This is a genomic window from Serinicoccus sp. CNJ-927 (assembly GCF_001942435.1).
Classification (GTDB): Bacteria; Actinomycetota; Actinomycetes; order Actinomycetales; family Dermatophilaceae; genus Ornithinicoccus; species Ornithinicoccus marinus.
Map to the genome: position 1 here is coordinate 1 of NZ_MKKF01000050.1, position 112,949 is coordinate 112,949.

Below are 112,949 nucleotides of genomic sequence, written 5' to 3' on the forward strand. Positions count from 1 at the left end.
AGCTCCTGGGCAGGCGTCTTCGGTGACCAGGTTGTCGCGGCCGCGATGATCGACCGCATCGTCCACCACGCCGACGTCATCGCCCTCAAAGGCGCCTCCTACCGGCTACGCGACCGCGGCGTCGAGACCCTGCCCAGCATCAAGGCCGAACAAGAATCCCTAGACTGAGACCGTCCACTCTTCGACCGCCGAAACCGTCCAGTTTTCGAGCGCCGTCAACAGAGGTGCTACATCTGTAGGCAAAGAATTACGCCAGGTGGTGGCGCAGGCCGCTGGCACGGCCGTCTTGGCCGCAGCAGCGGTCGGCTGGGCGCATCTGCGAAGGAATTCATTTAGGGGACTATGAGCCATCAGGCGCGCACCTCCTGGACTGCATGCCGCGACGAGCTGATGATCCCCGGCCATCGCTCAGCTGGCGAGGCGGGGCCCGTGCCGCTGCCCGACATTGCGCTGCTGACCGGCGAGGACGGCACCTTCTCGCTCGACGTCCCCCGTGCGGGGGAGTATGCCGTCGCCGCCCACGGCGAGCGTGGGTCCGGCCGGTGCTCGGTGCTGGTCCCGGGTGAGGGGAGCGCCCGGATCACGCTTGTGATCTGAGCGACGCGGCCGGCCTACCCGCCGGCGTGCTCGCGCCCGGCCCGGCCCGGGCACGGCGTCGGTCGCGGGAGCGACCTACCTCCCGCACCCGTGGGGTGAGCCGCGCCGCCAGCACCACGGCACCAGGCAGCGTGGAGACCAGGGCGAGGACGCCATACCCCACCGACACCCCCACCCCGGCGGCCGGGTCGAGGCCGACGACCGAGAAGATCCAGGCGGTGACCGCCTCCCGCGTTCCCCAGCCGCCAACGCCGACCGGCACCGACATGCCCGCGATCGAGACGGCGGCGAGACCCGGCGCGAGCCGCGGGTCGGTCGAGGGCGCCACCGCGACCAGGGCGAGCGCGAAGATGCCGGCGAAGGCCACCCACCCCACCACCGACAGCATCCCGACACCGAGCAGGTCCCGCGCGGGCAGCCGGCGCAGCCAGCGCCAGGCCACAGCAGCTGTGACGACGCCACCGGCGAGGCAGAGCGCCGCCAGCAGCGGCCGGTGCGGCGCGAGGGCGGCCGACGCGGCGACCAGGACGACGGTCGTGCCGCACAGGCGCTCGGCGGCCACGGCCGCGAAGCCGCTGGCCAGAGCCCTGCGACCAGCGCTCACCTCGGCGTCGCTGCTGTCGTCCGCAGCGCGCAGGACGTCCCCGGCGAGGCCGCCGGGCAGCAGGCTGTTGAGAAAGGCCGCCTGCCAGCAGCGGGCGACGGCGGGTCCGACCGGGAGCCGGATGCCGTGGTAGCGGGCGACCAGCCGCCAGCGCAGCGCCTGGACCAGCACGCCCGCGGCCCCGAGCACGAGCCCTCCCGCGAGCGCCCACCAGGCAGCGAGCCGAGGGCGGTGGTGATGGGCTCCAGCCCCCACCACGCGACGACGAAGCCCAGCATCCCGACGGTGACGAGCAGCTGCAGCGAGGCGACCAGCACCACCTGCAGACCTCGCGAGGAGGACGAGACCCTGGGCCGGGGCCGCACGAGCGTCTCAGCCACCCGACCCGCTCCCCGGCTCGACGGGCAGACTGAGCAGGTCGAGGTGGCCGACCCTGACCCGCAGCGAGCCGTCCATCAGCGAGCCCTCGCGCGCGGCCAACCACTCGCGGGCGAGGGGTGCGAGCGTGGCGTCCTGCTCCACCGCCACGGCCGCCCGGTCATAGAGGTAGCGGCGCACCAGCGACTCGTCCGAGGCGTCCAGCTCCCAGTCGGTCGCGGCCAGCTCGACGTCCGCGCCCCGGCGGCGCAGCGCGGCGGCCATGGCCTCCGTCGCCTTGGGCCCGGGCCGGTCCTCACGACGCTGGTGGGCGTCGAAGGCGGCCGTGACGGCGGCGTCCGCCGGGTGAGGCGGGGAGATCTCGACGTCGCCGGTCACCGTGAGGCTCAGGAGCGCGGCCACCCCGGGCCGGTCCGTGGGAGCGATGACGTCGGCGAGCGCGTCGAGCTGCGCCACGGTGAGCAGGTCGAGCAGCGCGGCGCAGGTGACCAGCACCTCCCCGTCGGAGGGCACGAGCGAGTGGACCTCCTCCACCGTGGCGACGGCGCGGCGCGTCGTGACGTCCGCGCCGGGCACGGCAGCGCCCGCCTGCCCGAGGAGGTCGGGGTCGTGGTCGACCAGGACCCAGCGCTGCGGCCCCGGGAGCCGTGGCGCCAGCCAGGCCTGGTTGGAGCCGGTGCCCGCGCCGATGTCGAGCACGACGAGTTCGTCACCCGTCCGCTCGCCGACGTGGTCGCCGAGCCGGCGCAGCAGCCCGGCGGCGCGCTCCCGGGCCCGGTGGTCGGCGGCGCGGCGCAGCGCCAGCCAGTCGGCGGGCACCGGGCGGCTCACCACCCCAGCACCGCCCGGAGCTCGGCCGCGGCGGTGTCCCACCCGCGGAGCCGGTCCCGGTGCTCGGCGGCGGCACGGCGCCACCGGTCACGCAGCCCTGGGTCGTCGAGCCAACCCCGCAGGCCTCCGCCCACGCTTCCCCGCCCGTCCCCGCCACGACCGCCCCCGCCTCGGGCAGGCCGTCCCGCTCGCCCGACCCGTGCAGCGCCTCGACTGCGCCGGTCCCGGCCGGCACCAGAGCCGGTATGCCGTGCGCCAGCGCCTCGGTGACGACCATCCCGTAGGTCTCGGCCAGGGAGGGCAGGACGAGCAGGTCGACGGTGCGCCACAGCGCCTCCAGAGCCTCGCCCTCGAGGCTGCCTGGCATCCGGACCCGACCCTGCAGGGCCTTCGCCCGCGCGGTCACGGCGCGGACATACCCCTCGTCGGACCCGCGTGGTCCGACCAGCGACAGGTTCCAGTGGCGGTCCTGCAGCCCGGCCAGCGCCTCCAGCAGGCCGAGCGGGTTCTTGCGCGGGGTGATCGAGCCCAGGGCCAGCAGGTGCGTTGGCGTGCTGCCGGTCGCGGTCTCCGCCCGGTCCGTGCCGGGGGCGACGGCGTGGACCCCGGCGAGGCCGTAGCGCTCCCGCAGGCCGGCGGCGGCCCAGCCGCTGGTCGCGACCACCGTGCCCGCCGCGTGCAAGGCCCGCCGTTCCAGGGCGGCCAGCCGCGTCCGATCCGGCTCGTCGAGGCCGCCCTCGGCGGGCAGCGGCAGGTGCACGAGCACACCGACCCGCGCACCCCGCGCCCGCGCCTGCTCGATCTCCTGCGGTGCGGCCGAGCCGATCAGGCCGTCGACGAGCACGTCGTCGTGCCGCCCGAGCGCGTGCCGCAGGGCCGCGCGGTCCTCACCCGTCGGGGACGGCCAGGCGCCGGGCACCGGCTCGGCGGTGACGTCGAGACCGCTCGCGGCCAGCTCGGTGATCATGCGCTCGTCGTAGCGGGTGCCCCCGCTGGGGCCCGCCAGGTCGGCCGGGACGACGAGGGCGGGCGACCGGCCACGGTCACGCCCGCAGGTCCAGGTCATAGGTCACCCACGCCCCGGGGTGCTCCCGCACGACGACGCCGAGGCCGTCGAGGTCGGCGTCCGGGTCGGCCCGGACCCGCTCGGCCAGGGCGTGGGCCACGTGCGCGGCCACCGCCTCGGTGGTGCTCAACCGGCCCGCGAAGTCGGGATGCTCGTCGAGGTTGGCGTAGCGCAGCGGGTCCAGCACCTCTGACAGGGCCTGCGACGCGGCCCCGATGTCGACGACGACGCCGTGCGCGTCGAGCTCGCGCCGCCGCCAGGTGGCCTCGACCACCAGCGTCGCCCCGTGCAGACCCTGGGCCGGGCCGAAGAACGGGTCAGGCAGGCTGTGCGCCACCATGACGTGATCGGTGACGGTGAGTCCGAACATCGTGCTCCTTCGAGGGTCAGGGCCGGGGGTCGCCCGGCTCGGGGTAGGTCAGCACGACGCACCCGGTGAGGTCGGGCCGTCGAGCCAGCTCCTCGACGGCGGCCACGACGCCCGCGAACGGGCGGTGCGCGCCGAGGAGCAGGTCGAAGGCGGGGTCGGCGAGCAGGTCCAGGGTGACCCGCAGCCGCTCCGCCGGGTCGCGGCGGTGTCGCCGGGCGGCGCCCACCCGTCCGACCTGGCTCCCGACGAGGGTGAGGCGACGGGAGTGGAAGTCCTCGCCGAGCGGCACCTGCGGTGCCGCCGAGCCGAACCAGGACAGCTCGACCACCTGGGCGTCGTCGCCGGCCAGCCGCAGGGCGAGCGCCAGGCCAGGTGCCGTCGTCGAGGCGTGGAGGACCAGGTCGCAGTCGCCTTGGGCCACGTCGGGGTCCACGGCGTCGAGACCGGCGGCGACGAGGCGGTCGCGTCGATCGGGGTCGGCCTCGACCACCTGCAGCCGCGACAGCGGGAACCGCCGCAGAAGCAGCGCGAGGGCGCCGCCGATGAGCCCGCCCCCGACGACCGCCACCCGGTCGCCCGCACACGGCGGCGCGTCCCACAGGGCGTTGAGCGCGGTCTCGACCGGGCCGGTCAGCACGGCGCGGGCGGTGGGGACGGCGTCCGGGACCCGGGTCAGCGCGGTGACGGGCACGACATACCGGTCCTGGTGCGGGTGCAGGCAGAAGACGCGGGCCCCGGTCCAGTCGTCGGGACCCCGCTCGACGACGCCGACCGACAGGTAGCCGTACTTCACCGGGAAGGGGAAGTCGCCCGTCTGGAACGGCGCGCGCATCCTCCGCGCCTGGGAGGGCGGCACCCCGCCGCGACGGACGAGCAGCTCGGTCCCGCGGCTGATGCCACTGACCAGCGCCCGCACGAGCGCCTCGTCGGGCCCCGGGGCGGGCAGCGGCTCGGTGCGCACCTCGCCCTCGCCCGGCGCGGTGGCCCAGTAGGCCCGCGCCGTCCCAGGGGCTGCGGTGCTCACGCTCGTGTCTCCAGGTCCACGACGTCCTGCACGAAGGAGCCGGCGAGGAGCAGGACCGCGACCACGCAGGCGGCGCCGGCCAGGGCGACCGGCACGACCGGCACGAGGACGGCGACGAGGGCGATCCCCTGCAGCGCCGCGACGACCCGGCGCCACCCTCGCGGCGCGAGCGGCCCGCGCAGCGCCGGCCGGACCCACGACGCGAGGACGAAGAGATAGCGCATCGCCCCGATCGCGATCACCCACCACCCGAGCGTCGGGCCGGCGAGCACGGACAGCACCAGCAGCAGCGCGGCGTCGGACTCCATGTCCAACCGTGCCCCTGCCTGGCTCGCGGTCCCGGTCCGACGGGCGACGTACCCGTCGGCGGCGTCGAGCGCCAGGGCCAGCCCGACCACAGCCGCCAGGGCCCAGCCGCGGCCGGGGAGCTCCCCGGCCAGCACGAGCACGGTCGCCGTGGCGACGACCCCCGTCAGCGCCACCCGCCCGAGGGTGACCGCATCCGCCGCGGTGACCGGACGCGGGCGTCGGCGGAGCAGGGCCGCGGTCGCCACGCCCGGCACGAGGAGGCCCGCTGCGAGCGCGAGGGTGGTGACGCCGGGCGAGGGCCAGACGAGGGCGACGAGGCCGATGCACACCCCGAGCGGCAGCAGCACGACCGCGGACTCGACCCCACCCGTGGACCCGCGCCGTGCGTCAAGCGGACCGACGGTGCGCGTCGGTGTCATGGGGTCCTCGACGGCGCCGCCATCAGCTGGCGTCCTGCACGTCGTCGGCGAGGGTCGGCGCCCTGGCAGTGAGCGGCCGCAGGTCCAGCTCGGTGACGACGTCGTCGCCGAGGCGGTAGCGGCGGGCGGTAGGACGCAGGGCGTCGGTGAGCCGGTCCTGACCGTCGACCCGCAGCCCGGGCACCCCGTCGCCGATGAGCACCGGCGCGGTCGTGAGGTAGAGACGGTCCACGGCCTCGGCCCGGACGAAGGCCGACACCAGCCGTCCGCCGCCCTCGACGAGCACCCGGTGCAGCCCGCGGGCGGCCAGTAGGTCGAGGACGGCGCGGGGCTCCATCGGGCCCGCGCCCGGCCACCGGACGACCTCCACGTGGTCGCCGACCGGACGAACCCGGGCGTCGGCCCCGACGACCCACAGGGTGGGGGAGGCGGCGTCGGTGAGCACCACGGCGTCCGCCGGCGTGGCCCCGCGCGGGTCGAGGACGACCCGGGTCGGGTGCGGGCCGTCCACCGCGCGGACGGTCAGCTGCGGGTCGTCGCAGGCCACCGTCGCCCCGCCGACGACCACGGCGTCCACCAGCGCCCGCAGGCGGTGCAGGTGCTCACGGTCGAGCTCACCGGTGACGAAGGCCGCGTCGCCGGTCCGGCTGGCGATGAAGCCGTCCAGGCTCTGCCCGAGCTGGGCCAGCACGCGCGGCCCGTCCGCACGGTTCAGGTCGCCGTAGCGCTGGGCCAGCTCACCGGCCACCGGGATGCGCCCGGCCAACAGCTGGTCCCACTCGTCCTGGTCGGCCTCGTCGTGGCCCATGCGGGCGCGCTTGGTGGCGAGGTAGAAGGCGTTCTCCTCACGGTCCGGCACGACCAGCGGCACGCGCTCCACGACCTCGATGCCGAGCGCGCCTAATGCCAGCTCCTTGGCCGGGTTGGAGGACAGGAGCCGGACGCGTCGCATCCCCAGGTCGAGCAGCATGGCGGCGCAGTGGTCGTAGGTGCGGGCGTCGGCGGGGTGGCCCAGGGCCAGGTTGGCGTCGACGGTGTCGACGCCGCGGTCCTGCAGGGCGTAGGCACGCAGCTTCTCGGCCAGGCCGATCGCCCGCCCCTCGTGACCGCGGGCGTAGACCACGGCCCCGCGCCCCGTCCGCGCGACCAGCTGCAGCGCATGCTGCAGCTGCTCCCCGCAGTCGCAGCGCCGCGACCCCAGCGCGTCGCCGGTGAGGCACTCGGAGTGCACGCGCACCAGCGGCGGCGGAAGGTCCGGGCCGTCGTCGTCGGTGACCCCGAGGCTGAGGACGACGTGGTCCATCCCCCTGTCGTCGCGGTATGCCGTCATCCGGAAGGTCGCGTGGTCGGTCGGGAGCCGGGTGTCGGCCACCCGTTCGACATGCCGCGGTGCGGTTCTCGCCTGCTCAGCCATCCTCCACATTATGGTCCTGACCGGCGATCTTCTCCTGCGGAGGGGCGAGCAGCGTGTCGACGAGGAGTGCTGGAGGTGAGACAGGTGACAGAAAGGGTCCCTCGGGCCTCCGAGGGTCGGAGCCGCAAGGAACCCGCACCCGTTCGTGGGGGTGGTGCTGGCCCTGGGCCTGCGGGTGGCCTCGACGGTCCTGGGGGTGGTCGCGGCCCTGCCCGTCGCCTGCACGATGCTCCTCCTCGACCGGGTCGAGACCGCCCCGGTCCCGGTCGCCGTGCTGGTCCTGCTCGTGGTCGTCGCGGTGGCGTCCGGCTGAACGCCCGTTCTACCGCGGGGGCACGAGGGCGTCGACCCCGTCCACCGCACCCACCGCGCCGGCGGCGAGCAACTCGTGGCGTCGGCCCTCCTCCGCGGCGACCCCGACGACGGCCACGCCCGCCGCACGGCCCGCCTGCACGTCGGTCACCGAGTCCCCCAGGAAGACCGACTCCTCGGGGCGCGATCCGGTCAGCCCCAGCGCCCGCACCAGGAGGTCGGGCCGCGGCTTGAGGTCGGCCACCTGCCCCGCCGACCGGCCCACGACATGCAGGCGCGCGGTGACGCCGTGGCGGGCGCGGTCCAGCACGCCCGCCACGACGGCGGGGGTGTTGTTGGTGACCACGGCGACGGAGGCACCTCGACCCAGGGTGTGCTCGACGAGAGCCACCGCCCCGGTCCGGGGGGACACCCGGGCGGCGGCCTCCAGCTCGAGCTCGGTGACGACGGCCTCGAGGGGCTCCAGCAGCCGGGGCGAGTGGTCACCGACCAGCCTCAGGCACTGCACGTGGTCCGCCTCGCCCTCCAGCCGCTGCGCCAGCTCGGAGCCGCCGAGCCTGCGTGCCTCCGCCCGCAGCCGGTCGCCCAGCTCGGCCCACCGGGCCCCAGGGAAGAGCCGGGCGAGGGGCCCGTCGAAGTCGACGAGCAGGGTCCGGGCGTCCTCGACGAGGCGGCGGGCGGTCTCCACCCAGCGAGCCTACCCAGGGCCGGGTGCCCGACCGGCCCTGGACGGGGTCGCAGACCCACCGGTCGACACCGCCTCCGCGCGGCGTCCCGCTGCTACCATCGCCGGGTGGCTGCGGCGCCAGGGGACGGCCCGCCGTCGGGTGCTCGCCTCCTGACGGGGCCCTTCCTCGCCCTGGTCCTCGCCGAGCTGGCCTACTTCGTGGGCATCGGCGCGCTCATCCCCCTCGTCCCGGTCTACGCGGCCGACCGCCTGGCAGCCGGCCCCCTCGTGGTGGGCCTCACGGTCGCCACCTTCAGCCTCACCGCGCTGGTGCTGCGACCGGCCGCCGGCCGGGTGGTGGACCGGTGGGGACCGCGGCGTCCCTTCGTCGGGGCCTCGCTGCTGCTGGCGGTCGTGCTGGTCGCGCACACCCAGGCCGGCAGCGTGCCGGTGCTGCTGCTGCTCCGGGCGCTCACCGGGGTCGCCGAGGCGATCGTCTTCGTCGCCGGCATGGCAGTTCTGCTCCACGTCGCGCCGCCGCAGCGCCGCGGTGAGGCGCTCAGCTACAGCTCGCTGTCGCTCTTCGTCGGCATCGCGCTGGGTCCTGCGCTCGGTGAGCGGCTGGTGGACCTCGGCGGCTACCGCACCGCCTGGCTCGGCGTCGCCGCCCTCGGCGTGCTGGCCGCGGCCGTCGGCACGGCGCTGCCGGGCGCCCGGCCGGAGGAGCCGCCGGACGGCGCCGCGCCGCTCTTCCCCCGCGCGGTGCGGCTGCCCGGGCTGGCGTTCGTGGTGGGGATGGTGGGGTCGGCGGGTTTCCTCGCCTTCGCGGCCCTGCGGGCCCGGGAGGTCGGTCTCGACGGGGCCGGGTGGCCGCTGGCCCTCTACGGCGGCGTCGTCGTGGCCGGCCGCCTGCTCCTGGCCCGCCTCACCGACCGGTATGCCGCGACGCGGCTCTCCGCGGCCGCCCTGGTCCTGAGCGGGGCGGGGCTGGTGCTGCTCGGCCTCGCGGGAGGCGCGTGGACCTTCGCGGCCGGGACCGTCGTGCTGGCCCTCGGGGCCGTCCTGCTCACCCCCGCCTTCTTCCGGCTGCTCACCGAACGCCTGCCCGACGGGCGGCCCGGCGCGGTCGGTGCGACCTTCGGGGTGCTCGTGGACGTCGGTCTCGGGGCGGGCCCGCTCGTGCTGGGGCTCCTGGCCCAAGGACGGGGCCTGGCCAGCGCTTTCGTGGCGCTCGGGGCTGCCACGGTCGGGGTGGTCCTCCTCCTGCGTGCAGGGGCCCGCCCGGCCGGTGCGACGCCGCCCCGGTGAGGGACTCCCCGGCGGCCTTCCCGGACGAAATTTCACGCAAACCCTTCTGAGGCCCCTCCACGTTGACCTTGACCTGGCCAGGCACGCGAACGTTTACGCATCGTGAGGAGAGACAATGATGTCACGGCTCCGACCACTCTCGTCCCGGAGGTGGACAGCCCTCGCGCTCGCGACGACGCTCGGCATCACCGGGCTCGCGCCCGCCGCGGTCGCGGCCCCGGGCCGCCCCGGACGAGGGCGGTGACGACCTCGCCCAGGAGGCCGCCGCCGACTTCACCACCCTGCTCGACTTCGAGACCTACACCCTGGGGGGCCTGGACGGCCAGGACGGGTGGGTCGGCTCGGCCGCCGCGGCCGTCGTGCAGGACCCGCTCAACCAGAACAACTTCGTCGGCCAGCTCAACGGCCCGGGGGAGAAGGCATACTGGGAGATCCCGGCGATCGAGGCGGGGACACGGGGACGCTGTTCTTCCGGTTCCTGCGCACCGAGACCGTCGACACCTCGTTCGGCATCACCGATGTGGACGTCCCCGACACCTACACGGACAGCCGGGCCTACGTGAACAACCAGAACGACGACATCCTGCGGGCCCGCGCCCGGCGGCGAGGTGGTGGACACCATGGCGCGGCGCTACGTCGACCTCGTGCAGCCCTTCCTCTGAGGCGTCGGGTGCGAGTGCGCCTCAGAGCTCGGGCGGCGCCTCGAAGAGGTCGACCCGCGCCGGGGCGAGGATGGAGCGGGAGACGTTCTTGAAGTCGAAGCGGTCCAGGATCCGCGCGGCGTCCTCGTCGCTCAGGTCGTAGGCGTGCGCGAGCATCCGCACGTGCTCGGTGTAGAACGCGTGCAGCTTGTCGACGCCCCTGATGAACTCCAGCTCCTTGGCCACCGGCCGACCGTAGCCATCGCAGGTTGCGCGGCGGTGGACGCGACGTGAACGTTGGCCCGGCCCGCCGACTGGACACCGGGCCACCCGGTGCAGTGGGGTGATCGACGTGAGCTCGCTCCTGCACCTGCGCTCGGCAGGCATCTCCCTCGTCCTGGACCTCTCCGACGACCTGCTCCCGGTGGTCCGTCACTGGGGCGCCGACCTCGGCGAGCTGGGCGACGACGACCTCGCAGCGGTGGTCACCGCGACGCAGGTCGCCCACGGCGACAGCCCGTTCGACCACGCCGACCAGGTGAGCATGCTGCCTGAGCACGCCCGTGCGTGGTTGGGTCGTCCCGGCGTCGAGGGGAGTCGCGCCGGACGCGACTGGTCCCCGGCCTTCCGCACCGACGGGCCGCCCGACCGCACCACGCTGGCGGACGGCACCCAGCGGGTGGTCGTCCGCGGGGCCGACGCGAGCGCATACCTCGCGGTCGAGCTGGAGCTCGAGCTGCATCCGGGCGGGCTGCTGCGCACCCGGGCCACCCTGACCAACACCGGCGAGGAGACGTATGACGTGGGTGCCGTCCGCGTCGCGCTGCCGGTGCCGGAGCGGGCCGGGGAGCTGCTGGACTTCGCCGGACGCCACACCATGGAGCGGGTGCCGCAGCGCCAGCCGTTCTCCGTCGGCGTGCACAGCCGGGAGGTGCGCACCGGACGCACCGGCCTGGACGCGGTGCACCTGCTGTGCGCGGGGGAGCCGGGCTTCGGGTTCGGGCACGGCCAGGTCTGGGCGGTGCACCTGGGGTGGAGCGGCAACCAGACGACGTACGCCGAGCGGCTCTTCAACGGCTCGCGGGTCCTGGGGTCGGGGGAGCGGCTCGAGCACGGCGAGGCGCGCCTCGGCGCGGGTGCGGAGCTGACCAGCCCCTGGCTGTACGCCGCGCACGGCACCGGGCTCGACGAGGTCGCCGGGCGCTTCCACGCCTGGCTGCGCAGCCGACCCCACCACCCCGACCGGCCCCGCCCGGTGACGCTGAACAACTGGGAGGCGACCTACTTCGACCACGACCTCGACCGGATGACGGACCTCGTCGACCGGGGTGCGCGGGTGGGGGCCGAGCGGTTCGTGCTCGACGACGGCTGGTTCGGCGGACGCCGCGACGACACGAGCAGCCTGGGGGACTGGGTGGTCTCGCCGAACGTCTGGCCGGACGGGCTGGACCCCCTGATCGAGCACGTGCACGCCGCCGGGATGGAGTTCGGCCTCTGGGTGGAGCCGGAGATGGTGAGCCTGGACTCCGACCTGGCGCGGGCGCACCCGGAGTGGATCTTCTCCGCCGGGGGTCGCCGAGGTCTGGAGTCGCGCCAGCAGCACGTGCTCGACCTGGGTCACGCGGGCGCCTACGCCCACGTCCGCGACCAGCTGCGGGCGCTCCTGGACCGCTACGACATCGCCTACCTCAAGTGGGACCACAACCGCTACCTCAACGACGCCGGTCACACCCCGGGCGGCGAGCCGGGGGTGCGGGAGCACACGCTCGCGGTCTACCGGCTCATGGACGAGCTGCTGGCCGCCCACCCCGGGCTGGAGATCGAGTCCTGCTCGGCCGGCGGCGGGCGGGTCGACCTGGGGATCCTGGAGCGGGCGGTGCGCGTCTGGGCCTCGGACTGCATCGACCCGCTGGAGCGCCAGCAGATCCAGCGCGGCACCATGCTCCTGCTCCCGCCCGAGCTCGTCGGCACGCACATCGCCTCGGGCCGCTCGCACACCACCGGCCGCCGCCACGACCTGGACTTCCGCGCCGGGACGGCCCTGTGGGGGCACCTGGGGATCGAGTGGGACCTGGCCACCTGCACCGAGGCCGAGCTCGCCGAGCTGGAGGCGTGGGTGGCCTTCCACCGCGCGCACCGCGAGCTGCTGCATACCGGGCGGGTCGTCAACGGCGACCACCACGACGAGGCGACCTGGGTCCACGGCACGGTGGCCCAGGACCGGTCCACGGCGCTCTTCCAGGTCGCCGCGCTGGCGCGGCCCGCCACCACCGGACCGCACCGGGTGCGGCTGCCCGGGCTCGACCCGGACGCGCGCTACCGGGTGACCCTGGAGCGCCCCGGCCAGGACCCGCTGCGGGCGGGTCCCGGGGTGGTGCCGTGGGCCGTGGACGGGGTCGCGCTGCCGGGCCGGGTGCTCGCCGAGGTGGGCCTGCCGATGCAGCCCCTGGACCCCGAGCACGGCCAGATCTGGCGGGCGGTCTCGGTCTGAGGCCGGGCCGCTGTCGGCGGTGCGGCCTAGGATGAGCCCATGAGCGGCGCGGGGAGCACGTGGGCCAAGAACCTCACCTACTCGGCGGTCGAGCTGGTCGAGCCCGAGGGCCTGGAGCAGCTGGCGGAGGTGATGTCGTCGGCCCAGCGCGTGCGGCTCCTGGGCTCCCGGCACTCGTTCAACCGCATCGCCGACACCACCGGCACCATGGTGGGCCTGGGTCGGCTGCCGGTCGACGTCAGCGTCGACAGCGACCGGCAGCGCGCCCGCGTCGAGGGCGGCGCCGCCTACGGCGAGGTCGCCCGCCGGCTGCACGAGCAGGGCTGGGGCCTGCACGCCATGGCCTCGCTGCCGCACATCACCGTCGCCGGTGCCGTGGCGACGGACACGCACGGCTCGGGCGACGGCATACCCTCCCTCGCCGAGGGTGTCGCGGCGGTGGAGATCGTCACGACCGAGGGTCGGCAGGTGCGGCTGGAGCGGGGCGAGGAAGACTTCGGGGGAGCGGTGGTCTCGCTCGGCACGCTCGGCGCCGTGGTCGCCCTCGAGCTCGACGTCGAGCCGACCTACGACGTCGCCCAGACGGTCTACGAGGGCCTGACCTGGGACGCGGTCGCGGCCGACCTCGACGCGGTGACCGGCCTGGGCACCAGCGTCTCGGTCTTCACCGATTGGGCCGACGCCGACGCCCCGCACCAGGTGTGGGTCAAGCAGCGCACCGACAGCACCGGCGGCGACCCCCGGGCGCTCGGGCTCACCGCAGCCGACGGGCAGCGGCACATGATGCGCGACGGGCCGGGGGAGCGGTGCACCCGCCAGGGAGGCGTGCCCGGCCCGTGGCTGGACCGACTGCCGCACTTCCGGCTCGACTTCGTGCCCTCCAACGGAGCCGAGGTGCAGTCCGAGTGGCTGCTGCCCCGCTCGCGCGCCGGGGAGGCCATCGACGCGCTGCGCGGCCTGGCCGATGCCCTGGGCCCCCTGACGCAGGCGTGCGAGATGCGCAGCGTCGCGGCAGGGCAGCAGTGGCTCGGGCTCACCCAGGGCGAGGACTGCGTGGCCTTCCACTTCACGTGGTCCCCGGACCAGCGGGCGGTCGAGGCGCTCATCCAGGAGGTCGAGGCGGGCCTGACGCCGCTCGGTGCACGGCCGCACTGGGGCAAGCTCTTCGACGAGCGCGCGCTCGCGCGGCGCATCGAGGAGCTCTACCCGCAGCGTGGGCGGATGCTCGAGCTGGCCGCCCGACTGGACCCGCGCGGTGCGCTGCGCAACGACTACCTGGAGAGGGTGGGACTGTGACGGACGAGGTGCGGTGGTCGCCGGCGACGGCCGACGAGGAGGTCGAGCCGGACCTGCGGGCGGCGTTCGCGCGGGAGATCGGAGGTGCCCCCGACGGGGTGTGGGCCGCCCCCGGGCGGATCAACCTCATCGGCGAGCACACCGACTACAACGGCGGCTGGTGCCTGCCCTTCGCGTTGGCCCACCGCACCTACTGCGCGGTGCGGACCCGGCCGGACGGGCGGCTGCGGGTGGTCTCGCGGCAGGCGCCCGGACAGGCCTGGGAGGGCGAGGTGGACCAGATCCGCGCCGGGTCGCCCGGGGGCTGGGTCGCCTACGTCGCGGGCGTCGTCGCCATCCTGGCGCAGCGGGCGGGTGGCCCGGTGGGCGCCGACATCCTCGTGGACGGCCGTGTGCCGCTCGGGGCGGGCCTGTCCTCCTCGGCCGCACTGTCCTGCTCCGGCGCCCTGGCCCTGGCCGAGCTGGTGCCGGGGCTGGCCGCGGTCGACCGGGCCGAGCTGGCGCAGGTGTGCGTGCGCGCGGAGAACGACTACGCCGGCGCGGCGACCGGGGGGATGGACCAGACCGTCTCGCTGCGCGCGGTGGACGGGCACGCCCTGCTCGTCGACTGCGACGACTTCTCGCTCACCCCGGTGCCGTGGACCCTGCCCGGTCACGAGGTGCTCGTCATCGACACCCGGGCCCACCACAGCCTGGCCGACGGACAGTACGCCGCGCGCCGGAGCACCTGCGAGCGCGCCTGCCGCAGCCTCGGGGTGGCCAGCCTGCGCGAGCTGCACGGCGCGGACGTGGACGAGGTGCTGGGCCGGCTCGAGGGGGACGGCGAGGCGCAGCGCCGCGTGCGGCATGTGCTCTCCGAGAACACCCGGGTGCTCGATGTCGTCGCGGCCCTGGGCCAGGAGGACGCCGAGGAGGTGGGCCGGCTCATGGTGGCCTCGCACGTGTCGCTCCGGGACGACTACGAGGTGTCGTGCCGGGAGCTCGACCTCGCGGTCGAGGCGGCCCGGCAGGCGGGGGCGGCCGGCGCGCGGATGACCGGCGGCGGCTTCGGCGGCTCGGCGCTGGCCCTGGTGCGGCGCGGCGACGTCGAGGACGTCGCTGCCGCGGTGCACGAGGCCTTCCTCGCCGAGGGTCTCCAGGCCCCTCACCTGCTCCGGGCCACGCCGAGCGCCCCGGCGCACCGGCTCTCCTGAGCCGGCCCGGCCGCATACCCACCGAGCGCCGTGAGTGGTTGGCCCTGGTGCCACCGGGCGTCGTGAGTGGTTGCTTCTCGCGTCCTCCGGTCGACGACCGCACGGTGCGAGGACGCCACCGTCGTCTCAGACGGCGGCGTTCGGTGGGTGGTGTGCCCACCATGGGCGGCGTTCGGTGGGAGGGGGGAGGGGTCAGGTGCGGGTGACCAGAGCGGCGGCCTGCCGGGCGATCTCCCACTCCTCCGCCGTCGGTATGACATAGCCCGCGACCCGGCTGTCCGCGGTGGTGATGAGGGTCTCGCCGTCGGCAGCGGCATTGGCGGGTGCGTCGAGGAGCACGCCGAACCCGGCCAGTCGCTGCAGGACGGCCGCGCGGAGCTCGGCGTTGTTCTCGCCCACCCCCGCGGTGAAGACCAGCGCGTCGAGCCCGCCGAGCACCGCGGCGAAGGCCCCGACGTAGCGCAGCACCCGGTGCACGACCACCTCGAAGGCCAGCACCGCCGACGGGTCCCCGTCCGCCCGCCGCGCCATGACCTGCCGGAAGTCCGCCGAGCCGGTGAGCCCGAGCAGCCCGGACTCCTTGGCCAGCGCACGCTCGACCTCCTCGGTCGACAGCCCGGCCACCCGGCCCAGGTGCCCGGCGACCCCGGGGTCGAGGTCACCCGGACGAGTGCCCATGACCAGCCCTTCCAGCGGGGTCATGCCCATCGAGGTGTCGACGCTGTGGCCGCCGTCGACCGCAGCGGCGCTGGCCCCGTTGCCCAGGTGCAGCACGATGCTGCGCACCTCCTCCAACGGACGGCCCAGGAGGTCGGCGGCCCGTCGGGAGACGTAGGCGTGAGAGGTGCCGTGGAAGCCGTAGCGCCGCACCCGGTGCTCCTCGCGCCACTGCCGGGGCACGGCGTAGGTCGCGGCGGCCTCCGGCATGCCCTGGTGGAAGGCGGTGTCGAAGACCGCGACCTGGGGCACATCAGGGAACGCCTCCTGCGTGGCGGCGATACCCGCGAGGTTGCCGGGGTTGTGCAGCGGTGCGAGCGGCACGAGGCGCTCGACGGTCGCGATGACCTCCGGGGTGATGAGCGTGGGGTCGGCGAACTCCGCGCCGCCGTGCACGACCCGGTGCCCCACGGCGAGCAGGTCGACGTCGGCGAGGGTGGGGCCGTGCTCCTGGAAGGCGCGGGTCGCCAGCTGCAGCGCCGCCGCGTGGTCGGGCACGTCGAGGACCTGCTCGTGGGTCCTCCCGCCCACGGTGTGGCGCGCCACCCCGTCGCTCAGGCCGATGCGCTCCACCAGCCCCTTGGCCTGCGAGGCCCCGGTGTGCGGGTCGAGCAGCTCGTACTTCACCGACGAGGAGCCGGCGTTGACGACGAGCACGACCGGGTCGCCTCCCGCAGCGCCGCTCTCAGCGCCGCGCCCCGCGCCGCTCCGGCCGCCCGCCCCAGCGCCCTGGTCCGCGCTCATCGGCCCGCCCCCGCCTGGATCCCCGTGATGGCGACGGTGTTGATGATGTCGCGGACCGTCGCGCCTCGGGACAGGTCGTTGACCGGGGCGTTGAGCCCCTGCAGCACCGGACCGACCGCCACCGCGGAGGCGCTGCGCTGCACCGCCTTGTAGGTGTTGTTGCCGGTGTTGAGGTCGGGGAAGACGAGCACGGTGGCCTGTCCGGCGACGGGGGAGTCCTTGAGCTTGGTGGCCGCGACGGAGGGGTCGACGGCGGCGTCGTACTGGATCGGCCCCTCGACCAGGAGCGAGGGCTCCCGCTCACGCACGAGGTCGGTCGCCGTGCGCACCTTGTCGACGTCGGCCCCGCTGCCCGAGCCGCCGGTGCTGTAGGACAGCATCGCCACCCGCGGCTCGACGCCGAACTGGGCGGCCGTCGCGGCCGAGGAGATCGCGATGTCGGCGAGCTGCTCGGCGTCCGGGTCGGGGTTGATGGCGCAATCGCCGTAGACGAGGACCTTGTCGGCCAGGCACATGAAGAACACCGAGCTGACGACCGAGACACCGGGGGAGGTGCGGATCACCTCCAACGCCGGCCTGATGGTGTGCGCGGTCGTGGTGATCGACCCGGAGACCATGCCGTCGGCCCGCCCGGTCTTGACCATGAGGGTGCCGAAGTAGGCCGGGTCGGTGAGGATGTCCTGGGCCTGCTCGAGGGTGACGCCCTTATGTGCCCGCAGCTCGGCATACGTCCGGGCGAAGTCCTCGCGCCAGTCGCTGGTGAGCGGGTCGACGACCTCGGCGGCGTCGAGCCGCAGGCCCAGCGCCGCCCCCCGCTCACGCACCTGCGCCTCGTCACCGAGCAGCGTGAGCCGGGCGACCCCGCGGGCGAGCACGGTGTCGGCCGCCCGCAGGATCCGGTCCTCCCCGCCCTCGGGCAGCACCACGTGCGCGCCCGTCTCCCGCGCCCGGGCCATGATCTCGTGCTCGAACATGAGCGGGGTCACCACGCCGGACCGGCGACCGGTGTCGTCCTCGACGGGGAGCAGCCGGGTGAGGTCGACGTGCTGCTGGGCCAGGGACCGGGCGTGCTCGATCTTGCGCTGCGAGCGAGGGGTGATGCGGCCGACGACGTCGTGCATGGTCATCGCCGTGCGCATGGTCCCGCCCTCGCAGCCGATGATCGGCAGCTCCACCGCGAGGCCCTCGACGAGCCGAGACACCTGCTCGCTGGGGCGCAGCCCACCGTTGAGGACGATGGCCCCGAGCGAGGGGAAGGTCGAGGACCGGTGGGCGAGGATGGCGCCCAGCAGCACGTCCTCGCGGTCGCCGGGGCAGATGAGCACGTTGCCCTCGCGCAACCGGTCCAGGACGTTGGGCATGGTCATTCCGGCGATGATGAGCCCGGTCGCCTCTCGCTCGAGCAGGGTCTCGTCACCCGCCCGGAGTATGCCGTCGGTCGCGGCCATGAGGTCGCCGACCGTCGGGGCGGCGAGCAGCGGGTCGGCGGGCATCGCGAGGACGACCGGGTCGCTGCCGCCGCCGGCCACCTGCTCGGCGACCGCGTCGCGGACCGCCGCGGACACCTCGTCCAGGCCGTCGTCGACGCGGTTGGCGAGCACGCCCGCGACCGCCGCGTGCCGGCTCAGCGCCTCCTGCACGGTGACGGCCGCGGCGGTGGCGGTGTCCTCCACGCTGCGGCCGGCGGCGGGGATGATGAGCAGCATGGGCGCGCCGAGGTGGGCGGCGATGCCGGCGTTGGTGGAGAACTCGGTGGGGGCGGTGACCCCCGTGTAGTCCGAGCCGACGACGAGCACCCGCTCGTGCTCGGCGGCATACCGGTGGAACCGGTCGACGATGTCGTCGATGGCCGCGTCGTGCTGGCGGTGCAGGCCGTCGTAGGTCACCCCGACGGCGTCCTCGATGGCCGACGCCGACGTCGAGAGCGGGTGCAGCAGGTGCAGGAGCGGGTCGTGCTCCTGGTCCTGCACGACGGGGCGGAAGACGCCGACCCGGCCGCCGAGGGCGCACAGCTGGGCGAGCAGCCCGACCGCCACCGCCGACTTGCCGGACCGGGGCTCGGCTGACGCGACATACAGGGAGGTGTTCACGGGTCCCACGATAGCCACGCCTTACGCTGCGTCCATGGACACGTCGAGCTCGCTGACCGCTGCCGGTGGACTCTCCGCGGTGCGGGTGTGGGTCGACGGCGCCCTCGTCGGGCCGCAGGGCTCGGTGCCGGCGCTGGACCACGGGATCACCGTCGGCGACGGGGTGTTCGAGACGTGCAAGGTGGTCGACGGGGAGGTCTTCGCGCTCACGCGGCACCATGACCGGATGGACCGGTCGCTCGCGGCGCTCGGCCTGGAGCCGCTGGACCGGGACCGGGTAGGGGAGGGCATCGCTGCGGTCCTCGCCGAGGGAGGTATGCCGTTCGGCCGCCTGCGCTACACCGTCACCGCCGGGCTCGGGCCGCTGGGCAGCGACCGGGTCCCGGGAGCCGCGACGTATGTCGTCGCCGCCCTGGAGCAGCAGCCGATGGGCCCGACGACCAGCGTGCTGGTCGTGCCGTGGACCCGCAACGAGCGGGGCGGGCTGACGGGGGTCAAGTCGACGTCCTACGCGGAGAACGTCGTCGCGCTCGCGGCGGCGAAGGCCGCCGGGCACTCCGAGGCTCTGCTCGCCAACACCGTCGGCGACCTGTGCGAGGGCACTGGCACCAACGTCTTCGTCGTGACCGGCGGGGTGGTGCGCACCCCCAACCTGGCCTCCGGACCGCTGGCCGGCATCACCCGTGGACTGACCATCGAGTGGTTGCGCGAGGAGGGGCTGGAGGTCGTGGAGGAGCCACTGCCGCTCGGCGTCCTGGACGAGGCGGACGAGGTCTGGATCACCAGCAGCATCCGCGACCTCACCGCGGTGACCCGGATCGACGTGGCCGAGGGCGCCGAGCTGACCTCCGGGCATACCCTCGCGGCCCCAGCGGTCCGCCCCCGGGAGCTCGGCCAGGAGCCCGGTCCGGTGACCGCTCGCGCGCAGGAGATCTTCGCCCGCCGGGCGGCCGAGCGGCGCGACCCCTGAGCGCCACGATCTTGACGCAGCGTCACTTGACCGCGGCCTGACACAACCTTTGCCCAACCCTTGCCGCGGCATGGACCACCCTTGACCGTCCCCCTCCTAGCGTCGGGTCCCGGGCACCGAGAAGCGGTGCTCGCGACCCAAGGAGAAGTGGATGCGTCCAGTTCGTACCAAGGCCCTGACCCTGGCCGGCGCGGCAGCGCTCGCCCTCAGCGTGATCGGCGCCAGCGGCGCCGGAGCCGCCCCAGACACCGGCTCCGGCGACGACGAGGTGGTGGTGAAGCACTCGCTCGCCCCGACACTCGCCTCGCAGGACTCGGTCCGGCAGTACTGGACCCCCGAGCGCATGGAGAACGCCCAGCCCCGTGACCTCGGGACGTCGGGCAAGCGCACGTCGCTCCCCTCGACCCAGGCCGCGCCCTCGGCCGCCGCCCAGGCGGTGCGGGTCACCCCGCAAGCGCGTCTCGGCAAGGTCTTCTTCACCCTGGGCGGGCAGGACTACGTCTGCTCCGGCACCTCCACACGCAGCGCCAACCGCGACGTGGTGACGACCGCCGGGCACTGCCTCAACGAGGGTCCGGGTGACTTCGCCACCAACTTCACCTACGTCCCGGCCTACAACAACGGGCAGGCGCCCTACGGCCAGTGGGTCGCGGACAACCTGTACGCCGCGTCGGCATGGGTGAACCGCGGGGACATCAACCAGGACGTGGCCTTCGCGGTCATGGCGGAGAAGAACGGCCAGAGCCTCACGGACGCGACCGGCGACTACCCGATCGGCTTCAACCTGGGCTACAACCGCTCGTTCCAGGCCTATGGCTACCCCGCCGACACCCCATACAACGGCGCCTACCTTTACCGCTGCTCGGGCACCTCGGGCCGGGACAGCTACGGCACCAACGACCACCGGCTGCCGTGCTCGATGACCGGCGGCAGCAGCGGCGGCGGCTGGATCACGAACGGCACGCTCAACTCGGTCAACTCCTTCGGCTACGGCTTCGAGCAGGACGTCATGTACGGCCCCTACTTCGGGAGCACCGCGCAGCAGGTCTACAACGCCGCGCAGAACGACTGAGGTCGGTCCGGCAGCGATTTCGTCGCTCGGGCACGGGGAGGCTAGACTTCCTCCCCGTGCCCGAGGGCACGTCCGGACGTGTAGCTCAGCTGGTTAGAGCGTTCGCTTCACACGCGAGAGGTCAGGGGTTCGAGTCCCTTCACGTCCACCCGGTTCGAGGTGCGGTATGAGGCCCCTGGCCTGCTGAGACGCGGTCGAGGGGCCTTCGTCGTGGCTGGCGGACGTCGCCCGTGGGGCTCGTCATCGCGTCACGTCGCGGCGCTGACCTCGAGGAGGCTGCGCCAGGGGTCCTCGAAGCGCAGGGTGCGGCCGTCGTGCTGGGCGGGGATCTCGTGGTGGCGGAGTCGCCCGGCGAGTGCGTCGACGTCCTGGGTGGTCGGTACCACGATGGAGACCTGCCCGAGGCCGATGGTGGCGGCCCGGGCGCCTGCGCCGCGGCTGCCCCAGCTGTTCATGGCCATGTGGTGGTGGTAGCCACCGGCCGAGACGAAGATCGCGCCGTTCCACTGGGCGGTGACCTCGAAGCCGAGGGCGTCGACGTAGAAGGCCCGCGCGGTGGGGACGTCGCCGACCTTGAGGTGCACGTGGCCCACCTCGGCGGTGCTGGGGGCCTGCTCCACGTGGTGGTCGCGCAGGAACGCCTGCGGGTCCAGGGGGAGGGAGTCCATGGCCACCCGGCCGCCGTGCCAGGTCCACTGCTCGCGCGGCCGGTCCCGGTAGAGCTCGATGCCGTTGCCCTCGGGGTCGGTGAAGTAGAACGCCTCCGAGACCAGGTGGTCGGCGGAGCCGACGAAGATCGAGCGGGGGTGCTGGCCGGCCCGGGCGACGACGTTCGCGAGCGCGGCTCGGTCCGGGAAGAGCAGCGCGGTGTGGAACAGGCCTGCCTGGCCGGGTGCCGGGGCGGGGAGGCCGGGGGTGTGGACGAGGACGACGAGTGCGTCGCGTCCGCGACCGAGGACGCTGGTGTCGGCCCGCCCGACGGCGGGGGAGCCACGGTCGACGGCGGTGCCCGCGGCGTCGCCGGGCAGCTCCTCGAGGCCGAGCGCGTCACGGTAGTAGTCCGTCATGCCCGGGAGGTCGGCCACGTGCAGGGTGACGGCGTCCATGGTGGTGGTGCCGGGCAGAAGAAGATCGGTGGTCATGGTGGGGCCCTCGGAAGTTGTCGTGTCAACTAATTACGTTACCGTACCACCGCATAGTTGTCGGTACAACTGACCCCGCCTCGTCGGTGGCGGAGGTTGTCCCGTCAACCATCGGTGATACTGGTGCGATGACGACGACGTGGTTGACAGATGCCGAGCGAGCGGCCTGGGTCCGGATGGCAGCCGTGCTGGAGCTGCTGCCCGGTGTGCTCGACACGCAGCTGCGGCGGGACAGCGGGCTCACCCACTTCGAGTACTTCACGCTGGCCATGCTCTCCGAGGCAGACGGCCGGACGCTGCGGATGACCGCGCTCGCGGCCCAGACCAACGCCACCCTCCCGCGGCTCTCGCACGTGGTTCGGCGTCTCGAGGGTCGAGGTCTGGTGTCGCGTATGCCGTGTCCCGAGGATGCCCGCGCCACGAACGCCCGGCTGACCGACGACGGGTGGGAGGCGGTCCGGGCAGCTGCGCCGGGTCACGTCGCCGCCGTCCGCGACGCCGTCGTCGACGCGCTGACCCCCACGCAGATCGAGCAGCTGACGGCTATCACCACGGCGATCCTGCGGCGTATCGATCCCGATGGGACCATGCTGGACCGGTCATGAACCGATGGCCCTGCCCGGGAGCGCAAGGAGAACGACGTGGTTGACCGAACCGCGATCTGGCGGGCGGTGCACGAGGAGCGACGCAGGCTGACGTCCGACCTGCAGGGCATCAGCCCCGAGGAGTGGCAGACACCGTCGTTGGGCTGGGGGTGGTCGGTGCACGACGTCGGCGCCCACCTCACCGACTCGGCCTCGCGACCCGGTTCGGAAGGTGTCAAGTCGGGTGAGACAGGTTCCGTCAGGCGGTCTGTATGAGGGCCTCCTGTGAGGGTGTCCCGTGTCAAGGTTCTGGCAGGTTTTCGGCTTCTGGAAAGTTGGGTGTGCCGGGGTCGGCCAGGCCCAGGTGCACCTCGCGGGGCCGGTTCCAGGAGAGGGCCTCATGGGGTCGGGTCGTGTTGAACTCGGACCGGAAGTCCTCGCTGTGATCGACGAGGTCGTGGATGTCGTCGATCTGCTCGCGGTAGAGCCGCTCGTACTTCAAGGACTGGAAGGCCCGCTCCCGGACGCCGTTCTGCCCCGGGGTCCTGACTCGGGTGCGGACGTGGTCCAACTCCGGGGTGGCCTCGATGAACGCGGCGAACTTGGCCGACCGGAACGGGCCGCCGTTGTCGGTCACCAAGGTGATGGGCACGACCTCTCCGGTTACCGTGTCGGCCAGGTGTTCCAGCAGGTCCACACCGTCGGGCAGAAGGCTCGCAGTCTCGGTCAGGGCGAGCTGGACCGCGGCGATCGCGTCGTGCTGGTTCGCGGTCGGTGACCAGTGCCACCCGAACTCGTACTTCGACCAGTAGTCCGCGATCCCCGCGACCCGCCAGGTCCCGCCGGAGGTGGTCTCGTGACTGGCGAGAAGTCGAACTGCCAGACCATGTTCGGCCCGGTCGGCGTGTCCGCGAACGCGGCCCTGCGCGCCTGGGCCAGCTGGCGTCGTTGCCGCTGGTAGTCGGCCTTGAGCAGCAGCCCGGCGTCGTCGAGGATCCGCGCCGTGGTCGACATCGACACCCGGTGTCCCGAGTGGCAGGCCATCGCCCAGACCTTCCGGTGGCCCCACGCGGCGTGCCTTCCCGCCAGGCCGGTGATCACCTCCCGCGATGCCTGCCGTGCCGGCTGCGGCCACGGGCCTTTGGCCGGGCGTCCCGCGCGGGCGTGGGCCTGCCAACGGCGGTAGGTCCGTTCGGGGATGCCGATCAGCTGGCAGAACCTCGTGGTCGGCATCCCCGCCTCGGTGCGGATTACCTCGAGGTCCTCGAAGGGCCCAGCCGGCCCTCAGCGCTCTTCTTCCAGACCCGGGCCTCAAGATGCGCATCCCCCAGGGCAGTGGTCAGCTCGGTGACCTCGGCCACCAGTTGCTGCTCCCGGGTCGTGGGCCCGGTCCGGCCCGACGCCAACGCGGTCCGCCCCGCTTCGAGGAACTCGGCCTTCCACCGGCCGATCGACTGCTCGGACACCTTCTCCTTGCGCGCCGCCTCCGCGATAGAGACCTCGCCCGCCAACACGCTAAGCACGATCCTGGTCTTGCGCTCCACCGGGATCACAGGTGTCGACCCATGGTCCATCTCCTCCCTGGTCACGCCGATCATGCCCTCATAACCGGTCTGCCAAGAAGTTTGATACGCGACAAACCAAGGTCATGCTCGCGCCGAGCCCACCAGCCCGACCTCATGAAAGACCGGGGTTAGTTCTTTGCGTGAATGGTTCGGGTGGGACGCCCACCAGGCCAGAGCTGTGCTCAATCTGCAGTTCAGGCGCCTCATCGTCGAACACCGTGTGACTGTCCACGAGCTAGCCAAGGCGGAGCAGGGGCCCGCCGAACCCTAGACCCCACATGGTGACGCTCACGCCTGAGCCGGCTCGCCATCACCCCTCCGAGCCCCCATTCGGCTGAGCTCAGGTGGTGCTGCCGGGCTCCAGCCGGGCGCCGGGCTCGACGGTGGTGCCGCCGCGGACCCGGCAGTCCTGCCCCACGAGGGTGACGGCTTCGTCGGTGAGCCGGGTGCCGGGCGGGCAGGTACCTACGGTGGCGTCCCGGCCGACCCGCGTTGCCCGGTCGACGACGCTCGTCCGCACCCGCGCGCCGGCCTCGACGAGCACGTCGTCGAGGAGCACGCTGTCCTCGACCAGGGCACCGGCCTGGACCTGCACGCCGCGACCCAGCACCGACCGGACGACGCGTCCGCGGACGCGGGAGCCCGGCCCGACCATGGCGTCCACGAGCTCGCCCTCCTCGCCCACCCAGCCGGGCGGGCCGGGCAGCGTCTGACCGAGGACCGGCCGGTCGGCGTGCCCGAAGACGTCGACCCTGCCGGTGAGCAGGTCGCGGTGGGCCTGCAGGTATGCCTGGGGCCGGCCCACGTCCTTCCAGTACCCGGTGATGGGGACGGCCCGGACGCGGCCCCGCCGCACCAGGGCGGGCAGCAGGTGGTCGCCGAAGTCGCCGAGCCCGGTGTCGCGGTCGTCGTCCGCGGCGGCCTGCAGCTCGGCGTGCAGCCGCTCCAGCTCGGCCAGCAGGGTCTGCGGCCGGTAGAGGAAGATCTCCGTTGCCACGGTGCCCGAGTCGGTGGACCGCGGCTTGGCGTGGACGGCGGTGACCTGTCCGTCGGCGTCGTGCTCGACCACGACCTTCTGGGTGGCCTCCTGGACGCCGATCTCGGCGGTGACAAGGGTGCACTCGGCCTCGCGGGCCAGGTGCTCGGCCACCACCGGTCGTAGGTCGAGGTTGAAGACGTGGTCGGCGGACATGACGATGAGGACGTGCGGGTCGGCGACCCGGATCGCCTCGCGCATCCGGAAGAGGCCGTCGGCGTTGCCGTGGCTGAAGCCCTCTTCGTGGGCCGACCCGGTGCCCTCCTCGGGGGTCAGCCGGCGGAAGCCGCCACGGTTGCGGTCCAGGTCCCACGGCCGGCCCCCCGCGAGGTGGCCGTCCAGCGAGCTGGACTGGAACTGCACCGAGACCCACACGTCGCTGACGCCGGCCGCGGCCAGCACCGACAGCGGGAAGTCGATGAGCGCGTTGGTCGCCGCGAAGGGTAGGGCGGGCTTGGCCCGCTCACGGGTGAGCACGTCCAAGCGACTGCCCTGCCCTCCGGCCTGCACCACGGCCAGGGTCCGCAGGTCGACGGGGATCGAGGTCACGGCAGCCACAAGCGGCCATAGTAGGGGACTGGTGCTGTGTGAACCGCCCCCCGGGTTTGGTAGAGGGTCTTGATCTGTACGGGAGAGTGGAGTCATGCCTGCACCGAGGAGTCCGGCGACGAGGTGCGTGAGCGTGCGATCCGCACGGTGAACGAGACGATCACAGAGAACCCGGGGATGCCGGTCAAGCGCGCCTGCAGCCAGGTGGGTGAGCAGCTGGGCATCCCGGCCGCGACCCTGCGGAACTGGATCCGCGGGCCCGGTCCCGCGGCCGGGTCGACCGCGACGGCGACCGACCCCCTCGAGCGGCTCGTGCAGCTGGAGAAGGAGAACCGCGAGCTGCGCCGGGCGGATGCGATCCTGCGGTCGGCATCGGCTTTTTCGCGTCAATGTCACGCTGAGGGGGTCCGGTCGGGTTCGCTCGCTGTTTGTTGCTGCCGCTCCGGCTGTTGGCTGCTCGTCCGATGTGCTGCCTGGCCGGACGCCCTGGCCGTCGGGCGTGTTCGAGGACGTCGTCGCTGGCGGTGTCCCGTCAGGACGGGCGCGACGGTGGCGCGGATCGCCAGTCGAGGGTATGTCGTGAGGACCCGTGGGGTGCCCAGCGTCGGCAGCAGGGCGTCGAGGAGGGTCCGGAGCAGGTCGGCGATCGTGTGCACCGCGGCGTTGGCCTGCCGCACGAGGACCACGGTGACGAGCGTGGCCAGCCCGTGCGCGAGGGCCATGGAGGCCCCCGTGTGGTGCGCGGCGTGCATCGAGCCGGCGGCGGCCCGCCGGTGGCCAGCAGCACGTGCAGCAGCCCCTGGGCGAGGCCGAGGACCACCAGCAGCTCCAGCGTCCCCCGGCGCCGGTCGCTCCATCACCAGCTCAACGGGGTGACGGCGGCCGCGACGACCAGCAGCGGCCACCAGGACCCCGTCGCACCACCGGACGGCCCGTCCGCAAGGGGGCGGCTCACCCCCTGACCGCATGCGACAGCCCCGGTCGAGGACCGGGGCTGTCGTCGTGGGTGCCGTGCTGGTCAGCGCAGGGCCGCGGGGGCGGTCCGTGCCCACCAGTCGCCGAGCCCGAGGGTGCTCCACGCGGCCGGGATGGCGGCGACGGTGAGCAGCACCAGCGCGCCGGTGAGGTGGTCGTCCAGGAACGGGTTGTTCACGGTCGGGATCGCCGCGCCGTACATGAACAGGTACATCAGCGCTCCTGCCAGGGCGCCCACGCGGGCTCCGGCACCGGTGATGAGGGTGACGCCGATGCCCAGCAGGCCGAGCATGAAGAGCCAGTCGATGACGACCATGCCGGCCATGCCGTTGTAGAAGCCGGCGAGCGGACCCTCGACACCGCTGAGGTAGCCGGTGGTGGGGCTGCCGCCGTTGATCCAGGCGCGCTCGCCCGGGGTTGCGTAGCCCAGACCGAAGGTCTTGTCGAGGAACGCCCACAGGAAGTAGAAGCCGAAGGCGATGCGGGTGATGGCCAGCATCCAGGCACCGGCCACGGGCAGAACCTCGTGGTCCCGTGCCGTGAGGCGGGTGGCCGTGGTGGTGGCCGAAGCTGTGGCGGAGCTCATGATGCCTACTTTCGACGTGTCCGACTAGGTACTACACAGTGTAGCAGTCAGACTACGACGGTATGTAGTGCTTTAGTCGCCCACGCCGACACCTCGGACGTCAGGGGAGTGCCAGACATGGCGGGGGCGTCCAGCCACGTCATCCCGTAGGTGTCCGACACCCGCGGCAGGCCACCCGGGCCAGGCTCCCAACCGGGCCGCGGGACGGCGAAGTAGATGAGGTCGATGTGCTGGTGCGGCGGGTCCTGCGAGATGTCCTCCACCTGGATGCCCTCAGGGCGCACGAGCTGCCGGGGCGAGCCTGGTGCGTCGTGAGGTATGCCGGGGGAGCCGACGAGGTCGACCGCCAGGCCGGTCTCCTCGAGGGTCTCGCGCCGCGCCGCGTCGTCGGGGAGCTCGTGCGGCTCGATGTGTCCGCCCGGCGGAAGCCACAGACCGACCTTGGGGTGCGGGTGCAGCAGGACGTGCCCCGCGTGGACGACGAAGACCGCCACGGTGAAGTGCTTGGTGATGCCGTCCGGCGGCTCCCGGTCCTCGACTGCGCCCACGACCAGCACCCTAGGCGCTCTGCCCCGGGCCGGTCCGCGCGCCGTGCGCGACCCGATATCCGGTGCCGACGTCCGCGATCCGGCGGGTATCGTTGGGCGACCGACGGGCGCGCGCGGCGCACGTCATACCCCATCTCCGAGGAGCACCAGCGTGTCCACCCAGATCACCGTCAGTGTCGCAGGCAGCGAGCGAGCGGTCGAGCAGGGAACGACCGCGGGCGACCTCGTCGGCGACGACCGTCAGGTGGTCGTCGCGCGGGTCGGCGGCGAGCTGCGCGACCTGCACCACGAGCTCGCCGACGGCGACGTCGTGGAGCCGGTGCTCGTCACCGAGCCGGACGGGCTGGACGTGCTGCGCCACTCGTGCGCCCACGTGCTCGCCCAGGCCGTGCAGCAGACGTGGCCCGAGGCCCGCCTGGGCATCGGGCCGCCGGTGCGCGACGGGTTCTACTACGACTTCGACGTGGCCGAGCCGTTCACCCCCGACGACCTCAAGCGTCTCGAGAAGACGATGCAGCGCATCATCAACTCCGGGCAGACCTTCGCCCGGCGCGAGGTCGACGACGAGGCCGCCCGGGAGGAGCTGGCCGCCGAGCCCTACAAGCTCGAGCTCATCGGCCTCAAGGGTGGCGCCCCCGAGGACGCCGCCGAGGGCGCGAGCGTCGAGGTCGGCGGCAGCCAGCTCACGATCTACGACAACCTCGACCGCAGCGGCGAGAAGGTCTGGGGCGACCTGTGCCGCGGCCCGCACCTGCCGAGCACCAAGATCATCGGCAACGCCTTCAAGCTCATGCGCAGCGCCGCGGCCTACTGGCGGGGCAGCGAGAAGAACCCGCAGCTGCAGCGGATCTACGGCACCGCCTGGCCGTCCAAGGACGAGCTCAAGGCCTACCTCGACCGTCTCGCGGAGGCCGAGAAGCGTGACCACCGCCGCCTGGGTGCGGAGATGGACCTCTACTCCTTCCCCGAGGAGCTGGGCGCAGGCCTGCCCGTCTTCCACCCCAAGGGCGGCGTCCTGAAGCGGGTCATGGAGGACTACCTGCGCCAGCGGCACATCGACGAGGGCTTCGAGTACGTCGGGACCCCTCACGTCGCCAAGGAGGGGTTGTTCCACACCTCCGGCCACCTGCCGTACTACGAGGACACGATGTTCCCGCCGATGGAGGAGGACGGGCAGCGCTACTTCCTCAAGGCGATGAACTGCCCCATGCACAACCTCATCTACCGCAGCCAGCAGCGCTCCTACCGCGACCTGCCGCTGCGGCTGTTCGAGTTCGGGCACGTCTACCGCTACGAGAAGTCCGGGGTCGTGCACGGGCTGACCCGCGTGCGCGGCCTGGAGATGGACGACTCGCATTCCTACGTCACCCGCGAGCAGGCCCCGGGCGAGATCCGGCACCTGCTGACCTTCGTGCTCGGGGTGCTGCGCGACTTCGGCCTGGACGACTTCTACCTCGAGCTCTCCACCCGGGACGAGGTGGGGGAGAAGAAGGACAAGTTCATCGGCACCGACGAGCAGTGGGCCGAGGCGACGGCCGTCCTGGAGGAGGTCGCGCGGGACTCCGGGCTGGAGCTCGTGCCCGACCCCGGTGGTGCCGCCTTCTACGGGCCCAAGATCTCGGTGCAGGCCCGGGACGCGATCGGCCGGACCTGGCAGATGTCGACGGTGCAGTACGACTTCAACCAGCCGGAGCGCTTCGGGCTGGAGTACTCCGCCGCGGACGGGAGCCGTCAGCAACCGGTGATGATCCACTCGGCCAAGCTCGGCTCGGTCGAGCGCTTCATGGGGGTGCTCATCGAGCACTACGCCGGTCAGCTCCCGCCCTGGCTCGCGCCGGTGCAGGTCGTCGGGGTGCCCGTGGCGGAGGACTTCTACGGCTACCTCGACGACGTCGCCGGCAGGCTCCGGGAGCACGGCATCCGGGTGGAGGTCGACCACGGCGACGACCGCTTCCCCAAGAAGATCCGCAACGCCAGCCGGTCCAAAGCGCCGTTCATCCTCATCGCCGGTGGCGAGGACGCCGAGGCCGGCGCGGTCTCCTTCCGCTTCCGCGACGGCTCGCAGGAGAACGCCGTCCCCGTCGACGAGGCGGTCCAGCGGATCGTCACCGCGGTGCGCGACCGCGTGCAGGTCTGAGCTCCGCGCTCGGCGCACCGGCATACCCCTGACCTAGGATCGGCTCACCCGACGGAGCAGGAGCAGGTATGCCGACACTGGGGGAGGCCGCGCAGGGTGTGCGCGTGCGCGCGCTCACCGACGACGAGGCGCTGCTGCTCGGTGCGCTGCACAAACAGGCTCTGGTCAGGGCCGGCACCGACCCGGACGCGGGCGAGCCGATGCACGTGCGTGCCTTCGCCAGCGCCTGGCACCGGCGCGCCGACGACCTCCCGGCCTGGGTCGCCGAGCACGACGGCGAGCACGTCGGGGTCGCGGTGGTCCGCCGCACGATGCTGCCCCACCTCGCGGGTGCTCCGCGGCTGCTCGTCCTCTCCGCACTGGGTCCGGCGGACACCGTCGGTGAGGAGGCGGTCTGTCTCGCCCTGGTCCGTCAGGTCATCGGCTGGGCGCGGGAGCGTGGCGACGAGCGGGTCGAGGTCGCGGGCGACGTGGCGCTGCCGGCTCCCGTCCTGGATGCGGTCCGCGCGGTGGTGCGGCAGGCGACCTCGGTCAGCCTGCCCACCCAACCCTGAGCGGGTAGGACGCCCGCAGCAGGGTCAGCCGCGGAGTGGCTCGAGGACGAAGAGCGGGATGAGCCGGTCGGTCTTCTCCTGGTAGTCGGCGTAGCTGGGGAAGGTCTGCGCCGCGCGCTCCCACCACGCGTCCCGCTCCGGCCCCTCGGCGAGCTCGCGCGCCCGCAGCGCCTGCTGGCTGGTGCCGTCCTGGACCAGGACGTCGGGGTTCTTGGCCACGTTGTAGTACCACGCCGGGTGCTCGGGCGCCCCGCCCTTGCTCGCGACGGCGAGGTAGGAGCCTCGTGCTCGACCCGCATCAGCGGGACCCGCCTGAGCATGCCGCTGCGGGCGCCACGCATGGTGATGACCACGACCGGTCGGTCCTGGATCGTCGCGGCGGCGGTGTCTCCCGCGGCGTCGATGTCGCGCAGCTGGGTGGCCACCCAGTCGCTCTTCTCCGGCATGTATGCCGCCGGGTCGCCGATGGCGGCGTCGTCCAGGTCGTGCCGTGCGCTGCTGTCGTCCATGACCTGGCCAACTCCGGCCGGGCACCCAGTGTTCCCGCCGGTCACGTGTCGCCCGCACGGATGCGTGCCCTCTCGAGGTCGGCCACCGCCGCGGCGCACCTCCGCGCCCCGTCCACGGCTGCGGGACCGGCGCTTCACCACCAGCGGTCGCTCGCCCGCTGCGACCCGCACCTGCTCCCAGGTCTGCACGACCCGGGACCGTGGCACGGGTATACCCCTGGCCACGAGGCGCTGCTCCAGCCGTTCCGGACGGCGCAGCAGCCGCACGCCGGGCAGCGGGTTGAGGCAGGGGATGCCCGCGCCCGCGAGCCGGGCGACCACCTGCTCCGGGCCGCGGTGAGGCGAGGATGAGAGGACGATGACGGCTTTCGCGACGGGCCGCGACGGTGTCCCTAGACTGCGGCCTATGACCTCCGTGCCCGAGCCCGAGGACGCCATCACCTTCGCGGGGTCGCAGGACGGCTTCGAACGGCTCTGGACCCCGCACCGAATGGCCTACGTGCGTGGTGAGCGGCCCAGCCCGGACGCCGGCTCCGGGTGTCCGTTCTGCGCCGCCCCCGGTCAGGACGACGCGGAGAGCCTCGTCGTGCACCGGGGTCAGCACTGCTACGTCGTGCTCAACCTCTTCCCCTACAACCCCGGGCATCTCCTGATCTGCCCCTACCGGCATGTCTCGCTCTACGTCGACATGACGCCCGAGGAGACCGCGGAGTTCACCGAGTTGACCCGGCAGGCGATCCGGGCGATCACCGCCGCGAGCAACCCGGCCGGCTACAACATCGGCATGAACCAGGGCGAGGTCGCCGGCGCAGGCGTGGCCGCCCACCTGCACCAGCACGTCGTGCCGCGGTGGATGGGCGACGCCAACTTCCTGCCGATCGTGGCGCAGACCAAGGCCGTGCCTCAGCTCCTGCAGGACGTCCGCGAGCAGCTCGCGGGGCACTGGCCTGCGAGCTAGGTCACCCGTCGTGGCGCCAGGTGGCGGACACGCCGTGCGGGTGGCACTCGGCGAGGAACTCGAGCGCGCGGACTCCGTCGCGCCACCGGACCAGGTTGAGGTGGGTCGACTCGGGGTGGTCCGCATGCGGGTGCGGGAGGTCGGGCGTGACGTGTGGCGACTCGGCAAAGACCCACGAGAGGCCCCGATCAGCGCCGATCTGGTCGAGAGCCTCGACATAGTCGGACCGACGTCGAGCGGTCAGATAGCTGAGCACCCACGAGTTCATCACGACCGGGTGGCCGTCGAGGTCGTCGACCGCGCTGGCCAGATCATCAACCGCATCGCCTCGCCGCACCTCGACGGGCTGGTGCTGCGCGATGGCGATGGCACCGTCCAGCCGGTCCAGTCGGTCGAGCTGGTCGGGCCACACGCAGGCCCGTAGCCAGCGGGCGGCGAGCGGGTTCGCCACGTCGACGGGGTGCTGGTCCAGGCCGAGCCTGTCGACGATCGGTGGCATCGCCCTCGGGACCGGGACCGTCCCGTCGGTGCGGCACGACACCCGGACAGCGCTCGGGCCGTCGACCGGATGGACGACACGTCCGTCGTAGTCGTAGGAGTACCGGTCGAAGTTGAGCACGAGGCCGGCGCTGGCACCGATATCCAAGAGGGCGAGCGGCCCGACCTCGTCGGCGAGGCGGGCGAGGACTGGCAGGAAGAGGGCGCAGCGCCCGACCTCGTTGGTCTGCGTGGAACGCGTCGCGACGGTGCGTTCCAGGTGGGTCCGGTGCGCCACGACGGTCTCCACGAAGGCCCGACCGGGGTCGTCGTCGCGCCCATCCGGGGCGACCGAGGGGTACCACTGCGCCAGCGGGAGATCGGGGTGCTCCAGCAGGAGGTCGTGCACCGCCGCGAAGAGGAGCACCGGGGTCCGCTGCTCGGGCACAGGACAGGCGAACAACACCGACAGCACGTCGTCACGATCCAGGACGTGGCGCGCGATCCGGGTGTAGAAGGGCGCCTGTCGCTGCATCGTCCGGGCCCACTCCCGGAACGGGCGTCGGATCTGATCGAGCTCCTGGGACACCGGGGCCCTCACCCGGCTCGTGGCCGGGCAGAGCTGTCCCCCAGCGAGGGGAGCAGGGGAGGTGCCGAGCGGTGGTCGTGAGCCGGGCGATGGCGGTGTCGTTCGCGAGCCAGGTTGCACCGGTGGCAGAGGCCGCGGCCGTTGCCCGCGGTCGTCGCGCCACCGTCCGAGTGCCGGACGACGTGGTCGACGTCCCGGATCGGTGCCCCGCACCAGCGGTTGCGGCAGGTCCGGTCCCGGCTGATGACGAACCGGCGCAGCTCGCCGGTGAACCGGCGCCGCCGTGAGTCCTGTTCGACCAGCACGTTGGACACCGGGTCGACCCAGAGCCGACGCAGCCACACGACGGCCTCGCGCCGTTCGGCGGTCGGCTCGGGGTCGCGGTCGGGTTCGCAGGACGGATCTGGCCTCGAGGCGTCAGGAGACTCGTGGGCCGGCGCGTCGGTGGCGTGGGGAGGGACAGGACGTGACGGGGGAGAAGCGGCAGGAGGAGCAGGGAATCCCGGGTGTGCCGGGGGACTGATGGGTGGCCCGTGGAGCAGGTCGCAGGAGGCGTCCGTGCACCGCCCGCTTTCCGGGCAGAGCTCTTGAGATGCAGAGCTGCCGCCGGGGCCGGTGCCGCCGTCACGATGACTGCTGCTGCCACAGTCACGCCCGTCACCACCACGATCGCCACGGCTACGACTGCTGCTTCGGCCATCGACACCGTCACCGCGATCACCACTGCCTCGGCCACCACTATTGCCGTCGCCAACCGCGTCCTCGGGGCGCAGCAGCTGCCGGGCGACCTCCGCCGGGACCGGGCCGTAGCCCTCGAGCTCCGCCGCGTCCGACGCACCGCCGAACAGCGCCTGGTCGGTGATCACCAGCCCGACCTCGATGTCGATGCCGTCGACGACCGCCCGGCCGGTGAGCCGCTGGTGCAGCTCGTCGGCCATGAGCTGGTTGAGCCCCCGTGGATCGCCGCTGGCGCGCGCCGCCGTGGCGTGCGTGCGGAGCGCGGCGTAGCACGCGACGGCCTGGTGCGCCGGCAGGTGGGCGCTGAGACGTGCCATGACGTCCGGCGCCGGGCGGACCGACACGCCACGGTCCTGCGCCGCCCTCCGGGCCCGCGCGACATAGGCCGCCGGGTCGATCTCGTAGACCAGGGAGCGTGCCGCGCCGGTGATCTCCTGGGTCGAGGACCCGGGCAGGCGCGGCGCGAGCCGGCGGTCCACCTCGGCCCGGTCCTCCACCGAGAGACAGGTGGTGGCCTCGGTGACGGCACGCGCCTGCAGCGCGCCGATGTGGCCACCGATGAGCGCGGCGAAGGTCTGCGGCATCTCCTCGACGAGGGCCCGCGCACTGGAGAGCTCGCGCGAGCCCCAGTAGGGGGAGGTCATCCGGGCGTGTGCCAGCTCGTCGGCGACCGCCCTGCCCCGTCGCGAGCGGGGCACGCCGGCAGCCTGCTGCTGCTCCATCTGGGAGTCGCGGAAGTCGACCTGCAGCCGGGCGCTCACCGCCGCCGCGCTCCGGGTCAGCTCCTCCAGCTGTCGCAGCAGCGCGAGCCGGGCGTCGTCGTCGAGGGCACGCAGGTCGTCGGCGCCCAGCGTCATCAGTGCGTCGCGGCAATCGGTCACCTCGGACAACGACCGAGATGGGCCGGGCGCGCAGGCGGCGGGCGAGGAGGCCCCGGAGCTCTGCTCGGAGGCAGTGCTCCAGTCGCAGGGTTGGACGATACCGGCCCGCGAGTGCACGACCCCGTGGGTGCTCCCCCCGTCCGGCTCCGGCTGCGGTGCCGCCATCTCGCCCACCCCCTCGGTGCGCTCGGTCGACCAGACCCCCTCGATCTGGTTCCTGTCTCCGACACTACCCGAGGCCACCGACAGACTCGAACATCTGTCCACAGCGTGTCGCGGGGGCTATCCCGCCCGCAGCATCCCCATCGCCGGCCACCCTGCGTCACCCATGCACCTCCTGGCCCGGTGTCCGCACCACCCCGCCGTAGACTTGACCTCCTCCACGGCGAGGCCCACCCGTGCGGCCCCGCCACGGCATACCCGCACCGCAAGAGAGGCCACCCGCGCATGTCCGAGCCCACCCAGCACACCACCGGCACCACGCGCGTGAAGCGCGGCATGGCCGACATGCTCAAGGGCGGCGTCATCATGGACGTCGTCACCCCCGAGCAGGCGAAGATCGCCGAGGACGCCGGCGCGGTCGCCGTCATGGCGCTGGAGCGGGTGCCGGCCGACATCCGCGCGCAGGGTGGCGTGTCGCGGATGAGCGACCCGGACATGATCGACGGCATCATCGAGGCCGTCTCCATCCCGGTCATGGCCAAGGCCCGCATCGGGCACTTCGTCGAGGCGCAGGTGCTGCAGAGCCTCGGGGTGGACTACGTCGACGAGTCCGAGGTGCTGACCCCGGCCGACTACAGCAACCACATCGACAAGTGGGCCTTCACCGTGCCCTTCGTCTGCGGCGCGACCAACCTGGGCGAGGCGCTGCGCCGCATCACCGAGGGTGCGGCGATGATCCGGTCCAAGGGGGAGGCCGGCACCGGCGACGTCTCCAACGCGACCACGCACATGCGCTCGATCCGGGCCGAGATCGCGCGGCTCACCTCGATGGCGCCGGACGAGCTGTACGTCGCGGCCAAGGAGCTGCAGGCGCCCTACGACCTGGTGCGCGAGGTGGCGGAGCAGGGCAAGCTCCCGGTCGTGCTGTTCACGGCCGGCGGCATCGCGACCCCCGCGGACGCCGCGATGATGATGCAGCTCGGCGCCGAGGGCGTCTTCGTCGGCTCGGGCATCTTCAAGTCTGGCAACCCCGGTCAGCGGGCCGCCGCCATCGTCAAGGCGACCACCTTCCACGACGACCCCGACACGCTCGCGGAGGTCTCCCGCGGCCTGGGCGAGGCCATGGTCGGCATCAACGTCGACGACATCCCGCAGCCGCACCGGCTGGCCGAGCGCGGCTGGTGAGCTGAGCCCGGGCGTTCAGGCGTCCCGGTATGCCTGTCGCGCCGCACCGGCCTGCCTCACCGCCCGCAGCACGAGGGCGACCAGCGCCACCAGCAGCGCGCCGCGCAGCAGCATGAGCACACGGCCCCGGTCCACCATGCCGGGATCGCCCACCTCGGCCCCGTCGAGCAGGTCGGCGGCGACGGAGATCTCGCCGACCGCGGCGCCGGTCCACCCGGGCTCGGCCACCAGCAGCTCCTGCGCTGCGCCGGAGTCGACGTCGACCGACCAGAGGTGGAGGCGGAGCGCTGCGGTCTCGGTGTCGTAGGTGGAGACCAGGATCCGGTCGGCCGCGAGCCATCCGAGCGGCTCGGCCATCCGTCCCGCACCGGCAGGCCTGTCGGTCGTCACGCTCAGGTCCAACGGGTCGGTCGACGTCAGCGCCCCACCGTCGAGCGTGCTGACCTGCACGGACCCCGCGCCCCCCGTGACGACACGTCGCCCGTCCGGGCTGACGGCCGTCGGTCCCAGGTCCAGCCCCAGGTCGAGCCCCGTCGCCACGACCTGCATACCGTCAGCACTGCGCAGCTCGGCGCCGTAGCCGGTGGACACGATCAGCCCGCCGTCCCGCGCTAGCGGGGCGATGCCCGTGGCGGCGGCGACCTCGGGCAGCCGCACCGGCTCGGTCCCCTCCGGCGCGTCAAGGTCGGCCCGACGCACGTCGTAGACCACCCGCGGAGGCGCGCCGTCCAGGGAGGAGTACCGGTGGGTGTCGTCCTCCACCAGGCCGACGAAGACCGACCGACCATCGCCCGACCACGCCAGGGGAGTGGTGGAGCGCCCGTCGGGCAGCGGCCAGGTGCGGACCGAGCCGTCCTCGAGGGACACCGTGGCGAGGCAGCCGTCGTTGCCGCGCCCGCCGACCGCGACGCTGCGCCCGTCCGGTGACAGCAGCATGGGTCCGGGATCGCCCTGGTCGCTTCGCACGCTCGCGTCGTCGGCGGTGTCGAGCCGCCGGTAGGTTCCGCCGTCCGCCCCCACCGCGATCGCCTGCGGGTAGTCCATGAACTCCACCCCGTAGCCGTGGGTGAAGACCATGAGCGCCGGGCCCGCCGGGGAGCGCTCCACGGTGGCGGGCAGGTGCGCGTAGGCGGGGAACGGGTCGGGCAGCGTCGCCGGTGCCGCCCCGCCGGAGGGCGAGGGCGTCGGCCCGGAGAGCAGCAGCGGCAGCACGAGCAGCAGCGCCGCCACGACCGCGGCGAGGAGCAACGCGCCGACCGGCCGGCGGCGCTCGCGCCCCGCAGGACTGGCGGGCGGCACCTCGGGCAGGTCGGCCAGCAGCCTTCGGAGGGCGCGGAGGGCGCGGTCCTCGCGCGGGTCAGTCACGGTCATCGACAGCCTCCTTCATCCGGGCCAGCCTCCCACCGCGCGAGGTATGCCCGGTGCCTCCACACACCTCAGTCTCCCGGGTCGGCCGGATCGTTCCCTGATGACCTGTTCCGGGACGACCTCGGTATACCCGCCAGGACCGGGAGCGACCGCTCTACACTGCGGGCCGTGACCTCCGTGACCGTCGGCGTGCTCGCCGTCCAGGGCGACGTGCGCGAGCACCTCGCCGCGCTCCGGTCCGCCGGTGCCGACACCCGCGCGGTGCGGCGCCCGGCCGAGCTCGAGCAGGTCGACGGCCTGGTCGTCCCCGGCGGGGAGTCCACCACGATCGACCGGCTGTGCCGCATCTTCGGCCTGCACGAGCCGATCCGTGCCCGGATCGCCGGCGGTATGCCCGTCTACGGCTCGTGCGCCGGGATGATCCAGCTCGCCGACGAGATCCTCGACGGCCACCGGGAGCAGCAGACCTTCGGCGGCATCGACATGACGGTGCGGCGCAACGCCTTCGGCCGGCAGGTCGACAGCTTCGAGGCCGACCTGCACCTCTCCGGGCTGCGCGACCCGCAGCGCCCGGTCCGGGCCGTCTTCATCCGCGCGCCCTGGGTCGAGCGCGTCGGCGACGGCGTGGAGGTCCTCGCCGCGACCGACGGTCATCCCGTGGCGGTCCGCCAGGGTGGCCTCCTCGCGACCAGCTTCCACCCCGAGGTGACCGGTGACCACCGGGTGCACGAGCTCTTCGTGCAGATGGTGCACGCTCAGCGCAGGTAGCGAGCCAGCCGATCCATCGTCGGTCTCGTGATGCCGCCGGTCCCGCCGAGGACGTACATTGACCGCGGCCGCAGGTGGCTCAGCGCCTGGTCGGCGCCGGCCGCGACGCGGTCACCCGGGGTCAGCACGAGCGGTGCGTCGTGACGGCCCGCCAGCGCGGCAGCCACGAGCGCGTCCGGGAAGTCGGTGCCGAGCGCCACGAAGGCCGGGTCGGTGCCGCGCGGGAAGGTCGCCGCGATCCGGGCCGCGGTGCGGTAGCGGTCGTCCCCGGCCCAGCGCACGACGCCGCCGGAGGCATACTGCCGGGCCTGCCGCACGACGGTGTCGGTGACGGCGCCGTCGCCGCCGAGCACGACGACCTCGCGCGGCTGCAGGCGCCGCAGCGCGCGGATCGTGGTGCTTGGCAGACCTTCCGGTCGCGTCAGCAGCAGCGGTGCCTGCTGCCCGTTGGCGACCGCGGCCCCGGCGAGCGCGTCGGGGAAGTCGCGGCCGCTGGCCAGCAGCACCCGGTCCACCCGGCTCGGGTAGTAGCCCGCGAGCGCGGCGGCGGTGCCGTAGCGGTCGGTGCCCGCCACCCGGTCGACCCGGCCGGTGCGGGCATACCCGCGCAGGTCGCGCAGCACGCCGCCCGAGACGGCGTCGGTGCCGCCGAGGACGACGAGCCGGTCGGGGCGGAGCCGCTGGAGGGCACGGGTGGTGGCGCCGGGCAGCCGGTCGTGGCGGGTCAGCAGCAGCGGGGCGTCGTAGACTCCGGCGCGGGCCGACGCCGCCAGCGCGTCCGGGTAGTCCTGCCCGGAGACGACGTAGACGACGCCCACCCCGGGGCTCCACTGCTCGGCGACGCGCGCGGCGGTGCCGTAGCGGTCGGTGCCGCTGAGGCGCACCGGCTTCGTCGGGGTCGGCGCCGCCCCCGCGAAGGTGAAGTAGTCCGATGACAGTCCCTCGGACCACGTCGGCCAGTAGCGGGAGAGCATGAGGCCGGTCCCGGTGGCGTGCGCGTAGGTGTAGGCACCGCCGGAGGTGAAGCCCTCCACCCGGGCGGTGAGGATGCGGCCGCCCCACGCGCCGACCCCGTCCCGGGTGAGCACCTGGACCCGCTCGACGCGATGGATGCCGTAGCGCTGCTGCAGCGCGGTCCGGGGCAGCGACGCGCTCCACCGGTGCCGCGGGTTGGCCGGCGTCGCGTCGTAGGGGTCCTTCTGCGCGCGCAGGTAGTCGTGCCCGTTGCCGGCGGCGATGGTCTGGCCGCCGGTCGAGGCGGAGTACATCGTGGTCGCCAGCCGCCGGCCCTGCGGGAAGGCGAAGGTCAGCACCTCACCGGCGGTGTCGTCGACGGCGGCGTTGTTGGCGGAGTACTCGTAGGAGAGGAGGGAACCGTCGCCGCGGCGCACGCCACGACCCCGGTAGGCCTGGCACGCGGTGGAGTCGCAGATGTCGTAGTAGGAGGTGCTCGCGCTGCGGCGGGCGTAGGTGCGCGCGGCCACGGACTGCGCCCGCAACGCCTCGGGGTGGAAGGACGGACCCATCTCGGCGGCCACGACCGAGCGCAGGTAGTGCTGCTCGGGCAGGTGGTTGACGGTGGCCAGGGCCGAGCTGCCGTGGTGGGTCGCGGTGAGGGCGCCCCGGTAGACCCGCAGGCTGCCGCCGGGCAGGTAGAGGTCGACCGTCCCCTCTTGCGCGGAGGAGAAGGTGACCGGGCAGCGGCGGGACATGCCCGAGGGCCACCAGGAGGACCAGGTGGAACCGTCATACCCCTCGAGCACGCAGGACGTCGCCGAGGAGGTCGTCGCGCGCACCCGCCACTGGCTGCGTCCGGAGGGCAGGGCGTAGGTGCGGCTGCCCGGCGCGGCAGAGACCCGCAGGCCGGAGCGGTGCGCCACCCGGGTGACCCCGTCGCCGTCGATGGTGATGCCCACCGAGATGTCCTGGGCGGACCAGGTCTCCAGCCGGGTGCCGGGGTAGTAGAAATCGACGATCTCCTCGTGCGACAGGCCCTCGAGGCCCGCCCCGTGGGCCCCCCACTGCGACATGCCGATCCGGTGGCCGTAGCCGCCGCCGGTGATGTCGTAGCTGCCGTCGGCGGGCACCGGGTAGACCTCCGAGCCCGGCACCGGCGCCGGGAGCACGTCGTCGGTGGTGACGACCGTGGTCTCGCCCAGGTCCTCGGCGCTCTCCGGCTCGGGCGCGGCCTGCGCCTGCTGGGCCCAGGGGAGCGAGCTGCCGGATGCAGGGTCCGCGAGGTCGGGCTCGGGCGCTGCGGGGCTGGCGGACGCGGGGGCACCCGTGAGGGACACCACGAGTGCGAGCGCGAGCCCTGCGACGGAGTGACGTCGCACGATGACTCCTCGTCGAGTGGGGTGGTCGAGCAGGGACCGGCCCGAGCCACTCTCCACTATGCGGCACCCGGGGGTGGTGGGACAAGAGTGAGGCGCGGGGTATGCCCGGGCCCGGGTCAGCCGGGCGGCAGCTGCATCAGCAGCAGGTCGGGGGCGCCCTCCGGCACCCAGTCCGGCCGGATCGCCCCGATCTGCGCGCCCGGATCTCCACCTCACGAGGGTCCCCTGGCATGCGGGTAGCCTAGGGCGTCGATCCCTGCCGCCGCGTCGAGGTCCCGAGGGACCTGTGCGAGCGGCATACCCCGAGATGACGGATGCGAGGACACCGGATGAGTGGTCACTCCAAGTGGGCGACGACCAAGCACAAGAAGGCCGCGATCGACGCCAAGCGCGGCAAGCTCTTCGCCAAGCTCATCAAGAACATCGAGGTCGCCGCGCGCATGGGTGGGGGAGACCCGACCGGCAACCCGACGCTCTACGACGCCATCCAGAAGGCCAAGAAGAGCTCGGTCCCCAACGACAACATCGACCGGGCCGTCAAGCGCGGCTCCGGCGCGGAGGCGGGCGGCGCGAGCTACGAGGCCCTGGTCTACGAGGGGTATGCCCCCGGCGGGGTCGCGCTCTACATCGAGTGCCTCACCGACAACAAGAACCGCGCCGTCATGGAGGTGCGCACCGCGCTCACCCGCAACGGCGGCTCGATGGCCGACAGCGGCTCGGTGGCCTACCTCTTCGAGCGCAAGGGCCAGGTCGTGGTGCCCAAGGAGCAGGAGGGCGGCGAGACCGGCGAGGACGCGCTGCTCGAGATCGTGCTGGAGTCCGGGGCCGAGGAGGTCGAGGACCTCGGCGAGTCCTTCGAGGTCATCTCCGAGGCCGGTGACGTCGTGGCGGTGCGCACCGCGCTGCAGGAGGCGGGCATGGACTACGACTCGGCCGAGGTGACCTTCGTGCCGAGCATGCAGGTGCCGCTGGACGTCGACGGCGCCAAGAAGGTCATCCGGGTCGTGGACGCGCTCGAGGACTGCGACGACGTGCAGAACGTCTACTCCAACGCCGACATCTCCGACGAGGTCCTGGCGCAGCTCGACGAGGCCGAGTAGTCGCGAGCGGCGCGAGCTTGACTGCTCGGAGCAGAAAGGTCACCCGAGCGCAGCGAGGTCCACGCTGTCTCCGATGGTGTGTCGCGGCAGCGGCGCGCCACCGCGGCTGTGTAGCGTGGAGTCCGAACATCTGTCCACACCTGCGGAACGGGAGCGGAATGCGCGTGCTCGGCGTCGACCCCGGCCTGACCCGGTGCGGTCTGGGGGTGGTCGAGGGGCTCCCCGGGCGCCAGCTGCGGCTCGTCGAGGTCGGTGTGGTGCGGACACCGCCGAGCGACGACCCGGCCGAGCGGCTGCTCACCCTGCAGACCGAGCTGGACGAGTGGTTCGCCCGGACCCACCCGGAGGCAGTGGCCGTGGAGCGGGTCTTCGCCAGCACGCGCAACAGCAGCATCATGGGCGTGGCGCAGGCCTCGGCGCTGCCGCTGCTGGCCGCAGCCCGGCTGGGGCTCCCGGTCGTGCTGCACACGCCGTCGGAGGTCAAGGCCGCGGTCACCGGCAACGGCCGGGCCGACAAGGGCCAGGTGACGCGCATGGTCACCCGGATCCTCACCCTGGAGCAGGCGCCCCGACCGGCCGACGCCGCCGACGCGCTGGCGCTGGCCATCTGCCACCTGTGGCGCGGAGGCGCCCAGGCCCGGCTGGAGGGCGAGGCAGGAGGTCCCAACCGCTACCAGGACGCCGAGCGGGAGCGGCCCGGGCCCGGCCCAACCGGCTGGCCCAGCTGCACAACGAGCACCGCACCGCCGCGCGGTCCGCCGCCGCCCGGGCCTCGGCCCGCAGCGGCTCACCCGCCACCACCGTCTCGAGCAGGAGGAACCCCCGGTGATCGCCTCGGTCCGCGGCACGGTCCGCCACGTCGGCCTCGACCACCTCGTCGTCGAGGTCGGGGGCGTGGGGCTGCTCGTGCACACCACCCCCGAGACCGCCGCCGGGGCGAGCAGCGGCCAGGAGGTCTCGCTCGAGACGACCCTCGTCGTCCGCGAGGAGTCGCTGACGGTCTACGGCTTCGACGGCTCGGACGCCAAGACGATCTTCGAGCAGGTGCAGACGGTCAGCGGCGTGGGGCCACGGCTCGCGCTGGCGATGCTCTCGGTCCACTCGCCCGACGACGTCCGCGCGGCGATCGCCCAGGGCGACCTCGTCGCGCTGACCAAGGTGCCCGGCATCGGCAAGAAATCGGCCGAGCGGCTGGTGCTGGAGCTCAAGGACAAGATCCTGGCGGTCGGCGTCGACCCGGGTCTGCCGCAGCGGGCCGCCGGGACTGTCGCCTCCGCGGATGACGCCGTGCAGAGCCAGGTGCGGGAGGCGCTGCAGGGTCTCGGCTGGACGGCCAAGCAGGCCGACGGCGCGCTCGCCACCGTGACGAAGGACGAGGCGCCCGCCGACGTCGCCGCGCTGCTGCGCGCGGCCCTCCGGGAGCTGGGCCGGTGACCGAGGCGGCCGGTCGGCCCCAAGACGCCTCCGACGACGACCGCTCGTCCGAGGACGGCTCCTACGAGGTCGAGGTGCCGGAGGAGGCGTTCACCGCGGCCGAGCGGGTGGTCGACCCTGCCGGCACCGACGAGGAGCGGCGGATCGAGGCGGCCCTGCGCCCGCGGCGGCTGGCGGAGTTCCCCGGCCAGCGGCGGGTGCGCGACCAGCTCGGGCTCGTGCTCGAGGCGGCCCGGCGTCGCGGCAGCCCGCCGGACCACGTGCTGCTGTCCGGGCCGCCCGGCCTGGGCAAGACGACGCTCGCGATGATCATCGCCGGCGAGCTGGAGCAGCCGATCCGGATCACCAGCGGCCCGGCGATCCAGCACGCCGGGGACCTCGCCGCCGTGCTGTCGTCCCTGGTCGAGGGAGAGGTGCTCTTCCTCGACGAGATCCACCGGATGTCGCGGCCGGCCGAGGAGATGCTCTACCTCGCGATGGAGGACTTCCGGGTCGACGTCATCGTGGGCAAGGGCCCGGGCGCGACCGCCATCCCGCTGGAGCTGCCGCCGTTCACCGTGGTCGGCGCGACCACCCGGGCCGGGCTGCTCCCGGCGCCGCTGCGGGACCGCTTCGGCTTCACCGGGCACCTGGACTACTACGCCACCGAGGACCTCGTGGCGATCCTGCACCGCAACGCCGCGCTGCTGGAGATCGAGGCGGACGACCCCGGCATCACCCAGATCGCCTCCCGCTCCCGAGGCACCCCCCGCATCGCCAACCGGTTGCTCCGGCGGGTGCGTGACTGGGCGCAGGTGCACGGCCAGGACGTCGTCGACGAGCCGGCCGCCCGCGCGGCGCTGGCGCTCTTCGACGTCGACGAGCTCGGCCTGGACCGGCTGGACCGGGCCGTCCTCGATGCGCTCTGCACCCGGTTCGGCGGCGGCCCGGTGGGGCTGTCGACGCTCGCGGTCGCGGTGGGCGAGGAGCCGGACACCGTGGAGACGGTGGCCGAGCCCTACCTCGTGCGCGAGGGCTTCATGGTGCGCACCCCCCGCGGCCGCGCCGCGAGCCCGGCCGCCTGGGCCCACTTGGGCCTCACCCCGCCCGCCGGCGCCGGTGGCGGGGTCCCCGGCAGCACCGGCGGCCGCTTCGGCGCCGACGACGACCCGCCGGAGACGCTCCCGCTCGGCGACTGACCGTGGAAGTCCTGCCGGGGCAAGATCTCCCCGGTCGGCGGGTATGCCAGCAGCGGTGCTGACCGTGGAAGTCCTGCCGGGGCAAGATCTCCCCGGTCGGCGGGCATACCGGCAGTGGTGCTGACCGTGGAAGTCCTGCTGGGGCGTGCATTCGCCGGTCGGTGGGCCTACGGGGATGGCCAGGGCGGCGGATCGGGTGGCGGGGACACGGCATACCGGCCTCTTTGGTGGCCCCAGCGGACTCACCTAGACTGCCCCGGGTGCCTGCCGCGCGCCTGGGCGCGGGCGGCGGGACGACGGCGTCGCACCCGGCGCCCCACGAGACACGCTTTCGAAGGGTCACTCCATGACACTGGCGACCGGCTCCGCTGCGGGCGCGGGGGGCTCCGGCCTCACGCTGCTCATCCTGGCACTGCCGATCATCTTCCTGCTGTTCCTCATGTTCAACCAGCGGCGGCGTGCCCGCTCGGTGAACGAGGCGCAGAGCCAGCTGCAGCCGGGGCAGGAGGTGATGACCACCTCGGGGATGTTCGGCGTGATCCGCGCCGTCGAGGCCGACGTGATCCACCTCGAGGCCGGCGGAGTGGTGCTGCGGTTCCAGCGGCGGGCGATCCTGCCGATGTCGATGGTCGGCTCACTGGGCGGGCCCGCCGCCAGCGACCAGGGCGAGGGCGGCCCCGCCGACGGCGACACCCCGACCGACACCGACGGTCCGACCCGATGACGACCTCGACCCCGGCGCCCCGCCGGGACGAGGACCTGCCCGGAGCGGGTGAGGCGAGCGGTCGGCGCCAGCGCCGCTCGGGCGGCGGACGCAGGTCCGGGGGCCAGCGCAGCGCCCGCATCCGGGGCCCGCTGCGCACCCTGCTCAGCCTCCTCGTGATCACCGTGCTGCTCTTCGGCGGCATCGGCGCGGCGCGGCTGTGGGCCGAGCCCGCGGCCTCGCTGACCCCGCAGCTCGGCCTCGACCTCGCCGGTGGCCGCCAGATCGTCATGGAGCCACTCACCGAGGACGGCACCAACGTCTCCGCCGAGCAGCTCGACCAGGCCATCGACATCATCCGCCGCCGCGTCGACGGCGGTGGGGTCACCGAGGCCGAGGTCACCCGCCAGGGCCAGAACGTCTCCGTGGCCATCCCCGGCAACCCGACCCCGGAGCAGGTGGAGGCGCTCAGCCGCTCCTCGCAGCTCCGATTCCGTCCGGTGCTCGTGGCCCAGTTCACGGCGCCGGAGATGGAGATGCCGGAGCAGCGCACCCTGCCGCTGCCGCCCAGCCTCATCGAGGAGCAGCTCGAGGAGTTCGAGCAGCAGCAGCAGGACGCGCAGGAGGACTCCGAGACGCAGGACAGCGTCGAGGAGGGCACGAGCGACGAGGCGGAGCAGACCGAGGAGAACCGCGGTGGCACCCGGCTGCCCAGCTCCGGCAGCGACGACGCGTCCGCCACCGAGGCGCCCGGCGTCCCCGCGGGGGACGGCTCCGACAGCACCGCACCGCCGGTCCAGGAGGGCGAGCTGCCGGCGGCGAGCGATCCCTCGAGCCTGGCCCAGATCACGCCCGAGCTCCAGGAGGAGTTCAGCGCCCTGGACTGTGCCGCCGAGGGCGTCGCCACGCAGGTCGCCGCGGCCCCGACCGACCAGCCGACCGTGGCCTGCACCGTCGAGGGCGATGAGAAGTTCATCCTCGGGCCCGTCGAGCTCACCGGCAGCAGCGTCACCGACGCCAACGCCGGGCCGGAGACGGTCCAGGGCGGCGCGGTGACCGGCCGCTGGCAGGTCAACCTCACCTTCGACGGCGAGGGCGGCCAGACGTTCGCCGAGATCACCTCCCGGCTCTACGGCTACCCGCAGGGCGAGGCGCAGAACCGCTTCGCGACCGTCCTGGACGGGCAGGTCATCACCGCCCCCACCGTCAACGGCGTCATCTCCGGCGGCACCGCCACGATCTCCGGCGACTTCACCCCGGAGGAGTCGCAGTCGCTGGCCAACCAGCTGAAGTTCGGTGCGCTGCCGCTGAGCTTCGAGGTGCAGACCTCGGAACAGATCAGCCCCACCCTCGGCGGGGAGCAGCTGCGCTACGGCGTCATCGCCGGGATCATCGGGCTGCTGCTCGTCTTCGCCTACATGCTGGTGCAGTACCACGCGCTCGGCCTGGTCGCCATCGGCTCGCTGGTCGTGGCGGCGCTGCTCGCCTACGGCTCGGTGACGCTGCTCGGGTGGGCCAACAACTTCCGGCTGACCATGGCCGGGGTGACCGGTCTCATCGTCGCGATCGGCATCACCGCGGACAGCTTCATCGTCTACTTCGAGCGGATCCGGGACGAGGTCCGCGCCGGACGGCCGCTGCGGTATGCCGTCGACACCGGCTGGGAGCGGGCCCGCCGCACGCTCATCATCTCCGACGTGGTGAACCTCATCGCGGCGACCGTGCTCTACCTCCTCTCGGAGTCGGGCGTCAAGGCCTTCGCCTTCGCCCTCGGGCTGACCACGATCATCGATCTCGTGGTGGTCTTCATGTTCACCCATCCGCTGGTGAGCATCCTGGCCAACACCCGCTTCTTCGGCGAGGGCAAGAAGTGGTCCGGTATGGAGCCGGAGCGGCTGGGCGCCAAGCGCTCGGCCTATCTGGGCCGGGGACGCGTGCGGGAGCCCGACGTCATCACCCCCGGGCGCAGACGGCATACCCGTGAAGAACTGGAAGGCGGTGTGGTCTGATGTCGCGCTTCTCCCGCCTCGGCAACGACCTCTACTCGGGCGCACGGTCCTACGACATCGTCGGCCGCCGGATGTTCTGGTACCTCCTGTCCGCGGTCCTCATCGCCGTCTCCCTGACCGGCCTGCTGGGCCGTGGCCTCAACTTCGGCATCGAGTTCAGCGGCGGTTCCGAGCTGCGGGTGAGCCAGGTCAGCGACCAGCAGATGGAGGACTACGAGCAGCGCGCCGGCGACATCATCGAGGAGGTCGCCCCGGGCGGCACCACGACGATCACGCAGATCGGGGACTCCACGGTCCGGGTCCAGACCGGCGAGCTGGAGAGCTCGGAGGCCGAGACCGCCCGCGGCGACCTCGCCGACGAGTTCGGGGTGGACGTCGCCGACGTCACCAGCTCCTTCGTCGGGCCCTCCTGGGGCGAGACCGTCACCAACCGGGCGCTCATCGCGCTGGCGGTCTTCCTCGCGCTGGTGACGCTGGTCCTGACGCTCTACTTCCACACCTGGAAGATGGCGGTCGCCGCGCTGGTCGCCCTCATCCACGACGTGCTCTTCACCGTGGGCATCTACGCCCTCATCGGGATCGAGGTCTCGCCGGCGTCGGTCATCGGCTTCCTCACGATCCTCGGGTACTCGATCTACGACACCATCGTCGTCTTCGACAAGGTGCGGGAGAACACCGAGCACGCCTTCGAGACCAAGCGGCAGACCTTCGGCGAGGCGGCGAACCAGGCGGTCAACCAGACCCTGGTGCGCTCGATCAACACCTCGGTCGTGGCGCTGCTGCCGGTCGCGGTCATCCTCGTCGTGGGCGTGACCCTGATCGGTCCGGGCACCCTGGTCGACCTCGCCTGGGCGCTGTTCATCGGCATCGCGGTCGGCACCTTCTCCTCGATCTTCATCGCCACGCCGCTGCTCGTGCACCTGCGCGAGGGCGAGCTGACGATCCGTCGCCACGACGCCCAGGTCACCAAGCGCCGTGCCCGGCACGACGCCCGCGCGGCCCAGCGCGGCCGGGACCTGGACGAGGACGACGTCGAGGAGGGGTCGGACGAGGCCGACGGCGCGCTCGTGGGTGCCGACGCCACGACGGCCACGACGTCGGCGTCGAGGTCGGAGGGGACGAGCACCGGCCCGGCCCAGGGCCGGCAGCTGCACCCGTATGCCCAGCGCGGCCCGCGTAACCAGCCCAAGCGCAAGCGGCGCACCCGCTGACCCCCGAGGAGCTCCCCGCCATGGCCGATCCCGATCCCCGGCTCGCCGCCGACGTGCTCGCCGGGATGCGCGACATCCCGGACTTCCCGGAGGAGGGCGTGGTCTTCAAGGACTTCACGCCGGTGCTGCTCGACCGCGGGCTGCGTGACCGGATCGTTGCGGACACCGTCGAGCGCCGCCGCGGCCAGGTGGACGTGGTGGCCGGCATCGAGGCCCGTGGGTTCATCCTCGGGGCGATGATCGCGCACGAGCTGGGTGTCGGCTTTGTGCCGGTGCGCAAGGGCGGCAAGCTGCCGGCCGCGGTGCACAGCCAGTCCTACACGCTGGAGTACGGCACGGCCACCCTCGAGATCCACCAGGATGCCGTCTCGCACCACGAGCGGGTGCTCGTCGTCGACGACGTGCTCGCGACCGGCGGGACGTTGGCCGCGACCTGCGAGCTCATCGAGCGCTGCGGCGCGAGCGTCGCGGCCATCGAGCTCGTCCTCGAGATCGAGGAGCTGGCGGGCCGGGACAAGCTCACCGGCTACGACCTGCACTGCCTCACCAGCGTCTGAGCAGCCCTGGGGACCCGGCCTCGATCCGCGGGTCTCTCGCTGGTCACCGGCGTGCGGCGGGCCGGTCCGCACCACCTATGATCTGTGCATGAACGAGCCGGCCGCGAGCACGCCACCCGCGCGGGTGGGTGGTGGCCTGCGGCCGCGCTGGGCCCGGCTCGGGGGCACGCGGGCCTCGACGAACCCGGCGCTGGAGCCGCTGCTGCGCTCGGTGCGGGCGACCCACCCCAAGGCCGACCTGGCGCTCATCGAGCGCTCCTACGCCGTCGCCGACGAGATGCACAAGGGCCAGCAGCGCAAGAGCGGCGACGCCTACATCACCCACCCGCTCGCCGTGGCGACGATCCTCGCCGAGCTGGGCATGACGCCCTCGACCATCGCCGCGGCGCTGCTGCACGACACGGTGGAGGACACGCCATACTCCCTGGCGCAGCTGCGCAAGGACTTCGGCGACGAGATCGCGATGATGGTCGACGGCGTCACCAAGCTGGACAAGGTGACCTACGGCGACGCCGCCCAGGCCGAGACGGTGCGCAAGATGGTCGTGGCGATGGCGCGCGACATCCGGGTGCTGGTCATCAAGCTCGCCGACCGGCTGCACAACGCCCGCACCTGGCGCTACGTCTCGGCCGAGAGCGCCGCCCGCAAGGCGGGGGAGACGCTGGAGATCTATGCCCCGCTCGCGCACCGGCTGGGGATGAACACCATCAAGTGGGAGCTGGAGGACCTCTCCTTCGCCCAGCTCTACCCCAAGGTCTACGACGAGATCGTGCGGATGGTCGCCGACCGTGCACCGGCGCGCGAGGAGATGCTCTCCCGCATCCGCGGTGAGATCGGTGACGAGCTGCACGGGGCCAAGATCCGGGCCACGGTGACCGGGCGGCCCAAGCACTACTACTCGGTCTACCAGAAGATGATCGTGCGGGGGCACGACTTCGACAAGATCTACGACCTGGTCGGCGTGCGCGTGCTCGTCGAGTCCATCCAGGACTGCTACGCGGTGCTCGGCGCCCTGCACAACCGGTGGAACCCGGTGCCGGGGCGGTTCAAGGACTACATCGCGATGCCGAAGTTCAACATGTACCAGTCGCTGCACACGACCGTGATCGGGCCGAGCGGCAAGCCGGTGGAGATCCAGATCCGCACCTACCAGATGCACCGCCGGGCGGAGTACGGCGTCGCCGCCCACTGGAAGTACAAGGAGCAGAGCCCGGACGGCACCAAGGCCGTCGCCGGTCCCGACGGGGCGCCTGGCGCACTGGAGGGTATGCAGTGGCTCCGGCAGCTCATCGACTGGCAGCAGGAGACCTCCGACCCCGGCGAGTTCCTCGACTCGCTGCGCTTCGAGATGGGCGCCGCCGAGGTCTACGTCTTCACCCCGGACGGCGACGTCATGGCGCTGCCCGCCGGTGCGACCCCGGTCGACTTCGCCTACGCCGTGCACACCGAGGTCGGGCACCGCTGCGTGGGTGGTCGGGTCAACGGCAAGCTCGCTCCGCTGGACTCCGAGCTGGGCAACGGCGACGTCTGCGAGATCATCACGAGCAAGGCCCAGGACGCCGGGCCCAGCCGCGACTGGCTGACCTTCGTCAAGAGCCCCCGGGCGCGCAACAAGATCCGGCAGTGGTTCACCCGCGAGCGCCGCGAGGAGATGGTCGACTCCGGCAAGGACGAGATCGCCAAGGTGCTGCGCAAGCAGAACGCCCCGCTGCAGCGGCTCATGCGGCACGACACGCTGACGGCCGTGGCGCAGGGCCTCAACTACAAGGACATCGACGGGCTCTTCGCCGCTGTCGGCGAGGGGCACGTCTCGGCGCAGCACGTCGTCAAGCAGCTGCTGGCGACGCTCGGCGGCGAGGACGGCACCGAGGAGGACCTGGCCGAGGCGGTGCGGCCGCGCCGCGGCCGGATCGCGCAGGCCGACCCCGGGGTCACGGTCGTGGGCGCGGACGACGTCTGGGTCAAGATCGCCCGGTGCTGCACGCCGGTGCCCGGCGACCCGATCCTCGGCTTCGTCACCCACGGCAAGGGGGTCTCGGTGCACCGCACCGACTGCACCAACGCCGCGGAGCTGCAGAGCAAGTCGCCCGAGCGCATCATCCGGGTGGCCTGGGCACCGACGGCGACCAGCCTGTTCCTCGTCAACATGCAGGTGGAGGCCCTGGACCGGTCGGCCCTGCTGTCCGACATCACCCGGGTGCTCTCCGAGCAGCACGTCAACATCCTGTCCGCGTCGCTGCAGACCAACCGGGACCGGGTGGCGCTGAGCAAGTTCACCTTCGAGATGGCCGATCCCTCGCACCTGGAGTCGGTGCTGCGGGCCGTCCGGCGCATCCCGGCCGTCCTCGACGCCTACCGGGTCACGGGCACGACGAGCACCGACCCGCACCGCCGGGAGGCTTCCGAGCCCTCCCCGTCGGCGTCCTGACCGGGCGCCTCAGGCGGGGGAGAGGAAGGCGGCCAGGGCTGCGGCATACCCCGCCTGGTCGAGGGTCCCGCAGATCTCCCGGGTGGAGTGCATCGAGAGCACCGGCGCGCCGAAGTCGACCGTCCTCGCACCGGTGAGGGCCGAGGTCATCGGGCCCACCGTGGAGCCGCACGGCAGGTCCGAGCGGGTGACGAAGGTCTGCATCGGCACCCCCGCCTGCTCGCAGGCCAGGGTGAAGGCGGCCGCGCCGACGGAGTCGGTGGCGTAGCGCAGGTTGGTGTTGACCTTGAGCACGGGGCCACCGTTCATGAGGATCGGGTGACTCGGCTCGTGGCGCTCGGCATAGTTGGGGTGCGTGGCGTGCGCCATGTCGCCGGAGGCGATGACCGAGCCGGCCAGCGCACGCCAGTAGTCCTCACGGGTGCCCCCGGCGGCCAGCACGATCCGCTCCAGCCAGGACGGCAGGAAGGTCGACTGCGCCCCGCGCTCGGAGGTGCTGCCCACCTCCTCGTGGTCGAAGAGCACGACGACCGGCACCGAGGCGGCCTCGCCGGGAGCGGCGACCGCCTGCAGTAGCCCCCGCACCGCGGCATACGACGTGGCGAGGTTGTCCAGGCGTGCCGACGCCACCAGCTCGCCCTCGCCGCCGATGCGGCGGGCGGGGGTGAGGTCGTGGGTCATGGCGTCGAAGCCCAGCAGGTCCTCGGGCGCGACGTCGACCTGACCCGCGAGCCAGTCCCGGAAGGTCGACGCCTCCGTGCCGGTGCTCCAGTGCGGGGCGAGGTGGTCCTGGTCGTTGAGCTTCAGGCCCTCGGTGCGCACGGTGCGGTCGAGGTGGATGGCGAGCTGGGAGACCCGCAGCAGCGGGTCGTCGCAGCGCCACAGCAGCTGGCTGATCCCGTGCGGCGCCGTGGCGTCACGGACCGCGACGCGGCCGGAGAGCCCGAGGTCCCGGTCCAGCCAGGAGTTGGTCAGCGCGCCGCCGTAGACCTCGACGCCGAGCATCTGCCACCCGGCACGGGTCCAGTCCGGCTGCGGCTTGATCCGCAGGTTCGGGGAGTCGGTGTGCGCCCCCACCACCCGGTATGCCGTGTGCGCCGGCCGGTCCGCGGGCAGGTGGGCGGTGGACCAGGCGATGAGCGAGCCCCCGCGCCGGACGACATAGCTGCCCGGTGCGGACGGGGTCGGCTCGGTCTCGTCGACCTCGGTGAAGCCGGCGTCGGTGAGCAGCTGCTGCGCGGCGTGCACCGCGTGGAACGGCGAGGGCGAGGCGTCGAGGTAGGCGCACAGGCCCTCGGCGACCTCGCTCACCTGGGTCGCGAGGTGGGTGAGGCTGCTCACCGGCCGAGACCTCCGCGCGCCGAGCTCAGCCACAGCTTCTTCGTGGCCAGCTCGGCCTCGAGGTCCTGGGCCTTCTTGTCCTCACCCGCGGCCTGGGCGGCGGCGAGGTCGGCCTCCAGGCCCTGGACCGCCCGCTCGAGCTGGTCGACCATCGACTGCGCCCGAGCGTTCAGCTCGGGGTCGGTGCGCTGCCACTGCGAGTCCTCGACGTCGCGCACCTTCTGCTCCACCGCGCGCAGCCGGTTCTCGACCCGCTTGATGTCCGCCCGCGGCACCTTGCCCGCGGCGTCCCAGCGGTCCTGGATCTTGCGCAGCTCGGCCTTGGTCTGGTCCAGGTGCGCCTCGTCGACGGTGAGTGCCTCGGCCTCCTCGAGCAGGCCCTCCTTGACCTTGAGGTTCTCGGTGAACTCCGCCTCCTCGGCCGCCACGACCTCGTCCTTGGCGTCGAAGAAGGAGTCCTGGGCGGCCTTGAACCTCGCCCACAGGGCGTCGTCGTCGGCACGGGAGGCCCGGCCTGCCCGCTTCCAGTCCTGCATGAGCCGCTTGAAGGCACCGGCGGTGGCGCCCCAGTCCTTGCTGGTCGACAGCGCCTCGGCCTCGCGGACCAGGCGCTCCTTGGTGGCCTTGGCGCTGGCGTGCTCCTCGTCGAGGTGGGCGAACCAGGTCTTGCGCATCTTGTCGAAGTCGGAGCGCGCATGGCTGAAGCGCTGCCACAACGCGTTCTCGACCTCCTTGTCGAGACGCGGACCGGAGCGCTGGTGCGCCTTCCACTCCTCGAGCAGCTCGCGGACGCGCCCGCTGCTCTGCTTCCACTGCACCTTCGCGGGCTCGGTGGCCGCGAGCTGCTCGGCCTCCACGACGAGCTTCTCCCGCTCCTGCGCGGCGCGCGCCTTGGCCTGCAGCCGCTCCTCCTGCTCGGTGCGGGAGCGGACCTTGACCTCCTCCTCGAGGTGCTTGACGACCGCGGACAGGGCCGCCAGGTCGCCGACCACGTGCGCCTCGCCGATCTGCTCCTTGAGGTGGGCCAGGGACTGCCGGGCGTCGTGGGCGGAGACGTCGGTGCCCGCGAGCCGGGCCTTGAGCAGGTCCGCCGAGGCGAGCATCTCGTCGTACTTCCGGGCGAAGTAGGCCAGCGCCTCCTCCGGGCTCGCGCCGGGGTAGGAGCCGACCTCACGCTCGGTGCCGTCGGCGGCGACGACGTAGACGGTGCCGTCCTCGGCGACGCGCCCGTGCTTCATGGACTCGCTCGGGTCCGGGTGCGGCTCGGGCGCCGCCCCGGCGGCCCCACCGGCGGGCCGGGCTGCCGCGGGCCGGCGCGCCGCGAACATCGCGGGGGAGGGCGCGGCCGGCTTCGGGGGCGCCGGGGGTGCGGGCTGCGGGGCTGCCTCGGGCTCTGCGGGTGTGTCCGGCTCCGGCTGCGGTTCGACGTCCTCGGTGGCGGCGACCGTCGGCTCGGCGGCCGACTCCTCCGGCTCGGTGGGGGTGGGCGTCTGCTCGGACACGGTGGTGGCTCCTCTGACGGGGACCGCGAGCACGGCCGTCGGGGCCGGCTCGACATGGCGTGGACGCCCCGACCCTACCGGCCGAGCCCGTGGTGGCCCTGCCGAGGTGCTCGGCAGCGGTGCGTAGGGTCGGTCCCATGTTCGTCCGCAGCATCGTCGCCGACGCCTTCGCCACCAACTGCTACGTCATCGCTCCCGCCGAGGGGGAGGAGTGCCTGATCGTGGACCCGGGCATCGGGGTGGAGGACCGGGTGCAGGACGTGCTCGCCGAGCACCGGCTGCGGCCGGCCGCCGTGCTGCTCACCCACGGCCACTTGGACCACGTGTATGCCGTCACCCCGGTCTGTCAGGGCACCACGGCGGTGAGCCCTTACATCCACGCCGACGACCGGTATCGCCTGACCGACCCGCTCGCCACCATGAGCCCCGAGCTCGTCGCCGCCCTCGAGCAGCAGTTCGGCCGGCGCGCGACGTGGACCGAGCCGGAGCGGATCGTGGAGTTCGGCGCTGCCGGTGAGGACCACACGACCCTCGAGCTGGCGGGCCTGCGGATCGAGGTGGCCCACGCCCCCGGGCATACCGAGGGCTCGGTGCTCTTCACCGCGCACGACGTGCCGGACGGCATACCCTCCGACGATCTGGACCGGACCGTGCTCTCCGGCGACGTGCTCTTCGCCGGGTCCATCGGCCGGACCGACCTGCCGGGCGGTGACGCGGCGGCGATGCGGCGCAGCCTGCGCGACGTCGTGCTCCCGCTCGCCGACTCCTCGCTCGTGCTGCCGGGCCACGGGCCCGCGACCACGATGGCGCGCGAGCGCGGGACGAACCCCTACCTGACCTCGCTCTGACCGTGCAGCTCGCGGTGCAGCCGGTGCATCCGGGCGTCCAGCTCGGCGGCGCTGTCCGCGGCGGTCTTGAGCTCGTCGAGCAGTGAGTCGGGCACGTTGCCGTCGTACTTGTAGTGGATCTTGTGCTCGGTGCTCGCCCAGAAGTCCATCGCGATGGTGCGCAGCTGGACCTCCACCGGCACCTCGACGCGTCCGGTGGAGAGGAAGACCGGGATCTCGATGATGGCGTGCAGGCTCTTGTAGCCGTTGGGCTTGGGGTCGGCGATGTAGTCCGAGACGCGGCGGATGGTGATGTCGTCCTGCTGCGTGAGCAGGTCGAAGATGCGGTAGGCGTCGGTGACGAAGCTGCAGGTGACGCGGATGCCGGCGATGTCGGTGATCTCCCGGCGGATCGTCGGCAGGTCCGTCGCCAGGCCGCGGCGCAGGACCTTCTCCCGCAGGCTGTCCGGTGACTTGACCCGGCTCGAGACGTGCTCGATCGGGTTGTAGTCGTGCATGTGCGAGAACTCGTCGCGCAGGATCTCGATCTTCGTCTCGACCTCGCGCAGCCCGAACTCGTACTCCAGCAGGAAGCGCTGCAGCTGCGCCCCGACCTCCCGCAGCTGCGCCGGGGTGATGCTCTCCCGCGAGGCCAGCTCGAGGGACGGGGGCAAGGCTGCTCCGGTGCTCATGGAGACCACTATGCCCCCTGGACGTGTGCACGGCCTGGGAGAGCGGCGGCATGCCGGTCGATAGACTCGCGCGGTGATCTCCCCGCGCACGCCGTCCGGTGTCCTCGAGCTGCTGCCGCCCGAGCAGATCGCCTTCCAGCGGATGCTGGACTCGATCCGCTCCGGCTACGAGCGCTTCGGCTTCCTGCCCGTCGAGACCCCCGTCTTCGAGCGCTCCGAGGTGCTCCTCACCAAGACCGGCGGCGAGACCGAGCGGCAGGTCTACTTCGCCCAGTCGACCGGGGCGCTGGAGAAGGCCCGGGCGCAAAGCCCCGCGGAGGGGACGCTGCCCGAGCTGGCGCTGCGCTTCGACCTCACGGTGCCGCTGGCGCGCTACGTCGCCGAGCACGAGCACCAGCTGACCTTCCCGTTCCGGCGCTACCAGATGCAGCGGGTCTACCGCGGCGAGCGGCCGCAGCGGGGGCGGTTCCGCGAGTTCTACCAGTGCGACGTGGACGTCATCGGCTCCGGCGAGCTGTCGGTCCGGCACGACGCCGAAGCCCCCGCGATCATCAACGCGATCTTCACCGACCTGGCGATCGGCGACTTCACCATCCAGATCAACAACCGGCGGCTGCTGCGCGGCTTCTACGAGGACCTCGGCATCGCCGACCCGCAGGCGCAGGCGGCGGTGCTGCGCGAGGTCGACAAGCTGGACAAGCGCGGGCCGGACTACCTGCGCACGACGCTGACCGGGGACGGCTTCGGGCTGGCCGAGGAGGTCGTCGAGCAGATCCTCACCTTCGTGCAGACGCGGTCCACCGGGCACGACGACGCGCTGGCGCGACTCGACGACGTGGTGGCCGGCTCCGCCGGGAGCGAGGCGCTCGCCCAGGGTGTCGCTGAGCTGCGCGAGGTGCTGGGGCTGGTGCGCGCGCTGGGCGTGCCGGAGGCCAACTACTGCCTCAACTTCTCCATCGCCCGGGGGCTGGACTACTACACCGGCACGGTCTACGAGACGACGCTGGACGAGCATCCCGAGCTGGGCTCGATCTGCTCGGGCGGCCGCTACGACGACCTCGCAGGGCAGTACACGAAGTCACGGCTGCCCGGGGTCGGGATCTCGATCGGGCTGTCGCGCCTGTTCTGGCAGCTGCGGGAGGCCGGGCTGATCGAGGTCTCGGCGGGGGAGTCGACGGTGCAGGTGCTGGTGCCGCAGGTCGACGCCGAGCTGCTGGACGACCAGCTCGCGCTGGCCTCGCAGCTGCGGCACGGCGGCATCAACACCGAGGCGGTGCTCGACGGCGGCAAGCTGGGCAAGCAGCTGCGGTATGCCGACCGCGCCGGGATCCGCTTCGTCGCGATCCTGGGGCAGCAGGAGGTGGCCGACGGGACGGTGACGCTCAAGGACCTGCGCCGCCAGGACCAGTTCACCGTGCCCCGCGACGAGGTCGTCAGCGCGCTGCGCGTGGAGCTCGCCCAGCCGCTCGTCTGACTCCCGACCGGGCGTCGTGAGTGGTTGCCTCAGTCGCCGACGCTGACCGACAGCAGGCTGATCGGCTGCGCCGGGGCGGTGCCGCCGCTGTCGTTGCCCTCGGCCGCGACCGTCTCGACGATGTCGAGCCCTGCGGTCACGCGGCCGAAGATGCTGTAGCCGCCGCCCTCGACGGGCAGCTGGGTGTCGTCGTAGACGATGAAGAACTGGCCGCCGTTGCTGTCCGGGTCCTGGGTGCGGGCCATGGCCAGCGTGCCGGGCGGGTAGAGACCCTCCGGTGGCGCGTTCTCGATGCCGAAGGCATACCCCGGACTGCCCTGCCCGGTGCCGGTCGGGTCGCCGCACTGGAGGACGAAGATGCCGCTGGTGACCAGCCGGTGGCACGCGCTGTCCTCCCAGTAGCCCTCCTGCGCCAGGAACGCGAAGGACGCCACGGTCTGCGGCGCGTCCCCGGCATACAGCTCCAGCTCGATGTCGCCACAGGTGGTCTCGATCGTCGCCGCCAGGGTCTCCCGCTGGCCGGACAGGGGCTCGGGCAGGTCGTCCTGGGTGTATGACCTCGGCTCGGCCGGTGGCGTCGGCGGCTGGGTGCAGGCCACGTCCGGCGTCTCGTCGCCCTGTGGTTCGTCCGCGGACGATCCGGGGTAGGTCGCCTCACCGCCGCAGCCGGCGAGCACGAGAGCGGTGACGGCGGGGAGGAGGGTGCGGCGCATACCAGCATCTTCGCATCGGCCGGGGGACAACCATTCGCGGCGCTCGGTGGGGGTGGGGGCAACCACAAGCGGCGCTCGGTGGGGGTGGCGACGTGGTCGGGCGACCGTGTTAGCGTACTAGCGCGCTACGACATGAGCAGGCGAGACAGAAGTTCCTCATGGCCAGCCGACACCGACCACGACCACGCGAGAAGGACACGACGAGATGAAGCAGCGGGAGGACGCCGAGGGCGGCGCCCGGGCGCGCGACGGCCTGGCGCGCGTGCTCGCCGCGCTCGACGGGCCGGACGCCGTCGACGCCTTCCTCGACGACCTGTGCACGCCGGCCGAGATCGAGGCCATGGCCGACCGCTGGTCCGTCGTCCCGTTGCTCGCGCAGGGCCTGTCCTACCGCCAGATCCACGACGAGACCGGCGTGAGCGTGACGACCGTCGGGCGGATCGCGCGGTGCCTGGACGCCGGGGCCGGCGGCTACCGCGCCGCCCTGGAGCATCACCACGAGCATCCGGCGGCGTTACCGACGGTCTGAGGCGCCCGACGGCCCGCGCTGCGCCCTGCGACCCGCACCCACCACCGAGCTCCCCGGCCGACTGGCCGAGCCCACCCGCTGCACCGAAAGGTCCCGATGACCCCGCCTGTCCAGCCGCGCGACCGCCTGCGCGTGGCGATCCAGAAGTCCGGCCGCCTCGGCGAGCCGGCCCGCGAGCTGCTGGCCTCCTGCGGCCTCACCTGGCGCGAGAGCCGCGACAAGCTCTTCTGCTACGGCGAGAGCCTGCCGGTCGACCTGCTGCTCGTCCGGGACGACGACATCCCCGGCCTCATCGCCGACGGCGTCTGCGACCTCGGGATCGTCGGACGCAACGTGCTGGTCGAGCACGGACTGGCCCGTGAGGCCCAGGGTCGCGGCGTCGAGCTGACCGAGTGGCGACAGCTCGGCTGGGGCACCTGCCGGCTGGACGTCGCGATCGCCGAGGACGAGGAGTGGACCGGGCCCGAGCAGCTCGCCGGGCTCCGCATCGCCACGTCCTACCCGCACACCCTGGGCCGGTGGCTCGCCGAGCACGGCGTCGACGCCGAGCCGGTCGTGCTCAACGGCTCGGTCGAGATCGCCCCGCGCCTGGGCCAGGCCGACGTGGTCTGCGACCTCGTCTCCACCGGCGGCACGCTGCGCGCCAACCAGCTCACCCCCGTCACGACGATCCTGCACAGCGAGGCCGTCATCGCCGGCCCCGGGCACCAGCTCGACGACGGGCGGCAGGAGATCGCCGACCTCCTGCTGCGGCGGCTCGACGGGGCGGTCCAGCTCAAGGAGTCGCGACTGCTCCTGCTGCGCGTCGAGCGCGAGCTGCTCGACCGGGTCCTGCCGCTGCTGCCCGGCGGTCACGAGCCGACGGTCACGGCGGTCGAGGGCCGCGACGAGGTCGCGCTGCAGATGCTCGTGCACGGCTCGGTCTCGTGGGCCAAGCTCGAGGACCTCAAGCGCGAGGCGCCCACAACCTCATGGTGCTGCCGGTCGAGGGGATGCTCGCATGAACGTCCTCACCTGGGACGACCTCGACGACACCCAGCGCGCCGAGGCGCTGCGCCGGGGCACCGCGGCCGCTGGCCCCGAGGTCACCGCTGGCGTCACCGACATCCTCGCGCAGGTGCGCGAGCGTGGCGACGACGCGCTGCGCGAGCTCAGCGCCCGCCTGGACGGCGCGACCGTGGCCGACCTGCGGGTCACGCCGCAGGAGCGGGACACCGCCGCCGCGGCGCTGGACGCCGACCTGCGCGCGGCGATCACCGAGGCCGCCGGACGCATCCGCACCTTCCACGCCGCCGGCAGGCAGCAGGGGTATGCCGTCGAGACGGCTCCCGGGGTCGTGTGCGAGCGGGTGGTGCGCCCGATCCGCCGGGTCGGGCTCTACGTCCCCGCCGGGTCCGCGCCGCTGCCCTCGACCGCGCTGATGCTCGGTGTGCCCGCGCAGCTCGCCGGCTGCCCGGAGGTGGTGCTCTGCACGCCGCCGCGCCCGGACGGCACCGCCGACCCGGCCGTGCTCGCGGCCGCCGCCGAGTGCGGCATCGAGCACATCTACCTCGTCGGCGGGGCCCAGGCGATCGCGGCGATGGCCTACGGCACCGAGACCGTCCCGGCGTGCGACAAGCTCTTCGGTCCCGGCAACGCCTGGGTCACCGAGGCCAAGCGGCAGGTCAGCACGGCCGAGGGCGGGCCGGGCATCGACATGCCGGCCGGTCCCTCGGAGGTCCTGGTCATCGCGGACGCCGGGGCGGACGCCGAGTTCGTCGCCGCCGACCTGCTGTCCCAGGCCGAGCACGGCCCGGACAGCCAGGTCGTCCTGCTCACCGACTCAAGGGCGCTGGCCGAGGCGGTCGCTACCCAGGTGGAGGAGCAGGTGGAGAGCCTGCCGCGCGCCGACATCGCCCGCAAGGCGCTCGCGTCCTCGCGCCTCGTCGTCACTCCCGACCTGGCCACAGCTGTCGAGGTGTCCAACGACTACGCCCCCGAGCACCTCATCCTCGCCCTGCGCGACGCGTCGGCCTGGGTGCCGCGCATCGACCGGGCCGGGTCGGTCTTCCTCGGCGACCACACCCCGGAGACGCTCGGCGACTACTGCTCCGGCACCAACCACGTGCTGCCCACCGCGGGTGCCGCGCGCTTCACCGGCGGCGTCAACGTCGGCGCCTTCCAGATCGCCATGACCGTGCAGCGCGCCACGCCGCAGGGCCTGGCCGCCGTCGGCCCGTGCGCCGTGACGCTCTCCGAGGCCGAGTCGCTGCACGCCCACCAGCGCGCGGTCACGCGCCGTCTCGCCCGCACCCAGGGGGAGCCGTGACCACCCGCGGCGACACCACCTTCCCGGCGCACCTGGTGCGCCCGGACCTGCGCGACTTCGCGGGGTACTCCTCGGCCCGCACCAGCGCGCCCACGGGCATACCGGACCGCATCTGGCTCAACGCCAACGAGTCCGGGGTCGCCAGCCCCGCGGACAGCGACGGCGTGTCCCGGCGCTACCCGGACCCGCAGCCGGCCGCGCTGGTCGAGGCCTTCGCCGACCTGTGGGCGACCACCCCGGACCGGGTCGTGGTCGGCCGCGGCAGCGACGAGGCGATCGAGCTGCTCGTGCGCAGCCTGTGCCGCCCCGGCGGTGACGGCGTCGTCGTGACCTCGCCGACGTTCGGGATGTATGCCGTCTCTGCGCGGCTGCACGGCGTGCCGGTGACCGACGTGCCCCAGACCGACGACGGCCTGCGCTGGCGGGTCGACACCGCCGCCGTCGCGCGGGCGGCCCGGGAGCACGGCGCCCGGCTGGTCTTCGTGGCCTCGCCGGGCAACCCCACCGGCTCGGTCGTCCCGCTGCGAGAGATCGCCGCGCTCGCCGAGGAGCTGGCCGACCAGGCGGTCGTCGTCGTGGACGAGGCCTACGGCGAGTTCGCGCAGCAGCGCTCGGCGATCACCCTGCTCGAGGAGCACCCCACCCTCGTCGTGCTGCGCACCCTCTCCAAGGCGCACGCCCTCGCCGGGGCCCGGGTCGGCATCGCGCTGGCCCACCCGGGCCTGGTGGCCGTCCTGCGGCGGGTGCAGGCGCCCTACCCGTTGCCCGCGCCGGTCACCGAGCTTGCACTGCGGGCCCTGTCCGAGGACGTCCTGCACGCCACCGCGCAGCACGTGGGCGAGGTCCTGCGGCTGCGTGACCAGGTCGGCCGCTGGCTGCGAGACCTCGACGACGTGCGCACGGTCTACGCCAGCGAGGCCAACTTCTTCCTGGTGCGGTGCGACGACGCTGACGCCCTGCTGCATACCCTGGGCGCCGCCGGCATCGTGGTCCGCGACATGCGCCACCTGCCGGGCCTGCACGACGCCCTGCGCATCACCATCGGCACCGGCCCCGAGATGGCCGCCCTGCGCGAGGCGCTGACCGCGTCATCGAGCCCCACCACCAGCACGGACTTCAGCACCGACACCAGCACCGAGGAGAGCCCCGCATGAGCCCCCGCCCGATCTGCTTCGTCGACCGCGACGGCACGATCATCGCCGAGCCGGAGGATCACCAGATCGACGCGCTGGACAAGCTGGCGCTCGTCGACGGCGTGATCCCGGCGCTGCTGCGCATCCAGGGGGCGGGCTTCGACCTCGTCATGGTGAGCAACCAGGACGGCCTGGGCACGGAGTCCTTCCCGACCGAGGACTTCGAGGGCCCGCAGCAGTTTCTGCTGCAGCTGCTCGCCAGCCAGGGCATCACCTTCCGGGACGTCTTCGTCGACCCGCACCACGGCGGCCCGGAGGCGCCGTGGACCCGCAAGCCCGGCATCGGGATGGTCGCGCACCTGCTCAAGGACCGGGGGGTCGACTGGGACCGCAGCGTCATGGTCGGCGACCGGTCCACCGACCGGGAGTTCGCCGACAACCTGGGTGTCCCGGCATACCTCCTCCCGGGACGGGTCGACGGGACCGACGACGACCAGCGGCGGACCACCTGGTCGCAGATCGCGCACGAGCTGGCCGACGCGCCCCGGACCGCCCGGGTCGAGCGCGCCACCTCCGAGACGGCGATCACGGTGCAGGTCGACCTCGACGCGACCGGCGGCAGCGAGATCTCGACCGGGATCGGGTTCTACGACCACATGCTCGACCAGCTCGCCAAGCACGGCGGCTTCCGGCTGCATGTCGCGTGCGAGGGCGACCTGCACATCGACGACCACCACACCGTCGAGGACGTCGCGCTGGCCGTGGGCGAGGCGATCCGCACCGCGCTCGGCGACAAGCGCGGCATCGGCCGCTACGGCTTCACCCTGCCCATGGACGAGGCGCAGGCGACCGCGGCGATCGACCTGTCCGGGCGGCCCTACTTCGCCTACGAGGGCAGTTTCGACCGGGAGGCCGTCGGCGAGTTCTCCACGGAGATGGTCGAGCACTTCTGGCGCTCCTTCGCCGACGCCATGCGCTGCACCCTGCACCTGTCGGTGACCGGCGGCAACACCCACCACAAGATCGAGGTCGGCTTCAAGGCGGTCGCCCGGGCGCTGCGCATGGGCATCGCCCGCCAGGGCGACTCCGCCGAGCTGCCCACCACCAAGGGCGTGCTGTGAGGGTCGCCCTCGTCGACGGTGGTGGCACCAACATCGGCTCGGTCAGCTACGCCCTGGAGCGGCTCGGCGCGACCGGCCGGCTCACCGCCGACCCGGGCGACATCCTCGCCGCGGACCGGGTGGTCCTGCCCGGAGTCGGCGCAGCCGGGGCCGGCATGCGCCGGTTGCGCGAGCTCGGTCTCGTCGAGGTGCTCGCCCAGGTGCAGGCGCCGCTGCTCGGGGTATGCCTGGGGATGCAGCTGCTCTTCGAGCGCTCCGAGGAGGACGGCGGCGTGGCGACGCTCGGCCTCGTGCCGGGCGAGGTGGTCGGCATACCTCCGGCAGCCGGGGTCCGGGTGCCGCACATGGGGTGGAACGCGCTGACCGACCTCGCCGAGGACCCGCTCCTGGTCGGGATCGAGGAGGGCGACCGCGCCTACTTCGTGCACTCCTACGCCGCGGCGCCCACCGAGCACACCCTCGCCAGCACCGTCCACGGGCGCCGTGGACCGCGGTCGTGCGCTCCGGGCTGCGATGGGGCGCGCAGTTCCACCCCGAGAGGTCCTCGGCGGTCGGCTCCCGCCTTCTGCGAAACTTCCTGGTGGAGGTCGATCGATGACGCCTGACCTCCGCACCGACACCGGAGAGATACCAGTGAGCACCACCGGACCGTTCACCGTCTACCCAGCGATCGACGTCCGCGGCGGCGCGGTCGTGCGCCTGCACAAGGGTGACTACGAGCAGGAGACGCGCTACACCGACAACCCCGTGGCCGTCGCGGCGAACTACGCGCGCTCCGGTGCGGCGTGGCTGCACCTCGTCGACCTCGACGCGGCCCGGGCCGGGGGATACACCCTGCTGGAGACCTTGGAGACGATCTGCGACACCACCGGGCTGCGGGTGCAGACCGGCGGCGGGGTGCGCAGCGCGGACGACGTGCAGCGGCTGCTCGACGCCGGCGCCGAGCGGGTGGTCGTGGGCTCGCTGTCGGTGCGCGAGCCCGCGACGGTCGTGGGCTGGCTGGACCGCTTCGGCGCGGACCGGATCACCGTGGCGCTGGACACCCGGATCGGCGAGGACGGGCGGTGGGTGCTGCCGACCGCGGGGTGGACCTCGGTGGGGGAGCAGGACCTCACGACGACGCTGCACCAGTACCACGGCTCGGGGCTGCAGCACGTGCTGTGCACCGACATCGGCCGCGACGGCACGCTGTCCGGGCCCAACTTCCACCTCTACACGATGCTCACCCGCTCCAACCCCGCGCTGGAGATCCAGGCCTCGGGCGGCGCCCGGTCGGTCGACGACGTGCGGGCCGCGAAGAAGCAGGGGTGCGCCGGGATCATTCTGGGCAAGGCGCTGCTCGAGGGGCGGCTCACGGTGGACGACGCGGTGAGGGAGGAGCAGCCGTGACCCTGGCACGCCGGATCATCCCCTGCCTCGACGTGCGCGAGGGGCGGGTGGTCAAGGGCACCCGTTTCCGCGACCACCGCGACATGGGTGACATCGTCGAGCTCGCGCAGCGGTATGCCGGGGAGGGCGCCGACGAGCTCGTCTTCTACGACATCACCGCCAGCCCCGAGGGCCGGGGCGTCGACGTGGGCTGGGTGGAGCGGGTGGCCCGCGCGATCGACATCCCGTTCTGCGTCGCCGGCGGCATCCGCTCGGTCGAGACGGCGCGGGCGGTGCTGCACGCAGGTGCAGACAAGGTGTCGGTCAACACGCCGGCCACCCAGCGCCCCGAGCTGGTCGGCGAGCTCGCCGAGGCCTTCGGGGTGCAGTGCGTCGTCGTCGGCGTGGACAGCCTGCGCGACGAGGACGGGCACTGGCGGATCCGGCAGTTCACCGGGAGCCCGGAGGCGACCCGGGCGCTGGAGACCACGACGCTGGACTGGGTCCGCGAGGTCGTCGGTCTCGGCGCCGGGGAGGTCGTGCTCAACTGTATGGGCTCGGACGGGGTGCGCGACGGCTACGACGTCGAGCAACTTGCAGCTGTCCGGTCGCAGTGCCCGGTCCCGCTCGTCGCGAGCGGCGGCGCCGGGGCGCCGGCACACTTCGTCGACGTCTTCCGGGAGGCGGACGTCGACGGTGCGCTCGCGGCGACGGTCTTCCACGACGGGTCCATCGGCATACCCTCGCTCAAGGCGACGCTGGCCGACCACGGGATCGAGGTGCGCGCGTGAGCGACCGGACACCCCGTCTGTCCGGCGTCGAGGCGGACTTCGACGTCGCCGACGTCGACTTCAGCAAGACCGACGGGATCATCCCCGGCGTGGTGCAGCACGCGCGGACCGGGCAGGTGCTCATGGTCGGCTTCCTCGACGAGCAGGCGCTGACGACGACGCTGGAGACGGGGCTGGCGACGTTCTTCAGCCGCAGCCGGGGTGCGCAGTGGACCAAGGGTGAGACGAGCGGCAACGTGCTGCGCGTCGAGGCGGTGGAGCTGGACTGCGACCGTGACACCCTGCTGCTCCACGCCCTCCCGAGCGGACCCACCTGCCATACCGGCGAGGAGACCTGCTTCGACCCTGGCGCGCGCCCCGGCTCCTTCGTGCACGAGCTCGACGAGCTGGTGCGGGATCGCCGTGAGGAGCTGCCGGAGGGGTCCTACACGACCTCGCTCTTCGAGGGTGGGGTGCGCCGGATCGCGCAGAAGGTCGGCGAGGAGGGCGTCGAGACGGCCCTCGCCTCGGTGGCGCAGGACGACGACGCGCTGCTGGGGGAGTCCGCCGATCTCGTCTACCACCTGCTCGTCCTGCTGCGCTCCCGCGACCTCGGTCTGGCGGACGTGGAGCGGGTGCTGCGGCGGCGGCACGGCTGAGCGCTACCGGCTGGTGCGCAGGCCGACGTCGGCCAGCTCCAGGTCCGCGAGCACCCGGATCGCCTCGGGGTCGCGGGCACGCCAGGCGGTGACCGGGTCGTCGAGCACCTCCTGGAGCCGCCGCGGCCGCTGGTGCACCAGGGCGCGCAACGCGAGGAGCTCCTGCGCCTGCGGTTCGCCGAGCTCGCGGCCCAGTGAGCGCGCCCGCCGGGCCCAGGCCAGTCGCAGGGCTGCCCAGATCAGCACCATCAGGAGGATCGGTGTCCCCGCACTGAGCAGGGTGACCAGCCAGGCGACGGTCGTGACGCCGCCCTCCAGCCGGTCGCCCGCCGTGACCAGGTCGGTCCCGACCCCGGCGGCGCCGGAGAAGGGCGCCTGGAGGCTGTCGCCGACGAGCGGGATCTCGACGACCCGTCCGGCGACGTCGGTCATCCTTGACTGCATGCCCGTCCCCGCCGAGCGCAGCGGGTCGCCGGTGCGGCCAGGGTCATGACCAGCCCGAAGACCCACCGACCGACGAGGACCCAGAGCACCACCCAGGCCAGGACGAGCAGGTCCGCGGTGACCTGGCGGGACCGGCGGGCGGGAGCATCGGCATACCAGCGCATGGGGCTCATCCTCACCCACCACCCGGTCGGGTGCTGAGAGGATCGCGGTATGACCCCGCCCGACCCGCGCGAGAGCGCCGCCCCGTCCGGTGGCGTCTCCGCGGTGACCGGCACGGCCGGCGCCCCGACGACGCCGCTGGCGCGAGCGGTGGGGGACTGGCTCGACCACCTCCGGGTCGAGCGGGGCCGCTCCGAGCACACGCTCGCGGCCTACCGGCGCGACCTGCGCCGCTACCTCGCCTTCCTCGACGCGCAGGGCATCACCGCACCCGACGAGGTCCGCCAGGCGCACGTCACCGACTTCCTGGCTCACCTGCGCAGCGGCGACGCCGACCACCCACCGCTCGCCGCGACCTCGGCCGCCCGGGCCGTGGTCGCGGTCCGCGGGCTGCACACCTTCCTGGCGGTGGAGGGGGAGTCCGTGGACGACCCGTCCCGCGAGGTCGCCCCGCCCACGCCGCCGCGGCGCCTGCCGAAGGCGCTGAGCATCACCGATGTCGAGCGGCTGCTGCAGGCGGCCTCGGTCGGGGACACCCCTGCCGCCCTGCGGGACCGGGCGCTGATGGAGCTGCTCTACGGCTGTGGCGCGCGGGTCAGCGAGGCGATCGCGCTCGATGTCGACGACCTCGACCTGGCCCGGCCGGAGGCGGCCGCCGACGGCGAGCTCCCCGGCGTGGTCCGGCTCTTCGGCAAGGGCCGCAAGGAGCGGATCGTGCCGATGGGACGGTATGCCCGGGACGCCCTCGACGCCTGGCTCGTCCGCGGCCGACCCGAGCTGGCGCGGAAGGGGAGCGGGACGCCGGCCGTCTTCGTCAACGCGCGAGGCGGGCGCCTGTCCCGTCAGTCCGCCTGGAACGCCATCAAGGCCGCCGCCGACCGGGCCGACCTCCGGGCCGAGATCTCCCCGCACACGCTGCGCCACTCCTTCGCCACCCACCTGCTCGACGGCGGCGCCGACGTGCGGGTGGTGCAGGAGCTGCTCGGCCACGCCTCGGTGGCGACCACCCAGATCTACACCCACGTCTCCACCCAGCACCTGCGCGAGGTGTATGCCCAGTCCCACCCGCGCGCGCGGCGTTGAGCCGGCAAGGACTTCGACCTCAGGTCGAGGTCCAGGCGGATGACCGCACCTGGACCTGTGGATTAGGGTCGGACCGATCGGCGGGACGCCGACCACACCCGAACGGATCTGGAGACACCACGTGAGTCACGACCGGCTGCCCGGCACCGAGACCTCGGGCGTGGGCCAGGAGGGCCCCACCGGCCGTCCGCTGCCCGACTTCCCCGTGCCCGAGCCGCTGGCGAGCCACGGGCCGGCCCGCATCATCGCGATGTGCAACCAGAAGGGCGGTGTCGGCAAGACCACGACGACGATCAACCTCGGCGCCGCGCTCGCGGAGTACGGCCGCAAGGTCCTCATGGTCGACTTCGACCCGCAGGGCGCGCTGTCGGTCGGCCTGGGGGTGCGCACGCACGACCTCGACGTCACGGTCTACAACCTGCTCGTGGAGCGCGGCCACGACGTGCGCGACGTCATCCAGCCCACCTCGGTGCCCGGCATCGACATCCTCCCGGCCAACATCGACCTGTCCGCCGCCGAGGTCCAGCTCGTGGGGGAGGTGGCCCGCGAGCAGGTGCTCGCCCGCACCCTGCGGCCCGTGATGGACGACTACGACGTCGTCTTCATCGACTGCCAGCCCTCCCTCGGCCTGCTCACGGTCAACGCGCTCACCGCCTCGCACGGCGTGATCATCCCGCTGGAGACCGAGTTCTTCGCGATGCGCGGCGTCGCGCTGCTCATCGAGACGATCGAGAAGATCACCGACCGGCTCAACCCGAGGCTGGAGATCGACGGCATCCTCGCGACGATGTACGACGGGCGCACGCTGCACTCCCGCGAGGTGGTCCGCAGCGTCGTCGACCACTTCGGCGACACCGTCTTCCACACCGTCATCAGCCGCACCGTGAAGTTCCCCGACGCGACCCTGGCCGCCGAGCCCATCACCACCTACGCCAGCACGCACTCCGGTGCGGAGGCATACCGTCAGCTGGCGCGTGAGCTCGTCGCGCGCGGCGGCGCTCCCTGAGCGGGATGGGTATGCCGACCGCCCCGGCCGCGGACCCGTCGGCGCAGGCCTCTGGCCAGCCGGGCGAGGCGACCCCGGGCGGCGTCCTCACCGCGACCCGCGGCGGCTTCGAGGTCCACCTCGACGTCTTCTCGGGTCCGTTCGAGCTGCTGCTCGGGCTCATCGCCAAGCACAAGCTCGACGTCACCGAGATCGCGCTGGCCCGCGTGACCGACGAGTTCGTGGCCTACCTGCGCGCGGCGCAGGAGGGCGAGGGGGAGTGGGACCTGTCGCAGGCCAGCGAGTTCGTGCTCATCGCGGCGACCCTGCTCGACCTCAAGGCCGCCCGCCTGCTGCCGAGCGGCCGGGAGGACGACGAGGAGGACCTGGCGCTCATCGAGGCGCGCGACCTGCTCTTCGCCCGGCTGCTGCAGTACCGCGCGTTCAAGCAGGTCTCCGACGAGCTGCGGCTGCAGATGGAGGGCAAGGGACGCATCTTCGCCCGCGACGTCGGCGTCGAGGAGCGCTTCGCCTCGCTGCTGCCCGAGCTCGTGCTGACCGTCACGCCCGAGCAGCTGGCGATGATCGCCGGCCGGGCGATGATCCCCCGGCCCCCGCCCGCCGTCGGCGTGGACCATCTCCACGCCGCACAGGTCTCGGTGCGCGAGCAGGCCTCGATCATCGTCGGCCGGCTGCGGGAGCGGGGCAGCGCCAGCTTCCGCGACCTCGTGGCCGACGCCGACTCCACGATGGTCATCGTCGCGCGCTTCCTGTCGCTGCTCGAGCTCTTCCGCGACACCGTGGTCGCGCTGGAGCAGGACGAGGCGCTCGGGGAGCTCACGGTGCGCTGGACCGGGCCGGACTCGGGCGAGGTCCATGGGCAGGTCGGGGCGGAGTTCGACGAGGAGGAGGCCGATGAGCCAGCAGGATGAGCAGCCCGACGAGCCCGTGGCGGGTGCCGACCAGGTGGAGCAGGAGCAGGTCGCCTTCGACATCACCGACTTCCCGGGGGGCGCCCGCTCCGCGATCGAGGCGGTCCTCATGGTCATCGACGAGCCGGTGACCGAGGAGGCCCTCGCCAGCGCGCTGGAGCTGCCGCTGGAGGACGTGGGCGCCGTCCTCGACGAGCTCGCCCAGGAGTATGCCCAGGGCAACCGCGGCTTCATGCTGCGCCGCCTGGGAGGGGGGTGGCGTGTCTACAGCCGACCGGAATACGCGCCGGTGGTGGAGAAGTTCCTCCTGGGTGGCCAGCAGGCACGGCTCACCCAGGCCGCGCTGGAGACGCTCGCCGTCATCGCCTACCGACAGCCGATCAGCCGGGCCCGTATCGGCGCGATCCGCGGGGTGAACGTCGACGGCGTCGTCCGGACGCTGCTGGCGCGCGGCATGGTCACCGAGACCGGGCAGGACCCGTCCGGTGGCGCGGTGCTCTACGGCACCACCGACCTGTTCCTGCAGCGCATGGGGCTGGACAGCCTCGACGACCTGCCCGCGCTCGCCCCCTATCTCCCCTCGGCCGAGGTGCTCGAGGAGCTCGCATCGGAAGGACTCGCATGACCAGCGGCAAGAAGAACCCCGGACCCCGTGGCGGGCAGGGCGGACGACCCGGGCAGGGCGGCAGGTCCGGCGGAGGCCGGTCCGGCGGCCGGGGCGGGTCTGCCTCGCGCGTGCCCTCGCAGGGCGGAGGCGCCGGGCCGCGGCGTGCGGGTGGCACCCGGCCGCCGCGGCGGCGCCGTCCCAGCACACCGCCGGACCCGGCGACCCGCGACGTCCACACCCCGGACGGCGTGCGGCTGCAGAAGCTGCTCGCCGGCGCGGGCTTCGGGAGCAGGCGAGCCTGCGAGAAGCTCATCGAGGAGGGTCGCGTCGAGGTCGACGGCCAGGTCGTCGTGGAGCTCGGGGTGCGCGTCGACGCGGCCACCCAGACGGTGCACGTCGACGGTGACCGGGTTGTCGTCGACACCGAGAAGCTCTACCTCGCCTTCAACAAGCCGGCCGGTGTCGTCTCCACGATGGAGGACGAGGAGGGGCGGCCGTGCCTGACCGACTACGTCGGGCACCTGTCGCGCCGCCTGTTCCACGTCGGGCGGCTGGACGTCGACACCGAGGGACTGCTGCTGCTCACCAACGACGGCGACCTCGCGCACAAGCTGCAGCATCCGGCCTACGGCGTGCCCAAGACGTATGTCGCACAGGTGCACGGCGTCGTGGCTCCCGGCATCGGCAAGCAGCTGCGCGACGGCGTCGAGCTCGAGGACGGTCTGGCGAAGGCCGACAGCTTCCGGCTCGTCGACGACATCCCTGGCCACTCGATCATCGAGATCGTGCTGCACGAGGGTCGCAAGCACATCGTGCGCCGGATGATGGAGGAGGTCGGCTACCCGGTCGAGGCGCTCTCGCGCGTCCAGGTCGGCCCGATCAAGGTCGCCGAGCTGCGCCCGGGGAAGTATCGCGCGCTCTCGGCCGAAGAGGTCGCCCAGCTCTACCGCGCGGCGGGGGAGTAGGGCCTGCTCACGGCGGCCCGCCGAGGTCGGGCCGCGGGCATCGCGGCCAGGGGCGACTCCCGCACCACTCGACGGTGATCGCCGGACGATCGTGCCGAGTATCCCGCCTCCAGGCGGGTCAGTGTCGAGACGGAGACCAGTCCGCGCTCAACGCGCACGGCCCACTCCGCGGCATCGCGACTGAGAGCCAGTCGTGCCAGCGCTGACTTGTCGATGAGCCACGTCCTCACGACCAGGCGTCGCCGATCTGATTCCGCACGGCGAGGTGCGGATGGTCCCGTGGGAGTCGGGTATATACCCGATATCCACGGGACCGTCATGACATGCCGTCCTAGGGTGGCCGGATGAGACCGAGGTTCCCCGCGCCGCTGCGGCCGGGTGCCGTCGTCGGAGTCACGAGCCCCTCCGCCGGCGTGCCCGCCGAGCTCCGGGCACGCCTGGACGTGGCCGTCGAGTCGGTGCGATCCCGTGGCTACGACGTGGTCGTGGGCCAGTGCATGGACGGCGCGCGTCACGTCAGCGCGCCGGCCGCGGACCGGGCGGCAGAGCTGCAGCGGATGCTGCTCGACCCGGGCATCGCCGCCGTGGTCCCGCCGTGGGGCGGTGAGACGGCCATCGACCTGCTGCCCCTGCTCGACTGGGGTGCGCTGACGGCGGCGGAGCCGACGTGGATGGTGGGCTTCTCCGACATCGCCACCCTCACCACCCCGCTCACGCTCCGGGCCGGGTGGGCGACGATCCACGGGCAGAACCTCATGGACACGCCCTACGCCGTGCCCGACGGACTCGTGAGCTGGCTGGACCTTGTCGCTCTCCCGCGCGGGGCGACCGTGCGACAGACGTCACCGGGGCGCTACCGCGAGGACTTCGTGGACTGGGCCGAGCACCCGGAGGACGACACCTACGTGCTCGACCACGCCGGGGGTTGGACGCGGCTGGACGGCGGGGGTGACGTCGACGTCACCGGGCGGCTCGTCGGGGGCTGCGTCGAGACGTTGGCGAGCCTGGCGGGGACGGCATACCTCGACACCGGCGCCTGGCGGACCTCGGAGACGGGCTGGTCGTCTACGTGGAGGCGGCGGAGCACGACGCCTTCACGATCTGCCGCCACCTGCACGGTATGCGCCTGGCCGGTTTCTTCGATGGCGCCGCAGCGGTGCTGGTGGGCCGGACGTCGGCACCGGACGGTGCCACCCTGACCCAGCACGAGGCGGTCATGGACGCGCTGGACGTCCTGGGCGTGCCGGTGGTCGCCGACGTCGAGTGCGGCCACGTCGCGCCGCACCTGCCGCTGGTCAACGGGGCGCTCGCCCGGGTCGAGCACTCCGCGACGACGTCCGCCATCACGCAGACGCTTTCCTGACGAGTCGGTCAGCCAGCGGCGTGTCAGACCGAATGCAGGACCACTGAGAGCCGGTATGTCACTCGTGAGCCCCCTCGAGGAGGCTGCCGAGTGACATACCGGCTCCCAGTGCCCCGATCGACCGGCGCGGGGTATACCGGGTGCGACCGTTACGCTGGGTCGGTGCCTTCTCGTCCCCTCACCATCGCCATCGACGGGCCCTCCGGGTCCGGTAAGTCCTCCGTGTCCAAGGCCGTGGCGCGGGAGCTGGGACTGGGCTACCTGGACACCGGCGCGATGTACCGCGCGGTCGCCTGGCGGTGCCTCGATGCGGACGTCGACCTGACCGACCAGCAGGCCGTGGCCCAGGCTGCGCGCGACCTCCCGCTGGACATCTTGACCGACCCCGACGACCAGACCCTGCGGGTCGGTGGGACCGACATCACTGACGCCATCCGCGAGACCCGCGTGACGTCGCAGGTCTCGGCCGTGGCCACGAATCTCGACGTGCGCGCCGAGCTGCGCCGGCGTCAGCGGGAGATCGTCGCCGCGGCCCGTGAGCAGCAGGGCGGCATCGTCGCGGAGGGCCGCGACATCACCACCGTCGTCGCCCCCGACGCCGAGCACCGCATCCTCGTCACCGCCTCGGAGGAGGCGCGCCTGACCCGCCGCTCCACCGAGCTGCACGGCGGGGCCGACGCCGAGCAGGTCGCGGCGACCCGCGACCAGATCGTGCGGCGAGACCAGCAGGACTCGACGGTCAGCGCCTTCATGGAAGCCGCGGACGGGGTCGTGACGTTGGACACCTCAGACCTGTCGTTCGACCAGGTCGTGGCGGCTGTGCTCGCGCTGGTCCGCGGCGAGGTCGAGCCGGAGCGCTCGCCCGAGCACGCGGGTGAGGCCACCTGACCTGCCGGGCACCGACCGCCTGCGACATACCACCGACACCGACCTGAGGAGCACCTGATGAGCTCGTCCGCCTCCGACAAGATCTCCGCCTACGCCCACCCCGAGCGCCTCGTCACGACCGAGTGGCTCGCCGAGCACCTCGACGACCCGCAGGTCGTCGTGCTCGAGTCCGACGAGGACGTCCTGCTCTACGACACGGGGCACATCCCCGGCGCCCGCAAGCTCGACTGGCACACCGACCTCAACGACCCGGTGACCCGCGACTACGTCGATGGTGAGCGCTTCGCCCAGGTCATGGGTGAGCGCGGCGTCGGTCGGGACACGACCGTGGTCATCTACGGCGACCGGTCCAACTGGTGGGCCGCCTACGCCCTGTGGGTCATGACGCTCTTCGGCCACGAGGACGTGCGGCTGCTGGACGGCGGCCGGGCGAAGTGGGTCGAGGAGGGCCGGGAGATGACGACTGACGCGCCGGAGGTGACGCAGGCGGCATACCCCGTGGTGGAGCGTGACGACTCCCGCGTCCGCGCCTTCAAGGCCGACGTGCTCGACCACCTCGGTCAGCCGATGGTCGATGTGCGCAGCCCCGGGGAGTACTCCGGCGAGCTGCTGCACATGCCCGACTACCCGCAGGAGGGCGCCATGCGCGGCGGCCACATCCCGGGCGCGACGTCGGTGCCGTGGGCGCGGGCGGCCAACGAGGATGGCACGTTCAAGTCCCGCGAGGAGCTCGAGGCGATCTACCAGCAGGAGCAGGGGCTGGCGACCTCCGACGACGTCGTCGCCTACTGCCGCATCGGCGAGCGCTCCAGCCACACCTGGTTCGTGCTCACCCACCTGCTGGGCTTCGAGAAGGTCCGCAACTACGACGGCAGCTGGACCGAGTGGGGCAACTCGGTCGGTGTGCCGGTGGAGCGCTGAGGTATGCCGGAGACCGAGAGCGGCGCGCTCCCGGAGGCGATGGCCGAGCTCGCCGAGGACTTCCACGCGGTGAGCCAGCCCGAGCGGCTGCAGCTGCTGCTGGAGCTCTCCCGTGAGCTCCCGGGGCTGCCCGAGCGCTACGAGGGCCACCTCGACCAGATGGAGCGGGTCGACGAGTGCCAGTCGCCGTTGTTCCTCGCCGTCGAGGTCGAGGACGACGCCGAGCGCACGGTGCGGCTCTTCTTCGACGCGCCCGCGGAGGCCCCGACGACGCGCGGCTTCGCCGGCATCCTGCACGAAGGCCTGGACGGGCTCGGCGCGCAACAGGTGCTCGACGTCCCCGACGACGCGCCCTACCGCTTCGGCCTGGCCGAGGCGGTCTCGCCGCTGCGCATGCGTGGGATGGTCGGCATGCTCGGCCGGATCAAGCGGCAGGTGCGGCTGCGCTCGGAGGCCCTCACGGCCGCGGGGGAGGGAGCATGAGCCAGCAGGACGGCACGCCCGCTCCGCAGGAGGACAGCCACCACGACGAGGTCGAGGTCGAGTGGACCGCCGGAGACCCCGACGGGCTGCCCGACCTGGGGGCCAGCGAGCAGGACGAGGCGCTGGAGCAGGCCCTGCGCGCGGGTCTGGTCGACTTCGAGCTCTCCGACGAGGACCAGGCCCTCGTCGAGCGGGGCGAGCTGCCGCAGGAGGACCGGGAGGACGTGGGCGGTCGCCCCGTCGTCGCGGTCGTCGGGCGTCCCAACGTCGGCAAGTCCAGCCTGGTCAACCGCATCCTCGGCCGCCGCGAGGCCGTGGTCGAGGACGTCCCGGGCGTCACGCGCGACCGCGTGTCCTACGACGCGGAGTGGTCCGGGCGCCGCTTCACCCTCGTCGACACCGGCGGCTGGGAGGTCGACGCCACAGGCATACACCTGCGGGTGGCCGAGCAGGCCGAGGTCGCCGTCGAGCTCGCCGACGCCGTGATGTTCGTCGTCGACGCCACCGTCGGGGCGACCGACACCGACGAGCAGGTCGTGCGGCTGCTGCGCCGCTCCGGCAGACCGGTGGTACTCGTCGCCAACAAGGTCGACGACCAGCGGTTCGAGGCCGACGCCGCGATGCTGTGGAGCCTGGGGCTGGGCCAGCCGTGGCCGGTGTCGGCGCTGCACGGACGCGGGTCCGGTGACGCGCTCGACGCTCTGCTCGACGTCCTGCCGGAGAGGTCGGCCGTGGCCGGCGTGGCGCCGGAGGGCGGGCCGCGCCGGGTCGCCCTGCTCGGACGCCCCAACGTCGGCAAGTCCTCCCTGCTCAACAAGCTCGCCGGCTCCGACCGCGTCGTCGTGGACGACGTCGCCGGGACCACCCGCGACCCCGTGGACGAGCTCATCGAGCTCGGCGACGACGGGCGGGTATGGCGCTTCGTCGACACCGCCGGCATCCGCCGGCGGGTGCACCAGACCAAGGGCGCGGACTTCTACGCCTCGTTGCGCACCCAGGCCGCCCTGGAGAAGGCCGAGGTCGCGGTCGTCCTGGTCGACGTGTCCGAGCCGATCGCCGAGCAGGACATCCGGGTCATCCAGCAGGTCGTCGACTCCGGCCGCGCGCTCGTCGTCGCCTACAACAAGTGGGACACCCTCGACGAGGAGCGCCGCTACTACCTGGAGCGCGAGATCGAGCGCGAGCTGGTGCAGATCACCTGGGCGCCGCGGGTCAACATCTCCGCCGCCACCGGGCGCAACGTCGCCAAGCTGGTGCCCGCGCTGGACACCGCGCTCGGCTCGTGGGACCGGCGCATCCCGACGGCCAAGCTCAACGCCTTCCTCGGCGAGGTCGTGGCCGGCCAGCCGCACCCGGTGCGCGGCGGGAAGCAGCCGCGGATCCTCTTCGCCACCCAGGCCGACACCCGCCCGCCGCGCTTCGTGATCTTCGCCTCGGGCTTCATCGAGGCGGGCTACCGACGCTTCCTCGAGCGGCGCCTGCGCGAGCAGTTCGGCTTCGTCGGGACGCCCATCGAGATCTCGGTCAGGGTGCGGGAGAAGCGGCGCCGCTGACCGCCCCCGCGGATTGGGTCGGCGAGCCCACGATGGGCTAACCTGATCCTCGCCCAGACGGGCCTCGGGCTGTGGCGCAGTTTGGTAGCGCACTTGACTGGGGGTCAAGGGGTCGCAGGTTCAAATCCTGTCAGCCCGACCGAAGAAGCCCTGGTGAGAGCCCCTCTCACCAGGGCTTCGCCGTTCCCGCAGGACGACGCGGGTCGGCGCGGGTCGGTGCAATCTCCCCTTCGCCGCTGTAGGTTGCCGGGCAACCGTCCACGACGAGGGGGATCCGCCATGTCCACGCAGCAACGCCCACCCCGCGCGAAGCTCGGCGCGGAGGCCCGTCGGGCGGGCAAGTCGCTCGGCCGGCTCGACTACCAGCGACCGGAGTACCCGCACGGGATCCACCCGGCGCTCGTCCCGGGCATCTCGATCGACGAGCAACGCCGGAGGTACGGGCTCAGCAAGACGGTCTTCGTGCTGGCCGGCCTGCTCACCGTCATCTTCGTCATCTGGGGCGTCGCCGACCCGGCCGGCGTCGCCACCGTCGCGCAGGCAGCCTTCGACTGGTCCACCAGCAACGTGTCGTGGCTGTTCAACAGCGTGGCCATCATCATCCTCGTGGTGCTGCTCGGCATCGCGCTGTCGTCCTACGGGCGGATCCCGCTCGGCAAGGACGGCGAGGAGCCGGAGTTCAGCACCTTCGCCTGGGTGTCGATGCTCTTCGCGGCGGGCATCGGCATCGGCGTGCTCTTCTTCGGCCCCTCCGAGCCGCTCACCTACTTCGTCAACCCCCCGCCGCTGACGAACGAGCCGGAGTCGGTGGAGGCGCTGCACCGGTCCATGGCCCAGACCTACTTCCACTGGGGGTTCCACGCCTGGGCGATGTATGCCCTCGTCGGCGGCGCGGTGGCCTACTCCGCCTACCGCCGGGGCCGCAGCCTGCTCATGTCCTCGATCTTCCGGTCGTTGTTCGGCGAGCGGCACGCCGACGGCTTCGCGGGCAAGCTCGTCGACTCGTTCGCGATCATCGCGACCCTCTTCGGGACGGCGGCGGCGCTGGGCATCGCCGCGATGCAGATCGGCACCGGCGTGAGCATCGTGGCCGGGACGGACGAGCTGACCAACACGATGCTCATCGTCATCCTGCTGGTCCTCACCTGCGGCTTCATCATCTCCGCGGTCTCTGGCGTGGCACGGGGCATCCGCTACCTGTCCAGCATCAACATCGTGCTGACCATCGGCATCGTCGGCATCGTGCTCTTCCTCGGGCCGACGCTGTTCCTGCTCAACCTGCTGCCGTCGGCGATGATGGAGTACCTCGGCTCGATGTTCGACATGATGGGCCGCTCCCTGTCGTGGGGCCAGGAGACGCAGGCCTACCAGTCCGCCTGGACCGTCTACTACTGGGCCTGGTGGATCTCCTGGTCGCCCTTCGTCGGCGTCTTCATCGCCCGCATCTCCCGCGGTCGCACGGTGCGGCAGTTCCTCCTCGGCACCATCCTCATCCCCTCCTCGCTGCTCTTCGTCGCCTACGGCGTGATGGGCGGCACCTCGATCTGGATGTACCGCGAGGGGCTGCCCGGCTTCTCCGACGACATGGCCGCACCTCAGGTCTTCTTCACGATGATCGACAACCTCGACTACGTGGCCTGGGTCCCCTATGTCGCGATCGGGGTGTTGTCGATCTTCTTCGTCACCTCGGCCGACTCCGCGTCGGTCGTCATGGGCATGCTGTCGAGCCAGGGCGACCAGTCGCCGCGGCGGGGCGTGGTGATCTTCTGGGGCCTGGTCATGTCGGGGATCGCGGTCGTCATGCTCTCGCTGGGCGACGCGACGGCGCTGCAGGGCCTGCAACAGCTCGTGATCGTCACCGCGGTCCCCTTCGCCGTCGTGATGCTGCTCATCATCGTCGCGTGGTTCCGCGACCTGCGGACCGACCCGGCCACGCTCCGGCACCTGTATGCCGAGAGCGCCGTGCGGCACGCCGTCATCGACGGTGTGCAGAAGCACGGTGACGACTTCGCGCTCCAGGTGGGACCGGCGGCGGACGGGGACGGGGCCGGGGCGCACATCGACTCCGAGGACGAGAGCTACACCGGTTGGTACCAGCGACGCAACGAGGAGGGCGAGCCGGTCGGGTACGACTACGAGACCGGGGAGTGGGAGGACGGCTGGACGCCCCAGGGTGACGGGGACGACAGCGCCCAGCGCCAGAACGAGGAAGCAGAGACACCTCGTGCCGCGGACTGAGCTCGGCGACCAGCCCAACATCATCCTGCCCCAGGCGGACCAGCTGGCGCCGCACCACGTCGGTGCCCACGGGGACGACGCCGCGCTGACGCCGCACCTCGACGCGCTGGCGCGCGAGGGTGCGGTCTTCGACCGGGCATACTGCACGACGCCTTCGTGCGCGCTCTCGCGGGCCTCGATGCTCACCGGACGGCTGCCCTCGGAGCTGGGGTGCTACGACAACGGGGACGACTTCGCGGCGACCGAGCCGACCTTCGCCCACCTCCTGCGCTCGGCGGGCGGCACCTCAACGACAGGGCCCGTGCGGACCAGGCGGGGGGAGTGCACGCCCTGCCTGCTCGCCGCCTGCTTCATCCACCCGCACGACCCCTACGAGCCGCCGCCGGAGCACTGGGAGCGCTTCGACGACCGGGAGATCCCGCCACCGGCGCACCCGGACCACCGGACCCGGCACGCGACCCGCACAGCCACCGGTCGCGGCAGATGTGCGGCTTCGACGCCCGCCCACCCGGCCCGGAGGAGACCCGTCGGGCCCGCCGCGCCTACTACGCGGCCGTCAGCTACGTCGACGACCTGGTCGGCCGCATCCGGGACCGGGTGCAGGCGCTGGGGATGGCGGAGGACACGGTGATCATCCTGCCCAGGCTGCGCGAGCTCGCCGGCACCTCGGGGGAGGGGAGCGCCGACGACGACGCGGGGGTGTCGCTGCTGGAGAGCATCCGGCGGGAGCGGGGCGGGGCCGGACCGGAGGATCGGGACGTCGTCGTGGAGTACCTCGCCGAGGGGACGCAGCGACTCCAAGTCACGCTGGTGCGGGGAGCGCTGAAGTATGTCGTGTGCCCGGGCTACCCGGACCAGCTCTTCGACCTCGAGGCGGACCCCGACGAGTTGAGCGACCGCGCGGGCGACCCGGCCCACGCGGAGGTCGCCGCCGCGATGCGCGCGGAGCTCGACCGGCGCTACGGCCTCGAGGCCTGGAGGACGCGGTGCGCGCCAGCCAGGCACGGCGACAGGTCGTCGCCGCCGCCCTCCGCACCGGAAGGCACCGCGCCTGGGACCTCGTGCCCGACCCCGAGCCGCGGTACGTCCGGGCGACTTCCGGGACGCGCTCGACTACGGCACGGTCGAGGCCGACTGATCACGTCGGCGGTCCGCGAGGGCGCTAGCCAGCGGGCGGATGTCTCGCTAGGGTCGGATTGTCAACAAATGGACAAACTCTCGGCGTAGGGACATTCACCGTGGACGCACTTGCCCGTCGACTGGGGTTGCGTACCAACCCGCAGATCTTCTTCACCTCGGCCGGACTGATGGTCGTCATCCTGGCCCTCCTGCTCATCTTCCCCGGAACGATCGGTGACGGGTTCACGGCCGCCCGGACCTGGGTGACCACCAACCTGGGCTGGTTTTTCATCTTCGGGGTCACCGCCTGGCTGGTCTTCCTCGTCTGGATCGCGATCAGCAAGTACGGCGACCTGCGCCTGGGCAAGGCGGACGAGAAGCCCGCCTACGGCCGCGTGTCCTGGTTCACCATGCTCTTCGCCGGTGGTATCGGCACGGTCCTGATGTTCTGGGGCGTCGCCGAGCCCATCTCGCACTTCTCGACCCCACCCTTCCCTGGGGTGGAGCCCTACAGTGCGGCGGCGGCCGAGGACGCGATGAACGTCGCGCTCTACCACCTCGGGCTGCACACCTGGACGATCTTCACGCTGCCCGGGCTGGCCTTCGGGTTCTTCATCTACCGCTACGACCTGCCGATGCGGGTCAGCTCGGTGTTCTACCCCTTCCTCAAGGAGCGGATCCACGGGCCGATCGGCAAGACCATCGACGTCTTCGCCGTGCTGGGCACGCTCTTCGGCCTGGCGGTGAGCCTGGGGCTGGGCACCTCGCAGATCAGCGCCGGCCTCTCCGCCCTCACCGGTCTGTCGGACTCGGTACTCGTCCGGGTGCTCGTCATCACGGTGCTGACCGCGGTCGCGACGGTCTCCGTCGCGGTCGGGCTGGACAAGGGCATCAAGCGGCTGTCGAACATCAATATCGGTATGGCCGTCGGCATGATGCTCTTCGTCCTGTTCACCGGCGGCGCCACGGTCTTTCTGCTCCGCGAGCTGGTCGAGAGCGCCGGCAACTACCTCGCCGCGCTGCCCGGTCTGTCGCTGTGGAACGACGCCCTGGCCAACGCGACCCAGGACGAGGGCTGGGGCTGGCAGGCCGGCTGGACCGTCTTCTACTGGGCCTGGACCGTCACCTGGGCGCCGTTCATGGGGGTCTTCCTGGCCCGCATCTCCCGAGGGCGCACGGTCCGCGAGTTCATCGGCGGGGTGCTGGTCGCGCCGTCGCTGTTCACCCTGGTCTGGTTCGTCATCTTCGGCTGGTCCGCGATGGAGATCGACGGCATCGGGGGTGAGGGCGGCCCCATCTCGGCGGCCGTCGCCGAGAGCGTCCCGCTGGCGATGTTCACCTTCTTCGAGAGCTTCCCCTGGACCCCGCTGCTGCAGGGCCTCACGGTCGTCATCGTCGCCCTGTTCTTCGCGACATCGGCGGACTCGGCGGCGCTCGTGGTCGACATGCTCTGCTCCGGGGAGGACGAGGAAGGCCCGGTCGGCCAGCGCGTCTTCTGGGCGGTCTGCCTGGGGGCGCTGGCGGCGCTGCTCATCATGCTCGGCGGGGACGAGGCGATTCCGGCCCTGCAGGAGGTCATCACCGTCGTCGGCCTGCCGATCTTCATCCTCGTCTTCGCCATGATCCCGGCCCTGCTGGTCGGGCTGAGATCCGAGCGACGGCGAGTCCTGCGCGGCGACCACGACGTGACGCCGATGGAGGAGATCGAGCGCGACCCGGAGGAGACGCCGAGCGGCTGAGGGACCGGGCTGCGAGGATCCGGGTATGCCGGAGAAGATCGTCCTCGACTGCGACCCGGGCACGACGACGCGATCGCGATTCTGCTGGCGGCGGCCAGCCCGGCGATCGAGCTCCTGGCCGTCACGACGGTCTCGGGCAACCACGACGTCGAGCACACGGCTCGCAACGCGCTGTCCACCTGCGCGGCTTACGGGATCAGGTGCCGGTGGCCCGCGGCTCGGCCCGACCGATGGTGCGCGACCAGGTGCTGGCGGTGGAGATCCACGGCGAGACCGGGCTCGACGGCCCAGAGCTGCCCGCCGCGACCTTCGAGCTCGACGAACGGCACGTCGTCGACACCGTCATGGAGCACGAGCTGGGCACCCTCACCCTGGTGCCGGTCGGCCCGCTCACCAACATCGCCCTGGCGGCGCGTCGCGAGCCTCGCATCGTCGAGCGGGTCAAGGGAGTGATGTGCATGGGCGGCGCACTCACCCGCGGCAACATCACCCGACGGCGGAGTTCAACATCTACGCCGACCGGCACGCGGCGGACGTCGTCCTCCGGGAGGACTGGCCGGTGACGGTGTCCGGTCTCGACCCCCGCCACGCAGATCGACCAAGCCCGCTTCTGCGACCTGGTCGTGGACTCGGTGGAGCGGCTGACCGCCGACCTGGGATGAGCGGGACGACGACATCCACGCTGATCCTCCTGGTCGGGCTTCCAGCCGTCCGGCTTCCCGACCTGGGGCGACTGGCGTCAGCGCCGCTGGCCCCCTTCGGTCTGAGAGCCGGCGTGGTCAGAGCACGTCGGCGACCGCCTTCTCCCAGAGGTCGCCGGCCTCGTCGACCTGATCCTCGGTGACGACCAGCGCGGGGATGAAGCGCACCACCTGCGACCAGGCGCCGCAGGTGAGCAGCAGCAGCCCGTGGCGCGCGGCGGCCTGCTGGGCCCGGGCGGCCGTCTCGCCGTCCGGCGTGCCGTCAGCCGTGCGGAACTCCGCGCCGAGCATCAGGCCGAGCCCGCGCACGTCGGTGATGGCGGTATGCCCGTCCGCGACCGCCTGCAGCCGCCCCCGCAGCTGCTCCCCGCGAGCCGCCGCATTGCCGACGAGGTCCTCGCGGCGCATGACGTCCAGCGTGGCGAGAGCGGCGGCGCAGGCCACGGCGTTGGCGCCGTAGGTGCCGCCCTGCGAGCCGGGCCAAGCCCTGCTCATGAGCTCCTCGGAGGCGGCGATCCCGGAGAGCGGGAAGCCGGAGGCGATGCCCTTCGCGGTGATGAGCACATCGGGAGCGACGCCAAAGTGCTCGTGCCCCCAGAAGCGCCCGGTGCGACCCCACCCGGTCTGCACCTCGTCGAGCACGAGCAGGATGCCGTGCCGGTCGGCCCGCTCCCGCAGACCGGCCAGGAACTCCGCCGAGGCCGGCACGTAGCCACCCTCGCCGAGCACCGGCTCGACGAGGAAGGCCGCGGTGTCCTGCGGGGAGCTGACGGTCTGGAGCTGGTAGTCGAGCTCTCGCAGCGCGAAGGCGGTCGCCTCCTCCTGGCTCCAGCCGTAGTGGGTGGGGTTGGGGAAGGGCGAGACCGCGACCCCGGGCATCAGCGGCGCGAACCCGGAGCGGAACTTCGTGCCCGAGGTCGTCATGGACGCCGCGGCGACGGTGCGCCCGTGGAAGCCCCCGTGGAAGGTGATGACGTTGGGCCGACCCGTCGCCTGGCGCGCCAGGCGCAGGGCGGCCTCGACCGCCTCGGACCCGGAGTTGACGAAGAACATCGAGTCCAGGCCGGCGGGCAGGACCTCGGACATCCGCTCGACGAGGTCGAGCAACGGGCGGTGCATGACGGTGGTGTACTGCGCGTGGATGACCTTGGCGACCTGCTCCTGCGCTGCGGCGACGACGTCCGGATGGGCGTGGCCGGTGCTCGTCACCCCGATGCCCGCGGTGAAGTCGAGGTAGCGTTCGCCCTGCTCATCCCAGAGGATCGCTCCCTCACCACGGTCGGCGATGACGGGGGTGGCCTGCTTGAGCAGGGGGCTGAGGTGCGCCACGGTCGTCTCCTGCGATTGATAGATTGTTGACAATCCGAACGTACCGCATGAGGAGGCAGCTGTGAGCGAGGGACGAGAAGACGTCGAGGGGCTGGACCGGGACGGTGTCCTGCGACGGGTGCCGACCGACCTGTTCATCGGCGGTGAGTGGGTCGCGGCGGACGCGGGGGAGCGCTTCGACGTGCTCGACCCGGCGAGCGGGCGTGCCATCGCCAGCGTCGCCGACGCCGGTCCGGACGACGGTATGCGCGCGCTCGAGGCCGCGGCCTCGACCCAGGCCGAGCTGGCGGCGACCTCGCCCCGGCAGCGCGCGGACTGGCTCACCGCTGCCTACGAGGCGGTGATGGACCGGGCCGGCGACCTGGCCCACGTGATGACCCTGGAGATGGGCAAGCCGCTGGCCGAGGCCAAGGGCGAGATCACCTACGCCGCGGAGTTCCTGCGGCACTTCGCCGCGGAGGCGCTGCGCATCGAGGGTGGCTATCAGACGGCGCCGGCCGGCAACGCCCGCTTCCTCACGATGCACCAGCCGGTGGGGCCCTCGCTGCTCATCACGCCGTGGAACTTCCCGATGGCCATGGGCACCCGCAAGATCGCGCCGGCGATCGCCGCCGGCTGCACCAGCGTCATCAAGCCCGCCGCCCAGACGCCGCTGTCGATGCTCGCGCTCGTGCAGATCCTGCACGAGGTGGGGGTGCCGGCCGGGGCGGTCAACGCCGTCACGACGACGCAGGCCGGTGAGGTGATGGAGCCGATGATCCGCTCGGGCCTGGCCCGCAAGCTGTCCTTCACCGGGTCCACCGCCGTCGGCAAGGTGCTCCTCGAGCAGTGCGCGGAGCGGGTGCTGCGGACGTCGATGGAGCTCGGTGGCAACGCCCCCTTCATCGTCTTCGCGGACGCCGACCTCGAGGACGCGGTCGCCGGCGCGATGGCCGCCAAGATGCGCAACATGGGCGAGGCCTGCACCGCCGCCAACCGGATCTACGTGCAGGAGCCGGTCGTGGCGGAGTTCGGGCGGCGGCTCGCCGAGGAGATGGCGGCTCTGACCGTCGGACCGGGGACGCAGCAGGGGGTCACGGTCGGCCCGCTCATCGACGACGCGGCGCAGACCAAGGTCGCCGAGCTCGTGCAGGACGCGATCGAGCGCGGCGCGCAGGTGCTCACCGGGGGAGAGGTGCCCGAGGGCGAGGGCTACTTCTACCCGCCGACCGTGCTCACCGGCGTCTCGCCGGACGCGCGGATGGCCGATGAGGAGATCTTCGGGCCGGTGGCTCCGCTGACCCCGTTCACCACCGAGTCGGAGGTGCTGGGTCTGGCCAACGACACCCCCTTCGGCCTGGTGTCCTACGTCTACACCCGCGACCTCGACCGTGCCCTGCGCATGGCCGAGGGTCTGGAGTCCGGCATGGTCGGTCTCAACCAGGGGGTCGTCTCCAACCCGTCGGCGCCCTTCGGCGGGATCAAGGAGTCCGGCCTGGGCCGCGAGGGCGGTGCGGTCGGCATCGAGGAGTTCCTCGAGGTGAAGTATGTCGGGATCGCCGGTCCTCGCCCCGCCGCTCAGGACGGCTGAGGCCCGCCCGCCGCGTCGGTGACGGCCCCGGTCGTGGATCCGGTCAGCCGCCGCAGCGCGTCCCGCATGTGGTGCACGATCAGCGCATCGGTCCGACGGGTGTCCCCGTCCGCGAAGGACCGGGCGATCTCGCGGTGCTCGCCGACCCGGGCCTCGTCGACCGCATAGGTCGGCTCGAGCAGGTGGATGCACATGCGGGTCTCGGTCATCAGCGTCGCGTGGATGCGGGAGAGGTGCGGGCTCTCGGCGTGCTCGACGAGGACCTGGTGGAAGTGGATGTCGGCGTGGCTGACGTCCCGGACGTCCTGCCGGGCGGCGGCTCGTGCCATCTCCTCGACGACCTCGAGTAGCGCCGCCGAGGTCGCGGCGGGGGTCGTCTCGTGGATCCGTCCTCCGGCGGCCCGCTCGATGGCCGAGCGAGCGAGGTAGAGGTCACGCACCCGCTCGTCGGTCATCTCCACGACGAAGAGACCCCGGTTGGGGTGGGCGACGAGCAGACCCTCCTGGGTCAGCCGCTGGAGCCCCTCGCGCAGGGGGCCACGGCTGACCCCGAGGCGGGCGGCATACTCCACCTCGCCGAGCTGGCTGCCCGGTGCGATCTCGCCCAGCGCGATCGCCTCCCGGATGCGGGAGGCGACCATGCTCGGGGTCGACTCTCGCGGCACGGGGTTCAGCGCGGCGGAGGAGGACCGCGAGAGGGCGGTCACCGGGCGGCTCCTAGCAGTGCGGCGTCGCCGCCGGCGGGCGCCGGGTCGGCGATGAGGACGACGGTGCCGAGCGCGCTCTCGAGGTCCTCGACCCAGCGCAGCGCGTGCAGCGCGGTGTCCGGCAGGAGGAGCGCGTCGACCCGGTGGGCGTCCTCCCCGACGCTGGTGTGCACGAGCGCGAGGGCCACGTCGTGGCCGTGACCGCGCAGGTGCTCCTGCGCCCAGCCGTCGTCGTCCTCGGCGCGGTGGCCGGGAAAGATCGCGATGCTGGTCATCGCCCACACCCCTGTGCTCGCCGGCCGCCGGGCCGGACCTGGTTGGTGGTCTCGATGGTAGACAATCCGTTCCCCGTCTGCCCCTGCTCGCGCCGCTAGGCCGTCGCGCCCGGTCCGAGGAGCTCCAGGACGGTGCGGGCATACCCCCGGGCGGCGGTGACGAGCTCGTCGACCGCGACCGACTCGTCCGGGCGGTGCGCCTGCTCGGCCACGGACCCGGGCCCCTGCACCACGACTGGTATGCCCCACGCGTCCGCCACGAAGCCACCGTCGCAGGCGGCGGTCCAGCCGGCGAGGGGCGCCGGACCGCGCCCCGCGGCGGACATCGCCCCGTCCACCGCCGTCACGAAGGGGTCGTGCGGCGAGGTCTCGAAGCCGGGCATGTCCATGGGCGAGGAGAGGGTCCACGTCAGGCCACGCTCGTCCAGGTCGAGCCGGTCGAGCCGATGCCGCAGCGCGTCGAGCACGCCGTCGACCGGCTCGCCAGGGAGGAGCCGGCGGTCCACCTCGAGGCGGCACAGGTCGGGGACCGCCGAGCCCGAGGTGCCGCCGGAGATGACGCCCACATTGAGCGTCGCGGGACCGACGAGCGGGTGCGCGTCGACGCGCAGCTCCTCGTGCCAGCGCTCCAGGTCGGCCACCACCCGGGCGGCGCCGCCGATCGCGTTGCGGCCGTCCTCGGGTCGACCGGCGTGCGCCGCGACCCCGCGCACCTCGACGTGCAGGTAGGACGCGCCCCGCGCCGCGACGACCGTCGTGAGGTCCGTCGGCTCCGCCACGACGCACCCGAGCAGGTCCGGTCGAGGGGCGGCGACGAGGGCCCGGATGCCGAGACCGTTCTGCTCCTCGTCGCACAGCGCGTCCAGGTGCACCGGTCCGGAGGGGACGAGCCGGGCCTCCCGGACCGCGGCGAGCGCCAGCAGCACGGCGGCGAGGCCGCCCTTCATGTCCGCGCTCCCGCGACCGCCCAGCCGTCCCTCGACGACCGACCCGGCATACGGGTCGCCGGTCCAGTCCTTCGGATCGCCGGGCGGGACCACGTCGGTATGCCCGAGGAACAGCAGCCCCGGGCCGTCACCCCCGGGCAGCGTGACGCGCACGTTGGGTCGCCCGGGCGCCACGTCGTGCTCGGCCACCTGCAGCCCCAGCTCGGCGGCCAGCGAGGTGAGGACCGCGGCCGTGGCGGCCTCCTCGCCCGGCGGGTTGGCCCCCGGGGCCCGGACCAGGGCGGTGGCCATCGGCAGCAGCCGCTGCGCGGTGATCGCGTCGAGGACGGCGCCCTCGTCCGGGGTCACCGCTGCGCCAGCGAGTCGACCGCGCGCGCCAGCCGCGCCACGCCCTCGCGGATCCGGTCCGGCGGGGTCGAGGCGAAGCACAGGCGCAGGTCGTGCGGGAAGCGCCGGGCGGGGGAGAAGGCGTTGCCCGGGATGTAGGCGACACCCTCCGCCAGCGCGACCTCGAACAGTGCCTCGGTGTCGACGTCGTCGCCGAAGCTCACCCAGAGGAAGAAGCCGCCCTCGGGGTCGGTCCACGTGGCCCGGCCGGCGAAGTGCTCGGTGAGCGCGGCCTGCATGGCCTCCTTGCGGCGGCGGTACTCCTGACGCTGGGTGACGAGATGATCCTCCAGGTGCCCGGCCCGGAGGAAGTCCGCGACCAGGCGCTGGGCGGGCAGGTTGGTGCAGGTGTCCATGGCCTGCTTGGCGTGGATGAGCAGCTGGCCGAGGCTGGGGTCGGCGTCCACCCAGCCGACCCGCAGCCCCGGGGCGATGATCTTGGAGAAGGTGCGCACCGAGAAGACCAACGGATCGCCCTCGGCCAGCTCGTGCAGGCTGGGCAGCGCCTCGCCGGCGAAGCGCAGCATGCCGTAGGGGTCGTCGTCCAGCACCACGCTGCCCCAGTCCTGGGCCAGGCCGATCAGCTCCTGGCGACGGGTGAGCGACATCGAGGTGCCCGACGGGTTCTGGAAGGTCGGCACGGTGTAGATGAGCTTGGGGGTGCGACCGGCCCGCTCGACCGCCTCCCGCAGTGCGTCGATGGACATCCCCTCCTCGTCCACGGGGATCTCGGCCAGCTCGGCCTGGTAGGCGAGCGCCGTGGCGCTGCCGTTGGTGTAGGTGGGGGACTCCACCGTGACGAGGTCACCGGGGTCGATGAAGAGCTTCGCCGCCAGGTCGAGTCCCTGCATACCTCCCGCGGTGATGGTCAGCCGCTCCGCGGTGGTGGCGTCGGTCGTGCCCTCCAGCATCTCCAGGAGGGCGGTGCGCAGCGGCGGGTCACCCTCGGTGGCGGCGTAGTCGAAGGCGTCGGCGCCGTGCAGCGCGCTCCGGGCTGCCTCGTTCAGCTGGTCGGTGGGGATGGCCTCGGCTGCGGGGCTGCCCATGGCGAAGCGGACGATGTCGTGCGTCTGCTGCGCGAGCAGCGAGGTGCTGGAGTCGATGACCGAGCCGACGAGCAGGTCGGCGCGGGAGGCCAGCGGCAGCGTGGTCGAGGCGGTCGTGACGGGGGTCATGCGTGGATCACCAGTCCTTGGTCGAGGGGGGCGAGCAGTTCGGGTCCGGCCTTGGTGACGAGCACCGACTCGGAGGTCTCGTAACCCCAGCCGTCCATCCACATCCCGAGGATGAGGTGGAAGCACATGCCGGGCTCCAGCGCGGTGTCGTCCTCGGCGCGCAGGCTCACCGTGCGCTCACCCCAGTCGGGTGGGTAGCCGATGCCGATCGAGTAGCCGATGCGCGAGTCCTTGCGCAGCCCGTGCCGGGTCAGCTCCGCGGTGAAGGCGGCGTGGACGTCGGCGGCGGTGGCGCCGGGGTGCACCGCGCGCAGCGCCGCCTCCAGGCCGAGGCCGGTGGCCTCGGCCGTCCGGGCCAGCCGCGGGGGAGGAGGGCCGAGGCTGACGGTCCGCGCGAGCGGCACGTGGTAGCGGCGGTGGACCCCGGCCAGCTCGATCGTCGTCGCCTCGCCCTGCCGCAGCGGCTCCTCCACCCACGTCAGGTGCGGGGTGCCGGCGGTCTCGCCGCTGGGGAGCAGGGGGACGATGGCCGGGTAGTCACCGCCCAGCGCCTCGGTGCCGTGCGCCTGCGCCTGCTGGATCTGCGCCACCACGTCGCACTGGCGCCGGCCGGCCCGCAGGGCGTCGATCGCCGCGGTCATGGCGCGCACGGTGACCTCCCCGGCCGCGCGCAGGAGGGCGACCTCGGTGTCGGACTTCACCACGCGCAACCAGTTGACCAGCTCCTGGCTGTCGACGACCTCGGCCTGCGGGAGCGTGGCCCCGAAGGCGAGGTAGGCGCGGGGGGAGAAGAAGTGGGCGTCCAGCTCCATCGCGATCGTCCCGGCGCCGGAGGGCAGGACCCCGACCTCCCGTCCGGTGCTCGCGATCCACTCCCACGGATGGATGTCGTGCCGGTGCACGTAGTGCTCCGGATAACCGTGGATCCGGTCCCGGGGCAGGGTCGCGGTGTGGTGACCGCCCTTGGCGTCCATCGCCCGCAGCACGAGATGGGCCTCGCCCTGCGCCGGCACCAGGAGAGCCTGGGGCATGTAGAACGACCAGGCGTTGTAGCCGGTCAGGTAGTAGAGGTTGGCCGGGTCGGTGACCACGAGGGCGTCCAGGCCGCGCCCGCGCAGCACCTCCTGGGTGCGCGCCAAGCGTCGCTCGTGCTCGGGACGCAGCGTGTGGGGATGGGCCGTCTGCGCGGCCCGCGTGATCTCGGTGAGCCCGCTCATAGCCTCTCCTCGGCGCTGCTGGCGCTGACGGGCGAGCCGTCCCCGACCTCCGGCCGGTGGCACAGGAGCCCCTGGCCGGGGCCGACCGCCTCGACGTCGTAGGGCACCACGACGCCGATCCCGGGCTCCCGCAGTGACGCCCCGGTCGCGACCGGGGCCGCGCTCGCCGGTCGCGGTCGTGCCGCGCCCACCGTCAGACTCTCCTGCACCCGCCCCACGATGCCTGACGGAGGAGATTGTTGACAATCCGACACGGCCTTTCTACCGTCGCGCTGTGACCGGACACCGCCCCCGCGTCGTGGTGCTCACCGCTCCCGGCCTCGACCCACCGCCGCAGCTGGAGGAGGTCGCCGCGGAGGTGGACCTCGTGGTGGTCACCGCCGACGAGCTGGCGACGGCGCTCCCGGCGCCCGGGCACTCCTCCTGTGGGACTTCTTCTCCGCGGCGGTCGAGAATGCCTGGTCGGCGGCCGACTCGCTGGAGTGGATCCACGTCGCCGCAGCAGGGGTGGACTCACTGCTCTTCGACGAGCTGCGTGCCTCGCCGGTGATGGTGACCAACGCGCACGGGGTCTTCGACCGCCCCATCGCCGAGTTCGTCCTCGCCAGCATCCTGGCCCACGCCAAGCGGCTCCACGAGAGCATGCGGCTGCAGCGGGACCACGAGTGGGCCCACCGGGAGACCGCCCTGGTGCGCGGCCAGCGGGTGCTCGTGGTCGGCACCGGGGGGATCGGCCGAGAGATCGCCCGGCTGCTCCGCGCCGTCGGGTGCGAGGTGCGCGGGGCGGGTCGACGGGAGCGCGCGGCGGACCCCGACTTCGGGACCGTGGTGCGCAGCGACGCGCTGGCGGAGCACGTGGGCTGGGCCGACCACCTGGTCAACGCCACGCCGCTGACGCCGGCGACGCGAGGGCTGCTCGACGCCGCCGTCTTCGCCGCCATGCGCCCTGAGGCCCACGTCGTCAACATCGGTCGGGGGGCGAGCCTGGTGGAGGCGGACCTGCTCTCGGCGCTCCGCGCGGGCCGCCTCGCGGGAGCCTCGCTGGACGTCTTCCAGACCGAGCCGCTCCCGGACGACTCGCCCCTGTGGGACGCGCCGGGGCTGGTGGTCTCCGCGCACCTGTCGGGAGACGTCACGGGCTGGCGGGACCGGCTGGCCGAGCAGTTCGTCGCCAACCTGCGGCGGTGGCGCGCGGGTGAGCCGTTGACCGGCGTCGTAGACACCCGGCTCGGCTACGTCCCCGGGGCCGAGGCGACGGGGTCGCCATGACGTCCGTCCGACCGACCGTCTCTGAGCTGTCCGCGGCCTTCGCCTCGGGCACGTCGACGCCGCTGGAGGCGACCGAGCGTGCCCTGGAGGCGATCGACCGCTTCGACCCGGTCGTCCGCGCGATGGTCCTGGTGGACCGCGAGGGCGCGCTCGCGGCCGCGCGGGAGGCGACCCGGCGCTGGGCGGCGGGCACCCCGCTGAGCCCGGTCGACGGCATACCGACGACGATCAAGGACATCCTGCTCACCCGGGGCTGGCCCACGCTGCGGGGCAGCCTGCTCATCGACCAGGGGCAGCCGCAGGACTGGACCGAGGACGCGCCAGCCGTCGCCCGGCTGCGTGCGGCAGGGTGCGTCCTGCTCGGCAAGAACAGCACTCCCGAGTTCGCGTGGAAGGGGGTCACCGACTCGCTCCGCCACGGACCGACGGGCAACCCGTGGGACCCCGGCCTCACCGCCGGCGGGTCCAGCGGGGGAGCGGCGGCCGCGGTCGCCCTCGGCATGGGTGCCTGGTCGATCGGCACCGACGGGGGCGGGTCCGTGCGCATCCCGGCCTCCTTCACCGGGACCGTCGCGCTCAAGCCGACGTACGGCCGGATCCCGCTCTACCCGGCCAGCCCCTACGGCACGCTCTCGCACGCGGGACCCATGACGACGAGCGTGGCGGACGCGGCGCTCCTGCTCGACCTCGTCGGCCGCCCCGACCCGCGCGACTGGTCGGCGCTGCCCGAGCCGAGCGGGTCGTTCCGGGAGGGTCTCGAGGACGGGGTCTCGGGCCTGCGGGTGGCGATCTCGCCGCGCCTCGGCCTGGACGTCGACAACGACCCGGCGGTCGAGTCGGCGGTGCTGGCCACGGCGCAGCGGCTCGCCGAGGACGGTGCCCGCGTGGAGCAGGTGGACCCCGGCATCAGTGACCCCGTGGACGCCTTCCACGTGCTGTGGTTCAGCGGCGCCGCCAAGGTCATCGAGGGCTACGGCCCCGGAGCCCTGGAGCGAGTGGACCCGGGTCTGCGCGAGGCGGTGCTGCGTCACGGCGCCGGGGCGAGCGCGAGCGCCTACCTGGACGCGACGGCGGTCCGGATGGACCTGGGGCGGCGGATGGGGCTCTTCCACGAGACCTACGACGTGCTCCTCACCCCCACCATGCCGATCCCGCCCTTCGAGCTCGGGCACCAGGCCCCTGGCGGGGACGACGCACTCTGGACGTCGTGGACGCCCTACACCTACCCCTTCAACATGACCCAGCAGCCGGCGCTGTCGGTGCCGTGCGGGACGACGTCGGAAGGTCGCCCGATCGGGCTGCAGGTGGTCGGGGCCCGGCACGCGGACGCCTGGTGCTCCGGGTGGGCCGGGCGGTCGAGCGGCGGGCCCCGGTCGGGCTGCCCCCGATGCTGTCCGACCCGTCAGCAGAGCGAGGAGAAGAGGCATGAGCAGATTCGTCACCGTCACCCTCGAGCAGCACGGCGTGACCTGCCGGGCCCGCCTCCAAGACGAGGAGGCGCCGCGCACCTGCGCCGCGGTCTGAGACCTGCTGCCGACCAGCGCGCAGGTCTACCACGGCACGTACGCCCGCAACGAGATCTACACCCTGCTCCCGCACCCGGGGTGGCAGCACGAGCCGGGCCGGGAGAACACCACGATCACCCCGATCCCGGGCGACCTGTGCTGGTTCACCTTCGACGGCGACCCGGGATGGGTGCCCGGCAACGTCTTCGGTGAGGTCGTCGAGGGTCTGGCCGAGATGGCGGCCGCCTGCCAGGACCTGTGGATGGGCGGTGTCCGCGGCGAGCGGCTCACCCTCCGGCGGGAGGAGGACTGAGGGCGGGGCCGCTGTCCTGAGCCCTGCGGTCGCGCTAGCGTGGGCGGATGGCACGTCGTTGGGGATGGATCGCCGGGATGGTCGTCGTGGGTCTGCTGCTCACCCTGCCGCAGGTGGCCCTGTGGCGGCCGACCCCCGACACGCCGCTGCAGCAGGGGGTGTTCTGGGTGGCGGGCCTGTCCTACCAGCTGTCGGGGCTGCTGCTCGGCGTGGCGCTGGTCGCGGCCGCGGTCCTGGTGGGCGAACGTGTCGGTCTGGTCCGCCTGACCGGCGGGCCGGCACCACGGCTGCTGCTCCTCGCGATGGCGCTCGTGGTGCTCGGCACGGTCGCCGGATGGGGTGTGCAGCGGCTCGCGCTCGGGGTGGCGGGTCAAGGTCTCGTGGGCTGGTCGCTGCTCCTGATCCAGGTCTTCGCCTGGGTGGTGGGACTCGGCTACGCCCTGGCAGGGGTCTGGCTCGCCGGCAGGCTCCCCGCACCCCACCGGGAGCACGCGCCGGCAGCACTGGTGAGAGACCCGTCACAACCGCGGTAGGGGGCGCGTCGCCGGGTCGGCGGGGTCACCCGAGCGCCTAGACTTCCGGGGTATGACGGGCGTCCAGGGGGATCGGCCCGGTCCGGCGCCGGAGCAGCGCGTGCTGCCCGTCACGGACCGGCTCTGGACCGTGCCCAACCTGCTGTCCATGGTCCGTCTCGCCCTCGTGCCCGTCTTCGTCTGGAGCCTGCTGCGGCACGAGCTGGGCTGGGCGGCGCTCGTGCTCGTGGTGGCGGGAGCTCCGACTTCGCCGACGGCAAGATCGCGCGGCACTACGGACTGACCAGCCGGCTGGGGCAGGTCCTGGACCCGGTCGCCGATCGGCTCTACATCGCCGCGACCGTGCTCGGTCTCGCGGCCGTCTCGGTCATCCCGTGGTGGCTCGTGGCCGTGCTCTTCGCCCGGGAGGCCTTCATCGTCCTGATGTACCCCGTCGTGCGGCGCCACGCGCTGCCGATCCCCGAGGTGACCTTCATCGGCAAGGCGGCGACCTTCAACCTGCTCGGCGGTTTCCCCCTGCTGCTGCTGGGGCACGTCGAGGGGTGGTGGACGGTGCTCTCGCTGGCCTGCGGCTGGGCGCTGGTGTGGTGGGGCACGGTGCTCTACTGGGTCACCGGCGTGACCTACGGCTGGCAGGTGGCCCACATGGTGCGCCAGCGTCGCGACGCCGGGAGAGTGGTCCGGTGAGGTGGCGACGGGGCCAGGCCGACCCCGACCCCGCGGCGTCGATGGCGCTGCTGAACGAGGTGCTCGACCCGCCGCTCGGCCCGGGTTACGACTCGGCGGCCCGGTCGCGCACCGAGCAGGGGCTCCCCGCGTCGTCCGGCACGCGGACCTGGTTGATGTTCGGCACCACGCTCGTCCTGGGGGTCCTGCTGACCACGGCGGCGGTGACGCTGCGCACCCCCGACCCCGCGGAGGCCGCCGGCCGCGCCCAGCTCGTCGAGCGGATCGAGCAGGTGGAGCGGGTCGGCGACGAGCGGAGCGTGCAGGTGGACGCGCTCCGCACCGAGGTGGGCGAGCTGGAGCGGGCGGCGATCGTGGCCGACAGCGGGGGCTCCGGTGACGCCATCGCGGCGGCCGCCGTGAGGGCCGGGGGCACCGCCGTGACCGGCCCGGGCGTGCAGATCACCCTCTACGACGCAGAGCAGCCCGCCGACGACACCCCGGGCGAGGACGCCGAGCCGGAGCGGATCAACTCCCGGGACCTGCAGCTGGTCGTCAACGGGCTGTGGCGGGCGGGCGCCGAGGCCGTCTCCGTCGACGGGCACCGGCTCACGAGCACCTCGGCCATCCGGTTCGCCGGGCAGGCGATCATCGTGGACTTCCGGGGTCTCACCCCGCCCTACGACATCGTGGCGATCGGCGCGCCGGAGGAGCTGACGACCGAGCTGACCTCGGGGGCGACCGGGGCCTACCTCCAGGAGATCGAGCGCCAGCTCGGTCTCCGCTCCGAGGTGACCGCCGCCAGGGAGCTCACCGTCGGTCCCGGCGTGCGGCTCTCGACCCGGCTGGGCACCATCCCCTCCGGCGAGGCGCCCCCCGCACCGACCCCCGGCGTGCTGCCCGACCGTCACCCTCGAGGCGAGGAGCCACGATGATCCCTGTCCTCGGTCTGCTGGTCGGCGTCGTCCTGGGGCTGGTGATCAGCCCGGAGGTCCCGACCTGGCTGCAGCCCTACCTGCCGATCGCGGTCATCGCCGCGCTCGACGCCGTCTTCGGGGCGGCACGGGCCTCGCTGGAGGGCATCTTCAACGACCGCGTCTTCGTCATCTCGTTCCTGTCGAACGTGGTCGTCGCCGCGCTCATCGTCTTCCTGGGCAACCAGCTCGGGGTCGGCGCCCAGCTCTCCACCGGTGTCGTCGTCGTGCTGGGGCTGCGGATCTTCTCCAACGTCGCGGCCATCCGACGGCACCTCCTGGGGGCCTGAGGTGACCGACGACCAGGCCTCGGACCTCGCCCCGGATCCGGAGCGGACCCGTCGCCTCGCCGGGCTGGGCCGCGTCCGGCGACGCGCGGCCCCCACCACCGCGGAGGCCCGACGGCGGCTGCGCCGGCTCGGCGGATTCCGCGCGACCCAGGGACAGCTGACCGCAGCCCTGCTGACCGGTCTCCTGGGTGTCGCCCTGGTGGCCCAGGCGAGGGTCACCGAGCAGGCCGGCTTGGAGCAGTTGCGGGAGTCCGAGCTGGTGGCGCTGCTGGACGACGTGACCAGCCGGGCAGCGTCGCTGGGGGAGGAGGTCGACCAGCTCGAGGCCGACCGCGAGCGGTTGCTGGGCGCAGACGGGGACGACGTCGCCGCGGAGGCGGCCCGCCAGCGGCTGGAGTCCTACCAGATCCTCGCCGGGACGGTGCCGGTCCAGGGCCCCGGGATCACCGTCCTCGTCGACGACGGCGGCTCGGTCGTCACCCAGACCATGGTGCTGGACGGCATCCAGGAGCTGCGGGACGCCGGCGCCGAGGCCATCCAGGTCGGGACGGTCCGGGTCGTCGCCTCCTCCTACGTGAGCACCGACGAGGCGGGCGAGATCCTGCTGGACGGGCAGCGTCTGGGCTCGCCCTACACCATCACGGCGGTGGGGGACGCGCATACCCTGGCCGGGGCCATGGCCATCCCCGGGGGGTTCACGGACTCGCTGCGCAGCGTCGGGGCCGAGGTGACCGTCGTCGAGGCGGACACGGTGGTCATCGACGCGTTGCACGAGCCGATCGAGCCTCGTTACGCTCAGCCTGTGCCCGCGACGGGGGATCCCTGAGGTCGGGCCGCAGCGACACCGCCGTCCGTCCCGGCCGGCGCACCGTGTTCGAGCCGAGGAGAGCGATGAGCAGCCTGGACTACCCCGACGACCTGCGCTACACGACCGACCACGAGTGGATCCGTGACGTCGGCGACGGGACCGTCCGGGTCGGCATCACGTCCTACGCGCAGGACGCGCTCGGGGACGTCGTCTACGTCTCGCTGCCCACGGTGGGCGACACCGTCGCCCCGGGCGACTCCTGCGGCGAGGTGGAGTCGACCAAGTCGGTGAGCGACATCTACGCACCGCTGGCCGGCGAGGTCACCGCGGTCAACGACGCGCTCGACGCGACGCCGGAGCTGGTCAACACGGACAGCTACGGCGAGGGCTGGATGTATGAGATGAAGCTCTCCGACCCCTCGGTCCTGGAGACCCTGCTGGACGCCGAGGCCTACCAGGGCCAGCTCGACTGACCTGTCGGCGGCCTGACGTAGAGTGAGGCCCGTGGACCGACGGACCCTCGTCCGCCGGGCAGCAGTCCCATCCCATCCCACCGACGAGGAGGTCAGCACCGTGAGTGGCGACGATCGTGACCGTGAGCACCACGACCTGGGTTCGGACCCGACCACGGCCCGGATCCCGGGCGGTACGGACCTTCCCGCCGCGGAGTACACCTTCGACGACGAGGCGCCCCGGCTCTCGGCCGACGACCAGCGCACCGTGGACGCCCTGCGGCCCGGGACCGCGCTGCTGATCGTGCTGCGCGGACCCAACACCGGCGCGCGTTTCCTCCTCGACGCCGACGAGGTGACGTCGGGGCGGCACCCGCACAGCGACATCTTCCTCGACGACGTCACCGTCTCCCGCAAGCACGCGCAGTTCGTCAAGGAGCAGGAGGGGTATGCCGTGCGCGACGTCGGGTCCCTCAACGGCACCTACGTCAACCGCCAGCGGATCGAGGAGATGCCGCTCAACCAGGGCGACGAGGTGCAGATCGGCAAGTTCCGGCTGGTCTACTACCGCGGGCGCTCGTGACCTCAGCCGCCCCCGACCACGCCGGCGCGGGCAGGTCGGTCGCGCACCCTGGCGGGGTGTCCATCGGTGCGGTGCTCGGCGAGCTGCACGGCGACTTCCCCGACCTGACCCAGTCCAAGATCCGCTACCTCGAGCAGGAAGGGCTGATCAGCCCCGAGCGGCGCGCCTCCGGCTACCGGCTGTTCACCGAGGCCGATATCGCCAGGCTGCGCTTCATCCTCACCGCCCAGCGGGACCGGTTCTGGCCGCACAAGGTCATCAAGGACGCGCTGGACCGGCTCGACCGTGGCCTGGACGTCCCCGGTCTGACCGGGCCCACCCCCCAGGCCGACGCCTCCTCGCCCGCGCCGCCCCCGGCGCCCGAGCCTGCGGCGCACGCGCCGGTCTCGGACCTCAGCGCGGGCGCACTGCGCCGTCGCCGCGCGGTGCGGCTCTCCCCCCTGGAGCTGCGGGAGCGCACCGGGCTGGACAGCGCGGCCTACACCCAGCTCACGTCCTTCGGCCTGCTGCGCACCGACGCCGGGGGCAAGCACCACGCCGACGACGTCGACGTGGCGGAGGCCGCCGTAGCGCTGGCCCGTTTCGGGCTGGAGGCCCGGCACCTGCGCCTCTTCCGGGTCGCGGCCGACCGAGAGATCGGGCTGACGCAGCAGCTCCTGGAGCCGCTGCGGCGCCGGCGCGCCCGAGGTGCGTCAGGTCCGGACCCGGCCGAGCGCGAGGCCGAGCTGTTGTCCCGCACGCTCGCGCTGCACGTCGCGCTGGTCCGGTCCGGGCTCAACCAGTCACGCTGAGCACGGCGCTGCGCGCGCGGGGGGCGGGGGCCGCGCGGTACCGTGGGAAGGGTGAAAGAGCTCGACGTGCTCGGAGTCCGGGTCGAGATGCCGACCAACAGCCCCATCGTGCTGCTGCGTGAGCGTGACGGGCGGCGCTACGTCCCCATCTGGATCGCCGCGCCGGAGGCGACGGCGATCGCCTATGCCCAGCAGGCCGTGGAGCCGCCGCGACCGCTCACCCACGACCTCATGGTGTCGGTGATCGAGGCGTTGGGGCGGCGGCTGGAGCAGGTGCGGATCACCGCGCTCCAGGACGGCATCTTCTACGCCGAGCTGCACTTCGACGGGGGCACCGTGCTGTCCGCCCGACCCTCCGACGCGATCGCGCTGGCCCTGCGCTCGGCGACCCCGATCCTTACCACCGAGGACCTCCTCGACGAGGTCGGGGTCACCATGGCCGTCGAGGAGGAGGACGAGGACGAGGTGGAGCGCTTCCGCGAGTTCCTCGACGAGGTGTCGGCCGAGGACTTCGAGGAGTCCCCGGACCGCGGCGACGAGGAGGGGCGCCGATGAGGTCCCGGCGTGGCGCCGTTGACCGAGGGGCGACCGCGGCATACCGTCACGGTGTGCACCACACGAGTCACACGAGTCACATCATCGAGGAGGACCGGTGAACGCTGGAGCAGATGCGCCGGGCGGACCGACCAGCCGGGCGGGGGAGGGCCCGGCCCAGGGGCTGCTGTTCTCCGACGACACGGCAGCGCTCGACGACGCCATCGGCTACCGCGGTCCCACCGTCTGCGGCGCTGCCGGCGTGACCTACCGCCAGCTCGACTACTGGGCGCGGACCGGGCTGCTGGAGCCCTCCGTGCGCAACCCCTCCGGCTCGGGCACGCAGCGTCTCTACAGCTTCCGGGACATCCTCGTCCTCAAGATCATCAAGCGGCTGCTCGACACCGGCATCTCGTTGCAGCAGATCCGGGTGGCCGTCAACGCCCTGCGGGAGCGTGGCGTGCAGGACCTGGCGCGCATCACGCTCATGAGCGACGGCGCCAGCGTCTACGAGTTCACCACCTACGACGAGGTCATCGACCTGGTCCGGGGTGGGCAGGGCGTCTTCGCGATCGCGGTCGGCAGCGTCTGGCGCGAGGTCGAGGGGCAGCTCGCCGAGCTGCCGAGCGAGCGGGCCGACGAGGTCCCGGTGGACCACCCGGGTGACGAGCTGTCGGCGCGCCGCCGCGCCCGCAAGACCTCCTGAGGCGTCCGGGCTGCGGCGACGGTGACGTGGCCCCGGTGCTAGATTGAGCAGGCCGACGACGTCGCGTGGGAGAGTCCTCTCCGGCATGCGGTGAGGCGCCGAAGGGGCAAACTCCCCAGCAAGCTCTCAGGCGCCAGGACCACGCGAAGCAGGCAGCTCTGGAACGCCCCGGTCGGGGCCGGCAGAGGGGGAGGTGCCCGCGCAGGCCCACGCCCGAAGGAGTCCGTCCCATGAGCATGAGCGTGACCACCAGCCACCCCACCGCCGAGTTCGTCGGTCGTCACGTCGGTCCGCGGCCGGACGACGTCGCACGGATGCTGGAGGTGGTCGGCTACGACAGCCTCGAGGCGCTGGTCGAGGCCGCCACGCCCGAGGGGATCCGCGGCGACGTGCCGCTGGACATCGAGGCGGCCGCGAGCGAGCAGGCGGTCATCGCCGAGCTGCGAGCGCTGGCGGCCAAGAACTCCGTGGTCACCCCCATGATCGGGCTCGGCTACTACGGCACGCAGACACCGCCGGTGGTGCTGCGCAACATCCTCGAGAACCCCGCGTGGTACACCGCCTACACGCCCTACCAGCCCGAGATCTCCCAGGGGCGGCTCGAGGCGCTGCTCAACTTCCAGACCGTGGTCACCGACCTCACCGGTCTGGCCGTGGCCGGCGCCTCGATGCTGGACGAGGGCACCGCGGCAGCGGAGGCCATGGCCCTGATGCGACGCAGCAGCAAGGTCGCGCAGGACGCCGTGCTGCTCCTCGACGAGCACGTGCTGCCCCAGACCGAGGCTGTGGTGCGGGCGCGGGCCACCGCCATCGGCTGGGACGTCGTGACCACCGACGTCACCACGGTGACCGACGCCGACAGTCTGCGGGGGGCGGCAGGGGACCGGGACGTCTTCGGCGTCGTCGTGCAGTATCCCGGGGCCGACGGCCAGGTGCGGGACTTCGCCGCACTCACCGAGGCCGCGCACGGGGAGGGAGCGCTGGTGACGGTCGCCGCCGACCTGCTCGCACTGACCCTGCTCGCCCCGCCCGCCCGGTGGGGCGCCGACGTCGCGGTGGGCAGCAGCCAGCGCTTCGGTGTCCCGCTCGGGTTCGGCGGCCCGCACGCGGGCTACCTCGCGGTGCGCGAGGGGCTGGAGCGCACGCTGCCGGGGCGCCTCGTCGGGGTGTCGAAGGACGTCGACGGCAAGCAGGCCTACCGCCTGGCGCTGCAGACCCGCGAGCAGCACATCCGACGCGAGAAGGCGACCTCCAACATCTGCACCGCCCAGGTCCTGCTCGCCGTGATGGCCTCGATGTATGCCGTCTGGCACGGTCCCGACGGGCTGCGCCGGATCGCCGCCCGCGTGCACGCCCAGACCCGGGCCCTCGCCGCCGCACTGACCGGCGCCGGGCTCGAGCTGGGCGTGGACCGCTACGTCGACACCCTCACCGTCCGGACGCCGGGCCGCGCGGACGAGGTGCTCGCCGACGCCCTCGAGCGGGGCATCAACCTGTGGCGGGCGGACGAGGACACGGTGCTGCTGTCGGTGGACGAGCTCACCACCGAGGACGACCTGCGGGCCGTCGCCGCCGCCTTCGGCGCGGACCCGGACACGGTCACCGTCGACGAGGACACCGCCCCCGACCACGGCGACCTCGCGCGGCGGGAAGACGAGGCATACCTCACCCACCCGGTCTTCACCAGCCACCGCAGCGAGACGGCGATGCTGCGCTACCTGCGAACCCTCGCGGACAAGGACTACGCCCTGGACCGGGGGATGATCCCGCTCGGTTCCTGCACGATGAAGCTCAACCCGACGACCACCATGGAGGCGGTGACCTGGCCGGAGTTCGGCTCGCTGCACCCCTTCGCCCCGGCCGACCAGAGCCGGGGGTACCGCGAGCTCATCGACCAGCTCTGCGGGTGGCTGGAGGAGATCACCGGCTACGACCGGGTGTCGCTGCAGCCCAACGCCGGCGCGCAGGGCGAGTTCGCCGGTCTGCTCGCGATCCGGAAGTACCACCTGGACCGCGGCGACGACCAGCGCACGATCTGTCTCATCCCCGCCAGTGCGCACGGCACCAACGCCGCCAGCGCCGTCATGGCCGGGCTCAAGGTGGTGGTGGTCAAGAGCACCGGATCGGGCGAGGTCGATCTGGACGACCTTCGGGCCAAGATCGAGACCCACGGTGACCAGCTGGCCGCCATCATGGTCACCTATCCCTCGACCCACGGCGTCTACGAGGACACCATCACCAAGCTGTGCGAGCTGGTGCACGAGGCCGGGGGGCAGGTCTACGTCGACGGCGCCAACCTCAACGCGCTGCTCGGCATCGCCAAGCCCGGCGAGTTCGGCGGCGACGTCAGCCACCTCAACCTGCACAAGACCTTCACCATCCCGCACGGCGGTGGAGGCCCCGGCGTCGGCCCGGTCGGGGTGCGGGAGCACCTCGCGCCCTATCTCCCCAACCACCCGTTGGACCGGGAGGCCGGGCCCGAGAGCGGGCCCGGGCCCATCTCCGCGGCGCCCTTCGGGTCGGCCGGCATCCTGCAGATCCCCTGGGCCTACATCCGGCTGATGGGCGGCGAGGGGCTGACCCGCGCCGGGCAGGTGGCCGTCCTGAGCGCCAACTACGTCGCCCGGCGGCTGCACGAGCACTTCCCGGTGCTCTACACCGGCGAGCACGGCCTGGTGGCGCACGAGTGCATCCTCGACCTGCGGGGCCTGACCAAGAGCACCGGCGTCACCGTCGACGACGTGGCCAAGCGGCTCATCGACTACGGCTTCCACGCCCCGACCATGTCCTTCCCGGTCGCGGGGACGCTCATGGTGGAGCCCACCGAGTCCGAGGACCTCGAGGAGATCGACCGCTTCATCGAGGCGATGATCGCGATCCGTGCGGAGATGGACGAGGCCGCGGGGACCGTGGAGCACAGCGCCCTGCGCGGAGCCCCGCACACCGCCCTCAGCCTCGCGGGGGAGTGGGGCGAAGACCTCGCCTACGACCGGATGACCGCGGCCTACCCCGCGGGCGTCGACCCTGACCGGAAGTACTGGCCGCCGGTGCGGCGGGTCGACGGCGTCTACGGCGACCGCAACCTGGTCTGCTCCTGCCCGCCCCCGGAGGCCTTCGAGGACTGAAGCCGCGGTCTGCCGCGCGGACCAACGTCGTCTTTCTGCACCCTTCATCGCTCTCCAGGGCGATGAAGGCCCAGGAAGCCGACCGCACTCCGGGGCGGGGGATGGGTGGTGATGCAGGCCACAGTGTGTGAGGATTCTGCGCATGGGCCAAGAGGTGAGTCGCAGCGAGTTCACGCGGGAGCAGCGCCTGGCGTTCCGGGCCAAGGTCCGTGACGACCTCGACTGCTTCGAGCAGATGCTCGAGGGGAGCAGGTTCGACTTCACCCGACCGCAGATGGGGCTGGAGATCGAGCTCAACCTCGTCGAGGAGGAGGGCCTGACCCCGGCGATGCGCAACCAGGAGGTCCTCGCCGACATCGGCGAGGGCGACTTCCAGGCGGAGGTGGGCCGCTACAACATCGAGCTCAACGTGCCGCCGCGACCCATGGCGGGGGACCAGGCGGTCCGGTTGGAGCGCTGGCTGTCGCAGTCGATGCGAAGCGCCGGGGACGCCGCGCGGGCGCATACCTGCCGGGTCGCCTCGATCGGGATCATCCCCAGCCTGCGTGCCGAGCTCTTCGACGCGCCGTGGCTGTCCGAGGGGGTGCGCTACACCGCGCTCAACGACTCGCTCATCCGGGAGCGTGGCGAGGGCTTCGAGCTGGAGCTGGAGGGCCCGACGGGGGAGCGGGTGGAGAGTTACCACGACACGATCGGGCCGTTGTCCGGGTGCACCTCGGTGCAGCTGCACCAGCAGGTCACGCCGTTGGACTTCCCGGTCTACTGGAACGCCGCCACGGTGATCTCGAGCCTCCAGATCGCCATGGGCGCGAACTCCCCCTACCTCTTCGGCCGGCGGCTGTGGGCCGAGACCCGAATCCCGCTGTTCACCCAGATGACGGACACGCGCTCGATCGAGCTCAAGCACCAGGGGGTGCGGCCCCGGGCCTACTTCGGGCGGTCCTGGATCACCTCGATCTTCGACCTCTTCGAGGAGAACGTCCGCTCCTTCCCGGCCCTGCTGCCCGAGGCCTCGGACGAGGACGCCAAGGCCGTGCTGGCCGCCGGGGGAGTGCCGGAGCTGTCCGACCTCAAGCTGCACAACGGCACGGTATGGCGGTGGAACCGTCCGATCTACGACATGTCCCAGGGCGTCCCGCACCTGCGGGTGGAGAACCGGGTGCTCCCGGCCGGCCCGACCGCCGTCGACACGGTGGCCAACGCGTGCTTCTACTACGGGTTGCTGGAGTCCTTCACCACGAGCGGGCGGCCGATCTGGACGAAGATGCCCTTCGCCGACGCCGACCGGAACTTCCTGGACGCCGCCAAGCACGGCATCCATGCCACGCAGACCTGGCCGGGGCTGGGGCGGCTCGCGGCGGTGGACCTCGTCGCCGACCACCTGCTCTCCGTCGCGGACGACGGGCTGGCGGCGCTCGGGCTGCGGCGCGAGGTGCGCAACCACTACCTGTCGATCATCGAGGGCCGCTGCCGGGCGGGCACCAACGGTGCGAGCTGGCAGGTCGCGGTCACCGAGGCCTACGAGGACGCCGGCTACGGCCGGGACGAGGCCCTCACGGCGATGTTCGGGCACTACCTGGACAACTCGGAGGACAACATCCCGGTCCACACCTGGGAGGTGCCCACCGTGGAGGCGCGGACGGCTGAGGGCGACCAGCCGGACCGCACGCAGGTGCGTCCCGCCTGACCGCGCCGCTCAGCGGTGGTTCCAGGCCTCGACCGTGGGCTGCTCGCGGTGGTGGCCGAGGATGCCGACCGAGCCCACCTGGAAGGTCAGGTGCTGGCCGAAGCGAGGCGCCTGCCGCAGGTAGACGCTGGTGAGGATACGCAGCGCGTGGCCGTGCCCGACCAGCGCGACGTCGCCGTCGAAGAGGTGCGGCCAGATGCGCTCCAGGACGACGCTCGCGCGGGCGGCGACCTGCTCGACCGTCTCACCCGGGGTGTCCCCCGGGACGATCTGGTGGTGGAAGACGTTCCACCGGTAGCCGAGCTCGGACCGGATGTCGGGGGTGCTGCGCCCCTCGTAGCCGCCGTAGTCCCACTCCCGCAGGTCCTCGTCGATCTCGTCGATGCTCAGCCCCGCCAGCTCCGCGGTGCGGCGAGCCCGCTGCAGCGGTGAGCAGCGGACGTGCGAGAAGCTGCGGTCGCCCAGCACCTGCTGCAGACCGGCGGCGGCCTCCTCGCCCTCGGGGAGCAGCGGCAGGTCGGTCAGACCGGTGTGCTGACCGGACTTCGACCACTCGGTCTCGCCGTGCCGGATGAGGATGAGCTGGTGCGGGGGGATGGCGGGTCCGGGGATCTCCGGCGTCGTGTCGCTCATCCCTGGCAGACTACGGGTATGGCTGACGATCCGCACCGCTCGGTGTCCCTGACCCGCACCGGCCCGGGCCACTTCGAGGCCCGCAACGCCCGGGGAGGGAGCATCCCGGTCGGCGACGGGGCCGGCGAGGACGGCACGGCCTTCACGCCGGTGGAGCTGCTCCTGGCCGGGATCGCCGGATGCTCCGGGATCGACATCGACCTGCTGACCTCCCGCAAGGCCCGGCCCGACTCCTTCGAGATCTCCGCCGGTGCGGACAAGGTGCGCGACGAGGACGGCAACCACCTAGGGCCGGTCACCGTGACCGTCCAGGTGACCTTTCCCGAGGGCGAGGACGGCGACGCGGCGCGGGAGCGGCTGCCCGAGGCCGTGGCCATGTCTCGGGACCGCCTGTGCACCGTGTCGCGCACCGTGGCGCTGCCGACCCCGGTCGACTTCGACCTACGCTGACCACCCCGGATGTCCGGGAGCTCGCTGCGCCGCTCCCTGGGGGTCGGTGACGCCGTCACCGTGGGGCTGGGTGCCATGCTCGGTGCCGGGGTCTTCGCGGCCTGGGCGCCGGCGGCCTCGGCCGCGGGCACCGGGATGCTGCTGGCCGTCGTCCTCGCCGGAGCCGTCGCGACGTGCAACGCCCTGTCGTCGGCGGCGCTGGCCGTGCGTCATCCCGTCGCCGGGGGGACCTACGTCTACGGCCGGGAGCGGCTGGGGCCGCTCTGGGGCTATCTCGCCGGGTGGATGTTCATCGTCGGCAAGTGCGCGTCGTGCGCGGCCATGGCGATGACCGCGGCGTCCTATCTCGCGCCGGGCCGGGAGCGCGTCGCCGCCGTGGTCTCGGTGGTCGTGGTCACCGGGCTCAACCTGCTCGGGGTGCAGCGGTCGGCGGCCGTGACCCGGGTCGTGGTGTCGGTGACGATCGCCGCCCTGCTCGGCGTGGTCGTGGCGGCGCTGTGGGCGGACCCCGCCACCACGGCGGTCGAGATGGCGTCGCCGGCGCAGCCGTGGGGTGTGCTCGAGGGTGCCGGGCTCTTCTTCTTCGCCTTCGCCGGGTATGCCCGGATCGCGACTCTGGCGGAGGAGGTCACCGAGCCGGGCCGCGTCATCCCGTGCGCCGTGCTGGTCTCGCTGGGGGTCGTGCTGGGGCTCTACCTCCTGCTGGGGGCGAGCCTGCTCCGCGTGCTCGGCGTGGACGGGATCGCCGGCGCGTCGGCTCCCGTCGCCGAGCTGCTCGCGGCGGCGGTCCCGGACGACGCCGACCTGTGGTCGTGGGGGCTGCGCCTGGTGGCAGGCGCCGCGGCTCTGGGGGCGCTGCTCAACCTCGTCCTGGGGGTCTCGCGGACCACGGTGGCGATGGCGCGAGACGCGCACCTGCCCCGACGCCTCGCGCGGGTGTCGGGGGAGCGGGGTGTGCCCCGGGCCGCCGAGCTGGCCGTCGGCGTCGTCGTGCTCGTGGTCGTCCTGGTGGCAGACCTGCGTGGCGCCATCGGCTTCTCCAGCTTCGGCGTCCTGCTCTACTACGGGGTCGCCAACGCCAGCGCGCTCACACTGCGCGGCGACTGGCCGGGCGCGCCGGTCGTGCCGGCGCTCGGTCTGGCCGGCTGCGTGCTGCTCGCCGTGTCACTGCCGACGGCCGCCGTCCTGGGTGGGTCCGGCCTGCTCGCCCTGGGCCTGGTCAGCTGGCTGCTGACCGGGCGCCGGCACGCTGCGGGGTGAGGAGTCCGTGGCATTCTCCGAGGGAGGGGCCGCCCGCGGCTGGTCCGCCGGCCCGGCGTGCAGGTGCCCGGCCTCACGCAGGTGCTCCTGCACCCGGTGGGCGCCCTTGACCCCGAGCAGCGCGCGGGGGTGGATGGCCTGCCCGGCCCGGACCACGGAGATCTGCCCGTTCGGCTCCAGCACGACCAACGCGGCCTGGGAGAGGTGGCTGACGCCGGCCTGGCGCAGCGAGCTCCACAGCATCGGCATGGTCAGCCCGTAGCTGCGCAGCGTGTCGTTCTGCACCTTGCCGGCCACGACCAGCACCGCCGCGCGGGCGCGTGACTGTGCGTCGAGCTGCGGCAGCGGCAGCCGTCGCAGGTTGCGGAAGGTCACCTCGAGGCCGGCCAGCGTGCCCAGCGCGATGAGCCCGCCGGTGAGCGTCGGCACGTGACCCATCGTCGAGCGACCCACGATCGCGCCGAGGACGGTGACGATCGCGAGGTCGAGGCTGCGGGGGCTGGAGTAGAGACGTTGTCCCCACAGCCGCAGCACGGCGCCGAAGACGAAGTAGATCGTGATCGTGCTGAGCACCACGGCGATCGCCCCGGCGGGCGTGATGCCGATGTAGTGCCACAGGTCACGCATGACCCTCATCGTCGCAGATGGCGACGGGAAAACCGGTGGCGGTGCCGACGTCGTGTCGGGCACGCTTGCTCCCATGGCACACGACACGACGAGCGGGACCGCATACCGCTGGAGCACGCTGGCGCCGCCGACGTCGAGGCGTGGTCGGACCTGGTGAACCACCTGGCGACCGTGGACGGCACCGAGGAGTTCCTGTCCGCCGAGGACCTGGCCGAGGAGCTGCAGGCACCCGGTCACGACCCGGAGCAGGACACGTGGGCCGCCTGGGACGGCAACACCATGGTGGGGTATGCCTCGGTCAGCGCACCCAGGACGCCGGACCGGGACGGGCAGTCGCGGGGGTACATCGGTGGCGGCGTGCGGCTGGAGCACCGCGGCAGGGGGCTGGGCAGCGCGCTGCTGGACCGGGCCGAGCCGCGGGCCGAGCACCTGGCCCTGGAGCGGCACCCGGACCTCACCGGGTACCTCTCGGCCGACGGCGGGCTGGAGGGATCCAGCGCCCGTGTGCTGCTCGCGGACCGCGGGTATGCCGTCGCCCGTTACTACAACTACCTCACCCGGGGCCTGGACGACCTGCCGGCCGTGGGGGAGGTCGCCGGTGTCGAGCTCGTCGACCCCACCGACGCCGACCTGGAGGACACCAGGCTCGCCCACAACGCCGCCTTCGCCGACCACTGGGGGTCGGGGCCGGTCGACGCCGAGCGCTGGCGGGACATGTGGACCTCGCGCAGCTCCCGTCCCGCGGTGTCCACCCTCGCACGCGGCCGGGGAGGTCCGCTGGACGGGCAGGTGCTGGCCTACGTGCTGCTGGGGCAGTGGGTGGACCGTGAGGCCTACGTGTCGATCCTCGGGACCATCCCGTCAGCCCGGGGCCGGGGGATCGCCGCCGTCGCGCTCGCGCGGTCGATGAGGCTGGTCGCCGAGTCCGGGGACTACGACCTCATCGGGCTGGACGTGGACTCCGAGAGCCTGACGGGCGCCACCCGGCTCTACGAGCGGCTCGGTTTCGGCCTCAAGCTCCAGACGGCGGCGATGCGCAGGCCGCTGCCACCGGTCTGACCCACCGGCCCTGGCGCCGGCACCTAACGCCTAGGGTGGGGCGGGTGAGCACCCCTGACCCTGCCGGGCCGCTCGCGCAGACCGTCATCGGCGATCCCGGCAGCCCGACCGTCGTCTTCTGCCACGGCCTGCTGGGCCGGGGCCGCAACTTCACCGGTATCGGCAAGGCGCTGCAGCCAGACTTCCGCTGCGTGCTGCTGGACATGCCCGACCACGGCCGCTCGCCCTGGACCGAGCGCATCGACTACGCCACCGCGGCGGCGCTGCTCGTGGAGCAGCTCGAGCACCTGGCGACCGACGGGCCGGTGCACCTCGTGGGCCACTCGATGGGTGGCAAGACGGCGATGACCGCGGCCCTGCTGGCGCCGCACCTCGTGGACCGGCTCGTCGTCGTCGACATCAGCCCCACCGGGTCCGGGGAGGTGAGCGAGTTCGAGCACCTGCTGGGCTCGCTGCTGGCGCTCGACCTGTCGGCCGTCACCTCGCACGGGCAGGCGGACCGCGAGCTCGCCGCCTCGGTCGGGTCGCCCGCCCTGCGCGGCTTCCTGCTCCAGAACCTGCGGCGGGACCCGGAGACCCAGACCTTCGGCTGGCAGCCGAACCTCGAGGTCCTCCGTCGCGACCTGCCGACGATCACCGGCGACATCCCGCACGAGGACCGCACCTTCGAGGGGCGGGTGCTGTGGATCGCCGGGGGGGAGTCGCCCTACATCACCGAGGCGCACGAGGGGCCGATGCGGGCGCTCTTCCCCCGCACCGTCCAGGTCACCCTCAAGGGCGCCGGGCACTGGGTCCACTCCGAGCAGCCGGAGGCCTTCACCGCGACGCTGCGGCACTTCCTGGGCGGGCGTGCAGCGACCGTGAGAGCCTGAGCCATGGCACGCTTCCTCGACATCCACCCGGTCGACCCGCAGCCCCGGCTCGTCGCGCAGGTGGCGCAGGTGCTGCGGGAGGGCGGTCTGGCGGCCTTCCCCACGGACGCCTGCTACAGCCTCGGCGCGCATCTCGACGACCCGGACGCCAAGGCGCGCATCGTGGCGATCCGGCAGGTCGACGAGCGGCACCACTTCACCCTCATGTGCGCCGACTTCTCCCAGCTCGGGCAGTTCGTGCAGCTGGACAACGCCGTCTTCCGGGCCGTCAAGGCGGTGACCCCCGGGTGCTACACCTTCATCCTGCCCGCCACCAAGGAGGTGCCCCGGCGGCTCCTGCACCCCAAGAAGCGGACGGTGGGCGTGCGCATACCCCAGGACCCGATCTGCCGGGCGCTGCTCTCAGAGATGGGGGAACCGCTGCTCACCAGCACGTTGCTCATGCCGGGGGAGGAGGAGCCGCTGGGCTACGGGTGGGAGGTCAAGGAGCGGCTGGAGCACGTGGTCGACGTCGTCGTCGACGGCGACCAGACGGGCTGCGAGCCGACCACCGTGGTCGACCTCTCGGAGGGGTATGCCGAGGTGCTGCGCGTCGGGTCCGGCGACCCCGCGCCGTTCGCCTGAGCCGGCGGTGGCTCAGGCGAGGGAGAGGAAGAGCTTCTCCAACCGGGCAAGGTCGAGCTCGCCGTCCTCGTCGGCCAGGCACTGGCGCAGACCGCTCGCGATGATGGTGTAACCGGCCCGGTCCAGGGCCTTGCTCACCGCCGCCAGCTGGGTCACGACCTCCTCGCAGTCCCGCCCCTCCTCGAGCATCCGGATCACGGCAGCCAGCTGCCCGTGCGCACGGCGCAACCGGGTGATCGAGGGCCTGACCTGCTCCGGATCGAGCTCCACGGGGTCAGTCCTGCGAGCGTTCCCAGCCCAGGCCGCCGACGTCCGCGCCGAGCTCCTGGTCGACTCGCGCTCGATGTAGTCGCGGCGCTCGGTGGTGGGGGCCTCGACCTCGAACAGCAGACCGGTCCGCTCGTCCTGCTGGACGGTGATGCGCACCTGCCCGCCGTCCCGGAAGGGCACGGTGTAGCCGTCCTGCTCGCGCAGCGACCCACGGTGCAGCTGCGAGCGCTCCATGTAGTCCTCCAGCACGGCGCCCGGCTCCGGCACCGACAGGAAGGCCGAGCTGCGCTCGTGGCCGGCGGAGGACACGGCCTCGAAGGTGTTGGGCATCGCTCTGGCACTTCCTCGTCGTCGGAGATGTCGCGGAGCCCCCATCATGGCAGAGACGCGGGTCCGGCGAGCGGACGACCCGCCTCAGCGGCGCGAGAGCAGGACGGCCACCTCGTGATGCCGGGTCTGGGGGAACATGTCGAACATCCGCGCCCGCCGCACCCGGTATGCGGGCATCCGGGCCAGGTCCTCGGCCAGCGTGGCCGACGCGCAGCTGGAGTAGACGACGTGGGGTATGCCGGAGCCGTCCAGCCAGCGGGACAGCGTCTCGCCGAGCCCTCGCCGCGGCGGGTTCACCACCACCAGGTCGGGCCGGTCCTGCGGGGGCGCGGCCAGGGCATGGTCGGTCGCGTCGGCGGCGACGAAGCGCAGTCCCGCGGCGGTGTCTGCGCTCAGGTCGGCACGGCTGCGCCGGGCGCCGCGGACGGCCTCCGCGGACACCTCGACCCCGGTGACAGCTCGACCGGGCGCGGCCACGTGGACGGCGAAGCCCCCGACCCCGCAGTAGAGGTCCCAGACGGCGCTCGGGGCGAGGTCGGCCACCCACGCCGCGACCTGGCCGTAGAGGGCGGTGGCGACGGCGGTGTTGGTCTGGAAGAAGCTCCGGGTGCCGAGGTGGAGGGTGACCTCGCCGACCCGCATGGGCAGGGTCGCCTCGTCGGTGAGCAGCTCCTCCTCGGGGCCCTCGAGCACCGCCGCGTGCGCCGGCTGCAGGTTGATGCTGGCCACCCGGAGGCGAGGCAGGTCGGCGCGGGCGCGCACGGCGTCGACGAGCCCGGTCACCCGCCGCCGCTGGCCGGGGGAGCGCAGGACCACCCGCGCCATGAGCGCGCCGTCGGGGGAGTGGGTCAGCAGGACGTGCTTCAGCTCGCCCTGGCGGGTCGGCACGTCGTAGGGGGTCAGCCCGGCGTCGGCGAGCAGGGCGGGCAGGGACTCCACCACGGTGGCCAGGCCGGGTTCGTAGAGGCCGCACCCCCGCAGGTCGATGCCGTGGCCGGCGGCGTCGAGGATGCCCACGGTGGGGGCGGCCTTGCTCCCGCCGATCACGAGCTTGGCCTTGTTGCGGAAGTGGGACTCGCGGCTGGGCACCGCCTCCGCCCACGCCGGCCCGGCGACGTGCGCCGACAGGGTCGCGGCCACGGACGCCTGCTTCTCGGCGAGCTGGGCGGCGTACGGCTGCCCCATGAGGGTGCAGGACCGGCACGCTCCCGCGTCGAAGTAGTCGCACCGCACCGCGACAGCCTAGCGAGCGCCTAGGGGCGACCCCCGGTGCGCAGGCTGTCGACGGACCACCGTCCCGCCCCGGTGAAGGTCAACGGGAGGACGAGGGCCACGAGCAGCAGGACGGTCGCGCCGGTGAGGGAGCCGTCCTCGGCGAGCGGCCGGTAGCCCTCGGCCAGGAACACCCCGAGCGTCCACACCGCCGCGAGCAGCGCGGTGAGGAGGAAGGCGGACGGGCGGGTGAACAGTCCCAGGAGGAGCAGGACGGGCAGCCCCACGGCGGCCAGCATGAGGACCCAGGCGAAGAAGTCCGGGGCCTGGGAGCCGAGCAGGGTCTCGTCGACCCGGGCCGTGAACCGGGGCATGTCGGCCGCCGCGTGGAGTCCCTGCGGGACCAGCAGGAGAGAGCCGGCGCGCAGGAGCAGCAGGCCGAAGTCGAGCGAGCGCCCGTGCGCCTCCACCGGACCGGTGACGGCATACCCCTCGTCCCACAGGTCGCCGACCTCGCGGTGGTAGTCGGAACCGTCGTTGGGCCTGTCGCCGTGCTCGGGATCGGCGCTCTGGGTCATCGCCCCACTGTCCCAGGAAGGCGGCGCCTCGACCCGGGACCGGGCGGCGTGTCCGCGAGGTGGGTCAGGACCGGTTCAGCTCCTCCCGCAGCGCGGCGGCGTCCGCGGCGAGGTCATCCTGGTCCCGCGGCCCCTTGCGGCCGAGGTCGAAGTCCCCCGGGTCGGAGGTGGGGAAGACGTGGACGTGCGCGTGCGGGACCTCGAAGCCCTGGACGATGACGCCGACCCTGTCGGCGCCGTAGACGCGCTGCTGGGCACGGCCGATGGTCGCGCAGACGTCCATGAGATGGGCCAGCGTCTCCTGCGTCAGGTCCACCCATTGGTCGACCTCCTGCCGCGGCACGACCAGGACGTGACCGGGGGTCAACGGCTCGATGTCGAGGAAGGCGGCGCACACCTCGTCGCTCCACACGACGTGGCCGGGGATGTCGCCCTCGATGATCTTGGTGAAGATGGTCGCCATGCACCGAGCGTAGTGAGCCTCCGGGCGCCTTGCACTGGTAGCGCACCGGTGGTGTGCCTCAGGTGGCCGAGGTCGCGCGACCCGCGCGAGGCACAGCGGCCGGCTGAGCCTGTCGGGCTCGGTCGACCTCGACGCCGCCCAGGGCCTCGGAGGTCGGCGGGAGCGGGTGCGGCGGCGTGCCTGGCGGACCGTGCTCGGCGGGGTTGCCACACTGGGCGCCATGGCGGACCTGACCGAGCCCTGCCCCAACTGCGGCACCCTGATGCGCTGGGAGACCTCGCACGAGCGGTGCGACGGCTGCGGGTGGATCAGGCCCTGCTGCGAGGGCGCCCCGTGCCCGGGATAGGCCGCGCGCAGGCCCTGGCCGCCGCCCTGGCGACCTGGTTCGTGCTCGTCCTGCTCCTGGGCGCCGTCGGCTTCAGCGTCGGGGTCGCCCTCGCGGCGGCCTGCGAGGGCGGCCTGGAGTGCCTGAACCACCTCTTCGGCGGAGCCCTCGTCGGGGCGCTCGCGGGAGCCCTGGTCGCGGCCGTCCTCGCCCGGCGGTGGATGCGCTGGTGGTGGCTGCCGACGACCCTGGTGCTGCTCGTGCCGGGTGCGATGCTCGCCGAGGTCGACGACACGCTCTCGATCGTGCTGGTCCTGCTCGCGCCCGTCGTGGCCGGACTCACCGCGGTGCGGCCGGGCGAGCGGGACGAGGACACGGGGGAGCGGCAGCCCGGCTGGTGGCCGGGCCTGCTCGCCCTGGGCGTGGCGGCCGCTCTCGCCCTGGGCACGTGGTTCGTCCTGGAGCGGCAGGACCGGCGGGCGGCGATCGCCGAGGTGGAGGCGGTCGAGGCGCTCGGTGTCGAGCTCGTGGCGCCGGTCGACCGCGACGATCTGCGCATACCGACGATGACGGCGCTCTCCGGGACCGACGTGCGATACACCCTGGCACGCGGGGAGCACCCGGAGGTGTCCTACCTCGACGTGGCGCTGCGCCCGGAGGGTGGAGACTGCGCCTCGCTCACCGAGCATCGTCCCTGCGAGCGGCTCGGCGACGGCCTCAGTGTCTACCGGAATTCCGAGAATGACCACTGGGTCGTCTACGTCGACCTCGGCGAGAGCCATGCACGCCTCAGCGACGGCACCGGCACCGGCCGTGCGCCGGGCTGGTCCGAGGACGAGGCGGTGCAGCTGGCGCTCGAGCTGGAGCCGGTCGGCGCCGCCTGGCTGGTCGACGCGGAGGAGCGATGACGTCGGGACGGGAACCCAGAACAGTCAGGCGACGTCTCGCCGACCGTGTCCCGTCGCAAGATACTTGACACCTTAGTTCGCTTCGTATGACAGAT

At 72.9% G+C, this 112,949-nt stretch carries 112 protein-coding genes, 2 tRNA genes, 6 pseudogenes and 1 riboswitch; of the genes and pseudogenes, 78 read left to right on the top strand and 42 right to left on the bottom strand.

The annotated features are described in order from the left end of the window. The coding region (locus tag BJF86_RS14315; RefSeq protein WP_158068426.1) for an ATP-binding protein at positions 1-168 on the top strand (168 nt) is incomplete at its 5' end. 261 nt (positions 169-429) lie between these two features. Beyond that, positions 430-597 (top strand): hypothetical protein, encoded by a 168-nt coding sequence (locus BJF86_RS18015; RefSeq protein WP_158068427.1) that lies wholly within the window; start codon positions 430-432, stop codon positions 595-597. On the opposite strand, the gene BJF86_RS14320 is transcribed toward BJF86_RS18015, so the two are convergent. The 7 genes from BJF86_RS14320 to ribA all read right to left on the bottom strand — a co-directional run bounded on the left by BJF86_RS14320 (position 581) and on the right by ribA (position 7,012). After that, positions 581-1,459 (bottom strand): lysylphosphatidylglycerol synthase domain-containing protein, encoded by an 879-nt coding sequence (locus BJF86_RS14320; protein ID WP_075819938.1) that lies wholly within the window; start codon positions 1,457-1,459, stop codon positions 581-583. The genes BJF86_RS18015 and BJF86_RS14320 overlap by 17 nt on opposite strands. Before the next feature lie 114 nt (positions 1,460-1,573). Further along, positions 1,574-2,398 (bottom strand): class I SAM-dependent methyltransferase, encoded by an 825-nt coding sequence (locus BJF86_RS18020; protein WP_083653146.1) that lies wholly within the window; start codon positions 2,396-2,398, stop codon positions 1,574-1,576. Continuing rightward, a complete protein-coding gene (locus tag BJF86_RS14330) occupies positions 2,289-3,476 on the bottom strand; it encodes a glycosyltransferase family 4 protein (protein WP_083653147.1) in 1,188 nt (395 codons plus the stop codon). Before BJF86_RS14330 ends, BJF86_RS18020 begins: the two co-directional genes overlap by 110 nt. Further along, on the bottom strand, positions 3,454-3,846 hold the full coding sequence (locus BJF86_RS14335) for a 6-pyruvoyl trahydropterin synthase family protein (RefSeq protein WP_066635818.1): 393 nt from the start codon (positions 3,844-3,846) through the stop codon (positions 3,454-3,456). The genes BJF86_RS14330 and BJF86_RS14335 overlap by 23 nt, the downstream gene beginning before the upstream one ends. Before the next feature lie 16 nt (positions 3,847-3,862). Next, positions 3,863-4,870 carry a zinc-binding alcohol dehydrogenase gene (locus BJF86_RS14340; protein WP_075819942.1) on the bottom strand — a complete coding sequence of 336 codons (1,008 nt, stop codon included), beginning with the start codon at positions 4,868-4,870 and terminating at the stop codon, positions 3,863-3,865. Then, the gene (locus BJF86_RS14345; protein ID WP_083653148.1) at positions 4,867-5,598 is read right to left on the bottom strand and encodes a CDP-alcohol phosphatidyltransferase family protein; all 732 of its coding nucleotides are present in this window, start codon (positions 5,596-5,598) and stop codon (positions 4,867-4,869) included. The genes BJF86_RS14340 and BJF86_RS14345 overlap by 4 nt, the downstream gene beginning before the upstream one ends. 22 nt (positions 5,599-5,620) lie before the next feature. After that, positions 5,621-7,012 (bottom strand): GTP cyclohydrolase II, encoded by a 1,392-nt coding sequence (ribA, locus tag BJF86_RS14350; protein ID WP_075819944.1) that lies wholly within the window; start codon positions 7,010-7,012, stop codon positions 5,621-5,623. A 151-nt stretch (positions 7,013-7,163) separates the two neighbouring features. Here ribA and BJF86_RS18025 point away from each other — a divergent pair, with 151 nt between their 5' ends. Then, the gene (locus BJF86_RS18025; protein WP_237768244.1) at positions 7,164-7,325 is read left to right on the top strand and encodes a hypothetical protein; all 162 of its coding nucleotides are present in this window, start codon (positions 7,164-7,166) and stop codon (positions 7,323-7,325) included. Between the two features lie 9 nt (positions 7,326-7,334). Here the strand turns inward: BJF86_RS18025 and BJF86_RS17650 are convergent, their stop codons facing one another. Next, positions 7,335-8,012, bottom strand: coding sequence for an HAD family hydrolase (locus BJF86_RS17650; protein WP_075812284.1), 678 nt, complete (start codon positions 8,010-8,012; stop codon positions 7,335-7,337). 105 nt (positions 8,013-8,117) lie between these two features. On the opposite strand from BJF86_RS17650, the gene BJF86_RS17090 reads away from it, so the two are divergent. Further along, positions 8,118-9,299, top strand: a complete 1,182-nt coding sequence (locus tag BJF86_RS17090) for an MFS transporter (protein WP_075819946.1) — start codon at positions 8,118-8,120, stop codon at positions 9,297-9,299. A gap of 683 nt (positions 9,300-9,982) precedes the next feature. On the opposite strand, the gene BJF86_RS14365 is transcribed toward BJF86_RS17090, so the two are convergent. Next, the gene (locus BJF86_RS14365) at positions 9,983-10,186 is read right to left on the bottom strand and encodes a hypothetical protein (RefSeq protein ID WP_022923844.1); all 204 of its coding nucleotides are present in this window, start codon (positions 10,184-10,186) and stop codon (positions 9,983-9,985) included. A gap of 106 nt (positions 10,187-10,292) precedes the next feature. Between BJF86_RS14365 and BJF86_RS14370 the strand changes: the two genes are divergently transcribed. Genes BJF86_RS14370 through galK form a run of 3 tightly spaced genes read left to right on the top strand, consistent with a single transcriptional unit; the run spans position 10,293 to position 14,920 of the window. Further along, the gene (locus BJF86_RS14370) at positions 10,293-12,431 is read left to right on the top strand and encodes an alpha-galactosidase (RefSeq protein WP_075820196.1); all 2,139 of its coding nucleotides are present in this window, start codon (positions 10,293-10,295) and stop codon (positions 12,429-12,431) included. 39 nt (positions 12,432-12,470) lie between these two features. Continuing rightward, positions 12,471-13,727: an FAD-binding protein gene (locus BJF86_RS14375; RefSeq protein ID WP_075819948.1), complete on the top strand. Its 1,257-nt coding sequence runs from the start codon at positions 12,471-12,473 to the stop codon at positions 13,725-13,727. Beyond that, positions 13,724-14,920, top strand: coding sequence for a galactokinase (gene galK, locus BJF86_RS14380; RefSeq protein ID WP_237768245.1), 1,197 nt, complete (start codon positions 13,724-13,726; stop codon positions 14,918-14,920). The genes BJF86_RS14375 and galK overlap by 4 nt, the downstream gene beginning before the upstream one ends. Positions 14,921-15,112: 192 nt before the next feature. On the opposite strand, the gene BJF86_RS14385 is transcribed toward galK, so the two are convergent. Further along, positions 15,113-16,381, bottom strand: coding sequence for an acetate/propionate family kinase (locus tag BJF86_RS14385; RefSeq protein ID WP_083653153.1), 1,269 nt, complete (start codon positions 16,379-16,381; stop codon positions 15,113-15,115). After that, positions 16,378-18,471, bottom strand: coding sequence for a phosphate acetyltransferase (pta, locus tag BJF86_RS14390; RefSeq protein WP_075819952.1), 2,094 nt, complete (start codon positions 18,469-18,471; stop codon positions 16,378-16,380). The genes BJF86_RS14385 and pta overlap by 4 nt, the downstream gene beginning before the upstream one ends. 34 nt (positions 18,472-18,505) lie before the next feature. Here pta and BJF86_RS14395 point away from each other — a divergent pair, with 34 nt between their 5' ends. From BJF86_RS14395 to BJF86_RS14405, 3 genes are all read left to right on the top strand, one after another. Continuing rightward, positions 18,506-19,441, top strand: a complete 936-nt coding sequence (locus BJF86_RS14395) for an aminotransferase class IV (RefSeq protein ID WP_202817360.1) — start codon at positions 18,506-18,508, stop codon at positions 19,439-19,441. A 151-nt stretch (positions 19,442-19,592) separates the two neighbouring features. Further along, positions 19,593-20,513 (top strand): trypsin-like serine peptidase, encoded by a 921-nt coding sequence (locus tag BJF86_RS14400; RefSeq protein WP_075819954.1) that lies wholly within the window; start codon positions 19,593-19,595, stop codon positions 20,511-20,513. Between the two features lie 74 nt (positions 20,514-20,587). Further along, positions 20,588-20,661: transfer RNA gene (locus BJF86_RS14405), tRNA-Val, on the top strand. Positions 20,662-20,761: 100 nt separating this feature from the next. Here BJF86_RS14405 and BJF86_RS14410 read toward each other — a convergent pair. Beyond that, the gene (locus tag BJF86_RS14410) at positions 20,762-21,655 is read right to left on the bottom strand and encodes a VOC family protein (RefSeq protein WP_075819956.1); all 894 of its coding nucleotides are present in this window, start codon (positions 21,653-21,655) and stop codon (positions 20,762-20,764) included. Between the two features lie 128 nt (positions 21,656-21,783). Between BJF86_RS14410 and BJF86_RS14415 the strand changes: the two genes are divergently transcribed. Then, a complete protein-coding gene (locus BJF86_RS14415; RefSeq protein ID WP_022923853.1) occupies positions 21,784-22,260 on the top strand; it encodes a MarR family winged helix-turn-helix transcriptional regulator in 477 nt (158 codons plus the stop codon). A 66-nt stretch (positions 22,261-22,326) separates the two neighbouring features. Continuing rightward, entirely contained in the window at positions 22,327-22,515 is a 189-nt protein-coding gene (locus tag BJF86_RS14420; protein WP_237768255.1) for a maleylpyruvate isomerase N-terminal domain-containing protein, read from the top strand. Between the two features lie 25 nt (positions 22,516-22,540). Here BJF86_RS14420 and BJF86_RS14425 read toward each other — a convergent pair whose 3' ends face one another. From BJF86_RS14425 to BJF86_RS14435, 3 genes are all read right to left on the bottom strand, one after another. Next, entirely contained in the window at positions 22,541-23,374 is an 834-nt protein-coding gene (locus BJF86_RS14425; protein WP_237768246.1) for an integrase core domain-containing protein, read from the bottom strand. A gap of 115 nt (positions 23,375-23,489) precedes the next feature. Then, positions 23,490-23,837 carry a helix-turn-helix domain-containing protein gene (locus tag BJF86_RS14430; RefSeq protein WP_237768247.1) on the bottom strand — a complete coding sequence of 116 codons (348 nt, stop codon included), beginning with the start codon at positions 23,835-23,837 and terminating at the stop codon, positions 23,490-23,492. Between the two features lie 307 nt (positions 23,838-24,144). Next, a complete protein-coding gene (locus BJF86_RS14435) occupies positions 24,145-25,398 on the bottom strand; it encodes a glucose-1-phosphate adenylyltransferase family protein (protein ID WP_158068430.1) in 1,254 nt (417 codons plus the stop codon). A 114-nt stretch (positions 25,399-25,512) separates the two neighbouring features. Between BJF86_RS14435 and BJF86_RS19900 the strand changes: the two are divergent. Beyond that, positions 25,513-25,725: pseudogene (locus BJF86_RS19900) on the top strand (transposase); the annotation flags it as partial. Between the two features lie 56 nt (positions 25,726-25,781). Here the strand turns inward: BJF86_RS19900 and BJF86_RS19110 are convergent. The 3 genes from BJF86_RS19110 to BJF86_RS14450 all read right to left on the bottom strand — a co-directional run bounded on the left by BJF86_RS19110 (position 25,782) and on the right by BJF86_RS14450 (position 27,498). Then, complete coding sequence (locus BJF86_RS19110) at positions 25,782-26,111, bottom strand: hypothetical protein (protein ID WP_237768248.1); 330 nt, start codon at positions 26,109-26,111, stop codon at positions 25,782-25,784. A gap of 296 nt (positions 26,112-26,407) precedes the next feature. Then, the gene (locus tag BJF86_RS14445; RefSeq protein ID WP_075814324.1) at positions 26,408-26,950 is read right to left on the bottom strand and encodes a hypothetical protein; all 543 of its coding nucleotides are present in this window, start codon (positions 26,948-26,950) and stop codon (positions 26,408-26,410) included. A gap of 47 nt (positions 26,951-26,997) precedes the next feature. Beyond that, entirely contained in the window at positions 26,998-27,498 is a 501-nt protein-coding gene (locus tag BJF86_RS14450; RefSeq protein WP_158068432.1) for an NUDIX domain-containing protein, read from the bottom strand. A 151-nt stretch (positions 27,499-27,649) separates the two neighbouring features. Here BJF86_RS14450 and thrS point away from each other — a divergent pair, with 151 nt between their 5' ends. Both thrS and BJF86_RS14460 read left to right on the top strand, forming a co-directional pair. After that, on the top strand, positions 27,650-29,635 hold the full coding sequence (gene thrS, locus BJF86_RS14455; protein ID WP_075819962.1) for a threonine--tRNA ligase: 1,986 nt from the start codon (positions 27,650-27,652) through the stop codon (positions 29,633-29,635). 68 nt (positions 29,636-29,703) lie between these two features. Next, positions 29,704-30,189 (top strand): GNAT family N-acetyltransferase, encoded by a 486-nt coding sequence (locus BJF86_RS14460; RefSeq protein WP_075819964.1) that lies wholly within the window; start codon positions 29,704-29,706, stop codon positions 30,187-30,189. 24 nt (positions 30,190-30,213) lie between these two features. Here the strand turns inward: BJF86_RS14460 and BJF86_RS14465 are convergent, their stop codons facing one another. Further along, the gene (locus tag BJF86_RS14465; RefSeq protein ID WP_237768249.1) at positions 30,214-30,756 is read right to left on the bottom strand and encodes a nitroreductase/quinone reductase family protein; all 543 of its coding nucleotides are present in this window, start codon (positions 30,754-30,756) and stop codon (positions 30,214-30,216) included. 2 nt (positions 30,757-30,758) lie between these two features. Here BJF86_RS14465 and BJF86_RS18215 point away from each other — a divergent pair, with 2 nt between their 5' ends. Both BJF86_RS18215 and BJF86_RS14475 read left to right on the top strand, forming a co-directional pair. Further along, positions 30,759-31,049 (top strand): hypothetical protein, encoded by a 291-nt coding sequence (locus BJF86_RS18215; RefSeq protein ID WP_075819966.1) that lies wholly within the window; start codon positions 30,759-30,761, stop codon positions 31,047-31,049. Between the two features lie 55 nt (positions 31,050-31,104). Next, the gene (locus BJF86_RS14475; protein ID WP_075819968.1) at positions 31,105-31,656 is read left to right on the top strand and encodes an HIT family protein; all 552 of its coding nucleotides are present in this window, start codon (positions 31,105-31,107) and stop codon (positions 31,654-31,656) included. 1 nt (position 31,657) lies between these two features. Here the strand turns inward: BJF86_RS14475 and BJF86_RS14480 are convergent, their stop codons facing one another. Both BJF86_RS14480 and BJF86_RS14485 read right to left on the bottom strand, forming a co-directional pair. Continuing rightward, positions 31,658-32,722: a DUF2332 domain-containing protein gene (locus BJF86_RS14480; RefSeq protein WP_075819970.1), complete on the bottom strand. Its 1,065-nt coding sequence runs from the start codon at positions 32,720-32,722 to the stop codon at positions 31,658-31,660. Between the two features lie 8 nt (positions 32,723-32,730). Continuing rightward, a complete protein-coding gene (locus tag BJF86_RS14485; RefSeq protein WP_083653163.1) occupies positions 32,731-34,584 on the bottom strand; it encodes an HNH endonuclease in 1,854 nt (617 codons plus the stop codon). A gap of 204 nt (positions 34,585-34,788) precedes the next feature. Between BJF86_RS14485 and pdxS the strand changes: the two genes are divergently transcribed. Next, complete coding sequence (gene pdxS, locus BJF86_RS14490) at positions 34,789-35,688, top strand: pyridoxal 5'-phosphate synthase lyase subunit PdxS (RefSeq protein WP_075819974.1); 900 nt, start codon at positions 34,789-34,791, stop codon at positions 35,686-35,688. 15 nt (positions 35,689-35,703) lie between these two features. On the opposite strand, the gene BJF86_RS14495 is transcribed toward pdxS, so the two are convergent. After that, entirely contained in the window at positions 35,704-37,059 is a 1,356-nt protein-coding gene (locus BJF86_RS14495) for a hypothetical protein (RefSeq protein ID WP_083653165.1), read from the bottom strand. Between the two features lie 165 nt (positions 37,060-37,224). Between BJF86_RS14495 and pdxT the strand changes: the two genes are divergently transcribed. Beyond that, complete coding sequence (gene pdxT, locus BJF86_RS14500) at positions 37,225-37,824, top strand: pyridoxal 5'-phosphate synthase glutaminase subunit PdxT (protein ID WP_022923865.1); 600 nt, start codon at positions 37,225-37,227, stop codon at positions 37,822-37,824. Here the strand turns inward: pdxT and BJF86_RS14505 are convergent. Further along, the gene (locus BJF86_RS14505; protein ID WP_075819978.1) at positions 37,812-40,160 is read right to left on the bottom strand and encodes a cell wall-binding repeat-containing protein; all 2,349 of its coding nucleotides are present in this window, start codon (positions 40,158-40,160) and stop codon (positions 37,812-37,814) included. The two genes, pdxT and BJF86_RS14505, sit on opposite strands and share 13 nt — an antisense overlap. A gap of 329 nt (positions 40,161-40,489) precedes the next feature. Between BJF86_RS14505 and BJF86_RS14510 the strand changes: the two genes are divergently transcribed. The 9 genes and pseudogenes from BJF86_RS14510 (at position 40,490) to BJF86_RS14550 (ending at position 50,780) form a co-directional block, all read left to right on the top strand. Then, a complete protein-coding gene (locus BJF86_RS14510) occupies positions 40,490-41,260 on the top strand; it encodes a YebC/PmpR family DNA-binding transcriptional regulator (RefSeq protein WP_022923867.1) in 771 nt (256 codons plus the stop codon). Positions 41,261-41,418: 158 nt separating this feature from the next. Continuing rightward, positions 41,419-41,817, top strand: a pseudogene (locus BJF86_RS14515) (crossover junction endodeoxyribonuclease RuvC); the annotation flags it as partial. A 268-nt stretch (positions 41,818-42,085) separates the two neighbouring features. Next, positions 42,086-42,694 carry a Holliday junction branch migration protein RuvA gene (gene ruvA, locus BJF86_RS14520; RefSeq protein WP_075819980.1) on the top strand — a complete coding sequence of 203 codons (609 nt, stop codon included), beginning with the start codon at positions 42,086-42,088 and terminating at the stop codon, positions 42,692-42,694. A gap of 74 nt (positions 42,695-42,768) precedes the next feature. Then, positions 42,769-43,872 (top strand): Holliday junction branch migration DNA helicase RuvB, encoded by a 1,104-nt coding sequence (gene ruvB / locus BJF86_RS14525; protein WP_075820208.1) that lies wholly within the window; start codon positions 42,769-42,771, stop codon positions 43,870-43,872. Between the two features lie 346 nt (positions 43,873-44,218). Continuing rightward, entirely contained in the window at positions 44,219-44,596 is a 378-nt protein-coding gene (locus tag BJF86_RS14530; RefSeq protein ID WP_075819982.1) for a preprotein translocase subunit YajC, read from the top strand. Further along, complete coding sequence (gene secD / locus BJF86_RS14535; protein ID WP_083653167.1) at positions 44,593-46,584, top strand: protein translocase subunit SecD; 1,992 nt, start codon at positions 44,593-44,595, stop codon at positions 46,582-46,584. Before BJF86_RS14530 ends, secD begins: the two co-directional genes overlap by 4 nt. Then, a complete protein-coding gene (secF, locus tag BJF86_RS14540) occupies positions 46,584-47,795 on the top strand; it encodes a protein translocase subunit SecF (RefSeq protein WP_075819984.1) in 1,212 nt (403 codons plus the stop codon). Before secD ends, secF begins: the two co-directional genes overlap by 1 nt. Before the next feature lie 20 nt (positions 47,796-47,815). Next, on the top strand, positions 47,816-48,352 hold the full coding sequence (locus tag BJF86_RS14545; RefSeq protein ID WP_075814292.1) for an adenine phosphoribosyltransferase: 537 nt from the start codon (positions 47,816-47,818) through the stop codon (positions 48,350-48,352). An 88-nt stretch (positions 48,353-48,440) separates the two neighbouring features. Beyond that, positions 48,441-50,780 (top strand): RelA/SpoT family protein, encoded by a 2,340-nt coding sequence (locus BJF86_RS14550; protein ID WP_075819986.1) that lies wholly within the window; start codon positions 48,441-48,443, stop codon positions 50,778-50,780. Positions 50,781-50,789: 9 nt separating this feature from the next. Here BJF86_RS14550 and BJF86_RS14555 read toward each other — a convergent pair whose 3' ends face one another. Then, a complete protein-coding gene (locus BJF86_RS14555; protein WP_075820212.1) occupies positions 50,790-52,121 on the bottom strand; it encodes a M18 family aminopeptidase in 1,332 nt (443 codons plus the stop codon). Beyond that, entirely contained in the window at positions 52,118-53,623 is a 1,506-nt protein-coding gene (locus BJF86_RS14560; RefSeq protein WP_269087284.1) for a DUF349 domain-containing protein, read from the bottom strand. The genes BJF86_RS14555 and BJF86_RS14560 overlap by 4 nt, the downstream gene beginning before the upstream one ends. A gap of 137 nt (positions 53,624-53,760) precedes the next feature. Between BJF86_RS14560 and BJF86_RS14565 the strand changes: the two genes are divergently transcribed. Next, on the top strand, positions 53,761-54,471 hold the full coding sequence (locus tag BJF86_RS14565; protein WP_075819987.1) for an MBL fold metallo-hydrolase: 711 nt from the start codon (positions 53,761-53,763) through the stop codon (positions 54,469-54,471). On the opposite strand, the gene BJF86_RS14570 is transcribed toward BJF86_RS14565, so the two are convergent. Beyond that, on the bottom strand, positions 54,453-55,142 hold the full coding sequence (locus BJF86_RS14570; protein WP_075820216.1) for a GTP pyrophosphokinase family protein: 690 nt from the start codon (positions 55,140-55,142) through the stop codon (positions 54,453-54,455). The two genes, BJF86_RS14565 and BJF86_RS14570, sit on opposite strands and share 19 nt — an antisense overlap. A 73-nt stretch (positions 55,143-55,215) precedes the next feature. On the opposite strand from BJF86_RS14570, the gene hisS reads away from it, so the two are divergent. Beyond that, the gene (gene hisS, locus BJF86_RS14575; RefSeq protein WP_075819989.1) at positions 55,216-56,616 is read left to right on the top strand and encodes a histidine--tRNA ligase; all 1,401 of its coding nucleotides are present in this window, start codon (positions 55,216-55,218) and stop codon (positions 56,614-56,616) included. 29 nt (positions 56,617-56,645) lie between these two features. On the opposite strand, the gene BJF86_RS14580 is transcribed toward hisS, so the two are convergent. Next, complete coding sequence (locus tag BJF86_RS14580; RefSeq protein WP_075814284.1) at positions 56,646-57,329, bottom strand: peptidylprolyl isomerase; 684 nt, start codon at positions 57,327-57,329, stop codon at positions 56,646-56,648. A gap of 205 nt (positions 57,330-57,534) precedes the next feature. On the opposite strand from BJF86_RS14580, the gene BJF86_RS14585 reads away from it, so the two are divergent. The 9 genes and pseudogenes from BJF86_RS14585 (at position 57,535) to hisIE (ending at position 65,217) form a co-directional block, all read left to right on the top strand. Beyond that, positions 57,535-57,858 carry a YerC/YecD family TrpR-related protein gene (locus BJF86_RS14585; RefSeq protein WP_075819991.1) on the top strand — a complete coding sequence of 108 codons (324 nt, stop codon included), beginning with the start codon at positions 57,535-57,537 and terminating at the stop codon, positions 57,856-57,858. Between the two features lie 96 nt (positions 57,859-57,954). After that, a pseudogene (gene hisG, locus BJF86_RS14590) lies at positions 57,955-58,752 on the top strand (ATP phosphoribosyltransferase); the annotation flags it as partial. A gap of 106 nt (positions 58,753-58,858) precedes the next feature. Beyond that, positions 58,859-60,166 carry a histidinol dehydrogenase gene (hisD, locus tag BJF86_RS14595; protein WP_075819993.1) on the top strand — a complete coding sequence of 436 codons (1,308 nt, stop codon included), beginning with the start codon at positions 58,859-58,861 and terminating at the stop codon, positions 60,164-60,166. Continuing rightward, the gene (gene hisC / locus BJF86_RS14600) at positions 60,163-61,320 is read left to right on the top strand and encodes a histidinol-phosphate transaminase (protein WP_075820218.1); all 1,158 of its coding nucleotides are present in this window, start codon (positions 60,163-60,165) and stop codon (positions 61,318-61,320) included. Before hisD ends, hisC begins: the two co-directional genes overlap by 4 nt. Beyond that, the gene (hisB, locus tag BJF86_RS14605) at positions 61,317-62,420 is read left to right on the top strand and encodes a bifunctional histidinol-phosphatase/imidazoleglycerol-phosphate dehydratase HisB (RefSeq protein ID WP_075819995.1); all 1,104 of its coding nucleotides are present in this window, start codon (positions 61,317-61,319) and stop codon (positions 62,418-62,420) included. The genes hisC and hisB overlap by 4 nt, the downstream gene beginning before the upstream one ends. Then, positions 62,417-63,025 carry an imidazole glycerol phosphate synthase subunit HisH gene (gene hisH / locus BJF86_RS14610; RefSeq protein ID WP_202817361.1) on the top strand — a complete coding sequence of 203 codons (609 nt, stop codon included), beginning with the start codon at positions 62,417-62,419 and terminating at the stop codon, positions 63,023-63,025. Before hisB ends, hisH begins: the two co-directional genes overlap by 4 nt. Beyond that, complete coding sequence (gene hisA, locus BJF86_RS14615) at positions 63,015-63,809, top strand: 1-(5-phosphoribosyl)-5-[(5-phosphoribosylamino)methylideneamino]imidazole-4-carboxamide isomerase (protein WP_075819997.1); 795 nt, start codon at positions 63,015-63,017, stop codon at positions 63,807-63,809. Before hisH ends, hisA begins: the two co-directional genes overlap by 11 nt. Continuing rightward, positions 63,806-64,579 (top strand): imidazole glycerol phosphate synthase subunit HisF, encoded by a 774-nt coding sequence (gene hisF, locus BJF86_RS14620; RefSeq protein WP_075819998.1) that lies wholly within the window; start codon positions 63,806-63,808, stop codon positions 64,577-64,579. The genes hisA and hisF overlap by 4 nt, the downstream gene beginning before the upstream one ends. Beyond that, positions 64,576-65,217 carry a bifunctional phosphoribosyl-AMP cyclohydrolase/phosphoribosyl-ATP diphosphatase HisIE gene (hisIE, locus tag BJF86_RS14625; protein WP_237768250.1) on the top strand — a complete coding sequence of 214 codons (642 nt, stop codon included), beginning with the start codon at positions 64,576-64,578 and terminating at the stop codon, positions 65,215-65,217. The genes hisF and hisIE overlap by 4 nt, the downstream gene beginning before the upstream one ends. 3 nt (positions 65,218-65,220) lie before the next feature. Here the strand turns inward: hisIE and BJF86_RS14630 are convergent, their stop codons facing one another. Further along, positions 65,221-65,649: a hypothetical protein gene (locus BJF86_RS14630; RefSeq protein WP_083653169.1), complete on the bottom strand. Its 429-nt coding sequence runs from the start codon at positions 65,647-65,649 to the stop codon at positions 65,221-65,223. Further along, positions 65,646-65,834 carry a hypothetical protein gene (locus BJF86_RS17100; RefSeq protein ID WP_143553865.1) on the bottom strand — a complete coding sequence of 63 codons (189 nt, stop codon included), beginning with the start codon at positions 65,832-65,834 and terminating at the stop codon, positions 65,646-65,648. The genes BJF86_RS14630 and BJF86_RS17100 overlap by 4 nt, the downstream gene beginning before the upstream one ends. A 40-nt stretch (positions 65,835-65,874) precedes the next feature. Between BJF86_RS17100 and xerD the strand changes: the two genes are divergently transcribed. From xerD to BJF86_RS19135, 17 genes and pseudogenes are all read left to right on the top strand, one after another. Further along, complete coding sequence (gene xerD, locus BJF86_RS14635; RefSeq protein WP_075820000.1) at positions 65,875-66,906, top strand: site-specific tyrosine recombinase XerD; 1,032 nt, start codon at positions 65,875-65,877, stop codon at positions 66,904-66,906. Positions 66,907-67,027: 121 nt separating this feature from the next. Beyond that, positions 67,028-67,912, top strand: a complete 885-nt coding sequence (locus BJF86_RS14640; protein WP_143553866.1) for a ParA family protein — start codon at positions 67,028-67,030, stop codon at positions 67,910-67,912. A gap of 11 nt (positions 67,913-67,923) precedes the next feature. Then, positions 67,924-68,823 (top strand): segregation and condensation protein A, encoded by a 900-nt coding sequence (locus tag BJF86_RS14645; RefSeq protein ID WP_075820004.1) that lies wholly within the window; start codon positions 67,924-67,926, stop codon positions 68,821-68,823. Next, positions 68,807-69,448, top strand: a complete 642-nt coding sequence (gene scpB, locus BJF86_RS14650) for an SMC-Scp complex subunit ScpB (RefSeq protein WP_075820006.1) — start codon at positions 68,807-68,809, stop codon at positions 69,446-69,448. Before BJF86_RS14645 ends, scpB begins: the two co-directional genes overlap by 17 nt. Continuing rightward, complete coding sequence (locus BJF86_RS14655) at positions 69,445-70,395, top strand: pseudouridine synthase (protein WP_075820008.1); 951 nt, start codon at positions 69,445-69,447, stop codon at positions 70,393-70,395. The genes scpB and BJF86_RS14655 overlap by 4 nt, the downstream gene beginning before the upstream one ends. Before the next feature lie 344 nt (positions 70,396-70,739). Next, positions 70,740-71,594, top strand: a complete 855-nt coding sequence (locus BJF86_RS14660; RefSeq protein WP_321166204.1) for an LD-carboxypeptidase — start codon at positions 70,740-70,742, stop codon at positions 71,592-71,594. Next, positions 71,507-71,758, top strand: coding sequence for a hypothetical protein (locus tag BJF86_RS19640; protein WP_321166208.1), 252 nt, complete (start codon positions 71,507-71,509; stop codon positions 71,756-71,758). The genes BJF86_RS14660 and BJF86_RS19640 overlap by 88 nt, the downstream gene beginning before the upstream one ends. A gap of 162 nt (positions 71,759-71,920) precedes the next feature. Next, the gene (cmk, locus tag BJF86_RS14665) at positions 71,921-72,646 is read left to right on the top strand and encodes a (d)CMP kinase (RefSeq protein WP_022923900.1); all 726 of its coding nucleotides are present in this window, start codon (positions 71,921-71,923) and stop codon (positions 72,644-72,646) included. 57 nt (positions 72,647-72,703) lie between these two features. Continuing rightward, a complete protein-coding gene (locus BJF86_RS14670) occupies positions 72,704-73,567 on the top strand; it encodes a sulfurtransferase (protein ID WP_075820010.1) in 864 nt (287 codons plus the stop codon). Between the two features lie 3 nt (positions 73,568-73,570). Next, positions 73,571-74,050 carry a SufE family protein gene (locus tag BJF86_RS14675; protein WP_075820012.1) on the top strand — a complete coding sequence of 160 codons (480 nt, stop codon included), beginning with the start codon at positions 73,571-73,573 and terminating at the stop codon, positions 74,048-74,050. Next, entirely contained in the window at positions 74,047-75,603 is a 1,557-nt protein-coding gene (der, locus tag BJF86_RS14680) for a ribosome biogenesis GTPase Der (RefSeq protein ID WP_143553867.1), read from the top strand. Before BJF86_RS14675 ends, der begins: the two co-directional genes overlap by 4 nt. A 65-nt stretch (positions 75,604-75,668) precedes the next feature. Then, a tRNA-Pro gene (locus BJF86_RS14685) sits at positions 75,669-75,742 on the top strand. A gap of 140 nt (positions 75,743-75,882) precedes the next feature. After that, entirely contained in the window at positions 75,883-77,841 is a 1,959-nt protein-coding gene (locus BJF86_RS19115) for a BCCT family transporter (RefSeq protein ID WP_075820014.1), read from the top strand. After that, entirely contained in the window at positions 77,828-78,472 is a 645-nt protein-coding gene (locus BJF86_RS19905) for a sulfatase-like hydrolase/transferase (protein ID WP_414819949.1), read from the top strand. The genes BJF86_RS19115 and BJF86_RS19905 overlap by 14 nt, the downstream gene beginning before the upstream one ends. A 355-nt stretch (positions 78,473-78,827) precedes the next feature. Then, complete coding sequence (locus BJF86_RS19130; protein WP_237768257.1) at positions 78,828-79,007, top strand: hypothetical protein; 180 nt, start codon at positions 78,828-78,830, stop codon at positions 79,005-79,007. A 72-nt stretch (positions 79,008-79,079) separates the two neighbouring features. Then, positions 79,080-80,699: a BCCT family transporter gene (locus BJF86_RS14700; protein WP_075820016.1), complete on the top strand. Its 1,620-nt coding sequence runs from the start codon at positions 79,080-79,082 to the stop codon at positions 80,697-80,699. A 114-nt stretch (positions 80,700-80,813) separates the two neighbouring features. Then, positions 80,814-81,262, top strand: a pseudogene (locus BJF86_RS19135) (nucleoside hydrolase). Between the two features lie 216 nt (positions 81,263-81,478). Here the strand turns inward: BJF86_RS19135 and BJF86_RS14715 are convergent. Beyond that, positions 81,479-82,729: an aspartate aminotransferase family protein gene (locus BJF86_RS14715; protein WP_075814248.1), complete on the bottom strand. Its 1,251-nt coding sequence runs from the start codon at positions 82,727-82,729 to the stop codon at positions 81,479-81,481. 61 nt (positions 82,730-82,790) lie between these two features. Here BJF86_RS14715 and BJF86_RS14720 point away from each other — a divergent pair, with 61 nt between their 5' ends. Next, entirely contained in the window at positions 82,791-84,299 is a 1,509-nt protein-coding gene (locus BJF86_RS14720; protein ID WP_202817363.1) for an NAD-dependent succinate-semialdehyde dehydrogenase, read from the top strand. Here BJF86_RS14720 and BJF86_RS14725 read toward each other — a convergent pair. The 6 genes from BJF86_RS14725 to BJF86_RS14750 form a co-directional block, all read right to left on the bottom strand. Then, complete coding sequence (locus BJF86_RS14725) at positions 84,287-85,006, bottom strand: GntR family transcriptional regulator (RefSeq protein ID WP_321166205.1); 720 nt, start codon at positions 85,004-85,006, stop codon at positions 84,287-84,289. The two genes, BJF86_RS14720 and BJF86_RS14725, sit on opposite strands and share 13 nt — an antisense overlap. Continuing rightward, on the bottom strand, positions 85,003-85,281 hold the full coding sequence (locus BJF86_RS14730; protein ID WP_075820020.1) for a hypothetical protein: 279 nt from the start codon (positions 85,279-85,281) through the stop codon (positions 85,003-85,005). The genes BJF86_RS14725 and BJF86_RS14730 overlap by 4 nt, the downstream gene beginning before the upstream one ends. Positions 85,282-85,376: 95 nt before the next feature. Continuing rightward, positions 85,377-86,576, bottom strand: a complete 1,200-nt coding sequence (locus BJF86_RS14735; protein ID WP_075820022.1) for a M20 family metallopeptidase — start codon at positions 86,574-86,576, stop codon at positions 85,377-85,379. Continuing rightward, entirely contained in the window at positions 86,573-87,790 is a 1,218-nt protein-coding gene (locus BJF86_RS14740) for a PLP-dependent aminotransferase family protein (protein WP_075820024.1), read from the bottom strand. Before BJF86_RS14740 ends, BJF86_RS14735 begins: the two co-directional genes overlap by 4 nt. After that, positions 87,787-89,007 carry a M24 family metallopeptidase gene (locus tag BJF86_RS14745; RefSeq protein ID WP_083653175.1) on the bottom strand — a complete coding sequence of 407 codons (1,221 nt, stop codon included), beginning with the start codon at positions 89,005-89,007 and terminating at the stop codon, positions 87,787-87,789. Before BJF86_RS14745 ends, BJF86_RS14740 begins: the two co-directional genes overlap by 4 nt. Then, on the bottom strand, positions 89,004-89,216 hold the full coding sequence (locus BJF86_RS14750; RefSeq protein ID WP_143553868.1) for a hypothetical protein: 213 nt from the start codon (positions 89,214-89,216) through the stop codon (positions 89,004-89,006). The genes BJF86_RS14745 and BJF86_RS14750 overlap by 4 nt, the downstream gene beginning before the upstream one ends. Positions 89,217-89,514: 298 nt before the next feature. Here BJF86_RS14750 and BJF86_RS14755 point away from each other — a divergent pair, with 298 nt between their 5' ends. The 15 genes and pseudogenes from BJF86_RS14755 to BJF86_RS14825 all read left to right on the top strand — a co-directional run bounded on the left by BJF86_RS14755 (position 89,515) and on the right by BJF86_RS14825 (position 103,243). Next, on the top strand, positions 89,515-90,276 hold the full coding sequence (locus BJF86_RS14755; RefSeq protein WP_321166206.1) for a D-2-hydroxyacid dehydrogenase: 762 nt from the start codon (positions 89,515-89,517) through the stop codon (positions 90,274-90,276). Next, positions 90,273-91,550: pseudogene (locus tag BJF86_RS14760) on the top strand (amidase); the annotation flags it as partial. The gene BJF86_RS14755 and the pseudogene BJF86_RS14760, both read left to right, overlap by 4 nt. A 304-nt stretch (positions 91,551-91,854) precedes the next feature. Then, the gene (locus tag BJF86_RS19645; protein ID WP_321166209.1) at positions 91,855-92,094 is read left to right on the top strand and encodes a DUF3830 family protein; all 240 of its coding nucleotides are present in this window, start codon (positions 91,855-91,857) and stop codon (positions 92,092-92,094) included. Positions 92,095-92,141: 47 nt separating this feature from the next. Then, the gene (locus BJF86_RS14770) at positions 92,142-92,627 is read left to right on the top strand and encodes a hypothetical protein (RefSeq protein ID WP_143553869.1); all 486 of its coding nucleotides are present in this window, start codon (positions 92,142-92,144) and stop codon (positions 92,625-92,627) included. A 148-nt stretch (positions 92,628-92,775) separates the two neighbouring features. Next, positions 92,776-93,314 (top strand): annotated as a pseudogene (locus tag BJF86_RS14775) (CDP-alcohol phosphatidyltransferase family protein). Further along, a complete protein-coding gene (locus BJF86_RS14780) occupies positions 93,311-94,228 on the top strand; it encodes a DUF881 domain-containing protein (protein WP_075820030.1) in 918 nt (305 codons plus the stop codon). The pseudogene BJF86_RS14775 and the gene BJF86_RS14780 overlap by 4 nt, the downstream one beginning before the upstream one ends. After that, on the top strand, positions 94,225-94,557 hold the full coding sequence (locus tag BJF86_RS14785) for a small basic family protein (protein ID WP_075814232.1): 333 nt from the start codon (positions 94,225-94,227) through the stop codon (positions 94,555-94,557). The genes BJF86_RS14780 and BJF86_RS14785 overlap by 4 nt, the downstream gene beginning before the upstream one ends. Before the next feature lies 1 nt (position 94,558). Further along, positions 94,559-95,383, top strand: a complete 825-nt coding sequence (locus BJF86_RS14790; protein ID WP_083653177.1) for a DUF881 domain-containing protein — start codon at positions 94,559-94,561, stop codon at positions 95,381-95,383. A 65-nt stretch (positions 95,384-95,448) separates the two neighbouring features. Then, positions 95,449-95,838 carry a glycine cleavage system protein GcvH gene (gene gcvH, locus BJF86_RS14795; RefSeq protein ID WP_075814230.1) on the top strand — a complete coding sequence of 130 codons (390 nt, stop codon included), beginning with the start codon at positions 95,449-95,451 and terminating at the stop codon, positions 95,836-95,838. Positions 95,839-95,938: 100 nt separating this feature from the next. Continuing rightward, a complete protein-coding gene (locus BJF86_RS14800) occupies positions 95,939-96,400 on the top strand; it encodes an FHA domain-containing protein (RefSeq protein ID WP_022923920.1) in 462 nt (153 codons plus the stop codon). Beyond that, complete coding sequence (locus tag BJF86_RS14805; protein WP_075820032.1) at positions 96,397-97,191, top strand: MerR family transcriptional regulator; 795 nt, start codon at positions 96,397-96,399, stop codon at positions 97,189-97,191. The genes BJF86_RS14800 and BJF86_RS14805 overlap by 4 nt, the downstream gene beginning before the upstream one ends. A gap of 51 nt (positions 97,192-97,242) precedes the next feature. Beyond that, positions 97,243-97,746, top strand: a complete 504-nt coding sequence (locus tag BJF86_RS14810) for a bifunctional nuclease family protein (RefSeq protein WP_075820034.1) — start codon at positions 97,243-97,245, stop codon at positions 97,744-97,746. Between the two features lie 97 nt (positions 97,747-97,843). Beyond that, positions 97,844-98,431 (top strand): MerR family transcriptional regulator, encoded by a 588-nt coding sequence (locus BJF86_RS14815; protein ID WP_075820036.1) that lies wholly within the window; start codon positions 97,844-97,846, stop codon positions 98,429-98,431. 56 nt (positions 98,432-98,487) lie between these two features. After that, positions 98,488-98,583: riboswitch (glycine riboswitch) on the top strand. Positions 98,584-98,667: 84 nt separating this feature from the next. Next, positions 98,668-101,556: an aminomethyl-transferring glycine dehydrogenase gene (gcvP, locus tag BJF86_RS14820; RefSeq protein WP_075820230.1), complete on the top strand. Its 2,889-nt coding sequence runs from the start codon at positions 98,668-98,670 to the stop codon at positions 101,554-101,556. A 142-nt stretch (positions 101,557-101,698) separates the two neighbouring features. Continuing rightward, positions 101,699-103,243, top strand: coding sequence for a glutamate--cysteine ligase (locus tag BJF86_RS14825; RefSeq protein WP_075820038.1), 1,545 nt, complete (start codon positions 101,699-101,701; stop codon positions 103,241-103,243). Between the two features lie 9 nt (positions 103,244-103,252). Here the strand turns inward: BJF86_RS14825 and BJF86_RS14830 are convergent, their stop codons facing one another. Beyond that, complete coding sequence (locus BJF86_RS14830) at positions 103,253-103,876, bottom strand: histidine phosphatase family protein (RefSeq protein ID WP_075820040.1); 624 nt, start codon at positions 103,874-103,876, stop codon at positions 103,253-103,255. Between the two features lie 18 nt (positions 103,877-103,894). Between BJF86_RS14830 and BJF86_RS14835 the strand changes: the two genes are divergently transcribed. Together BJF86_RS14835 and BJF86_RS14840 are read left to right on the top strand one after the other, a co-directional pair. After that, complete coding sequence (locus tag BJF86_RS14835; protein ID WP_022923927.1) at positions 103,895-104,326, top strand: OsmC family protein; 432 nt, start codon at positions 103,895-103,897, stop codon at positions 104,324-104,326. Positions 104,327-104,335: 9 nt separating this feature from the next. After that, positions 104,336-105,586 carry an APC family permease gene (locus tag BJF86_RS14840; protein WP_075820042.1) on the top strand — a complete coding sequence of 417 codons (1,251 nt, stop codon included), beginning with the start codon at positions 104,336-104,338 and terminating at the stop codon, positions 105,584-105,586. Here BJF86_RS14840 and BJF86_RS14845 read toward each other — a convergent pair. Further along, on the bottom strand, positions 105,491-106,213 hold the full coding sequence (locus BJF86_RS14845; RefSeq protein ID WP_075820044.1) for a DUF421 domain-containing protein: 723 nt from the start codon (positions 106,211-106,213) through the stop codon (positions 105,491-105,493). The two genes, BJF86_RS14840 and BJF86_RS14845, sit on opposite strands and share 96 nt — an antisense overlap. A 153-nt stretch (positions 106,214-106,366) precedes the next feature. On the opposite strand from BJF86_RS14845, the gene BJF86_RS17660 reads away from it, so the two are divergent. Genes BJF86_RS17660 through BJF86_RS14860 form a run of 3 tightly spaced genes read left to right on the top strand, consistent with a single transcriptional unit; the run spans position 106,367 to position 108,768 of the window. Beyond that, positions 106,367-107,272: a GNAT family N-acetyltransferase gene (locus tag BJF86_RS17660; protein WP_075820046.1), complete on the top strand. Its 906-nt coding sequence runs from the start codon at positions 106,367-106,369 to the stop codon at positions 107,270-107,272. 44 nt (positions 107,273-107,316) lie between these two features. After that, the gene (locus BJF86_RS14855) at positions 107,317-108,144 is read left to right on the top strand and encodes an alpha/beta fold hydrolase (RefSeq protein ID WP_075820048.1); all 828 of its coding nucleotides are present in this window, start codon (positions 107,317-107,319) and stop codon (positions 108,142-108,144) included. Positions 108,145-108,147: 3 nt separating this feature from the next. Beyond that, complete coding sequence (locus tag BJF86_RS14860) at positions 108,148-108,768, top strand: L-threonylcarbamoyladenylate synthase (protein ID WP_075820050.1); 621 nt, start codon at positions 108,148-108,150, stop codon at positions 108,766-108,768. A 12-nt stretch (positions 108,769-108,780) separates the two neighbouring features. On the opposite strand, the gene BJF86_RS14865 is transcribed toward BJF86_RS14860, so the two are convergent. From BJF86_RS14865 to BJF86_RS14880, 4 genes are all read right to left on the bottom strand, one after another. Beyond that, positions 108,781-109,038 (bottom strand): metal-sensitive transcriptional regulator, encoded by a 258-nt coding sequence (locus BJF86_RS14865; RefSeq protein WP_075820232.1) that lies wholly within the window; start codon positions 109,036-109,038, stop codon positions 108,781-108,783. 414 nt (positions 109,039-109,452) lie between these two features. Further along, complete coding sequence (locus BJF86_RS14870) at positions 109,453-110,601, bottom strand: methyltransferase domain-containing protein (RefSeq protein ID WP_075820052.1); 1,149 nt, start codon at positions 110,599-110,601, stop codon at positions 109,453-109,455. A 20-nt stretch (positions 110,602-110,621) separates the two neighbouring features. Continuing rightward, positions 110,622-111,158 carry a DoxX family membrane protein gene (locus BJF86_RS14875; protein ID WP_022923935.1) on the bottom strand — a complete coding sequence of 179 codons (537 nt, stop codon included), beginning with the start codon at positions 111,156-111,158 and terminating at the stop codon, positions 110,622-110,624. A gap of 64 nt (positions 111,159-111,222) precedes the next feature. After that, positions 111,223-111,621, bottom strand: a complete 399-nt coding sequence (locus BJF86_RS14880) for an HIT family protein (RefSeq protein WP_075820054.1) — start codon at positions 111,619-111,621, stop codon at positions 111,223-111,225. Between the two features lie 333 nt (positions 111,622-111,954). Between BJF86_RS14880 and BJF86_RS14885 the strand changes: the two genes are divergently transcribed. After that, complete coding sequence (locus BJF86_RS14885) at positions 111,955-112,854, top strand: hypothetical protein (protein ID WP_143553872.1); 900 nt, start codon at positions 111,955-111,957, stop codon at positions 112,852-112,854. Positions 112,855-112,949 lie beyond the last annotated feature (95 nt).

Excerpts from the sequence above, each read along its gene's own strand:
- BJF86_RS14330 (WP_083653147.1), bottom strand. The coding sequence starts at position 3,476 with ATGACCTGGACCTGCGGGCGTGACCGTGGCCGGTCGCCCGCCCTCGTC.
- BJF86_RS14335 (WP_066635818.1), bottom strand. The coding sequence starts at position 3,846 with ATGTTCGGACTCACCGTCACCGATCACGTCATGGTGGCGCACAGCCTG.
- BJF86_RS14345 (WP_083653148.1), bottom strand. The coding sequence starts at position 5,598 with ATGACACCGACGCGCACCGTCGGTCCGCTTGACGCACGGCGCGGGTCC.
- ribA (WP_075819944.1), bottom strand. The coding sequence starts at position 7,012 with ATGGCTGAGCAGGCGAGAACCGCACCGCGGCATGTCGAACGGGTGGCC.
- BJF86_RS14375 (WP_075819948.1), top strand. The coding sequence starts at position 12,471 with ATGAGCGGCGCGGGGAGCACGTGGGCCAAGAACCTCACCTACTCGGCG.
- BJF86_RS14385 (WP_083653153.1), bottom strand. The coding sequence starts at position 16,381 with ATGAGCGCGGACCAGGGCGCTGGGGCGGGCGGCCGGAGCGGCGCGGGG.
- BJF86_RS14395 (WP_202817360.1), top strand. The coding sequence starts at position 18,506 with ATGGACACGTCGAGCTCGCTGACCGCTGCCGGTGGACTCTCCGCGGTG.
- BJF86_RS14400 (WP_075819954.1), top strand. The coding sequence starts at position 19,593 with ATGCGTCCAGTTCGTACCAAGGCCCTGACCCTGGCCGGCGCGGCAGCG.
- BJF86_RS14410 (WP_075819956.1), bottom strand. The coding sequence starts at position 21,655 with ATGACCACCGATCTTCTTCTGCCCGGCACCACCACCATGGACGCCGTC.
- BJF86_RS14415 (WP_022923853.1), top strand. The coding sequence starts at position 21,784 with ATGACGACGACGTGGTTGACAGATGCCGAGCGAGCGGCCTGGGTCCGG.
- BJF86_RS14430 (WP_237768247.1), bottom strand. The coding sequence starts at position 23,837 with ATGATCGGCGTGACCAGGGAGGAGATGGACCATGGGTCGACACCTGTG.
- BJF86_RS19110 (WP_237768248.1), bottom strand. The coding sequence starts at position 26,111 with ATGGCCCTCGCGCACGGGCTGGCCACGCTCGTCACCGTGGTCCTCGTG.
- BJF86_RS14445 (WP_075814324.1), bottom strand. The coding sequence starts at position 26,950 with ATGAGCTCCGCCACAGCTTCGGCCACCACCACGGCCACCCGCCTCACG.
- BJF86_RS14460 (WP_075819964.1), top strand. The coding sequence starts at position 29,704 with ATGCCGACACTGGGGGAGGCCGCGCAGGGTGTGCGCGTGCGCGCGCTC.
- BJF86_RS18215 (WP_075819966.1), top strand. The coding sequence starts at position 30,759 with ATGCGTGCCCTCTCGAGGTCGGCCACCGCCGCGGCGCACCTCCGCGCC.
- BJF86_RS14475 (WP_075819968.1), top strand. The coding sequence starts at position 31,105 with ATGACCTCCGTGCCCGAGCCCGAGGACGCCATCACCTTCGCGGGGTCG.
- pdxS (WP_075819974.1), top strand. The coding sequence starts at position 34,789 with ATGTCCGAGCCCACCCAGCACACCACCGGCACCACGCGCGTGAAGCGC.
- BJF86_RS14495 (WP_083653165.1), bottom strand. The coding sequence starts at position 37,059 with ATGACCGTGACTGACCCGCGCGAGGACCGCGCCCTCCGCGCCCTCCGA.
- BJF86_RS14510 (WP_022923867.1), top strand. The coding sequence starts at position 40,490 with ATGAGTGGTCACTCCAAGTGGGCGACGACCAAGCACAAGAAGGCCGCG.
- BJF86_RS14530 (WP_075819982.1), top strand. The coding sequence starts at position 44,219 with ATGACACTGGCGACCGGCTCCGCTGCGGGCGCGGGGGGCTCCGGCCTC.
- secD (WP_083653167.1), top strand. The coding sequence starts at position 44,593 with ATGACGACCTCGACCCCGGCGCCCCGCCGGGACGAGGACCTGCCCGGA.
- secF (WP_075819984.1), top strand. The coding sequence starts at position 46,584 with ATGTCGCGCTTCTCCCGCCTCGGCAACGACCTCTACTCGGGCGCACGG.
- BJF86_RS14545 (WP_075814292.1), top strand. The coding sequence starts at position 47,816 with ATGGCCGATCCCGATCCCCGGCTCGCCGCCGACGTGCTCGCCGGGATG.
- BJF86_RS14550 (WP_075819986.1), top strand. The coding sequence starts at position 48,441 with ATGAACGAGCCGGCCGCGAGCACGCCACCCGCGCGGGTGGGTGGTGGC.
- BJF86_RS14565 (WP_075819987.1), top strand. The coding sequence starts at position 53,761 with ATGTTCGTCCGCAGCATCGTCGCCGACGCCTTCGCCACCAACTGCTAC.
- BJF86_RS14570 (WP_075820216.1), bottom strand. The coding sequence starts at position 55,142 with ATGAGCACCGGAGCAGCCTTGCCCCCGTCCCTCGAGCTGGCCTCGCGG.
- BJF86_RS14580 (WP_075814284.1), bottom strand. The coding sequence starts at position 57,329 with ATGCGCCGCACCCTCCTCCCCGCCGTCACCGCTCTCGTGCTCGCCGGC.
- BJF86_RS14585 (WP_075819991.1), top strand. The coding sequence starts at position 57,535 with ATGAAGCAGCGGGAGGACGCCGAGGGCGGCGCCCGGGCGCGCGACGGC.
- hisD (WP_075819993.1), top strand. The coding sequence starts at position 58,859 with ATGAACGTCCTCACCTGGGACGACCTCGACGACACCCAGCGCGCCGAG.
- hisB (WP_075819995.1), top strand. The coding sequence starts at position 61,317 with ATGAGCCCCCGCCCGATCTGCTTCGTCGACCGCGACGGCACGATCATC.
- hisA (WP_075819997.1), top strand. The coding sequence starts at position 63,015 with ATGACGCCTGACCTCCGCACCGACACCGGAGAGATACCAGTGAGCACC.
- BJF86_RS14630 (WP_083653169.1), bottom strand. The coding sequence starts at position 65,649 with ATGACCGACGTCGCCGGACGGGTCGTCGAGATCCCGCTCGTCGGCGAC.
- BJF86_RS17100 (WP_143553865.1), bottom strand. The coding sequence starts at position 65,834 with ATGAGCCCCATGCGCTGGTATGCCGATGCTCCCGCCCGCCGGTCCCGC.
- xerD (WP_075820000.1), top strand. The coding sequence starts at position 65,875 with ATGACCCCGCCCGACCCGCGCGAGAGCGCCGCCCCGTCCGGTGGCGTC.
- BJF86_RS14645 (WP_075820004.1), top strand. The coding sequence starts at position 67,924 with ATGCCGACCGCCCCGGCCGCGGACCCGTCGGCGCAGGCCTCTGGCCAG.
- scpB (WP_075820006.1), top strand. The coding sequence starts at position 68,807 with ATGAGCCAGCAGGATGAGCAGCCCGACGAGCCCGTGGCGGGTGCCGAC.
- BJF86_RS14655 (WP_075820008.1), top strand. The coding sequence starts at position 69,445 with ATGACCAGCGGCAAGAAGAACCCCGGACCCCGTGGCGGGCAGGGCGGA.
- BJF86_RS14660 (WP_321166204.1), top strand. The coding sequence starts at position 70,740 with ATGAGACCGAGGTTCCCCGCGCCGCTGCGGCCGGGTGCCGTCGTCGGA.
- BJF86_RS14670 (WP_075820010.1), top strand. The coding sequence starts at position 72,704 with ATGAGCTCGTCCGCCTCCGACAAGATCTCCGCCTACGCCCACCCCGAG.
- BJF86_RS14675 (WP_075820012.1), top strand. The coding sequence starts at position 73,571 with ATGCCGGAGACCGAGAGCGGCGCGCTCCCGGAGGCGATGGCCGAGCTC.
- der (WP_143553867.1), top strand. The coding sequence starts at position 74,047 with ATGAGCCAGCAGGACGGCACGCCCGCTCCGCAGGAGGACAGCCACCAC.
- BJF86_RS19115 (WP_075820014.1), top strand. The coding sequence starts at position 75,883 with ATGTCCACGCAGCAACGCCCACCCCGCGCGAAGCTCGGCGCGGAGGCC.
- BJF86_RS14730 (WP_075820020.1), bottom strand. The coding sequence starts at position 85,281 with ATGACCAGCATCGCGATCTTTCCCGGCCACCGCGCCGAGGACGACGAC.
- BJF86_RS14740 (WP_075820024.1), bottom strand. The coding sequence starts at position 87,790 with ATGACCCCCGTCACGACCGCCTCGACCACGCTGCCGCTGGCCTCCCGC.
- BJF86_RS14745 (WP_083653175.1), bottom strand. The coding sequence starts at position 89,007 with ATGAGCGGGCTCACCGAGATCACGCGGGCCGCGCAGACGGCCCATCCC.
- BJF86_RS14770 (WP_143553869.1), top strand. The coding sequence starts at position 92,142 with ATGGCACGTCGTTGGGGATGGATCGCCGGGATGGTCGTCGTGGGTCTG.
- BJF86_RS14785 (WP_075814232.1), top strand. The coding sequence starts at position 94,225 with ATGATCCCTGTCCTCGGTCTGCTGGTCGGCGTCGTCCTGGGGCTGGTG.
- gcvH (WP_075814230.1), top strand. The coding sequence starts at position 95,449 with ATGAGCAGCCTGGACTACCCCGACGACCTGCGCTACACGACCGACCAC.
- gcvP (WP_075820230.1), top strand. The coding sequence starts at position 98,668 with ATGAGCGTGACCACCAGCCACCCCACCGCCGAGTTCGTCGGTCGTCAC.
- BJF86_RS14825 (WP_075820038.1), top strand. The coding sequence starts at position 101,699 with ATGGGCCAAGAGGTGAGTCGCAGCGAGTTCACGCGGGAGCAGCGCCTG.
- BJF86_RS14830 (WP_075820040.1), bottom strand. The coding sequence starts at position 103,876 with ATGAGCGACACGACGCCGGAGATCCCCGGACCCGCCATCCCCCCGCAC.
- BJF86_RS14835 (WP_022923927.1), top strand. The coding sequence starts at position 103,895 with ATGGCTGACGATCCGCACCGCTCGGTGTCCCTGACCCGCACCGGCCCG.
- BJF86_RS14840 (WP_075820042.1), top strand. The coding sequence starts at position 104,336 with ATGTCCGGGAGCTCGCTGCGCCGCTCCCTGGGGGTCGGTGACGCCGTC.
- BJF86_RS14845 (WP_075820044.1), bottom strand. The coding sequence starts at position 106,213 with ATGCGTGACCTGTGGCACTACATCGGCATCACGCCCGCCGGGGCGATC.
- BJF86_RS14860 (WP_075820050.1), top strand. The coding sequence starts at position 108,148 with ATGGCACGCTTCCTCGACATCCACCCGGTCGACCCGCAGCCCCGGCTC.
- BJF86_RS14875 (WP_022923935.1), bottom strand. The coding sequence starts at position 111,158 with ATGACCCAGAGCGCCGATCCCGAGCACGGCGACAGGCCCAACGACGGT.
- BJF86_RS14880 (WP_075820054.1), bottom strand. The coding sequence starts at position 111,621 with ATGGCGACCATCTTCACCAAGATCATCGAGGGCGACATCCCCGGCCAC.